At 61.1% G+C, this 113,374-nt stretch carries 111 protein-coding genes (2 of these 111 cut by a window edge); 61 read left to right on the top strand and 50 right to left on the bottom strand.

The window, feature by feature from the left end; translation table 11 throughout:
- Both AB1495_RS04530 and puuE read right to left on the bottom strand, forming a co-directional pair.
- On the bottom strand, positions 1-376 hold the 5' portion of the coding sequence (locus tag AB1495_RS04530) for a bifunctional allantoicase/(S)-ureidoglycine aminohydrolase (protein ID WP_074636340.1). Its footprint begins 440 nt before the window's first position; 376 of the gene's 816 nt are visible here — the first part of the coding sequence; the start codon lies at positions 374-376; its stop codon lies off the left edge, out of view.
- Positions 373-1,785 carry an allantoinase PuuE gene (puuE, locus tag AB1495_RS04535; protein ID WP_074636342.1) on the bottom strand — a complete coding sequence of 471 codons (1,413 nt, stop codon included), beginning with the start codon at positions 1,783-1,785 and terminating at the stop codon, positions 373-375. The genes AB1495_RS04530 and puuE overlap by 4 nt, the downstream gene beginning before the upstream one ends.
- 603 nt (positions 1,786-2,388) lie before the next feature.
- On the opposite strand from puuE, the gene uraH reads away from it, so the two are divergent.
- The 3 genes from uraH (at position 2,389) to AB1495_RS04550 (ending at position 6,232) form a co-directional block, all read left to right on the top strand.
- A complete protein-coding gene (uraH, locus tag AB1495_RS04540) occupies positions 2,389-2,748 on the top strand; it encodes a hydroxyisourate hydrolase (protein WP_005850231.1) in 360 nt (119 codons plus the stop codon).
- Positions 2,749-2,841: 93 nt separating this feature from the next.
- Entirely contained in the window at positions 2,842-3,843 is a 1,002-nt protein-coding gene (gene deoC, locus AB1495_RS04545; protein WP_005850232.1) for a deoxyribose-phosphate aldolase, read from the top strand.
- 49 nt (positions 3,844-3,892) lie between these two features.
- Entirely contained in the window at positions 3,893-6,232 is a 2,340-nt protein-coding gene (locus AB1495_RS04550) for an aldehyde dehydrogenase family protein (RefSeq protein WP_074636344.1), read from the top strand.
- Between the two features lie 79 nt (positions 6,233-6,311).
- Here the strand turns inward: AB1495_RS04550 and AB1495_RS04555 are convergent, their stop codons facing one another.
- The 7 genes from AB1495_RS04555 to AB1495_RS04585 form a co-directional block, all read right to left on the bottom strand.
- Positions 6,312-7,634 (bottom strand): pitrilysin family protein, encoded by a 1,323-nt coding sequence (locus tag AB1495_RS04555; RefSeq protein WP_074636345.1) that lies wholly within the window; start codon positions 7,632-7,634, stop codon positions 6,312-6,314.
- Positions 7,631-8,974: a pitrilysin family protein gene (locus AB1495_RS04560; protein WP_074636347.1), complete on the bottom strand. Its 1,344-nt coding sequence runs from the start codon at positions 8,972-8,974 to the stop codon at positions 7,631-7,633. Before AB1495_RS04560 ends, AB1495_RS04555 begins: the two co-directional genes overlap by 4 nt.
- A 92-nt stretch (positions 8,975-9,066) precedes the next feature.
- On the bottom strand, positions 9,067-9,570 hold the full coding sequence (locus AB1495_RS04565; protein ID WP_074636349.1) for a DUF3035 domain-containing protein: 504 nt from the start codon (positions 9,568-9,570) through the stop codon (positions 9,067-9,069).
- Between the two features lie 62 nt (positions 9,571-9,632).
- The gene (lspA, locus tag AB1495_RS04570; RefSeq protein WP_064217032.1) at positions 9,633-10,142 is read right to left on the bottom strand and encodes a signal peptidase II; all 510 of its coding nucleotides are present in this window, start codon (positions 10,140-10,142) and stop codon (positions 9,633-9,635) included.
- Between the two features lie 18 nt (positions 10,143-10,160).
- Positions 10,161-11,747 (bottom strand): bifunctional phosphoribosylaminoimidazolecarboxamide formyltransferase/IMP cyclohydrolase, encoded by a 1,587-nt coding sequence (gene purH / locus AB1495_RS04575; RefSeq protein WP_074636350.1) that lies wholly within the window; start codon positions 11,745-11,747, stop codon positions 10,161-10,163.
- Positions 11,748-11,764: 17 nt separating this feature from the next.
- Positions 11,765-13,513, bottom strand: a complete 1,749-nt coding sequence (locus AB1495_RS04580) for a heparinase II/III family protein (protein ID WP_064217030.1) — start codon at positions 13,511-13,513, stop codon at positions 11,765-11,767.
- A gap of 123 nt (positions 13,514-13,636) precedes the next feature.
- Complete coding sequence (locus tag AB1495_RS04585) at positions 13,637-14,908, bottom strand: RsmB/NOP family class I SAM-dependent RNA methyltransferase (protein ID WP_074636353.1); 1,272 nt, start codon at positions 14,906-14,908, stop codon at positions 13,637-13,639.
- A 192-nt stretch (positions 14,909-15,100) separates the two neighbouring features.
- Here AB1495_RS04585 and AB1495_RS04590 point away from each other — a divergent pair, with 192 nt between their 5' ends.
- The gene (locus tag AB1495_RS04590) at positions 15,101-15,274 is read left to right on the top strand and encodes a DUF1674 domain-containing protein (RefSeq protein ID WP_197145971.1); all 174 of its coding nucleotides are present in this window, start codon (positions 15,101-15,103) and stop codon (positions 15,272-15,274) included.
- A 101-nt stretch (positions 15,275-15,375) separates the two neighbouring features.
- On the opposite strand, the gene AB1495_RS04595 is transcribed toward AB1495_RS04590, so the two are convergent.
- The gene (locus tag AB1495_RS04595; protein ID WP_235183737.1) at positions 15,376-15,732 is read right to left on the bottom strand and encodes a dihydrodipicolinate reductase; all 357 of its coding nucleotides are present in this window, start codon (positions 15,730-15,732) and stop codon (positions 15,376-15,378) included.
- A 90-nt stretch (positions 15,733-15,822) separates the two neighbouring features.
- The gene (dapB, locus tag AB1495_RS04600; RefSeq protein WP_074636357.1) at positions 15,823-16,638 is read right to left on the bottom strand and encodes a 4-hydroxy-tetrahydrodipicolinate reductase; all 816 of its coding nucleotides are present in this window, start codon (positions 16,636-16,638) and stop codon (positions 15,823-15,825) included.
- Between the two features lie 79 nt (positions 16,639-16,717).
- Between dapB and rbfA the strand changes: the two genes are divergently transcribed.
- The 8 genes from rbfA (at position 16,718) to pnp (ending at position 23,865) form a co-directional block, all read left to right on the top strand.
- The gene (gene rbfA, locus AB1495_RS04605; RefSeq protein ID WP_074636359.1) at positions 16,718-17,137 is read left to right on the top strand and encodes a 30S ribosome-binding factor RbfA; all 420 of its coding nucleotides are present in this window, start codon (positions 16,718-16,720) and stop codon (positions 17,135-17,137) included.
- Positions 17,134-17,880 carry a phosphodiester glycosidase family protein gene (locus AB1495_RS04610; RefSeq protein ID WP_005850259.1) on the top strand — a complete coding sequence of 249 codons (747 nt, stop codon included), beginning with the start codon at positions 17,134-17,136 and terminating at the stop codon, positions 17,878-17,880. The genes rbfA and AB1495_RS04610 overlap by 4 nt, the downstream gene beginning before the upstream one ends.
- Positions 17,881-17,998: 118 nt before the next feature.
- Complete coding sequence (truB, locus tag AB1495_RS04615) at positions 17,999-18,916, top strand: tRNA pseudouridine(55) synthase TruB (RefSeq protein ID WP_074636361.1); 918 nt, start codon at positions 17,999-18,001, stop codon at positions 18,914-18,916.
- Positions 18,913-19,422, top strand: coding sequence for a DUF1643 domain-containing protein (locus AB1495_RS04620; RefSeq protein WP_037965287.1), 510 nt, complete (start codon positions 18,913-18,915; stop codon positions 19,420-19,422). The genes truB and AB1495_RS04620 overlap by 4 nt, the downstream gene beginning before the upstream one ends.
- 105 nt (positions 19,423-19,527) lie before the next feature.
- A complete protein-coding gene (locus AB1495_RS04625) occupies positions 19,528-20,472 on the top strand; it encodes a calcium-binding protein (protein ID WP_074636748.1) in 945 nt (314 codons plus the stop codon).
- Between the two features lie 194 nt (positions 20,473-20,666).
- Positions 20,667-20,936: a 30S ribosomal protein S15 gene (gene rpsO / locus AB1495_RS04630; protein WP_005850267.1), complete on the top strand. Its 270-nt coding sequence runs from the start codon at positions 20,667-20,669 to the stop codon at positions 20,934-20,936.
- A 104-nt stretch (positions 20,937-21,040) separates the two neighbouring features.
- Entirely contained in the window at positions 21,041-21,514 is a 474-nt protein-coding gene (locus AB1495_RS04635; protein ID WP_074636363.1) for a GNAT family N-acetyltransferase, read from the top strand.
- A 215-nt stretch (positions 21,515-21,729) separates the two neighbouring features.
- Positions 21,730-23,865, top strand: a complete 2,136-nt coding sequence (gene pnp / locus AB1495_RS04640; protein WP_009825473.1) for a polyribonucleotide nucleotidyltransferase — start codon at positions 21,730-21,732, stop codon at positions 23,863-23,865.
- Between the two features lie 87 nt (positions 23,866-23,952).
- Here the strand turns inward: pnp and AB1495_RS04645 are convergent, their stop codons facing one another.
- From AB1495_RS04645 to AB1495_RS04680, 8 genes are all read right to left on the bottom strand, one after another.
- A complete protein-coding gene (locus AB1495_RS04645; protein ID WP_074636365.1) occupies positions 23,953-29,691 on the bottom strand; it encodes a DUF11 domain-containing protein in 5,739 nt (1,912 codons plus the stop codon).
- A 97-nt stretch (positions 29,692-29,788) separates the two neighbouring features.
- The gene (locus AB1495_RS04650) at positions 29,789-32,434 is read right to left on the bottom strand and encodes an NEW3 domain-containing protein (RefSeq protein ID WP_074636367.1); all 2,646 of its coding nucleotides are present in this window, start codon (positions 32,432-32,434) and stop codon (positions 29,789-29,791) included.
- 47 nt (positions 32,435-32,481) lie between these two features.
- A complete protein-coding gene (locus AB1495_RS04655) occupies positions 32,482-32,994 on the bottom strand; it encodes a hypothetical protein (protein ID WP_037965297.1) in 513 nt (170 codons plus the stop codon).
- A 368-nt stretch (positions 32,995-33,362) separates the two neighbouring features.
- Complete coding sequence (locus AB1495_RS04660; protein ID WP_005850279.1) at positions 33,363-33,881, bottom strand: DUF6505 family protein; 519 nt, start codon at positions 33,879-33,881, stop codon at positions 33,363-33,365.
- A complete protein-coding gene (locus AB1495_RS04665) occupies positions 33,878-34,579 on the bottom strand; it encodes a biotin/lipoate--protein ligase family protein (protein ID WP_074636369.1) in 702 nt (233 codons plus the stop codon). Before AB1495_RS04665 ends, AB1495_RS04660 begins: the two co-directional genes overlap by 4 nt.
- Positions 34,576-35,643 carry an iron-sulfur cluster carrier protein ApbC gene (apbC, locus tag AB1495_RS04670; protein WP_074636371.1) on the bottom strand — a complete coding sequence of 356 codons (1,068 nt, stop codon included), beginning with the start codon at positions 35,641-35,643 and terminating at the stop codon, positions 34,576-34,578. Before apbC ends, AB1495_RS04665 begins: the two co-directional genes overlap by 4 nt.
- Positions 35,640-35,840, bottom strand: a complete 201-nt coding sequence (locus AB1495_RS04675; RefSeq protein ID WP_009825478.1) for a DUF6494 family protein — start codon at positions 35,838-35,840, stop codon at positions 35,640-35,642. The genes apbC and AB1495_RS04675 overlap by 4 nt, the downstream gene beginning before the upstream one ends.
- 37 nt (positions 35,841-35,877) lie before the next feature.
- Positions 35,878-37,830 (bottom strand): 4Fe-4S binding protein, encoded by a 1,953-nt coding sequence (locus AB1495_RS04680; RefSeq protein WP_074636373.1) that lies wholly within the window; start codon positions 37,828-37,830, stop codon positions 35,878-35,880.
- Between the two features lie 365 nt (positions 37,831-38,195).
- On the opposite strand from AB1495_RS04680, the gene AB1495_RS04685 reads away from it, so the two are divergent.
- The 12 genes from AB1495_RS04685 (at position 38,196) to AB1495_RS04740 (ending at position 48,372) form a co-directional block, all read left to right on the top strand.
- Entirely contained in the window at positions 38,196-38,732 is a 537-nt protein-coding gene (locus AB1495_RS04685; protein WP_074636375.1) for a DUF3305 domain-containing protein, read from the top strand.
- Positions 38,729-39,346, top strand: coding sequence for a DUF3306 domain-containing protein (locus AB1495_RS04690; RefSeq protein ID WP_074636377.1), 618 nt, complete (start codon positions 38,729-38,731; stop codon positions 39,344-39,346). The genes AB1495_RS04685 and AB1495_RS04690 overlap by 4 nt, the downstream gene beginning before the upstream one ends.
- Positions 39,343-39,951, top strand: coding sequence for a molecular chaperone (locus tag AB1495_RS04695; protein WP_074636378.1), 609 nt, complete (start codon positions 39,343-39,345; stop codon positions 39,949-39,951). The genes AB1495_RS04690 and AB1495_RS04695 overlap by 4 nt, the downstream gene beginning before the upstream one ends.
- Before the next feature lie 55 nt (positions 39,952-40,006).
- The gene (locus tag AB1495_RS04700; RefSeq protein WP_005850294.1) at positions 40,007-40,195 is read left to right on the top strand and encodes a twin-arginine translocation signal domain-containing protein; all 189 of its coding nucleotides are present in this window, start codon (positions 40,007-40,009) and stop codon (positions 40,193-40,195) included.
- A 101-nt stretch (positions 40,196-40,296) separates the two neighbouring features.
- Positions 40,297-43,275 (top strand): formate dehydrogenase subunit alpha, encoded by a 2,979-nt coding sequence (locus AB1495_RS04705; RefSeq protein ID WP_083350890.1) that lies wholly within the window; start codon positions 40,297-40,299, stop codon positions 43,273-43,275.
- 13 nt (positions 43,276-43,288) lie between these two features.
- Positions 43,289-43,882, top strand: a complete 594-nt coding sequence (fdh3B, locus tag AB1495_RS04710) for a formate dehydrogenase FDH3 subunit beta (protein ID WP_005850298.1) — start codon at positions 43,289-43,291, stop codon at positions 43,880-43,882.
- Positions 43,883-43,968: 86 nt separating this feature from the next.
- A complete protein-coding gene (locus tag AB1495_RS04715; RefSeq protein ID WP_074636382.1) occupies positions 43,969-45,171 on the top strand; it encodes a formate dehydrogenase subunit gamma in 1,203 nt (400 codons plus the stop codon).
- Between the two features lie 57 nt (positions 45,172-45,228).
- On the top strand, positions 45,229-45,360 hold the full coding sequence (locus tag AB1495_RS04720; protein WP_005850301.1) for a hypothetical protein: 132 nt from the start codon (positions 45,229-45,231) through the stop codon (positions 45,358-45,360).
- Between the two features lie 40 nt (positions 45,361-45,400).
- The gene (locus AB1495_RS04725) at positions 45,401-46,105 is read left to right on the top strand and encodes an ABC transporter permease (RefSeq protein ID WP_037942756.1); all 705 of its coding nucleotides are present in this window, start codon (positions 45,401-45,403) and stop codon (positions 46,103-46,105) included.
- Positions 46,099-46,815: an energy-coupling factor ABC transporter ATP-binding protein gene (locus tag AB1495_RS04730; RefSeq protein ID WP_074636384.1), complete on the top strand. Its 717-nt coding sequence runs from the start codon at positions 46,099-46,101 to the stop codon at positions 46,813-46,815. Before AB1495_RS04725 ends, AB1495_RS04730 begins: the two co-directional genes overlap by 7 nt.
- Entirely contained in the window at positions 46,812-47,612 is an 801-nt protein-coding gene (locus tag AB1495_RS04735; protein ID WP_074636386.1) for a substrate-binding domain-containing protein, read from the top strand. The genes AB1495_RS04730 and AB1495_RS04735 overlap by 4 nt, the downstream gene beginning before the upstream one ends.
- 43 nt (positions 47,613-47,655) lie before the next feature.
- Positions 47,656-48,372, top strand: a complete 717-nt coding sequence (locus AB1495_RS04740) for a glycosyltransferase family 25 protein (RefSeq protein WP_037965328.1) — start codon at positions 47,656-47,658, stop codon at positions 48,370-48,372.
- 10 nt (positions 48,373-48,382) lie between these two features.
- On the opposite strand, the gene AB1495_RS04745 is transcribed toward AB1495_RS04740, so the two are convergent.
- Positions 48,383-49,036, bottom strand: coding sequence for a peroxiredoxin (locus AB1495_RS04745; RefSeq protein ID WP_037965330.1), 654 nt, complete (start codon positions 49,034-49,036; stop codon positions 48,383-48,385).
- Between the two features lie 165 nt (positions 49,037-49,201).
- Between AB1495_RS04745 and AB1495_RS04750 the strand changes: the two genes are divergently transcribed.
- A complete protein-coding gene (locus tag AB1495_RS04750) occupies positions 49,202-50,641 on the top strand; it encodes an aldehyde dehydrogenase family protein (protein ID WP_005850313.1) in 1,440 nt (479 codons plus the stop codon).
- Between the two features lie 74 nt (positions 50,642-50,715).
- Here AB1495_RS04750 and AB1495_RS04755 read toward each other — a convergent pair whose 3' ends face one another.
- Entirely contained in the window at positions 50,716-51,363 is a 648-nt protein-coding gene (locus tag AB1495_RS04755) for an RluA family pseudouridine synthase (protein ID WP_005850315.1), read from the bottom strand.
- A 59-nt stretch (positions 51,364-51,422) separates the two neighbouring features.
- Here AB1495_RS04755 and AB1495_RS04760 point away from each other — a divergent pair, with 59 nt between their 5' ends.
- Positions 51,423-51,833: a nuclear transport factor 2 family protein gene (locus AB1495_RS04760; protein ID WP_037942746.1), complete on the top strand. Its 411-nt coding sequence runs from the start codon at positions 51,423-51,425 to the stop codon at positions 51,831-51,833.
- 56 nt (positions 51,834-51,889) lie between these two features.
- Here the strand turns inward: AB1495_RS04760 and rarD are convergent, their stop codons facing one another.
- The 4 genes from rarD to AB1495_RS04780 form a co-directional block, all read right to left on the bottom strand.
- The gene (gene rarD, locus AB1495_RS04765) at positions 51,890-52,816 is read right to left on the bottom strand and encodes an EamA family transporter RarD (protein WP_074636388.1); all 927 of its coding nucleotides are present in this window, start codon (positions 52,814-52,816) and stop codon (positions 51,890-51,892) included.
- Between the two features lie 105 nt (positions 52,817-52,921).
- Entirely contained in the window at positions 52,922-53,545 is a 624-nt protein-coding gene (locus tag AB1495_RS04770; RefSeq protein ID WP_009825491.1) for a LysE family translocator, read from the bottom strand.
- A gap of 35 nt (positions 53,546-53,580) precedes the next feature.
- On the bottom strand, positions 53,581-54,036 hold the full coding sequence (locus tag AB1495_RS04775; protein ID WP_074636390.1) for a GAF domain-containing protein: 456 nt from the start codon (positions 54,034-54,036) through the stop codon (positions 53,581-53,583).
- A gap of 76 nt (positions 54,037-54,112) precedes the next feature.
- On the bottom strand, positions 54,113-55,285 hold the full coding sequence (locus tag AB1495_RS04780) for an acetyl-CoA C-acyltransferase (protein ID WP_074636392.1): 1,173 nt from the start codon (positions 55,283-55,285) through the stop codon (positions 54,113-54,115).
- Positions 55,286-55,372: 87 nt separating this feature from the next.
- Here AB1495_RS04780 and AB1495_RS04785 point away from each other — a divergent pair, with 87 nt between their 5' ends.
- From AB1495_RS04785 to AB1495_RS04795, 3 genes are all read left to right on the top strand, one after another.
- Positions 55,373-55,714, top strand: coding sequence for an STAS domain-containing protein (locus tag AB1495_RS04785; RefSeq protein ID WP_074636394.1), 342 nt, complete (start codon positions 55,373-55,375; stop codon positions 55,712-55,714).
- Positions 55,711-56,190, top strand: a complete 480-nt coding sequence (locus AB1495_RS04790; protein WP_037942732.1) for an ATP-binding protein — start codon at positions 55,711-55,713, stop codon at positions 56,188-56,190. The genes AB1495_RS04785 and AB1495_RS04790 overlap by 4 nt, the downstream gene beginning before the upstream one ends.
- 343 nt (positions 56,191-56,533) lie before the next feature.
- Complete coding sequence (locus AB1495_RS04795; protein ID WP_074636396.1) at positions 56,534-58,111, top strand: gamma-glutamyltransferase family protein; 1,578 nt, start codon at positions 56,534-56,536, stop codon at positions 58,109-58,111.
- Positions 58,112-58,147: 36 nt separating this feature from the next.
- On the opposite strand, the gene hspQ is transcribed toward AB1495_RS04795, so the two are convergent.
- Positions 58,148-58,474, bottom strand: a complete 327-nt coding sequence (hspQ, locus tag AB1495_RS04800; RefSeq protein ID WP_005850331.1) for a heat shock protein HspQ — start codon at positions 58,472-58,474, stop codon at positions 58,148-58,150.
- A gap of 84 nt (positions 58,475-58,558) precedes the next feature.
- On the opposite strand from hspQ, the gene AB1495_RS04805 reads away from it, so the two are divergent.
- Both AB1495_RS04805 and AB1495_RS04810 read left to right on the top strand, forming a co-directional pair.
- A complete protein-coding gene (locus AB1495_RS04805) occupies positions 58,559-59,440 on the top strand; it encodes an AEC family transporter (protein WP_037942726.1) in 882 nt (293 codons plus the stop codon).
- A gap of 71 nt (positions 59,441-59,511) precedes the next feature.
- The gene (locus tag AB1495_RS04810) at positions 59,512-60,102 is read left to right on the top strand and encodes a lytic transglycosylase (RefSeq protein WP_174226590.1); all 591 of its coding nucleotides are present in this window, start codon (positions 59,512-59,514) and stop codon (positions 60,100-60,102) included.
- Between the two features lie 57 nt (positions 60,103-60,159).
- On the opposite strand, the gene AB1495_RS04815 is transcribed toward AB1495_RS04810, so the two are convergent.
- The 4 genes from AB1495_RS04815 to AB1495_RS04830 form a co-directional block, all read right to left on the bottom strand.
- Complete coding sequence (locus AB1495_RS04815) at positions 60,160-60,762, bottom strand: outer membrane lipoprotein carrier protein LolA (RefSeq protein WP_005850339.1); 603 nt, start codon at positions 60,760-60,762, stop codon at positions 60,160-60,162.
- A 172-nt stretch (positions 60,763-60,934) separates the two neighbouring features.
- A complete protein-coding gene (locus AB1495_RS04820; RefSeq protein WP_074636398.1) occupies positions 60,935-63,856 on the bottom strand; it encodes a DNA translocase FtsK 4TM domain-containing protein in 2,922 nt (973 codons plus the stop codon).
- A 17-nt stretch (positions 63,857-63,873) separates the two neighbouring features.
- Positions 63,874-65,055, bottom strand: coding sequence for an aminotransferase class I/II-fold pyridoxal phosphate-dependent enzyme (locus AB1495_RS04825; RefSeq protein ID WP_074636400.1), 1,182 nt, complete (start codon positions 65,053-65,055; stop codon positions 63,874-63,876).
- Positions 65,056-65,164: 109 nt separating this feature from the next.
- Positions 65,165-66,493, bottom strand: coding sequence for an amidase (locus AB1495_RS04830; protein WP_074636401.1), 1,329 nt, complete (start codon positions 66,491-66,493; stop codon positions 65,165-65,167).
- Between the two features lie 89 nt (positions 66,494-66,582).
- Here AB1495_RS04830 and AB1495_RS04835 point away from each other — a divergent pair, with 89 nt between their 5' ends.
- Positions 66,583-67,809, top strand: coding sequence for an FAD-dependent monooxygenase (locus AB1495_RS04835; RefSeq protein ID WP_083350891.1), 1,227 nt, complete (start codon positions 66,583-66,585; stop codon positions 67,807-67,809).
- Between the two features lie 22 nt (positions 67,810-67,831).
- Here the strand turns inward: AB1495_RS04835 and AB1495_RS04840 are convergent, their stop codons facing one another.
- The 5 genes from AB1495_RS04840 to AB1495_RS04860 form a co-directional block, all read right to left on the bottom strand.
- Positions 67,832-67,984, bottom strand: a complete 153-nt coding sequence (locus AB1495_RS04840) for a Trm112 family protein (RefSeq protein ID WP_180829218.1) — start codon at positions 67,982-67,984, stop codon at positions 67,832-67,834.
- Between the two features lie 29 nt (positions 67,985-68,013).
- Positions 68,014-68,658 (bottom strand): LON peptidase substrate-binding domain-containing protein, encoded by a 645-nt coding sequence (locus AB1495_RS04845; protein ID WP_005850355.1) that lies wholly within the window; start codon positions 68,656-68,658, stop codon positions 68,014-68,016.
- Positions 68,659-68,685: 27 nt separating this feature from the next.
- Positions 68,686-69,606, bottom strand: coding sequence for a thioredoxin (trxA, locus tag AB1495_RS04850; RefSeq protein ID WP_074636405.1), 921 nt, complete (start codon positions 69,604-69,606; stop codon positions 68,686-68,688).
- Positions 69,607-69,658: 52 nt separating this feature from the next.
- Positions 69,659-70,447 (bottom strand): exodeoxyribonuclease III, encoded by a 789-nt coding sequence (locus AB1495_RS04855; RefSeq protein WP_009825509.1) that lies wholly within the window; start codon positions 70,445-70,447, stop codon positions 69,659-69,661.
- Positions 70,448-70,690: 243 nt separating this feature from the next.
- On the bottom strand, positions 70,691-71,377 hold the full coding sequence (locus AB1495_RS04860; RefSeq protein ID WP_005850360.1) for a response regulator transcription factor: 687 nt from the start codon (positions 71,375-71,377) through the stop codon (positions 70,691-70,693).
- Between the two features lie 165 nt (positions 71,378-71,542).
- On the opposite strand from AB1495_RS04860, the gene ribA reads away from it, so the two are divergent.
- Complete coding sequence (gene ribA, locus AB1495_RS04865; protein WP_074636407.1) at positions 71,543-72,631, top strand: GTP cyclohydrolase II; 1,089 nt, start codon at positions 71,543-71,545, stop codon at positions 72,629-72,631.
- Complete coding sequence (locus AB1495_RS04870; protein WP_005850364.1) at positions 72,628-73,119, top strand: L,D-transpeptidase; 492 nt, start codon at positions 72,628-72,630, stop codon at positions 73,117-73,119. Before ribA ends, AB1495_RS04870 begins: the two co-directional genes overlap by 4 nt.
- Here the strand turns inward: AB1495_RS04870 and AB1495_RS04875 are convergent.
- The gene (locus AB1495_RS04875) at positions 73,116-73,769 is read right to left on the bottom strand and encodes a YggS family pyridoxal phosphate-dependent enzyme (protein ID WP_074636408.1); all 654 of its coding nucleotides are present in this window, start codon (positions 73,767-73,769) and stop codon (positions 73,116-73,118) included. The genes AB1495_RS04870 and AB1495_RS04875 overlap by 4 nt on opposite strands.
- Positions 73,770-73,872: 103 nt before the next feature.
- Positions 73,873-74,853: a porin gene (locus AB1495_RS04880; protein ID WP_074636410.1), complete on the bottom strand. Its 981-nt coding sequence runs from the start codon at positions 74,851-74,853 to the stop codon at positions 73,873-73,875.
- 289 nt (positions 74,854-75,142) lie between these two features.
- Here AB1495_RS04880 and AB1495_RS04885 point away from each other — a divergent pair, with 289 nt between their 5' ends.
- The 5 genes from AB1495_RS04885 (at position 75,143) to AB1495_RS04905 (ending at position 80,360) form a co-directional block, all read left to right on the top strand.
- The gene (locus tag AB1495_RS04885; RefSeq protein WP_005850370.1) at positions 75,143-75,640 is read left to right on the top strand and encodes a DUF3576 domain-containing protein; all 498 of its coding nucleotides are present in this window, start codon (positions 75,143-75,145) and stop codon (positions 75,638-75,640) included.
- A gap of 85 nt (positions 75,641-75,725) precedes the next feature.
- On the top strand, positions 75,726-78,272 hold the full coding sequence (leuS, locus tag AB1495_RS04890; RefSeq protein ID WP_074636412.1) for a leucine--tRNA ligase: 2,547 nt from the start codon (positions 75,726-75,728) through the stop codon (positions 78,270-78,272).
- Positions 78,259-78,744: an LPS assembly lipoprotein LptE gene (gene lptE, locus AB1495_RS04895; RefSeq protein ID WP_009825516.1), complete on the top strand. Its 486-nt coding sequence runs from the start codon at positions 78,259-78,261 to the stop codon at positions 78,742-78,744. The genes leuS and lptE overlap by 14 nt, the downstream gene beginning before the upstream one ends.
- Positions 78,741-79,739, top strand: coding sequence for a DNA polymerase III subunit delta (holA, locus tag AB1495_RS04900; protein WP_074636414.1), 999 nt, complete (start codon positions 78,741-78,743; stop codon positions 79,737-79,739). Before lptE ends, holA begins: the two co-directional genes overlap by 4 nt.
- A gap of 30 nt (positions 79,740-79,769) precedes the next feature.
- Positions 79,770-80,360: a glutathione S-transferase family protein gene (locus AB1495_RS04905; protein ID WP_074636415.1), complete on the top strand. Its 591-nt coding sequence runs from the start codon at positions 79,770-79,772 to the stop codon at positions 80,358-80,360.
- On the opposite strand, the gene AB1495_RS04910 is transcribed toward AB1495_RS04905, so the two are convergent.
- The 3 genes from AB1495_RS04910 to AB1495_RS04920 form a co-directional block, all read right to left on the bottom strand.
- Entirely contained in the window at positions 80,357-81,559 is a 1,203-nt protein-coding gene (locus AB1495_RS04910) for a TIGR03862 family flavoprotein (RefSeq protein ID WP_074636416.1), read from the bottom strand. The genes AB1495_RS04905 and AB1495_RS04910 overlap by 4 nt on opposite strands.
- A gap of 197 nt (positions 81,560-81,756) precedes the next feature.
- Positions 81,757-82,392, bottom strand: a complete 636-nt coding sequence (locus AB1495_RS04915) for an enoyl-CoA hydratase/isomerase family protein (protein WP_074636418.1) — start codon at positions 82,390-82,392, stop codon at positions 81,757-81,759.
- Positions 82,389-83,138, bottom strand: coding sequence for an SDR family oxidoreductase (locus AB1495_RS04920; RefSeq protein WP_005850387.1), 750 nt, complete (start codon positions 83,136-83,138; stop codon positions 82,389-82,391). The genes AB1495_RS04915 and AB1495_RS04920 overlap by 4 nt, the downstream gene beginning before the upstream one ends.
- Positions 83,139-83,371: 233 nt before the next feature.
- Between AB1495_RS04920 and AB1495_RS04925 the strand changes: the two genes are divergently transcribed.
- The 6 genes from AB1495_RS04925 to lpxK all read left to right on the top strand — a co-directional run bounded on the left by AB1495_RS04925 (position 83,372) and on the right by lpxK (position 89,634).
- Positions 83,372-84,901 carry a DUF2125 domain-containing protein gene (locus AB1495_RS04925; protein ID WP_074636420.1) on the top strand — a complete coding sequence of 510 codons (1,530 nt, stop codon included), beginning with the start codon at positions 83,372-83,374 and terminating at the stop codon, positions 84,899-84,901.
- 95 nt (positions 84,902-84,996) lie between these two features.
- Positions 84,997-86,343 carry a TldD/PmbA family protein gene (locus AB1495_RS04930; RefSeq protein WP_074636422.1) on the top strand — a complete coding sequence of 449 codons (1,347 nt, stop codon included), beginning with the start codon at positions 84,997-84,999 and terminating at the stop codon, positions 86,341-86,343.
- A complete protein-coding gene (locus AB1495_RS04935; protein ID WP_074636424.1) occupies positions 86,330-87,124 on the top strand; it encodes a 3'(2'),5'-bisphosphate nucleotidase CysQ in 795 nt (264 codons plus the stop codon). The genes AB1495_RS04930 and AB1495_RS04935 overlap by 14 nt, the downstream gene beginning before the upstream one ends.
- 42 nt (positions 87,125-87,166) lie before the next feature.
- On the top strand, positions 87,167-87,409 hold the full coding sequence (locus AB1495_RS04940; protein ID WP_005850395.1) for a DUF4170 domain-containing protein: 243 nt from the start codon (positions 87,167-87,169) through the stop codon (positions 87,407-87,409).
- A 6-nt stretch (positions 87,410-87,415) separates the two neighbouring features.
- Positions 87,416-88,645, top strand: a complete 1,230-nt coding sequence (locus AB1495_RS04945; protein ID WP_074636426.1) for a 3-deoxy-D-manno-octulosonic acid transferase — start codon at positions 87,416-87,418, stop codon at positions 88,643-88,645.
- Entirely contained in the window at positions 88,642-89,634 is a 993-nt protein-coding gene (gene lpxK, locus AB1495_RS04950) for a tetraacyldisaccharide 4'-kinase (RefSeq protein WP_074636428.1), read from the top strand. The genes AB1495_RS04945 and lpxK overlap by 4 nt, the downstream gene beginning before the upstream one ends.
- 45 nt (positions 89,635-89,679) lie before the next feature.
- On the opposite strand, the gene AB1495_RS04955 is transcribed toward lpxK, so the two are convergent.
- Genes AB1495_RS04955 through AB1495_RS04965 form a run of 3 tightly spaced genes read right to left on the bottom strand, consistent with a single transcriptional unit; the run spans position 89,680 to position 92,028 of the window.
- A complete protein-coding gene (locus AB1495_RS04955) occupies positions 89,680-90,792 on the bottom strand; it encodes a CaiB/BaiF CoA-transferase family protein (protein ID WP_074636430.1) in 1,113 nt (370 codons plus the stop codon).
- Positions 90,792-91,505 carry a DsbA family protein gene (locus AB1495_RS04960; RefSeq protein WP_074636431.1) on the bottom strand — a complete coding sequence of 238 codons (714 nt, stop codon included), beginning with the start codon at positions 91,503-91,505 and terminating at the stop codon, positions 90,792-90,794. Before AB1495_RS04960 ends, AB1495_RS04955 begins: the two co-directional genes overlap by 1 nt.
- Positions 91,506-91,518: 13 nt before the next feature.
- A complete protein-coding gene (locus AB1495_RS04965; RefSeq protein WP_005850403.1) occupies positions 91,519-92,028 on the bottom strand; it encodes a DUF721 domain-containing protein in 510 nt (169 codons plus the stop codon).
- Between the two features lie 84 nt (positions 92,029-92,112).
- Between AB1495_RS04965 and AB1495_RS04970 the strand changes: the two genes are divergently transcribed.
- Together AB1495_RS04970 and AB1495_RS04975 are read left to right on the top strand one after the other, a co-directional pair.
- Positions 92,113-93,177: an A/G-specific adenine glycosylase gene (locus AB1495_RS04970; RefSeq protein WP_074636433.1), complete on the top strand. Its 1,065-nt coding sequence runs from the start codon at positions 92,113-92,115 to the stop codon at positions 93,175-93,177.
- A gap of 78 nt (positions 93,178-93,255) precedes the next feature.
- Positions 93,256-94,407, top strand: a complete 1,152-nt coding sequence (locus tag AB1495_RS04975; protein WP_074636435.1) for an alkane 1-monooxygenase — start codon at positions 93,256-93,258, stop codon at positions 94,405-94,407.
- 151 nt (positions 94,408-94,558) lie between these two features.
- Here the strand turns inward: AB1495_RS04975 and AB1495_RS04980 are convergent, their stop codons facing one another.
- The 3 genes from AB1495_RS04980 to AB1495_RS04990 form a co-directional block, all read right to left on the bottom strand.
- The gene (locus tag AB1495_RS04980) at positions 94,559-95,659 is read right to left on the bottom strand and encodes a site-specific DNA-methyltransferase (RefSeq protein ID WP_005850409.1); all 1,101 of its coding nucleotides are present in this window, start codon (positions 95,657-95,659) and stop codon (positions 94,559-94,561) included.
- 101 nt (positions 95,660-95,760) lie between these two features.
- Positions 95,761-96,378, bottom strand: coding sequence for a ribonuclease HII (locus AB1495_RS04985; protein WP_074636437.1), 618 nt, complete (start codon positions 96,376-96,378; stop codon positions 95,761-95,763).
- Between the two features lie 186 nt (positions 96,379-96,564).
- Positions 96,565-97,143 (bottom strand): hypothetical protein, encoded by a 579-nt coding sequence (locus tag AB1495_RS04990; protein ID WP_074636439.1) that lies wholly within the window; start codon positions 97,141-97,143, stop codon positions 96,565-96,567.
- Between the two features lie 189 nt (positions 97,144-97,332).
- On the opposite strand from AB1495_RS04990, the gene AB1495_RS04995 reads away from it, so the two are divergent.
- Positions 97,333-97,626, top strand: coding sequence for a hypothetical protein (locus tag AB1495_RS04995; protein ID WP_009825534.1), 294 nt, complete (start codon positions 97,333-97,335; stop codon positions 97,624-97,626).
- Positions 97,598-98,302, top strand: coding sequence for a hypothetical protein (locus tag AB1495_RS05000; protein WP_244268940.1), 705 nt, complete (start codon positions 97,598-97,600; stop codon positions 98,300-98,302). The genes AB1495_RS04995 and AB1495_RS05000 overlap by 29 nt, the downstream gene beginning before the upstream one ends.
- Before the next feature lie 90 nt (positions 98,303-98,392).
- On the opposite strand, the gene AB1495_RS05005 is transcribed toward AB1495_RS05000, so the two are convergent.
- Positions 98,393-99,418 (bottom strand): LacI family DNA-binding transcriptional regulator, encoded by a 1,026-nt coding sequence (locus tag AB1495_RS05005; protein ID WP_074636443.1) that lies wholly within the window; start codon positions 99,416-99,418, stop codon positions 98,393-98,395.
- Between the two features lie 118 nt (positions 99,419-99,536).
- Here AB1495_RS05005 and AB1495_RS05010 point away from each other — a divergent pair, with 118 nt between their 5' ends.
- The 8 genes from AB1495_RS05010 (at position 99,537) to AB1495_RS05045 (ending at position 108,365) form a co-directional block, all read left to right on the top strand.
- Positions 99,537-100,559, top strand: coding sequence for a TRAP transporter substrate-binding protein (locus AB1495_RS05010; RefSeq protein WP_074636445.1), 1,023 nt, complete (start codon positions 99,537-99,539; stop codon positions 100,557-100,559).
- Between the two features lie 60 nt (positions 100,560-100,619).
- Positions 100,620-101,195, top strand: a complete 576-nt coding sequence (locus AB1495_RS05015) for a TRAP transporter small permease subunit (protein ID WP_037942663.1) — start codon at positions 100,620-100,622, stop codon at positions 101,193-101,195.
- The gene (locus tag AB1495_RS05020; RefSeq protein WP_074636446.1) at positions 101,195-102,520 is read left to right on the top strand and encodes a TRAP transporter large permease subunit; all 1,326 of its coding nucleotides are present in this window, start codon (positions 101,195-101,197) and stop codon (positions 102,518-102,520) included. The genes AB1495_RS05015 and AB1495_RS05020 overlap by 1 nt, the downstream gene beginning before the upstream one ends.
- 10 nt (positions 102,521-102,530) lie before the next feature.
- Positions 102,531-104,315, top strand: coding sequence for an IlvD/Edd family dehydratase (locus AB1495_RS05025; RefSeq protein WP_074636448.1), 1,785 nt, complete (start codon positions 102,531-102,533; stop codon positions 104,313-104,315).
- A gap of 3 nt (positions 104,316-104,318) precedes the next feature.
- On the top strand, positions 104,319-105,224 hold the full coding sequence (locus tag AB1495_RS05030; protein WP_074636449.1) for a sugar kinase: 906 nt from the start codon (positions 104,319-104,321) through the stop codon (positions 105,222-105,224).
- Between the two features lie 93 nt (positions 105,225-105,317).
- Positions 105,318-106,094, top strand: a complete 777-nt coding sequence (locus tag AB1495_RS05035) for an aldolase/citrate lyase family protein (protein WP_037942656.1) — start codon at positions 105,318-105,320, stop codon at positions 106,092-106,094.
- Entirely contained in the window at positions 106,091-107,266 is a 1,176-nt protein-coding gene (locus AB1495_RS05040) for an MFS transporter (RefSeq protein WP_074636451.1), read from the top strand. Before AB1495_RS05035 ends, AB1495_RS05040 begins: the two co-directional genes overlap by 4 nt.
- Before the next feature lie 76 nt (positions 107,267-107,342).
- On the top strand, positions 107,343-108,365 hold the full coding sequence (locus AB1495_RS05045; protein WP_005850430.1) for an aspartate-semialdehyde dehydrogenase: 1,023 nt from the start codon (positions 107,343-107,345) through the stop codon (positions 108,363-108,365).
- Between the two features lie 99 nt (positions 108,366-108,464).
- Here AB1495_RS05045 and AB1495_RS05050 read toward each other — a convergent pair whose 3' ends face one another.
- The gene (locus AB1495_RS05050) at positions 108,465-109,064 is read right to left on the bottom strand and encodes a hypothetical protein (RefSeq protein WP_005850432.1); all 600 of its coding nucleotides are present in this window, start codon (positions 109,062-109,064) and stop codon (positions 108,465-108,467) included.
- 40 nt (positions 109,065-109,104) lie between these two features.
- A complete protein-coding gene (locus AB1495_RS05055) occupies positions 109,105-109,755 on the bottom strand; it encodes a carbonic anhydrase (protein WP_037965419.1) in 651 nt (216 codons plus the stop codon).
- Between the two features lie 149 nt (positions 109,756-109,904).
- Between AB1495_RS05055 and AB1495_RS05060 the strand changes: the two genes are divergently transcribed.
- The 3 genes from AB1495_RS05060 (at position 109,905) to AB1495_RS05070 (ending at position 112,538) form a co-directional block, all read left to right on the top strand.
- Positions 109,905-110,282: a hypothetical protein gene (locus tag AB1495_RS05060; protein ID WP_005850435.1), complete on the top strand. Its 378-nt coding sequence runs from the start codon at positions 109,905-109,907 to the stop codon at positions 110,280-110,282.
- Between the two features lie 67 nt (positions 110,283-110,349).
- On the top strand, positions 110,350-111,732 hold the full coding sequence (locus AB1495_RS05065; protein WP_074636454.1) for a M17 family metallopeptidase: 1,383 nt from the start codon (positions 110,350-110,352) through the stop codon (positions 111,730-111,732).
- Complete coding sequence (locus AB1495_RS05070) at positions 111,729-112,538, top strand: C40 family peptidase (RefSeq protein ID WP_074636455.1); 810 nt, start codon at positions 111,729-111,731, stop codon at positions 112,536-112,538. Before AB1495_RS05065 ends, AB1495_RS05070 begins: the two co-directional genes overlap by 4 nt.
- 31 nt (positions 112,539-112,569) lie before the next feature.
- On the opposite strand, the gene AB1495_RS05075 is transcribed toward AB1495_RS05070, so the two are convergent.
- Positions 112,570-112,920 carry a DUF2794 domain-containing protein gene (locus AB1495_RS05075; RefSeq protein ID WP_037953992.1) on the bottom strand — a complete coding sequence of 117 codons (351 nt, stop codon included), beginning with the start codon at positions 112,918-112,920 and terminating at the stop codon, positions 112,570-112,572.
- Between the two features lie 113 nt (positions 112,921-113,033).
- Between AB1495_RS05075 and paaI the strand changes: the two genes are divergently transcribed.
- Positions 113,034-113,374: the 5' portion of a hydroxyphenylacetyl-CoA thioesterase PaaI gene (paaI, locus tag AB1495_RS05080; protein WP_074636457.1), read on the top strand. The gene runs 97 nt beyond the window's last position; the window shows 341 of its 438 coding nt (coding positions 1-341); its start codon is at positions 113,034-113,036; its stop codon lies beyond the right edge, outside the window.

Raw genomic sequence — 113,374 nt, forward strand, 5'->3', positions numbered from 1 at the left:
ACAGCGTCCATTTGGCGGCAGGGGGAATATAGGCGTAAGACCCTGCCACAAGATCATACCCCTGCCCATCCAGCGTCAACCGCGCGCGGCCTGTGGCCACGAACAAGACCGCTTGCGCCTGCGCGTCCGGCTCGGGCGTGTCGCTGCCACCTTTGGGGGCAAGCTCTACCGCGTATTGCGCGAAGGTTTCGGCAAATCCGCTCAGCGGCCGCGCCAGTACCCACGCGCGTGTGTTTACCCATCCGGGCAGCAAGCTGGTCACGATGTCCCGCTGCACCGAGGCAGGGATCACCGCGTAGGCGTCGGTGAACACAGCCGTGCTTTCAGGAGAGACAGTCTGGTCCGGCAGACCGCCGGGGGGGAAGGCATAGGTCATAGCATATCCTCCAGCCGCAGCCGTGCGATCCGTTCGACCTGTGCGCATGCGGTGGTAAATTCATCTTCGGTTGCGTTGGCGATGCGGGTCTCGAACTGGCGCAGGATGCCGTCCTTGTCGTGATCCTTTACCGCGATGATAAAGGGAAACCCGTGTTTCGCGACGTATTGGCTGTTCAACGTCTCGAAGCGGGCGCGCTCGGCATCGGTCAAGGCGTCCAGCCCGGCGCTGGCTTGTTCTTGCGTGCTTTCAGCGGTCAGCCGTTTGGCCGCCGCCAGCTTGCCCGCCAGATCGGGGTGCGCGGTCAGCACGCCCAAGCGTTCCGCCCGCGTCGCCGACCGGAACATCCGCGCCAAAGCATTATGTATCCCCGCGACAGAGTTATGCGCGGGCCCAAGTTCAAGATCATACGCGCGTTCGGCGATCCACGCTGAATGTTCGAACACCCCGCCGAATTTCGCGACAAAGCTGGCGCGGTCCATCTGGTCCAGACGCAGGCGCGGCTGAGGCGGATGGGTGACACGCCAATGGTCAGCGATGTCGATGCGGCGCGGCGTCCAGACGCCTTCGAACCCTTTAATGTAGTCGATAAAGCGTTTCAGCGCCTGTATCCGTCCGGGCCGCCCGATCAGACGGCAATGCAGCCCGACCGACATCATCTTGGCCTGCCCTGCGCTGCCTTCGGCATAAAGCGCATCGAAGGTATCGCGCAGATAGGCATAGAACTGATCGCCCGAATTAAAGCCCTGCGGCGTGGCAAAGCGCATATCGTTGCAATCAAGAGTATAGGGGATGATCAGTTGATCGCGCCCTGCTACCTGCATCCAATAGGGCAGATCATCGTCGTATGTATCCGAGATATAGTCGAAGCCCCCCGTCTCTGCCGCCAGCGCGACCGTGTTCACAGAGCTGCGCCCCGTGTACCAGCCACGCGGCGCTGTGCCGACGACCTCGCGGTGCAGGCGGATCGCCTCGTCCATATCGGCGCTTTCGACCTCGGCGGTGTGATCCTTGTAGTCGATCCATTTCAACCCGTGGCTTGCGATTTCCCAATCGGCCTGGGTCATCGCCTCTACCTGCTGCGGGGACCGCGCCAAGGCGGTGGCGACGCCATAGACGGTAACAGGGATATCGGCACCCGTGAACAGACGGTGCAACCGCCAAAAGCCCGCCCGCGCGCCGTAGTCATAGATGGATTCCATATTCCAGTGACGTTGCCCCGGCCAAGGGGCGGCCCCGACGATCTCGGACAAGAAGGCCTCTGATGCGGCATCCCCGTGAAGCAGACAGTTCTCGCCGCCTTCTTCATAGTTCAGCACGAATTGCACCGCGATCCGCGCGCCGCCCGGCCATTGTGCATCAGGCGGTGTGGGGCCGTAGCCGTGAAAATCACGAGGGTAGCGTGTCATGGGATCGTCCTTTGGTCAGCGCCTGCGCGCGCGGGGAAACCACGCGCTGCGGGCCGTTGTTTTAGTCAACCAACGGTTTTCTGGCACTGATTTTTCGCAATGTACAGCCAGCCAACCCTTCCCGAAAGGTCGGCCGGCTGCCAGATCGGCTCGAGTGGCCCTGCTCTCTTATAGCGAAAGTTCTAAGGCGCTGGCCGGCCTGAAACTTAAACACATGCGGGGGGCATATCGGGCGGGAAAGTGAGTGGAAGGGGCCGCTCTTGCTGCGCTATGCAACACGAGTCCTGTCGGCCCCTGCCCAATGATCGTCGCACCACGTGCGACTTGCCCGATCATAAGAATTCTGTCCCCCAGAATACATACTCGGATTGTATGGGTCGCTGGCAGGCAACACCTCCGATTGAATGTTGTGTACCATATAGGCGCAGGATGATTCGCGGCTCAAGCAAAAACGATTCGGTAGGCGAATTATTTTTCGCCATCGCCCGAATCACCGCCTCTTTCAGCGCTGGCGCGCCCAGAAAGCCGACTGCAGATCCGCCATTGACCTAGCCCGACACCCGCCTATCGTAAGGGTCCAATGGATCAAGAAAGACCCCACCCATGGCAAACGGCTATTTGACGACGCATGTTCTGGACACCGCACGCGGCCGCCCCGCAGGCGGACTGGAAATCACGCTTTACCGGATCGAGGGGGCGAACCGCATGAAGCTGGTGCAAATGACCACTAATGCTGACGGTCGCACCGACACGCCGATCTTGCCCAAGGGCCAGTTTGCGGCTGGCACCTACGAGCTGGTGTTCGAAGCCGGGGCCTATCTTGATGCCATCGGAGCGGAGCCCGAAGCACCGCGTTTCCTGGACCAGATCCCCCTTCGCTTTGGCATTTCGGATGCGGATGCGCATTATCACGTGCCGCTTTTGCTGTCGCCGTTCGGCTATTCAACCTATCGCGGCAGCTGAACGCCGCTGGCGGATGTGACGTGAGGGCGCGATGCTTGCATTGCGCCGTTGCCCCGTGGCACATTGCCTGTCTGATCAGACAGGAAAGCGCCCATGTCCACGCATGTATATGACCCGACCGAACTGGCCCAAAGCCACCTGCCACAGGTGACGGAACCCCGCAATCCGGGGATGCCGCTGGATATGGATTGGGTGCGCGCCGTGCAGGTGAACTCCTCTGCGGTGGAGCGCCGCGCCGCGGGTTTGCCCGCGCGCCGTTCCGTGAAGAAAGAGTATCAGGCCGCGTGGCTGCTGCGCGCCGTCAGCTGCATCGACCTGACCACGCTGTCGGGGGATGATACCGCCCGCCGTGTCGAGCGGCTTTGTGCGAAGGCACGTCAACCGATTGCGCCCGCGCTGCTGGACGCGCTTGGCATGTCGCAGATCACCGTGGGCGCGGTCTGTGTCTACCACGAGATGATCGCCCCCGCCAAAGCAGCACTGCAGGGCACAGGCATCCCGATTGCTGCCGTTTCTACAGGATTTCCCGCCGGTCTCTCCCCGTTCGAGCTGCGTCTGCGCGAGATCGAGATGAGCGTCGCCGCCGGAGCCGCCGAGATCGACATCGTTATTTCACGCCGCCATGTGCTGTCAGGCGACTGGCAGGCGCTGTATGATGAAATGCGTGCCTTCCGCGCCGCTTGTGGCGATGCGCATGTCAAGGCGATCCTCGCGACCGGAGAGTTGGGCAGCCTGCGCAACGTCGCGCGTGCCTCGCTGATCTGCATGATGGCGGGTGCTGACTTCATCAAGACCTCCACCGGTAAGGAAAGCGTCAATGCGACCCTGCCCGTGACCCTCGTGATGATCCGCGCGATCCGCGACTATTTCGACCGCACCGGCTTCCGCGTTGGCTACAAGCCCGCGGGCGGGATATCGAAGGCAAAGGACGCGCTGGTCTATCTGGCCATGATGAAAGAGGAATTGGGCGACCGCTGGTTGCAGCCCGACCTCTTCCGTTTCGGGGCCTCGTCGCTGTTGGGCGACATCGAACGTCAGCTCGACCATCATGTGTCGGGCAGCTATTCCGCAAGCCATCGTCACGCCATCAGCTGAGCCGCGTGAAACCAATGTCGGATTTGAGTATTTTGAAAAGGGTGAACCCATGAGCGTGTCCGAAATCTATGAAACCATGGACTATGGGACGGCACCGGAAAATGCCGCTGACGCACTGGCGTGGCTGGTCGATCAGGGCAGCCGTTTCGGGCATTTCATCGACGGCGCGTTCACCGAGGCGCGGGATGATTTCGAAAGCCGCAACCCTGCCAATGGCAATGTGCTGGCAACGTTGACGCAGGCCAGCCAGGCAGAGGTCGACACCGCAGTTGCCGCGGCGCGCAAGGCGCAGCCCAAATGGGCCAAGCTGGGCGGGCACGGACGGGCGCGGTTCCTTTATGCGCTGGCGCGGTTGCTGCAAAAACACAGCCGGTTGTTCGCCGTGCTGGAAACGCTGGACAACGGCAAACCTATCCGCGAGGCGCGCGATGTGGATGTGCCCTTGGCGCAGCGGCATTTCTATTACCACGCGGGCATGGCCCAGTTGATGGAGTCCGAGCTACCCGACGCAGACGCGCTTGGCGTATGCGGGCAGATCATCCCGTGGAACTTCCCGCTGCTGATGCTGGCGTGGAAGGTGGCCCCTGCTTTGGCGATGGGGAATACGGTGGTATTGAAACCGGCGGAGTATACGTCGCTGACCGCACTGCTGTTTGCCGATATCTGTGTGCAGGCAGGCCTGCCCAAGGGTGTCGTGAATATTGTCACCGGTGACGGTGCCGTGGGCGAGATGATCGTGCAGGCTGAAGTAGACAAGATCGCCTTTACCGGATCGACCCCCGTCGGGCGGCGCATCCGCGAGGCGACCGCCGGAAGCGGCAAGGCGCTGACGCTCGAACTGGGGGGCAAGTCGCCCTATATCGTGTTCGACGATGCGGATCTGGATTCGGCCGTCGAGGGGTTGGTCGACGCGATCTGGTTCAATCAGGGGCAGGTCTGCTGTGCAGGCTCGCGCCTGCTGGTGCATGAGCCCGTGGCGGATCGGTTTTATGCCAAGCTGCGGGCGCGGATGGCGAAGCTGCGGGTCGGTGATACGCTGGATAAATCCGTCGATGTGGGCGCGCTGGTGGACCCCGTTCAGGTGCAGCGCGTGAGCGAAATGGTCGCCGCCAACACCAGTGGCGAGGTGTTTACCGCAGGCGATATCCCCGCGACCGGATGCTATTATCCGCCCACATTGATCACCGGCATGAACCCTGCCGATCCCTTGATGCAGGACGAGATCTTTGGCCCCGTGCTGGTATCCACCACCTTCCGCACCCCTGCCGAGGCGGTCGAGCTGGCCAATAACACCCGCTACGGGCTGGCGGCGACGGTCTGGTCCGAGAACATCAACCTCGCGCTGGATATTGCGCCCAAGCTGGTATCGGGCATCGTCTGGGTGAATGGCACCAATATGATGGATGCGGCGGCGGGCTTTGGCGGTGTGCGCGAAAGCGGCTTTGGCCGCGAAGGTGGCTGGGAAGGGCTGGCGGCCTATACCCGTCCGAAAACCACGCAAAAACCGTTGAAAGAGATCACGGCCTTTGCCGGCAGCGGCACGCCAGCGGACCCGATCGACCGGACAGCCAAGCTTTATATCGGCGGCAAGCAAAGCCGCCCTGACAGCGGCTATTCCGCACCGGTCTGGGGCAAGTCCGGCGATCTGCTGGGCCATGTCTCGCTCGCGTCGCGCAAGGATGTGCGCAATGCCGTGGAAGCGGCTCATGCCGCAAAGGGGTGGAGCAAGACCACCGGTCATCTGCGCGCGCAGATCCTGTATTACGTCGCTGAAAATCTGGCGGCACGCGGGGATGAATTCGCACGGCGTCTGGATGCGATGCAGGGCACTAAAGCCGGCAAATCCGAGGTCGATCTCGCGGTCAAACGTCTGTTCACCTACGCGGCCTGGGCCGACAAGTATGATGGGCAGGTGCATGGCGTACCGATCCGCGGCGTGGCGCTTGCCATGAAGGAACCTGTGGGCGTGATCGGCGCGCTTTGCCCGGCGGAGGCACCCTTGTTGGGGCTGATCTCTTGTATGGCACCGGCGATTGCGATGGGGAACCGGATCATTTTGTCCGCCAGCGGCCCCTTCCCGCTTGCTGCGACGGATTTCGTGCAGGTGCTTGAAACCTCTGACGTGCCGGCGGGTGTGGTGAATATCCTGACCGGGCCGCAGAAGGACATCGCCGAAACACTGGCGCGGCATATGGACGTGGATGCGGTCTGGAGCTTTGGCGACAAGGCGCAAAGCGAAACCGTGGAGCGGGCCAGCGCGCAAAACCTGAAGCGCACATGGGTCAACAACGGTATGGCCCGCGACTGGGACGGCGCAGAGGGTGAAGGCAAAGCGTTCTTGCACGCCGCGACCGAGGTCAAGAATATCTGGATCCCTTACGGCGAATAACCTGCCGATGTCCTGAAACGAAAAACGGGCGCTGACAAGCGCCCGTTTTTTTGTGTCCGGTCTTAGTTGGAGGCAGCGGTCAGTCGCTTTCCTGCGCTGTGGCCTCGACCGCTTCGGGTTGGCCGACAACAACAAAGGCCAGCCCATCAGGGTCCAGCAGGTCGCCGGCAACACGTTTCACATCGTCCAGCGTCACCGCCTCGACCTTGTCGTTGCGCGTGGCGATATAATCGATAGGCAGGTCGATCATCTGCATCCCCACAAGGATGCTCGCGATAGTCTGGTTGCCGTCAAAACGCAGCGGGTAGGAGCCTGTGATATAGGTCTTGGCATCGTCCAACTCTTGCTGGGTCACGCCCTCGGCCGCGGCTTTGGCCCATTCGTCCTTGATCACATCCATCGCCTGCCCGATCCGGTCGTTCGCCGAACTGACCGATCCTTGCCATGTTTCAGCCAGATCCATCGGCACCAGATAGGAATAGACGCCATAGGTCAGCCCGCGTTTCTCGCGCACTTCGGTCATCAGACGGCTTTCAAACGAGCCACCGCCAAGCACTTGGTTCAACACGGTCGCGGCAAAGAAATCATCATCCTTCTGGGAAATGCCCTTTTGCGCAAAAATCGCGACAGATTGGGGCGTCGGGAAATCGACGACCGTGGTGCCTGACGGGATAGAGACCTCGGCCTGTGGGGGCAGCGGTGCACCGGTTTCGGGCAGATCGCCCAACAGTTCGTCAAGCATCAGGCCCAGCTCTTCTGGCGTGATGTCCCCCACCGCACCGATGAAGATACGGTCGCGCGCCAGCACAGCCTTATGTGCCGCGACAAGGTCATCGCGTGTCAGGGCGGTCACCGTTTCTTCGGTCCCGCTGAGCGGCGAGCCGTAGGGGTGATCGCCATACAGCAGCTCGTCCATCTTTTTGCGCGCGATATCGTTCGGGTCTTTCGCGCTGGAGCGGATCCCCGAAAGCACCTGCCCGCGCACCCGTTCAATCGCATCCGGGTCAAACCGGGGCGTCTGCAACGCCTGTTTCAACAGCGCGATCGACGCGTCCTGATTTTCGGTGAGAAAACGCGACGATACGGAAAGCGCGTCGTCATCCACGCTGAACCGGAAGCTGCTGGCCAGCCCTTCGGCGGCACGGGCGAAATCGCGTGTGCCCATGTCACCGGCCCCCTCTTCCAGCAGGCCCGTCATCAGGTTGATTGCGCCGCGTTTTTCGGGGGCATCCAGCGATGCACCGCCGCGAAAGCGCACATCAAGTGCGACGAAGGGGATCGAATGTTCCTCTACCAGCCACGCGGTGATGCCACCGGGGGAAGTCACCTCTTGGATGTCTACCTCGGCACGGGCGGGAAGCGCGGCCAGAACCGTCAGGACGATTGCGTAAAACAGTCTCATTCCGTCACCTCTTCGCGCATCAGCCACCCTGTGACAGAGGCTTCGCGGTTAAACACATCTTCGGCGGCCTGCATGATGTCTTCGGCTGTTACGGCCTCAAGCACATCCGGCCAATCCTGCACGTCCTGCACCGTCAACCCGATGGCAAGGGCGCTGCCATAGCGGTTGGCGACGCTGTCGGCGTTATCGCGGGCATAAATTTGTTCGGCACGGCCCTGTTGCTTGATCCGTTCAAGTTGCTCGGCATCCACCCCGTCTTTCATGAAACCCGCGATGGCGGTGTCCATGGCATCTTCGGCGTCCTGCAAGGACACGCCCGGTTGCGGCACGACGACAAGGTTAAAAGTCGTATCGTCCAGCGATTGACCGCTATAGAACGCCGCTGAATAGGTCGCGACAGGCGCGTCAAACTGCAGTTTTTCGGCGAAATAGGATGTGGTGCCACCGCCCAGCAGTTCGGCCAACATGGTCAGGGCCGCTGCGGTTTTCTGGTCGCCGGGATCACGTTCCTGCGCCAGATAGGACCGGCTGACGTATTTCTGTGCAACGCGGTCATCGCGAAAGATCAGGCGACGTTCGGCGGTCTGTGGTGGCTCTTGCGTCCGCGATCGGTCGGGCAGATCCGGATTGGCGGGGATCTTGCCGTAATATTGTTCTGCCAGGGTGCGAACGTTTTCAGGCTCTACATCCCCAGACACGACAAGGATCGCGTTGTTGGGGGAGTAATACAGCTTGTAGAAATCCAGCGCATCCTGCAGGTCCAGCGCGCGCATCTCGTGCATCCAACCGATGATCGGCGTGCCATAGCGGTGGTTGAGGTATTGCGCGGCATTAAGCTGTTCACGGAACAGTGCGCTCGGATCATTTTCGGTGCGCTGGTTGCGTTCTTCGATAATCACATCCCGTTCGGTCGCGATGTTTTCCGGTGTCAGACGGATGTTTTTCATCCGGTCGGATTCCATCTGCATCATCAGTTCAAGCCGGTCTGCGGCAACCCGTTGGAAATAGGCGGTATAATCATAACTGGTGAAGGCGTTATCGCGCCCGCCATTCTTGGCAACCGTGGCTGAAAACTCGCCCGACTCCATCTTGTCGGTGGCTTTGAAAAGCAGGTGTTCCAGAAAATGCGCCACGCCCGACGACCCTTTGGGTTCGTCCGCCGAGCCAGCGCGGTACCACACCATCTGCTGCACAGCGGGGGCGCGGTGGTCTTCGACGACCACGACCTCCATCCCGTTGTCCAAGGTGAAATGCGTGACGTCTTCGTTGTCACGCGCAAGCGCGGCTGTGGTGGGCAGCGCAAGCGCCAATAGGGCCCCGAGGGCCGGTAATCTGATCATGGTCGGTCCTTTGAGCAGGGTCCTGAGACCTCTTACTTACGCCACCCCACGGGGTGATCAAGGGACCTAACAGAATTGTAATTCGGCCAGCGTCACTCTGCCGGAGGGGCGGAGGGCGTGCGTGCACCGGCCCGACGCCAGCGCGCGGCTTCGCGGGGGGCATCCAGGATCTGGCGTTTGTAGGCTTGGTCGTAGCGATCTGTCGGCACGATCTTGATCTGCGTGAACCGCGCCTTGCGCTTGCGGAACGCAGCATCGGTTTCGGCAAGTTCCTGACGAATGTTCGCCGACACGCCCATGCGGCTGGCCTGTTGTACCAGCGCGGCGTCCGAGGCGGGGATGCCTGTCGTGTTGCTTTGCGGCGTGCCGCCAAAGGCCAGAACCCCTTCGGCAACCGCGTTGCGGTCCGTCAGGTTCGCCTGCCCCGGCGTTGGCACGGGCAGCGCGTTATAGCTGTCAGGCTGCTGCAAGGGTTTGGAGGGCTGGACCATGAATTCGTCAGGCCCTTTCGCAGTGCTGCGAATGTCCCGCAGGCCAGTGTTGCCGCAGGCCCCAAGGGCAAGCGGTAGCAAGACAAGAGCGGCGACAAAGCGCATGACGGATCTCCTTAAGGACTTGTTAAGGTCTTTGTACCAATATCGCAGTCACGCGGTAATTGTCACTGGCCTTTTTTCTGGGCCTTTTTCGGTGTGGCTTTCGCCGGTTTTTTGGTGTCGCCGGTAAAGTAAATCAGCCCCAAAGCGCCCGCAAAAATGAAGACATCGGCAATGTTGAACACGAAAGGATTATTGATCCCGCAACAAGACATGTTCAAGAAATCAAGCACATAGCCGTAGATTAGGCGATCAACCACATTGGCCAACGCCCCCCCGATCAGCAGACCTGCGCTGATATTGGCCCAAAGGCTCATGGTTTGGCGGCTTGCCCAGATCAGCACGCCCACACAGATTGCACAGGCCAGCCCGATGAGGATCCAACGACTTGCGTCGGACCCATCACCGAAAAGGCCAAAATTGATCCCGCGGTTCTCGCCGTAGCGAAAGTTGATCAGCGGCGGCAATACGTCGATGGACCGGATACGGCTAAGCTCCATCGTATGCACGACAAGATACTTGCTGAGCTGATCCGCAAGAAACGCCGCAAAACCGGCCCAAAAAATACTACGCATAACGACCGCTTTCCGTGGTTAGTGGCGGAAGTGGCGCATGCCGGTAAAGACCATGGCAAGCCCGGCCTCATCCGCTGCTGCGATCACTTCGTCATCCCGCATCGACCCGCCGGGCTGGATAAGCGCCGTCGCCCCTGCTTCTGCGGCAGTGATCAACCCGTCAGCAAAGGGGAAGAACGCATCGGAAGCGACGACAGAGCCCTGCGTCAGCGGCGCGGGCAAGCCCATGGCTTCGGCCATATCCTGCGCTTTGCGTGCGGCGATACGCGTGCTGTCGACGCGGCTCATCTGGCCGGCACCGACGCCCACGGTCGCGCCATCCTTGACGTAGATGATTGCGTTGGATTTCACGTGTTTCGCGACGGTCCAGGCGAACATCAGGTCCGACAGCTCTTGATCGGACGGCTGGCGCTTTGTCACGACCTTCAGGTCATCCATGGTGATGCGGCCAACGTCTTTGTCCTGCACCAGATAGCCCCCCGACACCTGACGGAACGACAACGCCGCCTGTGCCGGATCGGCCAGACCGTTGGTGGTCAGCAAGCGCAGGTTCTTCTTCTTGCCAAAAATCTCCATCGCTTCGGGTGTAGCGTTCGGCGCGATCACGACCTCGGTAAAGATCGCGCTGATCGCCTCGGCGGTTTCGGCGTCAAGCGTCTGGTTCAGCGCGATAATCCCGCCAAAGGCGCTGGTGCGGTCGCAGTCGAACGCGCGGGTATAGGCATCCACCATCGACGTGCCTTGCGCCACGCCGCAGGGGTTGGCGTGCTTGATGATCGCACAGGCAGGCCCATTGGCCGGATCGAATTCGCTGACTAGTTCAAAGGCGGCATCGGTGTCGTTGATATTGTTATACGACAGTTCTTTACCCTGATGCTGGGTCGCCGTAGCAACACCGGGACGTGCCGAGCCATCGGTGTAGAAGGCCGCTTGCTGGTGGGGGTTCTCACCGTAGCGCAAGGTCTGCGCCAGCGTGCCGCCCACGGTACGACGACGCGGGGTGTCCCCGACCTGCGCGGCCATCCATGTGCTGACAGCCGTGTCATAAGCCGCCGTGCGGGCATAGGCCGTCTGCGCCAAACGCTGGCGCAGCGCATAGGTGGTCTGCCCGTTATTCTCGGACAGTTCGTTGATCACTGTCGTGTAGTCTTCGACATCGACGATCACATTCACAAAACCGTGGTTCTTCGCGGCAGAGCGGATCATCGCAGGGCCACCGATATCGATATTCTCGATCACCTCGGCATATTCCGCCCCTTTGGCAACGGTTTCTTCAAAGGGATACAGGTTCACCACAACCAGATCGATCGCGCCAATGTCATGTTTGTCCATCGCCGCGACGTGTTCGTCATTGTCACGCAGCGCCAGCAACCCACCGTGCACGGCGGGGTGCAGCGTCTTGACCCGCCCGTCCATCATCTCGGGGAAGCCGGTGACCTCGGACACATCCTTGACCTCCAGACCTGCGTCGCGCAGCGCCTTGGCGGTGCCGCCGGTGCTCAACAATTCGACCCCATGCGCCGCGAGCGCCTGCCCCAGCTCGACCAGACCGGTTTTGTCAGATACGGAAAGAAGCGCGCGGGAGACGGGGTGAAGATCAGGCATCGGGGAGGTTCCTTTGGTCAGTCTTGGTCATCATATGGATCGTCGAGCGATAAATCTCGCACGCCAATCGCAGTTTCCTGCGCTTTGGACAAGGACCACCTGACCCTGCTGGCATAGTCGACGACCCGCCCGCTAAGCAGAATTTGCACCGACGCGCGGGGTTTCAGCCGGTTGCGCTCAAGGTAAACGCTTGGTTCCAAAGACAGTTTATGTGTCCCATCATGACGGAACACCCAGATTTCGCCGCTTTTCTGGGCCATGGAAATTGCCGCCCCGCCCAGATCGACGGTGGCATCCACATCCGGGTGCAGGTGGAAACGAATCTCGAACGGGATACCGGCAAGCTTCACCGCATCCATTTCCCGATCAAAGACCCGCTTTTCAGCGGGCTCTATCGCGAGCAGCATGTCCTCCCCCGCGAGGCCGCGACCGTCGTGGGTCAGTTCCAGGCTGCGGGCATGGGTCAGGCCAAAGCCCGCGACATAGCCATTATGCGCGCCCTGAAACTGGGTGCCATCCCCGACGGAGCCGATTTCGACGGGCACATAGGTGGGACATTCGATCAAAGCCTCGGCACCCGTGTGCCGGTCGGGCTCCGCCAGACGCGCGCTGGAATAGCCGCCAAGCGACAGGCCGGAATGCGACGGTGTCGCACGCCCCGCCCGCCGCCAATCAGCACCGAATGAATCGCCCGGCCCGCAGTTCACGACCAAAGGCCGCCGCCCGCTGGTCAGTTCGAACGCAAGCGTAGAGGCATGGGCATTGAACGATGCGGCCCCGCCAGGGGGCGGGCTGGCGTCGACGATCACACTGGTGCGCCCTGCGGACAGGCGCGCATACCCCATCGACAGCCCGTCCGGCTGGCGCGTCTTGATCTTCGCCGTGGCCAGCGCGTGATCCAGCCAGCCTTCGGCACCGCGCCCGCCGCCATGGAACCGCGCCAGCCCGCCGTCGGAATGCCGCAGGGTGCGTAGGGTGGGCGCGATGCGTTCGATCGCCTCCATATGCGCAGTTGGCGTGCCGCGTCCCGCATCGCTGAGCGCGGCGGCGGCCCATGTCAGAAGGGTAAATGCGTGCAACAGCTCTTCGGGGTTGCGGGTGGGCAGGCCGCCCTGCGCATCGATCTGCGCCTCGCATTCGCGGGCCAGTGCCTTGATCGCCGGATCGGCGCGCGCCTCTTGCCCCTCAAGTGAAAGACCGGCGTAGATCAACCCGGTCAGCGCCTCGAACCGCGGCAATCCCGGGGCTGCGGCATGCCAGCGACGCGACAGGAAATCCGTTTGTTCGACCAGCGAGCGATAGAAGACATCGCTTTCGTCTTGCGAGGTGCCACGCAGTACAAACAGCGCGTGGTTGATCCAGCGGATCAGCCGCCGGCCGGTCAGATCAGGGGTCCAGCCGATGCCTCGGCCCTTGCCGTAATGGTCGATCCAGCCCCAAAGCCAACGCTGCGCCGTACCGCGGGCGCGCACGTCGCCAACCGCAGCCAGATCATCCATCCAGGCGAAACCGTGCAGATCACGCGCGAAATCCTGATCCGGCGTGGCGACCTCCCACAGACTTGACGCGTCCGGCGCTTCGATCAGACTGCCGGAAAACAGGAGGTTGCCCGCGATCAGCTGCCGGCCCCGCGCAAAAGACCCGATGGTGCGCGGTTCGGGAGAGGAAACGAATCCCCTCGCTTGGGTACGCGTCTTGGTCGCGGCACGGGCGTGCCACCGGTTTAGAAAACGCGTTTTTCGCGCATTGAAGCTGGTACTTGTCATGCGGCTGCCCTTGTACGCTCTGCTGGCGTTTTGCGGATGTTAGCCGCTGTTGCCACCTGAGTCACCGCATTTTGACACGGGTTTTTGCGGGCGACGCAAATCCGCCCGTGTCAGGTTCGGCCTTTAGGCGTCCTTGCGCAGGCAGGCGATGTAAAACCCGTCCATGCCACCCAGTTCAGGCCAGTAATCGGGGCGCAAACGCAGGCCGCCCTCTTGGGTTGTCCACGCGGGATCAACACCGGGCACAGCCAAAGCGTCGCGGTCCACGCGCATATCCGCATGACGTTCCAACGCCTCGTCGACCTGCACTTCGCCTTCGTCGGGCAGCAGGGAGCAAGTGCAGAAAATCAAGCGTCCCCCGGGGTTGAGCAGGGACCACGCATGGTCGATCATTTCCGACTGCAGCTCGATCAGATCACCGAATTCGGACCCATCCTTGGCGTGGGGCAGATCGGGGTGACGACGGATCGTGCCCGTAGCAGAGCAAGGCGCATCCAGCAGAATCGCGTCAAACGTCCCCTCGAACCGGCGCGCATCGACGACAACGACTTTGGCTGGCAGATGCACCCGTGCAAGGTTTTCCCGAACCCGCTGCATCCGCTGCTTGGAGTTATCGACCGCCGTCACCTGCGCACCTGCGGCGGCAAGCTGCATGGTTTTGCCCCCGGGCGCGGCGCAAAGGTCGAGCACGGCCTCGCCTTTTTGTGGCGCAAGGATTTTAAAGGGCAGCGCCGCGGCAGCGTCCTGCACCCACCAATCGCCTTCGGCAAAACCGGGCATGGTGGTGACCTGCCCCGCATCGGCGACGCGCACCGAACCGGTGGGCAAGACGGTGCCCGCCACGGCCGCGGCCAAACCTTCAGGATCTCGTTTCGCGGTCAGATCCAGTGGCGCACCTGCGAAATGCGCGGCCTCGATTCCCGTCATCGCGTCGGGCCCCCAGGCTTCTGTCAGCGGACCCCGCAGCCATTTTGGCAAGCGCGGCGCGCGCAAGGCCGCCCATGCCTCTGGGCCGTCGGCGGCGATTTTGCGCAAAACGGCATTGGTCAACCCCTTGAGGTGTCCCAGCTTTTTATGCGTTGCGACAAGTTCGACCATCGCATTCACCACGCCGTGGGCCGCGCCGCCCTGACACAGTTCGACGGTGCCGACGCGCAGCGCGTTGCGCACGGTCAGCGGCGGGTATTTCGACAGGTGTTTCTGCAACAGACGGTCGGCGCGTTCCATCCCGCGCAGGGTATCCATCGCCAGACGCTGCGCCCGTGCGCGGTCATCGGGGGGCAGCTTGTCCAACGCCCCCGCCGACAAGAGCTCTGACATCAGACGTTCTTCCCCCAGGATCATATCCAATAGGTACACCGCACTTCTGCGGGCCTGAACGCCGGTGTCTGACATGCGATACGCTTTCTTCTTTGGGGTGCCCGGGTTGTCTGGGCTTGGTTCCGGCGTATATCAAGGGGACAGTGGCCTCAAGAGGATGAGAGTATGACCGAAGCCGGCAAACGCCCCATGCCAAGCCCACCCCATGATCCGACACCCATGCCGGAGCCCGGGCCGGATATTCCGCCAGAACCCACGCCCGATCCGATGCCGATGGTACAAGAGCTTCCCGCCGCCGCGCAGCGCGCGCTGGCGGAGGCCGCCGAACGCCGCAAGGCCGCGCAGGCGCTGGACCTGCCGACAGAGCTTGGTGGTCGCGACGGACCAGAGCCTGTCCGCTATGGCGATTGGGAGAAAAAGGGCATCGCTGTCGATTTTTAAAACACGTGCCCCCTATGCGCTGAATCCCCCATGCGCTGACCCTCCGTCGCGCAGATCAAGATTATGGCCAAGCGCCCTGTGGCGCTTGCAGATAGGCGAGGCTACTTCAACGAAAAGACCGCTGACTGCCCTGCCCCCTTATCCGAGGTAAAGCGGATTTTCCCACCGTTTACAGCGACTTCCTGACAATTGTAGCCAAGGTCGTCATCGCCCCAGATCAGGCTGCGGCAGAAATACCCGCCCTTCCAGACCCATTGGCCCGACACATCCCACACGGCACCTGTACCCGATATGCCGCCGCTTTCAGTGACGCGCAATTCAACCAGCGGGCGGGTCAGTGTTTTACCCTCCACCACCGAAACGAAATCGCGCTGGCTGTCCAGTTTCTGGAATTCTGCCCAAGCGGCCCCGGTCAGCGCAAAGAACGCCGCGCAGGTCAGTAACGTCAGTTTTTTCATCACACCCTCCAACCAGATTGCTCCCATGAACATACGGGCCAGAGGTTAAGATAGTTTCACCACGGTTAAGTGACAGGGCGGCGGGTGGCGTCAGTCGTTCAGGCCCAGAACGTCCAGCATATCATAGGCTCCGGCAGGTTTGCCCTGCCCCCAAACGGCAGCTTTGATGGCACCGCGCGCAAAAACCGCGCGATCCGACGCGATGTGGCGCAAGATGATTCGCTCGCCCGCGGCAGCGAACATCACATCATGTTCGCCCACAATGTCGCCCCCGCGGATCGCTGTGAACCCGATGTCACCCCGCTTGCGCGCGCCGGTGATCCCGTCACGCCCGCGGTCAGAGACATCCGCCAGCACGACCCCGCGCCCTTCCGCGGCGGCTTCGCCCAGCATCAGCGCAGTGCCCGACGGCGCGTCGACCTTCTGGTTGTGATGCGCCTCTATCACCTCGATATCAAAGTCTTCATCAAGCGCGGCAGCGACACGTTTGGTCAACTGGGTCAAAAGGTTAACGCCCAGGCTCATGTTGCCCGCCCGCACGATCACCGTCTGCGTTGAAGGTCCGTCCAGCGCGCCGATCTGCGCGTCGGTCATACCGGTGGTGCCGATAACATGAACCACACCCGCATCAGCCGCGATCTTGGCGAAGGCGAGTGTCGCTTCCGGAGCGGTGAAATCAATGACCGCCTGCGCGCCTTGCATCGCCTCTGCCGCGTTATCGGTCACGATCACGCCAACAGCAGTGCCGCCCATAGCAACACCGATATCCTGACCGACCCACGCATGTCCGGCACGTTCAACCGCACCCGCCAGATGCACCCTGTCGCTGGCAGAAACCTGCCCAATCAACATCTGGCCCATGCGGCCCGAAGCCCCTGTAATCACTATGCCGGGTGTATCGCTCATGTTATGCTCCTTATTCGGTTCCGGTTTAGCGCGTGGTGATCTGCTTGGCAAAACCTCAGCGAACCCTTAGATGAAGCGCATGGCAAAGAACAAGTTTCATGAGGGCTCAGGCCCGTCGCAACGGCAGCTTCGCGTAGGCGAAACCATTCGTCGCGCCCTATCGGATGTTCTGGCGCGTGGCGATGTCCACGACCCTGAGCTGAACCGGATGTCGATCACCGTGGGCGAAGTACGCGCCTCCCCCGACCTGAAGATCGCGACGGCCTATGTGCTGCCTTTGGGCGGAGACGGCCAGGAAGACGTGCTTAAGCTGCTTGCGCGCAACAAGGGCGAGCTCCGCCGGTTGATGGCGAAGAAGCTGGTCCTGAAATACGCACCGGACCTGCGGTTCCAACTGGACGAAACATTCGACCGTATGGACGAAACGCGCCGGATGCTGGCGCAGGACGTGGTGCGCCGCGATGCTGACGCCCCCGACCGCGGATCGGAAGACGTGTGAAACGGTTCTGGGCCGCGCTTGGCTTCATGGGCTGGGCCGCCGCGCCCGTCCAGGCCGAAACCTGCGAAACCCTAACCTATAACGGCACCGGCTATACCCTGTGCCACGTCGACCTGACGCAGGACCGACTTGAGCTGTTCCTCTACGATGCGGACGGCAAGCCGCATGGGTATTTCAACACATTGAATACGGCGTTGAAAAAGCGCGGCGCACAGCTGGGCTTTGCGATGAACGCGGGCATGTATCACGATACCCGTGCGCCGGTGGGTTACTACCTTGAGAACGGCAAAGAATATCAGCAGGTGATCAGCAGCGACGGCCCCGGTAACTTTGGCCTGCTGCCCAATGGCGTGCTCTGCCTGCGCGACGGGCGTGCCGATGTGATCGAAACCAAAGCCTTTCTGCGCGACGCCCCCGACTGCCGCAGCGCCACACAATCGGGACCGATGTTGGTGATCGATGGCAAGATGCACCCGCGCTTTCTGAAGGATGGCACCTCGCGCTATATCCGCAACGGCGTCGGCACCAGCGCCGATGGCAAACGCGCGGTTTTTGCCATCTCGAACGAGACGGTGAACTTCTATGATTTCGCGCTGCTGTTCCGGGATCACCTAAAGCTGCCAAATGCGCTTTATTTTGATGGCAATATCTCGAGAATGCGCGCACCCGATCTGGGCCGCAATGACTTGGGCTTTAGCGCGCTTGGCCCTATCATTGGCGTCGTGAAGCCCGACGCGCCGTAGCGCAACAAGAGTTTTCTTGCCTTCGGCGAGGATTTTTCACCATTTGGAAGCCAGAGTCTCTGGGCAATCTTGCCGGACCTTTGATAGGAGGCGGGCAAATCAATTAAGGGCATTTGATATGGGACGCAGGCGCAAGGGACGGGATATTTCGGGATGGTTGGTGGTGGACAAGCCCGCTGGCCCGACCTCTACGACCGTGGTGAACAAGGTCCGTTGGGCGCTGAACGCGAATAAGGCGGGCCATGCGGGCACCCTTGACCCCGAGGCCACCGGCGTTCTGGCGATCGCGCTTGGCGAGGCGACAAAGACGGTTCCCTTTATCACGGACGCGATGAAAGCCTATGAGTTCACGGTCCGCCTTGGGATCGCGACAAATACCGATGATGCCGAGGGCGAGGTCATCGCAACCTCGGAGCTGCGGCCCGATGACGACGCGATCAAGGATGCTTTGGGCAAGTTTATCGGTGACATCCAACAGGTGCCGCCGCAGTTTTCCGCCGTGAAGATCGACGGCCAGCGCGCCTATAAACTGGCGCGCGACGGTGAAACGATGGAGCTGGCAGCCCGCCCGCTTTTTGTCGAACAGCTGCTGCTGGTGGACCGCCCCGACGCCGACCACGTGACGTTGGAGATGGTGTGCGGCAAGGGCGGCTATGTCCGGTCGATTGCGCGCGATCTGGGGCAAGCCTTGGGATGTCTGGGCCATGTGCGCGAATTGCGCCGCATCTGGTCGGGCCCGTTCGAGGCCTCTGAAGGGCTGACGCTGGCGCAGATCGAAGAGATGGCGCGCACAGACGCTTTGGACGCGCATTTGCTGCCGTTAGAGCAAGGGTTGCGGGACCTGCCAGAGGTGAAAGCCACGCCGGAAGGGGCCACCCGTCTGCGCAACGGCAACCCCGGCATGGTGATCGCCCATGACGTTGAATATGGCGACGAGGTCTGGGCGTCGTTTGAGGGCCGCGCCGTTGCTGTTGGGCGTTTCAAGGCGGGCGAATTGCATCCGTCGCGTGTGTTCAACCAGCCCGGTTCTGCGTGATCACGCGCAGCCATACCAAGGGCGATGCGCCGTCGACGGCTGTCTATTCGGACTGCGAAAACTACCGCTACAGTCTGACCCGCGTCTGGACCCCCGAGGCGGAGCGGGTGCTGTTCGTCATGCTAAATCCGTCAAAAGCGACGGAAATCGAAAACGACCCAACGGTCGAGCGGTGCGAGCGCCGTGCCCGCGCCTTGGGCTTCGGGGGGTTTCAGGTCACCAATATCTTTGCCTGGCGCGAAACCAGCCCCAAGCTGATGCGTCAGGCCAAAGACCCCGTCGGCCCTGATAACGATATGATTTTGAACGAAGGTATCTTGTGGGCCGATCAGGTGATCGCGGCTTGGGGCACCCATGGCGCACATCTTGGACGGGGTGCGCAGGTGCAAGAACTGCTGTCGCGTAGCCAAACGCCCGTGTACCATTTGGGCCTGTCCAAGGACGGGCATCCCAAGCATCCTTTGTATATCCGCTATGCTCAGGAACCGATTTTCTGGGGCCTTTAGGGCAAGCTTAACTTTCTTGATTCTATGGTGCTGATGCGGCCTTGGGTTTTGGGGCTGTTTCATCTGTATCCCCGCGTGATGCGGGCAATAGGGTCGGGTTTGCACATGCTGTTTCTTGCCGGATTAATGGGGTTGATCACCGTCGGGGCCGCCGCCTTTATCGACATCGGGGTCGAGGACGAGGAGTCTGCCACCGACGAAGATGCACCGGTCGGCGATGTGATATCCGGCACACCCCGGGATGACCTGATTATCGGCTCGGGCGGCAGCGATCAGATCGCGGGCTATGGCGGTGATGACCTTGTGGAGGCGCGCAATGGCGATGACTCCGTTTTTGGGGACAGCGGCGATGATACCTTGAGGGGCGGCCAGGGGAACGATGACCTGCATGGCAATGACGGCGATGATCTATTGGCGGGTGCCGAGGATGCGGATGGGCTTACCGGCCATAATGACGATGACATCCTGCAGGGCGGCGCGGGCCACGATACGCTAAACGGCTCTGCCGGGGGTGATACGCTTTTCGGGGATAGCGGGGATGACGCCGTGATGGGCGGTTTGGGCGATGACCTGCTGATTGGGGGGCGCGGACAAGACGCGCTCTTTGGTGGATGGGGGAACGATACGATTGACGGCACCGTCGATCCGGACCGGCAGGATGCGCGCGTCACCGATACCGACGAGGGGGATTACCTGAATGGCGGTGGCGGCGATGATCTAATCCTTGCGGGATCAAACGATACGGTGACCCCGGGCGCAGGGCGTGATGATGTGATCCTTGGCGATTGGGTCAGCCCCGATGGCATCGTCGATATCCGCAGTTTCGACATAGAAGATGACAGCCTGCTGCTGGTCTGGGACGATAGCGATGCAGCCGCGACAGCGCCCAAGGTGGCCGTTGAACCGGATCCGGAGGATCTGCACTCCCATCTGATATCAATGGACGGGGCGATTGTGGCAATGGTGCAGTCGGACCAGTTGCTGATGCCGGGCGACCTATCGCTTATCCCCCTCAGCTCGGCCCTCGCTGCGGGGCTAACGCGCGGCTGAACGGCCGATGCCCTCTCACCGGACAAAGAAGCCAACGTGCCCCGCGACGCATTAATCCTTTGCCAAGGGGACGAAACTTTCCTATACGCCACCATCGCCCGATGATTCCTGTCAGCGGGTGATACTCCATGGGCCTGTGCTGGACGACATCCCGGCCTGTGCCATCACTTTAACCTTTCGAAAAGGAGACCCCGATGTCGATTACGCAAGAAGAAAAAGCACGCGTCATGAAAGAATTCGGCACCAAAGAAGGCGACACAGGTTCGCCCGAAGTACAGGTTGCCATTCTGTCCTCGCGCATCGCAACGCTGACCGAGCACTTCAAAACCCACAAGAAAGACAACCACGGTCGCCGTGGCCTTTTGAAAATGGTTGCGACACGCCGGAAGCTTCTGGACTATGTCAAAGGTAAAGATGACGCGCGTTATCAGGACCTGATCAAACGTTTGGGCCTGCGCCGCTAACCAGCGCTGCACCGCCACAACGATGAAAACCGCGCCCTGGCAACAGGGGGCGGTTTTTTTCGTTTCCCCCTGTGCTTGAGTGATGTTCGCCACAAGGAGAGCCTATGCCAATCAACCTGCGTGACCTCACCCCGCAAGATACCGATGCAGCCGCGCTGCTTTTCTTTGCTGCGGTGCATCAGGGCACGGCGGATGTGTATTCGGCCGAGCAACGCTTCGCTTGGGCCGGAAAAGCCCCCGCACCCGCCACATGGCGAGGGCGGTTTGATACCGTGTCGGGTATCGTGGCCGAGATAGACAACCGTATGGCGGGGTTCATGACCCTTGAGCGCGAGGGGCTGATCGATCTGGCCTTTGTGCACCCCGATCATATGGGCACGGGCGTGGGGCGCACTGTCTATTTTGCCATCGAAGACCGTGCCCGCACATTCGGCGTGCGACGTCTTCGGACCTTTGCCAGCGAAAAGGCAAAGCCATTTTTCACGCGTATGGGCTGGACCGTCGAGGCCCCCAATATCGTCACCAAAGGCGGGATCACCTTGCAAAACTACAAGATGTTCAAGACTTTGCCAGACTAACCCCCTTGCTGCTCTGCTGCGGCTTGCAATCTGTGGCGTGCAGGGCCGCGTGTAGAGGGCAACGCTTCCCTTCCCATCGCAAGCAAACTGCTGTATGGCCGCACAATCTGAAAGCCGGCGCCCGGACTCCAGCGCCCGACAAAGAAGATACCGGAGTCAGGGGGAATATGCCCTCTACGCAAATGGCCCGATACGGGCCGAAACAGGAAACGTAGATGTTTAATGTAACGAAAAAATCCATGCAGTGGGGCGAAGAGACGCTGACACTGGAAACTGGCAAAGTGGCCCGTCAGGCAGACGGTTCGGTGATTGCGACACTGGGCGAAACCAGCGTCATGGCGAACGTCACCTTTGCACGCCAGCAAAAACCCGGTCAGGACTTCTTTCCGCTGACCGTCCACTACCAAGAGAAATACTACGCCGCCGGTAAAGTACCGGGTGGCTTCTTCAAGCGTGAGGCCCGCCCCACCGAGAAGGAAACCCTGACAGCCCGTCTGATCGACCGTCCGATCCGCCCGCTGTTCGTTCCCGGCTTCAAAAACGAAGTTCTGGTGATGTGTACCGTTCTCAGCCACGATCTGGTCAATGACCCCGACATGGTCGCCATGATCGCTGCCTCCGCAGCGCTGACCATTTCCGGTGCGCCGTTCCGTGGTCCGATCGGTGCCTGCCGCGTTGGTTTCGAGGATGGCGATTACGTTCTGAACCCGACCGTCGACGACATGCAGGACCTGCGCCTGAACCCTGATCAACGTCTTGATCTGGTTGTTGCCGGCACCAAAGAAGCCGTGATGATGGTTGAATCCGAAGCCTATGAGCTGTCGGAAGAAGAAATGCTGGGTGCGGTGAAATTCGCACACGAGCAGATCCAGCCTGTTATCGACCTGATCATCGATCTGGCCGAAGACGCCGCGAAAGAGCCGTTTGACTTCCAGCCGGTTGACTATTCGGACCTGTCCGCTGCTGTCAAAGCCGCTGGCGAAGACGCCATGCGCGCCGCCTTTGCAATCGCCGACAAGCAAGAGCGCACCGCCGCTGTTGCCGCTGCCCGCGAAACAATCAAAGCCGCGCTGACCGAAGAGCAACTGGAAGACGCGAACCTCGGGTCCGCTCTGAAAGGCCTCGAAGCGTCCATCCTGCGTGGTGACGTGGTTAAAACCGGTAAGCGTATCGACGGCCGTAAGACCGACGAAATCCGCGACATCGTGGCCGAAACCGGCATCCTGCCCCGTACACACGGGTCGTCGCTGTTCACACGTGGCGAAACACAGGGTCTGGTTGTAACCACTTTGGGCACCGGCGATGACGAACAGTTCATCGATGCGCTGCACGGCAACTTCAAATCCAACTTCATGCTGCACTATAACTTCCCGCCCTATTCGGTTGGTGAAGTTGGCCGTGTCGGTGGCCCCGGCCGTCGCGAAATCGGTCACGGCAAGTTGGCTTGGCGTGCGTTGCAGGCGGTTCTGCCTGCCTCCACCGACTTCCCCTACACCATCCGCGTTGTGTCCGAGATCACTGAATCGAACGGCTCCAGCTCGATGGCGTCGGTTTGCGGTGGCTCCTTGTCCATGATGGACGCAGGTGTGCCATTGAAAGCGCCCGTCGCGGGTGTTGCCATGGGTCTGATCCTGGAAGAAGACGGCTCCTACGCGATCCTGTCCGACATCTTGGGTGACGAAGACCACCTGGGCGACATGGACTTTAAAGTGGCCGGTACCGAAGCAGGTATCACGTCGCTGCAGATGGACATCAAGATCGCCGGCATCACCCCCGAGATCATGGAGAAAGCTCTGGCACAAGCCAAAGCGGGCCGTGTGCACATTCTGGGCGAGATGAACAAAGCCATCTCTGGCGCGGGTGAATTCTCTGTCCACGCCCCACGCATCGAAACGATGCAGATCCCAACCGACAAGATCCGTGAAGTGATCGGGTCCGGCGGTAAGGTGATCCGCGAGATCGTTGAAGTGTCCGGCGCGAAAGTCGACATCAACGACGAAGGCATCATCAAGATCGCATCGCCAAACGGCGACTCGATCAAGAAAGCCTATGACATGATCTGGTCCATCGTGGCCGAGCCTGAAGAAGGTGCGGTTTACACCGGTACCGTCGTCAAGATCGTTGATTTCGGTGCCTTCGTGAACTTCTTTGGCAAGCGCGACGGTCTGGTACACGTATCCCAGATCGAAAACCGCCGCCTGAACCACCCTTCGGATGTTCTGAAGGAAGGTCAGGAAGTGAAAGTGAAGCTGCTTGGCTTTGACGATCGCGGCAAGGTGCGCCTGTCGATGAAAGTTGTTGATCAGGAAACCGGCGAAGAAATCAAGAAAGAAGAAGGCGGCGAAGCGTAAGCTTCTCCACCCCTTCTGAAATGACGAAAGCCCCGGCCTATGTGCCGGGGCTTTTTTTGTGCCGTGACGGGTTTGTCCCGTTTGGCTTTAGCTTTCCATAAAGCTGTCCAGACGGTCCCAGAGCGAGTTATCCAGCAGCAGCTTGAAGCGCAGGTAGAAACCTTCCTGATACAGGTCGCTGCGCAGGGCCGACTTGTTTATCGCGCGGTTATAGCCCAATGCAACCAGCGCACCTTTGGTGGGGGCAAACCCGATCTCTGCGCCGATACCGTTGGTAGCATTGCCTTGGTCGTCCCACAGGTGCGCGGCGTTCAAGCCGATCTGGAACCGGTTGTCGCCGAACTCGTAGTTAAAGCCAGCCTGCACCAGTTGGGTGGTGGCGCGGGCAGAGAACCCGCCAAGGGTGGTCAGCTTTTGCGACTGGCCCGCGTATTTCGCGTTCAGGCGCAGGTCGGCGTCTACTTCATAGGCCGCGTCTACGGACCACATATGGGTCACCGACTTGGTCTCGCGCTGTTCGATGCGGTGCTCGTACCATGCCAGCACTTCGAGGCGTGGATCGTGAACCGGACGGTAGGCGATACCAGCACGCGACCGGATCCGGCGGTGGTCACGACCGTCGCGCTTGTCCAGTGCAACACGGGTACGGCCCAGCACGGTGAAGTCAGGTGTGACCTCACCCGCGATGCCAAAGCTGGCGTAATGGGTGTTGCCGTTGTCTTCAAAGGTGGTGTCCGCATCGGCATCGCCCACCCAGCTTTCCGCGCTGGACCCCCACTTCGCGCCAAGGGCAACGCTGGTCAGACGGTGATCGTCGCTTTCCATGCTGCGGGAATGTTCAATCCCGAAGCTGAAGCTGGTGTTCCCGTTCATGGCCCATTTGCCCATCATCGCCTGGGTAAACATGGTGTCCGAAGATCCCAGACCTTTGACGAAATCGGTGCTCCCGCGCAGCCAGTCATTCAGGTCGTAAGAGAAACCCAGCTTGGAGTGTGTGGCCATGCTGTCGTCGCCAAAGGTCATTTCGACCTCGCTATAGGCACGCCAGCCGGGCACGGGCTCTCGGTACATGCCCAGGGTCAGCTCTGTCGGACGGTCCGAGCCGCCAAAGGGGTGACGCAGCTCTGCGGTGATGACGGTGCCGGGGCGGTTCGCAGGGGTCCAGTGGCCGCCAAGGATCAGACCGGGATGGGCCTTCTTCGAGGTTGCGGTGTGATCCAGACGATACTCCAGCCCGATGTAGCCTTTGAAGTTCGTGCTGAACTCTTTGGCATAGACAGCATCCACGGTCAGACGCTCGATGTCAGAGGTGCGGTCACGTACATAGTCCACACCAAGAACAAAGTCGCTGGTCCCGTCGATCTCAAACCCGTAGTTCAGACGCGCGCGGGTGGTGCCGGGCAGAGCCAGACCGCCGCGCGAGGCAAACTTCTCGCCGGTGTGAACCATCTCGAAGTTGAAGTGACCGGTTACCTTGCGGATGTCATAGGACAGACGGTAGGCGGTATCCGATACGCCATTCGCATCTTCGGAGCGCGCAGCCTCGGCTTCCCACACGCCACCCTGCGTCCCCTCGTGACGGATATAGGCAGAGTGCAGACGCTCGCGGGCGGTGTTGCCACGGTCGGCATCGGCATGCACGATACGTGCGCCAACGGTGGTGCGGTCGGTCAGCGCGAGGTTCACCTCACCGCCATAGAGCCAGTAGCGGTCGGCCCCTTCCACATCGACTTCGTAGGTGACGCGCACCGACACAGGGTTGCCCTGACCGTCGAACTGGCGCACCGCATCGTCAAAAGTGATCGAGTTGCCAAAGAAGTCCAGCAAGTAGTCGCTGCCGCGGCGCAGCGGCGTGGTCGAGATGACATCCCCGCCCTCTTCATCGCGCACCAGCAGTTCAACCCGCTCGGAGCCTTGTACATAGCCGTCCAGATCCAGGTCATAGGGGCCGGACACACCACGCCCGAGGAATTCCTGCACGCGCTGTTCTTGGGCAGTACGGGCACCGAACAGGGTCACGCCGACCTTGTCGTTTTCCCAATGGGCCTTGGCACCGGTCACCACACGACGCATGCCGTCAAGCTTCAGCGCGCTGGCTTCGGGTTCGATCGCGATGTCACCGTAAAGGATGTACGAACGACCCTTTTCAACCTTAACGTACAGGTTTTCGGAAGATTGCGCGTCGAAGCCACGTTCGGAGTTGTCGCCATACACAGGGTAGAACTCGTCGCCACGGATGTCGCGGAACAGGCGGTCTTCGGTGTCACGGTCCGAGCTATAGCGCAGTGTCAGCAGCGCATCACCCGAGATCACGCCCTTGAGGTACACTTCACCCCGCAGACCGGTGGTTGTGTCTTCGAAAGAGCTGAAACGATCCGCGTCGAGCAGCTCACCCTTCGCACCGCCCAAGGCCACGGCCCCTTCGATCACGCCAACCATGATGCGCTGGTCCAGATCGGGGGTGAACGTGATGGTTTCTTCGGCGCGGCCAAAGGCACCGCTGATGGTGATACGGTCTGTGCCTGCAACCTGTGGCGGGATCAGCCCAAAGGTGGCCTCGCCGTTGTCCAGATAGACCTGCACGCCGGGGGTGCCTTCGCGGATGTCGGCCACGTCCCACAGGGCCAGCTTGGCGCTGAGGGTCACGGTACCGGAGGCAGGTACAGGCATGCCACGGGCATCCAGCACACGCACCACAACCGGGATCACGTCGGTCGGCGAAGCGGGCGCGGTGTCGGGCATGATCACCTCGAATTTGGCGGGCTTGCCGGGGGCAACCACGGTGATTTCCTCGCGGACACGTTCGATGCCGAAACCGTCACGGCCGACCAGCGTCAGGGTGTTCTGCCCCGCGTCCAGTTTCACCGCGACAAAATCCAGTGCCTGCGTGTTGTTCTTCTCGAAGCTTGTACGCTCGCCTACGCGGTCGCTGCTCAGCTCGCGGCCGTTCACCAGCAGGCCCAGCGACAGATCGCCCTTGCCCTTGACGCGCACGCTTTGGGTGCGGCGATCCAGTGTCTGACCGTCGGTCAGGTCCACGAAACCGGGTGCATCATCCAGCGTTTTGATCAGCATCTCGAGCGACTGGCGCTGTGCCTTGCCAGACGCTTTTTCAGAGACGGAGTTCGCCGCGCGGTTTTCATCCAGACGCTGCATCAGACGCGAGGTCAGCTGCGTGGTGGTCGCCACACCGGCTTCGCTGCGCACGGAACGTACCGGCGCACGCTGGCCTTCGATCGGCAGGTCGGCAGCGGTCAGGGCGTTGGATTGCGGCTGCTCGGCAAAGTACTTCTGACGCTGGTCAACCTCGGCCATCGCTTCGGGGGTGCAGTCCAGCACGGCGAAGTGCTCGGCGCGCAGTTCCCCTTTGCGAAGCGGGATCAGGCGCGACCCACCACGCAGCAGATCGTTGGTGCGGGTTACGGTCACTTCGGTACCAACGGGCAGGGTTTCGTCCTGCACAAGGAACGCATGGGTCACGGGGCGCAGACCGAAAAGGGAGTATTTACCATCCATATCGGTCACAACCGACAGACCCTCTTGGGTCACGATACGGACGCCGGGGATGCCTGGTTCAGTGTGGTCGCCACGGATACCGTCTTTGTCACAGTCCATAAAGACCGACCCGATGACAGTGGCTTCGCGGGCGAAGACGCCACCGCTGTTGTTCAGCTTGACCATCGCGCGGGCAGTCTGGGACTGCATCACGGTACCGGTGCCCGCCTGACGACCCGTCAGAACCGCGGTATTTTCGTTGCGGCCTTCACGGGCGGCTGCGGTGAACTGCATGACATAGGTCAGCTCGTGGCTCGACAGGGGGGCCAGCATGCCCAGGTCATAGGTCATGTCACCCGACGCATCGACGGCAGGGTCTTCCATTGTCTCGCCGTTGAAGGTCACCGACCCTGCAACCAGCTGGCTGCCAAAGGCGGGGCGATCCATGATCTCGGCACCGATCAGCGCCTGGTTCATGTTATTGGTGAAGTTCAGGGTGTAGACCACGAACTCGCCCGCGCCGACCATGTCCTTGTCGGCCTGCTTGTCCAGCGCCAGCGGCACGCCATAGTGTGGGTCCGCAGGAATGTCCGAGATGTCGAGCATCCCACCGGCGTGGCGGAAGCTTGCCATATAACCGGCCCCCGCAACACGACGGTTAAACCCAGGGAAGTCGGCGCGCACGGAAGGAACGTCCCATGCGGGGGCGTTCATCACGGCGTACTGGTATTCACCGGCAGGCATGTCACCGAAGCTGAAGAAGCCGCGGGCATCGGTCATACGGCGCGCCATTTCGGCACCGCTGTTCATATCCATCAGCGCGATGGCCACATTACCGATCGGCTCGTTGGTCAGCGCATTGAACAGGAAGTTACCGGGGGTGATCAGCAGTTCGTCTTGCAGCGTGGCACCGGCACAATCGGCAGTGGCGATCAGACGGTCACCGTCGGTGGTCGCGATCACATTGTCGCCGGATACGGGCACATCCATCCGCGCCATAGGAACGGCAGCGGTAAGGAAAACACCGTTGTTAGGGTCTGTTTCTGTGGCCGTCACACGCTCTACATCGCCGGTCAGGAAGCTGCGCAGCGTGATGATCGCACGATCTGCGGACATCGTTTCGTTGCACGCACCGGCGGTCAGACGCAGGCGGGTATCGCTGTTTGGCACGGCGTGCGGCTGGTCTGCTGCGGTTTCGGGATGTTCAAAGTGCAGGGCACCGGTCCCAGCAGCATCGCGGCTGTAAACCGTTGTGTTAGAGTCTACATCGACTGTGCGATCTTCCATTTTCACGAAGCTGCGGGCGGTGTTAGCGACCTCTACGTCGCCCAGGTTCATGGGCACCGTCACGGTGAACGCGGGATCGCGGGCAAAACCGATTTCATAGTCGCCCTCGTGAAAGAAGGCCACGGCGTCGACCTCGCCAGCAGGGCGCGCAGTCTGGTAATCATGACGCGCATCGCCTGCCGCGTGATACAGCGCAACCATGCCGCTTGGGTCGGTGATGCTGTGGAAACGGGCGTTCAGTGGCACCTCGTCGCGCAGCAGAACACCTGTGGCGGCGGCCCCGTCGATGCGGATCTGGGCACCGTGTACGTCACCATAGGCCAGCACATCACCATCCGAGTCGTTGCGCAGGCGCAGCGTATAGGTCAGCTGTGTTTCGTCTTCCATCTCGCGGACGGATTGTTCCTTTTGCAGCTCAAGCGAACTGCCCATGATGGTGGTCTTGCCAGCTGCGGCACCCGTCAGGATGCGACGGGCCGCGAAGCCTGTTGTGCTTGTGGCAGATACCGACAGCACCGACTGCATCAGCGTGGCGGGCGTGGCGTAGAAGGAGGTGCGGAATTCGTAGATGAGCTGAGCGCTGTCGCCCACATCCATGAACATCGGCGCGCCCGAGCTGATCGTGGCTTCGCCATTGTCGATGCGGCCGTTGGCATTCGCGTCATAGACAAGGCGGGCGTCGTTCATCATGGCGGCACCCTCTTGGTGCTGCATGGTCATGGCGGCGTTCAGCGGGACGTTCCCGATGTTGGCGACCTCGAAGTAGTATTGCGCCATCGCGCCACGGGTCAGCATCAGTTCGGAGTATCCGTTGACATCCAGCGCAGGCACTGCGGCTACTTTGGCGTCTACGGCGTTCGAGTATACAGTCTCGATGATGCCCAGCGCTTCGTTAAAGTAGGTGGTCTGCGCGACGTTCCGGATGAAGGTTCCTGCGGGTACCTGCTTGGCAGCGGCGCCGTGCGGCAGGAGGGAGATCACCAGCGCGACGATCCAGAAACACGACATCATGCGGAGGGCGGTTTTGTGAAAGGTGCGGTCCATTTGATCAATCCCTGTTCTATCTTTTCTAAGAGGAGAGGAAGTGTGGTTCCCCCGGAGCGAGGGGGGGAAGGGTGCTCCGGGGAAACCTGGGGTTCGTTTACTCGTCCACCTGAACGGTGAATTCTAGCGTGGCGAACCCACCCGGAAGGACCGTGCCGTGGTCGCTCGAGATGTTGCTCGAGGTGACGGTGGCGGTGCTACCTGCCGGGAAGAGCGTCTCGCTGCATGTGCCACCACAGTCGGTTACCGATGTGTAGGCAGGGGCGGCATCAGAGATGATGACGTTTGCAGCGGGAGAGGAGCCGGTGTTTTCAGCTTCCACTTTGTAGCGGATGCACTGACCGGGAGAGACGTCCTGACGGGTCTTGGTAAAGGTCCCGACGGTGCCGTCGCAATTGGCGTCGATGTACTGGTACTTGCTCAGCGTGACGTCGCCAGAGATGATCACGATCCGGTCTTCTACTGCGTTGTCAGCAGTATCCGCGTCGGTCGCTGTGCCACCGTTCAGCGAGGGGTCAAGGCTGATGGTACCGATTTCGGTCACACCGCTTGTCGCTGTCGATGGTGTTTGCACACGGTAGATGACCGAGATGCTTTCACCGGGGGCAAGCCCGTTCACGCCAGCCGATACACCGTCCGTCAGATCATCAAAGTTGTCGATCACCAGCTCGGAGGGGTCGATGACACCGTTGCCGTTGGCATCCCAGAACAAAGCGCCCGAGAAGTTGTCCAGCCCTGTGTCGTTGATCGCACCTTCGGTGATCGCAACGTTACCGGTGTTGGTGATGGTGTGCACCATGTCGACGATACCACCGGGCGAGGCCTGGGCGTTCTGGTCATCGATGATCTCTACGTTGTAGATCTCGTTCACGGTCACTTCGTTGACGATCCGGTCGCCTTGGCCCGAGACAGAGGACACCAGCGCGATGTCGACCAATGTGTCACCCGGTGCCTGATCTGCCGGCGGGGTTACCACAACGGTGAAGGTATCGCTTGCACCGGCAGGGATGGTCCCGGTGTTGCTGATCGCGGCCCCGTCAGCGGAGCGGAATTCGACGGTCCAACCGGCGGGCAGCGCTTGTGCCAGCGAGAGGTTGTAGCTGTCGGATACCGGACCGTTGTTTTCAACGACCATGTCGTAGGTGACCGGTGCACCGGGATCGGTGGCATAGTTCACCCAAGGCGCGCCGCCGTTGGTGGGGTCAAGGCCGTCACCTTCGGAGCCTGCGACTGCGTTCTCAAGATCAACGGCAGAGGCAAGGATCGCGCCGGTGAAGGTCGCTGTCGATGTATCGGAGACACCCGAAGCATCGGACGTGGTGGATACGGTCGCGTTGAAGTTGGCGGCAGCCGTTGGGGCCACATCTGTTGGCAGTGTTGCGATCAAGGTGACCTTGGCGCTGTCACCCGCAGCAAGCGGACCGACGGAACCGATGATCGGTGTCACACCATCTGCACCCACAAACCGGAAGGTTGTGCCCGCGGGGTAGTCGATATTGCTGACATCAAGCGTCAGGCTGTCGGTCTGGTTCGACCGGTTGGTCAGCACGAACTCATGCTTCACTGTGCCACCCTGGGCCGCGTCGCCAGTTTCGGTCACGACATCGTTGTTTGCCGCGTCATCATCTGTTGCCGAAGCCGTCGTTGGATCCGCCGCACCAGCACCGTCGATGGCTGTATCAGCGATGGAGACCGCGAATTGGTCATCCACAATGATCGAAGCTGTGTTCGAGGGTGGGAAGGCAACGTTGTCGATTTCCTGTGTGGCGACGTTTTCAATGATACCCGCATCAGCAGTGTCCAGGATCACAGCTTGGAACGTCACGCTACCGGAGCGGCCGGAACCGACGCTCGAGATGTTGAAGTTGACGCTCTGGCCGTTGGTATCAAAGGCGATTGTCTCGCCCGAGCCATTGGTCGCATCGACCGAAGAAGACCCGTTGGCGTCATCCAGAATACCCGCGGCGTCAGACCACCGTGCGGAACCAGGCACATAGGCCAGGCGACCGTCCAGAATGTCATCGACGGTATAGTTGTTCGCAGCAGCCAGACCGGTGCTGGAATATGTCAGCTCGATGCTCACGGTATCGCCGGCATCGACGATGTTGGGGTTACCACCGGACGCTGCATCAGCGACCATGGACTTGACCAGTTCGACAATCGCGTCGTTCGAGATGGTTAGCGTATCGGTGTTGACGGCTGTCTCTGTGCCATCAAGATCAGACCTTGCGGTCACTGTGATGCTGTCCGACCCTGTTGCGTTCGAGGGGACAGAGACTTCGATGACGACGCCGAACTGCTCGCCCGGTGCCAATGTTGGCGTTTCGGTCAGCGGTGTGGCGCTATCGGCGACACCATCCATGTTCGCATCCGGATAGAAGACGATGGCAGAGGTATCGAGCGTGCCTGTGTCTGTCTCTACTGCGGTCAGTGCGAAGAAGTCTGCGCCGTTCCCTTCGTTGGTAACAATGTGCGGCAGGAAGGCTTTACCACCGGGTGCGATGGTTTCGTTGTTGTCCGAAGTCAATGTCACGCCAGCAACCTGCTGAACGATCGTTTCAACCGTGTTCGACGTGACCGTGATGGTATCGCCAGCTTGGTTTGTATAGGTCGCAACCGCTTGGTTGCCGATCACGGACCCGGCTTCTGGTGCGGCGGCCAAAGCGGCTGCGCCAAATGCGGCGGTAACCGCCATCGCGCTTGCAGAGCGCATGAAGAAAGATTGATGTTTCACGTTAGTCATTCCTTTGATTTAACTAGATTAGGTAAATTGGATCAGGTTCCCCCCGATCAGTTGACGCGCACCCGATAGCTGTTGAGTGCGATTTCGCCTGACTCCAAAGGTTCGCTGAGCGTCCAACGGACGGCAGCAATCTGATCCTCAGGAAGTGGTTCTGGTTGGAGTGTGCCATCTGCACCGGCGACCATGCGGGTGGCGGGAAGTGTGGACCATTCAAGGCCATCGTTTTCAGGGTCGAGATCAGCCTGGACTTCGAACACGGCCTTGATCGATGTGCTCTGTGCGCCAAGCGTCAGGGTGACCCCTTCGGGTACGGGGGCCGCAATAACGATCCCCGCAAGTGCGTCTGCAGTCGTGTTCTCGTGCTGCAGTTGGTATTGGATGACCTCGCCAGGGCGGACGGTGCCCCGCTCGATCAACGCCTCTTCGCCACCGTCATTGGTTTCGACGATGCGGAAAGAAAATGTGCTGGAAAGTGCGTCAGCAAAAGCCGGCACGCCGGCGACAGAAATCGCGACACCAGCAAGCAGTGCACGGGCGATTTGTTGAGTTTTGAAAGTCATAATTTTTTCCCCTAGTTGCCGACCACCGCCGGCGGTTTTGATGAACCGGCCCAGTGTTTGGGCTGTCCTGAACTCATCATCAGGGGAAATGTCTCGGGGTGCATTCTCGCTTAGGGCTAGGTTTTTGATCTGCTGGGCAGCCCCCTACCCGTCCGTATATGCGGCGCTATCAATTCGATGGCAAAACACGCAATTCGCGCGGTGATTGCAGACGCAAACCCGCATCTCGCCGCGCAAAGCAGACGAGTCACCCTCATGCAAAAGGGCGTTGATTCTATTTATTTGGGGGAATGTTTGGCCCGATCCGGGCCCAGATCAGGGAAAACCCCGACCGGATAGCCGGACAGGGCGTTTCGTATAGTTAACTGTCAGTGAGAATGGCCGTGCCCGCCATGATCGTCATCGTCTAACGATCCGTGTACCGCAAACTGGTCAATTCCCGCATCCTGCGGTTCAATGAAACGATAGCTTTCGCGCACACCGCTGTCGGAAAGCTCGCGTGCGACGGTCAGCAAGGTGTTTGGCGCGTGGTCGGCGCAAAGCTCCATCATCTGGGCGACTTCCTCTTCCGCGACGGGGCGAGCCGCTTCGGGCGATGGCGCGCCATAGATCTCGACGAAATGCTTCATCAGTTGCAAGGTGATCGCTTCAACCTCGAAGGGTTCGGCTTTGGTCACGGCAACAAAGGTGACGCGGCCAAACGTCTCTACGCCCATCCAGCCATTCGCGAAGGCCTGCCGCGCCTTGCCGGTCAGATCACCTTCGGACCAGTTCGAAAATTCGAACCCGCCAGAGACGCACCATTCGCCCGTGCGCGCGGGCGCGTGGAACACATTGCGGTCGCTTTCATCAAAGTGGATGGCGCGGGCGAGGAAGAGATCGCTCATGGGGTTGGCTCCAGCAGGTCGGTCAGGGGGATAAGTTGCGTGGTCGTATCGGTTTTCAGCAGCAGGCCAAAGTTTTCGTCGATACCGGTAAAGTCGCCCGTCACATCGCCATAGGTGATCTGATCGCCCATGGCCCAGGCCAATCCGGTCCATTCCTTATGCAAGGGGCCCGCGCCCTCGTCATCCCAGCGGTTCAGCGCCACCAGCATATGCCGCGCCCAGGCCTCTAGCAGCTCGACCGGGCTCACCTCGGCACACCCCTCGCCATAAAGTGTGGTGACATCCGGCGTTTCGCCCGGCGTGTCGGATTGCGGCAATAGCTTCACGTGAAACGCAACGACCAGCCAGTCGGGCACGTGTTGCGGGTCTGTATCAGACGACGCCGCCCGCATCTGGCCGCAGATCGCACCGTTCAAACGCAGATCGCCGTTCCAGGCAAGATGCACCCCCACCTCTGGCGGGGCGAGCGCGCCAAGCGCGTTCTGGAAGCCCACGGCACAAAGCGGGAGCATCACCATCGCCCGGGCCAGCGGCACCTCGGGCGCAAAGACGATGGCGGCCTGCAATACGCTTGGCCCCAGATTATACAGCACCAGCCCCGCATCACACCCCTGCCGCGCCTCTGCGCAGGCCTGAGCGAACGGGTCCTCCGCCTGTGCGCCGGTCAACAAAGGGGGGAAGACGGGGCTGTCGCTCATGCGTGCCCGCCCGCGATCAGGGCCTTGGCCACCTTGCGGAAGCCTTCGGCCTGCGCGCTGTCGGGTTTCGACACCACAATCGGCGCGCCCCCGTCAGCCGCGACACGGATATCCAGATGCAACGGAATCTCGGCCAACAAAGGCACGCCCAGCTTTTCAGCCTCGGCGGCGACGCCACCATGCCCAAAGACATGTTCCTCGTGCCCGCAGTTAGAGCAGATATGCGTGCTCATGTTCTCGATCATCCCGAGGATCGGGGTCTTCAGCTGGTTGAACATGTCGATCCCCTTACGGGCATCCAGCAGCGCCACATCCTGCGGTGTGCTGACGATGATCGCGCCGTCCACATGGGCCTTTTGCGCCAGCGTCATCTGCACGTCGCCGGTGCCGGGGGGCAGGTCGACGATCAACACATCCAGCGCGCCCCATTGGACCTGCATCATCATCTGCTGCAACGCGCCCATCAGCATCGGGCCGCGCCAGACCACCGCCTGATCGTCATTGGTCATCAACCCGATCGACATCATCGTCACGCCAAAGTTGCGCATCGGCAGGATCGTCTTGCCATCGGGGGACGCAGGCCGCCCGGACACGCCCAGCATCCGCGGCTGCGAGGGGCCGTAGACATCGGCATCCAGCATGCCCACGCGACGCCCTTCGGCGGCCAGCGCACAGGCAAGGTTCGCGGCAACGGTAGATTTACCCACCCCGCCCTTGCCCGACGCAATGGCGATGATCCGGTCCACGCCGGGGATCTTCTCGGGCCCCGCGGGTTCGGACTTGCGCCCCAGCTTCAGGTCGGGCGGCGGTGCCTGCTTGGAATGGGCCGTCAGCACGGCCGAGACAGAGGCAACGCCCTCAAGCGCCTTTACAGCGGCGTCGGCCTCGTCGCGCAGCTTGGCGTAGGCGTCGGCGTGGCTCGGGTTGACCTCAAGCACAAAGCGCACCGCGCCGTCGTCGACGGTCAGCGCCTTCACAAGCCCAAGCTCTACAATATCCTTACCGGAGACGGGATCGTTCAGGGTTTTCAGGCAGGCCAGTACGGCATCACGGGTGACGCTCACGCTTCGGACTGCCCTTGGATCTTGCCAGTCACGACATGTTCAAGGTCCAGGCCGTCGATGGTCAGCACCACCTTGGCCTCGAAGGTCTTGCCGCCGGTGTCGCCGTTTTCGCGCATCGCTTCTTCGATCGCCTGCTGCGAGGTCACACCGACCTGCTTGAGGAACTTGCGCATCGACATGTTGAAATCATCGCTCATGATTTTCTCCTGTTCTTTGGGTGGGTCGGCACAGCGCTTAGTGGTCCTTGCGCTTGCTGAAATAGTCTTCGGATGTGCGCACACGCGGGCGTTCTTTGCCAGCCAACGGATTGTTCTGCGCGTGATACTGCGCGTTGATCCGGCAGTTGTCGCACATCTGGATCATCTTTGCCGCCTCGGACGAGGCGAACATAGCGTGCTTGCCCGCCAGCTTTTCGGTGATCTTTTCCACGGTGGATTTCACGCCGAACAGCGACCCGCATTCGATACAGGCAAAGGGCTCTTCCTCGTGCAGCACCACTTGGGTGAAGGCCTGCGCGGTCAGGTTCAACTGCGGCTTCAGTGTAATCGCATCCTCGGGGCAGACGTTCGCACATAGCCCGCATTGCAGGCAGGCATCTTCCTGAAAGCGCAGCTGGGGCAGATCGGGGTTATCGCCAAGCGCCCCGGACGGGCAAAGCGACACACAGGACAGGCAGAGCGTGCAGGCATCGGTATCCACCAGCACCGCGCCATAGGGGGCGGCGTCGGGCAGGTCGATCACCTTGGCCTCGGGCTGAAGGGTCTTGCCCGCAAGCCGTGCGACCTGACGGCGGGTGCCAAGGGGCAGCAGCGTGTCATGCGCGGGCTGCGCGGTTTCGGTGACTAGTGCGGTTTCCAGCGCATCGGGGTCGGCCACATCAATGAGGCGGATCGTATCGGTGCCGCTGATCGCGCGGGCAATCTCGGCCTGCACCTCGATCACGTCACGCTCTGTACGCGGCGACAGCAATACATCCACATGCGCAAAGCCGCAGCCAAGTGCGGCGAGCATTTCTGCATGGCCAAACCCCGCCAGCGCATCCACAGCCAGCGGGATGACATCAACCGGTAAGCCCGCGCCAAAACGCGCGTAAAGGCGGATCATCTCGGCCCCGTGGTCGTCGTCATGCACCAGCAAGCGCGGCGCGGTGCCGCCTGCCTTGCGATAGGTGGATGCCAGCGTCGACAGCCGGCGGAACAGGGTATCCACGGGCGGCGCATCATAGGTGATCGCCCCCGAGGGGCAAACCGCAGAACAGCTACCGCAACCCGCGCAGATCATCGGGTCAATCGCCACATGTTCCCCGGCCGAGGTGATCGCCCCCGTCGGGCAGAGGTCCAGACAGTTGGAACAGGCGGCCTGCCCGGCCCGCGAATGGGCGCAAAGACTTTCAGTCAGCCGCACGTAAAGCGGCTTTTCAAAGGTGCCGACCATCTGCATGGCCTCGCGCACGGCCTCTGCTACGGCGGGCTTGCTGCCCGGATCGGCCCGCAGATAGCCGTCACGTTTGTGCGGCGCGGGAAACAGCGATGTATTCCCCGTCAAATCCAGAATGATATCGCATTGCGACTTGGCCCCGTCCCGCGGCGCGGTGAACGAAGGCACGCCGCGCCCACCGGGGATCAACATCTGCAACTGGTCAAAGGTCAGGCTGAAATCGCCCAATGCGCCCGACGCCTTGCGCAGGTCGCCTTTGACCACGTCAAAACGCGGATCAACCGCCCCGTCATAATCGCCCTGCCACAGCATCGTCGCCGCCAGCGTATCGGCCACCGTCTCTGCCACCTCAAGCGCGAGCGCGGGCGGGGCCATGATCAGACACGTGCCCTCAGACACGACATCCATCACCCGTGGTGCCGGTGCGGCAAGCTGCTGCTCCGCCATCAGGGCGGCCATCTTGGGCGTCGCGTCGCCCTGATCGTCGTGCCAGCCGGCGCGGTCGCGAATATCGACGAACTGGGGAACCTCTGCGTTGATCTCGGCGGCCAGCTCCTCGAAACGGGGACGTTCCTGCTGGCACGCGATCACGGTGTTGCCCGCGGCCATCGCCTCTGCCGCGGTGCCGATCTGGTCGGTGCACAGACAGCTATAGACCTTGGAGCACGGCAGACCCGTCGCCCTTGACAAGGCGGGCGCGTCAATATCCTGACTGCCCAGACAGTCGCACAGCAGAAAAGTCTTTTCCATAATCTCCTCGGGGACAGCACCGGATGGGATGGGTCAAGCGGCAAGGCGCTGTCAGCGTTCGCACGCCAAGCTAGTGGTGTTCGCGACCCGCCGCAAACCCCTAATTGCCCCTGCGTCCCGCAAAAAGGCCGTTCGCACCCACGGCATGAATTACCTAACAAAAACAGTCAGAAAGACCGAAACCCCAGTCAAATATGACAAATGCTGACGCACGGTAAATGCCGCACCGCAGCAATCACAAAACTGTGTGATTCAACCCTAGAATCCTCTTTGATACGCGTTATGATTACGTCAATATGAGGCCGGAAACGCCTGAAACATCATCGGAAACCAAATTGAACGCACCGCTTAAATCAGCGCAATCGATGCCCGTCGGGGTCGTCCTTCGCAAGTCACCCGGCGTGACGAAATGGGCGAAGGTCGTTTGGCGTGCGGTTTGTGTCCTGCCCGGTGCCGACCCCGCCGACTGGAAGCTGCTGCGTACCGAAGGCGAGGTGTCCGACTATCACGTGACCACTGTGCCGCTAACGCTGTACCGCTCCGATACCGAAGCCTATGTGCACGGGCTCGCCGCAAATGTGCCCTGTCTCTATATCATCTGCCGCGAAACCCGCGACCCTGCTCGCCCGCTTGATGTCGTGATGGTCACAGCCTCCCCCTATGAGGCGCAGGATTATAGCGACAATGGCGAAGATATCGTCGAAAAGGTCATGATGACGCCGCAGGTCCATGCCTGGATCAGCGCCTATGTCGACACGCACCACGAAGAAGAGGCCTTTGTGAAGCGTCGGCGCGACAAATACCAAGAGCCGAAGCAAGACGGGATCGGCGACGCGCGCATCTCGCAGACGACCGATGTCTACCGCGCACCGCGCACGTCGCGTTCGGGGTCCTCGCAATGACCCGTCACACATCCTTCTGGGATCGCCGCCGCGCTGCCGTCAGGGCAGAGGAAGCCGCCGCGCAGCAAGCCGCCGCAGAGCAGGCAGAAGCGCAGCATCAGGCCACGCTGGCGGAAAAATCCGACGCCGAACTGCTGGCAGAGTTCGATCTGCCCGACCCTGACACGCTGAAAGCGGGTGATGATTTCTCGGCCTTTATGGCGCGTGCCATCCCCGAACACCTGCGCCGCCGTGCACTGCGCAAACTGTGGGTTTCCGATCCGGCACTGGCCTGTCTGGATGATCTGGTCGACTACGCTGACGACTATACCCAAGCCTCTGCCGTGACGAATTTCACCACCAGCTATGAGGTTGGCAAAGGGCTGCGCCGTCATATCGAAGATGTCGCGCGCAAGGCTGCGGCCGCGCTCGACACCGCCACCGATGCCGCAGAAACACCTGCTGAAACAGAGCCGACCACGCCCGTCGTTCCGGCAGAGGTCGACGCACCCGCCGTCGCCGTGGCCCAAGCGGATACCCCCGCAGAGCCCCCCGTCGCCGAAACAGCGATGGAAGAACCCGCAGCCCTGCCCCCGCGCCGCATGGCCTTTCGTTTTGAGGAGCAAAGCGCATGACCGCTGCCGCCCAAGCCACCCAAGTCTCTGCCGAAGATCGCCTGCGCGCCGATCTGTACAATTACCTTGGCGTGATACTGGCCCGCCCTGCGGATCAGATGTTGCTGGACCAGACCGCCGGCCTGTCCGGCGATGACAGCCCGTTGGGCGAAGCGATCAACGGGCTTGCGCGCGTGGCCAAGGCCATGCCCCCCAAGAAAGTGCAAACCGAATTCAACGCGCTGTTCATTGGTCTCGGTCGGGGCGAACTGCTGCCCTATGCCAGCTACTACCTGACCGGCTTTCTGAACGAAAAGCCCCTCGCCGCCCTGCGCAGCGACATGGCCGCACAGCGCATCAGCCGCGCCGAGAATGTCTTTGAACCCGAAGACAACATCGCATCCCTGATGGAGATGATGGGCGGCATGATCGTCGGGCGCTTTGGGGCTCCGGCCAGCGACGCCACGCAGCGGGCGTTTTTCAACAAACACATCGCCCCTTGGGCGGGTCACTTCTTTACCGACCTGCAAGGGGCCAAGAACTCCGTCCTATATGCCGGGGTTGCCGCAGTCGGCAGCGCCTTCATGGACATTGAACGCGAAGCATTTCGTATGACGGCGGGATAACCGCACCACATCAGGCGGGCTTCCCCCCGCATAACCAAGGAAAGGGGTACAACCCATGACCCAGGATACCAAAGGCACCAACCGCCGCAATTTCCTGAAACTGGCAGGGACAGCCGCACCGGCAGCCGCCGTTGCCGTGGCCAGCAGCGGCACCGCCGCCGAGGCGCAGCCAGTCGATCTGCAGTCGGACAAGATGCAAGATACCGCGCACACCCGCGCCTATCTGGAAAGCACACGCTTCTAATTCAGTGATCAACAACCCGCGCGCCTAACCACCGCGGGAGGGAAACTCAGCCCCGGTCCGACCCACACGGTCAGAGCACGCGGGCATCAAGGGAGACTATTATGCTTCGGAAAAAGACCAACGGGATGGCACGGCGGCCCCAGCGGGCGGGCATGCTATCCGACATCGCGGAAAAATCCGTTGACCGTCGCGCATTCCTGCGTGGATCCGGTCTGGCCATCGGCGGCCTTGCGGCGATCGCATCGACCGCGGGCTCTGTCACACAAGCGTCAGCTGCCACCGCCGTCAGCGGCGCGGTAGAGACGATCAAATCCGTCTGCACCCACTGTTCGGTTGGCTGTACCGTCATCGCCGAAGTGTCGAACGGCGTCTGGACGGGTCAGGAACCCGGCTGGGACAGCCCGTTCAACCTTGGCTCGCATTGCGCCAAAGGGGCGTCGGTACGCGAACACGCCCACGGTGAACGCCGCCTGAAATACCCGATGAAAAAAGAGGGTGGCCAGTGGGTTCGGATCAGCTGGGAACAGGCGATCAACGAGATCGGCGACAAGATGAACGTGATCCGCGAAGAAAGCGGTCCCGATTCCGTCTACTGGCTCGGCTCGGCCAAGCATAACAACGAACAGGCGTATCTGTTCCGCAAGTTCGCGGCCTATTGGGGCACCAATAACGTCGACCACCAGGCGCGTATCTGTCACTCCACCACCGTTGCGGGCGTTGCGAACACATGGGGCTACGGCGCCATGACCAACAGCTACAACGACATCCACAACAGCCAGGCGATCTTTGTCATCGGCGGCAACCCTGCCGAGGCGCACCCCGTATCGCTGCTGCACCTGCTGAAAGCGAAAGAGCAGAACAACGCGCCGATGATCGTGTGCGATCCACGCTTTACCCGTACGGCGGCCCACGCGGATGAATATGTCCGCTTCCGTCCCGGTTCGGACGTGGCGCTGGTCTGGGGTATCCTCTGGCACATCTTCGAGAACGGATGGGAAGACAAGGAATTCATCCGCACCCGCGTTTGGGGCATGGACCAGATCCGTGACGAAGTCGCGAAGTGGACACCCGAAGAAGTCGAACGCGTGACCGGCGCGCCTGCGTCGCAGCTTGAACGCGTTGCGCGCACCCTGGCCAACAACCGTCCCGGCACCGTGATCTGGTGCATGGGCGGCACGCAGCACAGCAACGGCAACAACAACACCCGCGCGTACTGCATCCTGCAGCTGGCTCTTGGCAACATGGGCACCGCAGGCGGCGGCACCAACATCTTCCGCGGCCACGACAACGTTCAGGGTGCCACCGATCTGGGCGTTCTGGCCGATACGCTGCCGGGCTACTATGGTCTGTCCGCAGGGGCATGGGCCCACTGGGCGCGGGTTTGGGAAGAAGACCTTGAATGGTTGCAATCCCGCTTCTCCAAGGCGTCGTTCAACGACACCTCGATGATGAACCTCACCGGTATCCCCGTGAGCCGCTGGATTGACGGCGTGCTGGAAGACAAGGAAAACATCGACCAGCCGGACAACACCCGCGCGATGGTTCTGTGGGGCCACGCGCCCAACTCGCAGACCCGTCAAAAGGAAATGGTCACCGCGATGGAGAAACTCGACCTGATGGTCGTGGTCGATCCATATCCAACGGTGTCCGCCGTGATGCAGGACCGCCAAGATGGGCTGTATCTGTTGCCCGCAACGACCCAGTTCGAAACCCGCGGCTCTGTCACCGCGTCCAACCGGTCGCTGCAATGGCGTGATCAGGTCGTCGAGCCCCTGTTCGAATCCAAGCCCGACCACACGATCATCAAGCTGTTCGCGGACAAGTTCGGTTTCAGCGACCGTCTGTTCAAGAACATCGCGCTGGACGGGGACGAACCCAACATCGAGGACCTGACCCGCGAGTTCAACCGCGGCATGTGGACCATCGGTTACACCGCACAAAGCCCCGAGCGCATGAAGATGCACATGGCCAACCAGCACACCTTTGACCGCACCACGCTGCGCGCCAAAGGCGGACCGGCCGACGGGGACTTCTACGGTATGCCTTGGCCCGCATGGGGCACCCCCGAGATGAACCACCCCGGCACGGCGAACCTGTACGATATGTCGCTGCCCGTTGCCGAAGGCGGTCTGACCTTCCGCGCCCGTTTCGGTGTGGAACGTGACGGGGACAACCTACTGGCCGAAGGCGTCTACAGCGCTGGTTCCGAGATCAAGGACGGCTACCCCGAGTTCACCATGTCCATGCTGCGTGAACTGGGCTGGGACAAGGATCTGACCGACGAAGAGATGGCCGTGATCAACTATGTTGCGGGCTATCCCGAAGGCCAACCGGCGAACGCAAAGCCGAACGAGGAAGTCGGTGAAACATCCCAGACCGGCGAGACCCCGTCGGACTATATCGCCGACACCGGTGGCGTGAACTGGAAGACCGACCTGTCGGGCGGCATCCAGCGCGTCGCGATCAAGCATGGCTGCGCCCCCTTCGGCAACGCCAAGGCCCGTGCCGTGGTCTGGACCTTCCCCGATCCGGTGCCAATCCACCGCGAACCGCTGTACACCAACCGTCGTGATCTGGTCGCCGACTACCCGACCTATGACGACAAGAAGTTCTGGCGCCTGCCCACCATGTATAAGTCCATCCAGGAGAATGACTTCTCCAAGGACTATCCGATCGTGCTGACCTCTGGTCGTCTCGTCGAATACGAAGGGGGCGGCGACGAAACCCGATCCAACCCCTGGTTGGCCGAGCTTCAGCAGGACATGTTCATCGAGATCAACACCCGCGACGCCAACAATCTGGGTGTACGTGACGGTGCCGATGTCTGGGTCGAAGGCCCCGAAGGCGGCAAGGTCAAGGTGATGGCGATGGTCACGGAACGTGTCGAAAGCGGCGTGGCGTTCATGCCATTCCACTTTGGCGGCCACATGGAAGGCGTTGATTTGCGGGACAGATACCCAGAGGGGGCCGACCCTTACGTCCTGGGTGAATCCACCAACACCGCGCAAACATATGGCTATGACTCAGTAACTCAGATGCAAGAGACCAAAGCTACTCTCTGCAAAATCTGGACAGCGTAAGGAGACTATCAAGATGGCAAGAGCAAAGTTTCTCTGCGACGCCGAACGCTGCATCGAATGCAACGCCTGCGTCACGGCCTGTAAGAACGAACACGAAGTACCGTGGGGCATCAACCGCCGTAAGGTCGTCACCATTCAGGACGGCCAACCCGGCGAACGGTCGATCTCGGTTGCGTGTATGCATTGTTCCGATGCGCCCTGTATGGCGGTCTGCCCTGTAGACTGCTTCTACCAGACCGACGACGGCATCGTTCTGCACTCAAAAGACCTGTGCATCGGTTGCGGGTACTGCTTCTACGCCTGCCCCTTCGGCGCGCCGCAGTATCCACAGGCGGGCAACTTCGGGTCGCGCGGCAAGATGGACAAATGTACTTTCTGCGCCGGTGGCCCCGAGGAAAACCACTCCGAAGCGGAATTCCAGAAGTACGGCCGCAACCGGATCGCCGAAGGCAAGCTGCCGATCTGCGCCGAGATGTGTTCGACCAAAGCGCTGCTGGCCGGTGACGGCGATGTCGTCTCGGGCATCTACCGCGAACGCGTTGTCGCACGCGGCTTTGGCTCGGGCGCCTGGGGCTGGGGCACGGCATACGAGCAAAAGGGCGGCTAAGCCCCCTTTCGCATATTCATGCTTTCCTTGGCCCGCTGGCACCTGCTGCTGGCGGGCCAACTATCTTTATCCTGTCGGAGGTCCCGATGACATTGCTGCGCGTTCTGCTGCCTCTCATATTTCTTGTGTCCTTTGCCGGTCTTTCCGCCGCGCAGGACACCTCGGGCGATGCCTCGGTCCTGCAACCGGGCCAACAGTCGCTTGAAGACATCATGGCCCGCCAACGCGGCGAGGACGTGCCCTTTGGGGCCGAGCTTCCCTTACCGCTTGAGGGCAACCCACCCCCGGCCGAATCTCACCTTGGACCGCTTGGTAGCGCATCCGATGCGGACCTGTGGCGCGAGATCCGGGCGGACGCCCTGCCCGACGCGCGCGCCAGCAACCGCGGACCTGCGGCCAAGGTTCTGATGCAGGACGGTGGCATGTGGTGGCTGAACTTCCGTCACGGCCCGCTGCTGACCTATGGCAGCCTGCTGTTGGGTGTCACCGTCGTGCTGATGGCGATTTTCTATCTGATCCGCGGACGTATCCGTATCGAACACGGGCGCGCGGGTATCACCATCGAACGGTTCAAATTCATCGAACGCTTCGGCCACTGGCTGATCGCAAGCTCTTTCATCCTGCTGGCGATCACCGGTCTGGTATCGCTTGCGGGGCGCAAACTGCTGATCCCGTTGTTCGGGCACGAGGCGTTTTCGACCTTTGCCATCGCGGGCAAGTGGATCCACAACAACGTGTCATGGGCTTTCATGCTGGGGCTGGTGATGGTGTTCGTCATGTGGATCGTCCACAATCTGCCGGATCGCACAGACATCAACTGGATCCTCAAGGGCGGCGGCATCTTCGGCAAGGGTCACCCCCCCGCCAAGAAGTTCAACGCCGGTCAAAAGCTGATCTTCTGGGCCGTCATCATTCTGGGCACCTCGATCTCTGTCTCGGGTATTTCGCTGCTCTTCCCGTTCGAACTGACGATGTTCGAACCCACGCTGGCGCTGTTGAATGACATGGGCGTGCCGCAACTGTTGGGGCTTGGCACAATAGACGCCACGCTGACCCCGCAAGAGGAAATGCAATACGCCCAGCTGTGGCACGCCGTTATCAGCTTTGTCCTGATGGCTGTGATCATCGCGCATATCTATATCGGGACACTCGGCATGGAAGGCGCGTTCGAGGCGATGGGGTCGGGCGATGTCGATCTTGAATGGGCGCGCGAGCACCACAGCATCTGGGCCGACGAAGTTGTCACGAAGCAGGGTAAACCTGCCTCTGGCACGCAGCCGGCAGAGTGATATGATGCACCCAACGCCCCCCACCCAGCGTGCCAATGCGCATCAACGAGGTACGGAATGAAAGCTTTTATCACTGCCATCGTCGCCTTGGTCATCCTTGCTGCGGGCATGAACTTTGCGTTGGACAACGCAGGGTTCTCCGCGGCCGAGCAGACCTCGTCTGATCGCAATGTCCGGCTGGGCGACTAAGACCGCATCCTATGCATAGCAAACTCCGACGGCCCGCCCGATGAATGATATCTGGGCGGGCCTTTCTTCTGCGTTCTGGCTGGTTGTCACCGGCGATCCCGACCTGATCGAGATTACGCTCAGGTCGTTGCAGGTCAGCCTGACGGCGCTGGTCATTGCCTCGACCATCGCGCTGCCCTTCGGCACATGGCTCGCCATCCGCCGTTTCCGCTTCCGCCGTACCGCGATTGCGGTGCTGAACTCTCTCATGGGATTGCCGCCCGTCGTGGTGGGGTTGATCGTCTATCTGCTGCTGTCGCGCGCCGGTCCCTTCGGAGTGCTGGGGCTGCTGTTCACGCCCACGGCAATGATCATTGCGCAGGTGATCATTATCACGCCGCTCATCGCCTCTATCACCCATCAGGCGATGCGTGATCTTTGGGCCGAATACCACGATCTGCTGATCTCGCTGAACACCACCCCGACGCGGCGCATCCTGACGCTGATCTCGGACGGGCGGCGGGCCTTGTTGACGGCAGCGCTGGCAGGCTTTGGCCGCGCCATAGGCGAGGTCGGCGCGATCATGATCGTGGGCGGCAACATCGACCATGCCACCCGCGTGCTGACCACCGCCATCGCGCTGGAAACCGGCAAGGGTGATTTCGCACTGGCGCTTGGTCTGGGCTTTGTGCTGATCGCGCTGGCGCTGAGTGTGAACCTGATTATCCACGCCCTGTCGCGCACAGAAAGAGAGGGCAGATGGTGACCCCCCTGCTGCCCGCCCATATGCGCGACGTCAGCGTTACCCGCCGCGGCAAGCGATTGCTGGGCCCCGTGGACCTGACCCTTGGCAAAACCGGCTTCACGATCCTGCTGGGGCCCAATGGTGCGGGCAAGACGACATTCCTCAAGGCGCTGCACGGGCTTGAACGGCTGTCCACAGGCGCGGTCACATGGGCCGTTCCGGATGGCCTTGCGCGGATGCGGCAGGCCTATGTTTTCCAAAGCCCCGTGATGCTGCGCCGGTCGGTGCGCGCCAATCTGGGCTATCCGCTGGCGATACTAGGCCAGCCCAAGGCGCAGGTGAACAAAGCGGTAGAGGCATGGGCGGCTCGTATCGGCCTGACGCCCGCGCTGGATCGCCCCGCGACGGGGTTGTCCGGTGGCGAGAAACAAAAGCTCGCCCTCGCCCGCGCCTTGATCCGCACCCCCGAGATGCTGCTGCTGGATGAGCCCTGCGCCAATCTGGATGGCCGCTCCGTCAAGGATATAGAGGCGCTGCTGCAATCTGCCCATCACTCAGGGACGCGCATCGTGATGGCGACGCATGATCTGGGTCAGGCGCGGCGCCTTGCAACTGAAATATTGTTTCTGTTTAAAGGTCGCATTCACGAGGCTGGCCCGGCGCCCGATGCGTTTGACGCCCCGCAGACCCCGGAATTCAAATCGTTCCTGAATGGAGATATTTTGATATGAAATCCTTGATTCCCGCTCTTGTTCTAGCACTTGGCACCACGGCTGCGCAGGCGGACACCATGAAAATGGCTGTCACCACGTCCTTCAACAACTCTGGTCTGTCCGACGTTCTGCTGCCCGCCATCAAAGAAGATCTGGACCTTGACGTGCAACTGCTGATCGTCGGCACCGGTCAAGCCTTGCGCTTGGGCGAAGCGGGCGACGTCGATGCCATTCTGGTGCACTCCAAGAAAGCCGAAGAGGCCTTTGTCGCCGACGGCTATGGCACCCACCGCCGCGAGATCATGTATAATGATTTCGTCCTGATCGGCCCAAATGACGACCCCGCCGCGATCAAAGACGCAGAGGCTGCGAAGGACGCGCTGGTCAAGATCGAAGCGGCCGAGACCCCTTTCGTGAGCCGTGGCGACGACAGCGGCACCCACAAGAAAGAACTCTCGCTTTGGGCCGGTGCTGATCTGGACCCCGCGACATTCGGTGAATGGTACAAAGCTGTTGGCGCGGGCATGGGCGCGAGCCTCAACACCGCTGCAGGGATGGGGGCCTATATCATGTCCGACCGTGCAAGCTGGCTGAACTTTGACAACAAGGCCGATCTGGCAATTCTCTTTGCGGGCGATCCGGTGCTGTTCAACCAATATGCCTATATTCCGGTGAACCCCGAGAAACACGCGCATGTGAACAAAGACGCCGCGGCCCAGTTGGAAGACTGGCTGGTCGGCGACCGCGCCAAAGACCTGATCGACAGCTATACGATCAACGGCGAAAAGCTGTTCACCTTTAACGCCGAGCAGTGATTTAAACGGTTTGAGAACCTCGCCATGCGCGGTATCAAGCCGCATGAAATCATTGATCATCCATATGTCCACCAGCACCGCGCGGCACGCCAATGTCGCGCGGTTGCTGCAGGATCTGCCCGATGCGCAGGTCGTCGAAGCGGTGAATGGCCGCGACCCTACGCAGGTCGCAGATGTGCGCACCCACTCTGGCAACCTGCACAGCCCGTCCTATCCCTTCGCCCTGACACCGGCCGAGATCGGCGTCTTTCAAAGCCATCGCAAATGCTGGCAGATGATCGTCGATCAGGGCTGGGATTACGCGATGATTGTCGAGGATGACCTCGCCGTGTCGCGGCCAGAGCTGGACCGCGCGTTGCAGCTTATCCACCAGAATATGACGCCCGATATGTACCTGCGCCTGCCGCCCAAGATGCGAGAGCTGCCCGCAGATGTCGTGGCGCGTGACGGCGATATGGCGTTGATCCTGCCCAAGCGGATCGGCTTGCAGTGTTGCTGTCAGGTGGTGGGGCGCGACGCCGCGCAGCGCTTGCTTGACGGATCGACCCAGATTGACCGCCCTGTCGATACATGGCTGCAGATGCATTGGGTGACGGGGCAAAAGCTCCACGCCCTGCTTCCTAACGGGCTAAGCGAAATCGCCAATCAGATCGGCGGGTCAACCATCCAGCAAAAAACCCGCACCAGCGGCAAGCTGATGCGGGAATTAAAGCGGGCGTGGTATCGCACGCAGGTTAAGTTGCGACCTCAGAAAGCCTGAGATCCCGCGCTTAGCTGGGCGCTTTGGTGGTGCGCAGGTAGGGCAGGATCTTGTTGAAGTCGCCGAACTTCGCCTTGGCGTCATCGTCCGACAGGGTCGCGGGGATGATCACGTCGTCGCCCACATTCCAGTTCGCCGGTGTCGCCACGCCCTTTCCGGTCGAGGTTTGCAAGCCGTCCAGCGCGCGCAGAACCTCGGCAAAGTTGCGGCCCACGGTCATCGGGTAGGTCATCGACAGCTTCAGCTGCTTGTCCGGCCCAATGATGAACACCGCGCGGACTGTGGCGCTGTCGTTGGGGGTGCGGCCATCGGGCAGATAAGCGTCGGCGGGCAGCATGTCGAAGGCTTTGGCAACGGTCAGGTCGTTATCCGCGATGATCGGAAAGCCCGCTTTGGCACCGGCGAAGGTCTCGATATCGCCTTTCCATTTCTTGTGCTCTTCAACACCGTCCACGGAAATACCCATCACCTTGGTGCCGCGCTTTTCCCATTCGTCGGCAAGCTGTGCGACTGCCCCGAATTCGGTGGTGCAGACCGGCGTGAAATCCTTTGGGTGCGAAAAAAGGATCGCCCAGCTGTCGCCCACCCAATCGTGCAGGCTGATCGTGCCCTGATCGGTTTCGACAGTCAGATCGGGGATGGTATCGTTGATGCGCAAGGACATAATATTCTCCGGCTTCATGGTTTCGGTTTGTCGTTCTCCACTTATGTAAGACGTTGCGCTGCCGGTTTCACCCCCTCACTTGCGGGTCCCCAGATGTGGTGACATGGTACGCGCAACAGGCTGGGGGAAACGTCCCCGGCACCGCATGACAAAAGGAGTTTTCCCATGCTGGAGAAGCGCGAGTTTTACATCAACGGTGAATGGGTATCCCCCGCCAAGCCGAATGACTATCACGTGATCGACCCCACCACAGAGGAGCCCTGCGCGGTCATCTCGCTTGGGGATCAGGCGGATACCGATGCCGCGGTTGCCGCTGCCAAGGCCGCCCTGCCCGGCTGGATGGCGACGCCTCCGGCGGAACGCATCGCCTTGCTGGAAAAGCTGCTAGAGGTTTATCAGGCCCGCGCCGAGGATCTGGCCAAAGCGATGAGCACGGCCATGGGTGCGCCGATGGATCTGGCCCGCACATCGCAGGTTGGTGCCGGTTCTTATCACCTGAGCAACTTCATCAAGGCCGCGAAAGAGTTCAAATTCGAACAGCCGCTTGGCGATCACGCCCCGAATGACCGGATCATCCGCGAAGCCGTGGGCGTTGCCGGTCTGATCACGCCGTGGAACTGGCCGATGAACCAGATCACGCTCAAGGTCGGCGCGGCGATTGTATCGGGCTGCACGATGGTGCTGAAACCGTCCGAGGAAAGCCCGCTGGACGCGATGATCTTTGCAGAGTTGATCGACGAGGCAGGCTTCCCCAAAGGGGTATTCAACCTTGTGAACGGCGATGGCGTCGGTGTCGGCAGCCAGATGTCGTCGCATAAAGACATCGACATGATCAGCTTCACCGGATCGACCCGCGCGGGCACGCTGATCTCGAAAGCGGCGGCGGATACGCTGAAAAAGGTCCACCTTGAACTGGGCGGCAAAGGCGCGAACATCATTTTCAACGATGCCGATGACAAGGCTGTCAAACGCGGCGTGCTGCACATGATGAACAACACCGGTCAGTCGTGTAACGCCCCCAGCCGTATGCTGGTGCAGTCGGATGTCTATGACAAAGCCGTTGAAGAAGCAGGCGCTGTGGCGTCGCAGGTTACCGTTGGTCCTGCCTCCGAAGATGGGCGTCACATTGGCCCCGTGGTCAATGAATCGCAGTTCAACAAGATTCAGGACCTGATCCAGAAGGGCATCGACGAAGGCGCGCGTTTGGTTGCGGGCGGCACCGGACGTCCCGACGGGTTGAACCGCGGGTTCTTTGTCAAACCCACTGTCTTTGCAGACGTGACCCCCGACATGACCATCGCGCGCGAGGAAATCTTTGGGCCGGTTCTGTCGATCATGAAGTTCGACAGCGAAGAGCAAGCGGTCCAGATCGCCAATGACACGGTTTACGGCCTGACCAACTATGTCCAGTCGCAAGATGGCGAGCGTCGCAACCGTCTGGCGCGTCAGCTGCGGTCGGGCATGGTCGAGATGAACGGCCAAAGCCGCGCCGCAGGGTCGCCCTTTGGCGGCATGAAGCAGTCGGGCAACGGGCGCGAAGGCGGCATGTACGGGATCGAGGACTTTACCGAGATCAAGGCCGTCTCGGGTTGGGCCGCTGAATAAGCTGTCCTTCGGACACGCTGTAAAAACCAAGGCCACCCTGCGGGGTGGCCTTTTTCGTCTGCGCCCTATGGCCTTTAGAACGGTGCCTTGGCGCGGATCTTGGTCGAATGTCCGCCCTGAGGATGGTTGAACCGCAGCTCCTCTGAATGGAGCATCAGGCGCGGATACGCCAACGCGGGCCCCGTGGCGTAAAACGGATCGCCCAGAATCGGATGGCCGAGGCTCAGCATATGCACCCGCAGCTGATGGCTGCGCCCTGTCTTGGGGCTAAGGCGCACCCGCGCGGTGTCGCCTTCGTCTTTCAGCACACGCCAGTCGGTTTGTGCGGGTTTACCCGTTTCATGGCAGACCATCTGGCGCGGGCGGTTCGGCCAATCCACGATCAGCGGCAGATCGATGGTGCCGGTCTTTTCCTGCGGTACCCCCCAGACCCGCGCGACATAGGTCTTGCGCGTCATCCGCTTTTCAAACTGCAATCCCAGATGGCGCTGCGCATGAGGCGTCAGCGCAAAGATCATCACGCCCGAGGTGTCCCGATCCAGACGATGCACCAGCAGCGCGTCCGGAAATGCATCCTGCACCCGCGCGATGAGACAATCGGCCAGATGCGGCCCCTTGCCCGGCACCGACAGCAAGCCCGCGGGCTTGTCGACAAGCAGCACTTCGGCGTCTTCATGCAGGACAACCAGCGGATCTTGGGGCGGATTATATTCTGTTTCCATAAGTGTCCGTCTCAGAGTTAGGGTAGGTTTTCAACCCAATCTGTACCAAAGGACCCGGAATGCATCCTACTATTACCAAGATGATTGATGTTGTCGCCAAGGGGGATTCGGAAAAGATCGCCCCGCTGCTGGCGGAAGACGTCACCTTCATGCCGCCGACATATTACAAGACCTGGACCGGCCGCGCGCCTGTGGCAGCGGTCCTGGGACACGTCGGCAATGTCTTTAGCGATTTCAAATACCGCCGGATCATGGGGGAAGGGACAGATTGGGCGCTGGAGTTCCAGTGCAAGATCGGGGATCTGGATGCCGTTGGCGTCGATCTGATCACCTTGGGTGACGACGGTCTGATCGCCAAATTCGAGGTGGTGATGCGCCCCTATAAATCCATCGGTGCCCTCCGCGAGGCGATGAACGCACGGGTGATGAAAGACCCCAGCTTCCTCGCCTTCAAGGACGCGCTGTCCTGAGCTTGTGATATAGGGACCGAGGGGCGCGACATGTCTGCGCCCCTCCTATCCCCTTGTCACGCCGGTTTGTGCCGCATCTGCCGAAACAGCGAGATCGAATAGATCACCAGCGCCCCCCAGATCAGCGGAAAGGCAATCATGCGCGCGCGCCCAAAGGGTTCGTCAAAGACCAGCACAGCGCAAAGGAAGATCATCGTCGGCGCGATATACTGCAAGATACCGATGGTCGATAGCCGCAGCCGCTTGGCTCCGTTGGCGTAAAAGATCAACGGCACCGCCGTGACCACGCCGCAGCCCACCAGCATCCACGTATTAAACGGCACGCCCTGACCAAAGTGGTTTTGCCCCGTCATAATCAGGTAAACCAGATAAGCCAGCGCAGGGGCGAGCAGGATCAGGACCTCAAGCAGGAAACCCTGGTTCGGCCCGATCGGCAGCCGCTTTTTCGCCAGCGCATACAGCCCGAAGGTGAATGTCAGGCTCAGTGCGACCCAAGGGAAGCGACCGGAATCGAGCGTCAGGATCGCGACGGCGACGGCTGCCAGCCCGAGTGCCGCAAGCTGAAGTCTCGACAGACGCTCCCCCAGCAGCAGCGCCCCCAGCAGAATGCTGAACAACGGGTTGATGTAATAGCCCAAGGCCGCGTCCAGCGCATGACCCGAGTTCACCGCCCAGATATAGATGCCCCAGTTGACCGAGATCAGCGTCGCCGTGACACAGCCCATTGCCAGCGTGCGCGGCGACCGGAACGCCTCGCGCAGGGTGGCGGTGCGCCCCAGAAGGATCAGCACCAATGCGCCCACGGGCACTGACCAGATGACCCGATGCACGACAATCTCTGCCGCGGGAATATGGGCGATGGCCTTCATATACAGCGGCAGAAACCCCCAAAGACCGTAGGCCCCGATCGCAAAGGCAAGCCCTTGGGGCGTGTCCTCGGGCGGGGCGGGCTGGGTGTTGGAAAGGGTATCTGGGTTGCGCATATCGTGTCTCCTTGGGGTCTGCTTACGCCCGCAGGACCGCAGGGGCCAGAGGGAAAGACTGACCCAAGGGCACTTGCCCCAGAGGTGCGCGGGATCAGCCCTTGATCACCCCTTAGGCATCGGCGTATGCGCGCTGCCCAACAGCACCCCGTAGATGATAAAGCTGACCGCCATCACGCGGCGGAACCAGACGTTGAACACCGCCCCCAAGGCCGCCCGCCCCAGCCCCGCCCCAAGCGCGGTAAACCCGGTATAGCTGGCCGCGGTCAGGGTCAGCGCCGTCGGCACGATCACGATCATCTGGTCCCAGATCGGGACATCCGGCTGCACGAACTGGCTGAAGGCCGCGAGATATCCGGCGACCGATTTGGGGTTGATCGTCGCAATCGCAAAGGCACGCCAATAGACCGACGCGGCGGGGCGATCCTCCATCACCACAGGCTTGCCCGCCATGACCAGCCCGCGCACGCCCAGATAGATCAGAAACCCTGCCCCGATCATCTTGGCCACAAAGAACCCCGTGGCCGAGGCCGTCAGCAGCGCCGTCACGCCAATCGCTGACAGCGCCAGAAACAGCGAGGCCTGCGTCAGGATCGCCAGCACCCCGACCATCGCCCGCGCAAAGCCCAGGTTCATCCCGTTGCTGATACAGTTCACCGCGTTCGGCCCCGGCGTGGTGACAAACACCACCCAGAACAGGGCAAACACGAGCCAAGCGTCAAAGCTCATGACATTTCCTTTGATTGACGGGCAGGATCACCGGCCTAGGCGTTTGCGAAAACAGATTTCAGAATCGCGGCGAGTTCATCGGCGTCGGTCTGGTCAAACGCGGCGGGCTGGTTGCTGTCGATATCAAAGACACCCAGCAGCTCTCCGGCGCCGTTCCAGACGGGCAGGACCAGTTCAGACCGCGTGGAGGACGCGCAGGCGATGTGGCCCGGAAAGGCATCCACATCCGCAACCAGCTGCGTTTCGCCCGTGCGCGCGGCAGCACCGCAAACGCCACGCGCGAAGGGGATCACCAGACAGCCATGCCCGCCCTGATAGGGCCCGATCTTAAGCAGCTCTGGCGCGGTCACACGGTAGAACCCCGTCCAGTCAAAGCGGTCGTCGGCGTGGTGCACCTCGCAAGTGACGGTGGCCATCAGCGCCACGCTGTCGGTTTCGCCGTCGGTCAAAGCGTGGAGGGTTTTGGAGAGGGTAGGATAGTCAACGCGCATAAAATTGCCTTTTGTTACTGTCGGACCGGGGGGCTGTCTGCCCCCCGACCCCCGAGGATTTAGTCCATTTGGAAAATCAGGGGCGTTCGATCGCAATCGCGGTGCCTTCACCGCCGCCAATGCAGATCGCCGCGATACCCCGTTTCAGCCCGCGCTTTTCCAGTGCGTTCAGCAGGGTCACGATAATACGTGCGCCAGAGGCCCCGATGGGGTGGCCAAGCGCACAGGCACCGCCGTTCACGTTCACGATGTCATGGGACAGCGCCATTTCATGCATGAAGGCCAGCGGCACGACGGCAAAGGCCTCGTTCACTTCCCACAGATCAACGTCGTCTTTCTGCCAGCCCAACCGGTCCAGCAGTTTCTGCGCCGCCGGTACGGGCGCGGTAGTGAAAAGCCCCGGTGCCTGCGCGTGACTGGCGTGGCCGAGGATATGCGCGCGGACATTCAACCCTTGGGATTTGGCGGCTGTTTCAGATGCCAGCACCAATGCCGCCGCCCCGTCCGAGATGGAAGACGCATTCGCCGCCGTGACTGTGCCGCCCTCGCGGAAGGCGGGTTTGAGTTCGGGGATCTTCTCGGGCCGTGCGTTGCCGGGCTGTTCATCCGCCGAGATGGTGACCGACCCTTTACGCGATTTCAGATCAACCGCTGCGATCTCGCCATCGAACGCGCCGCTGCTTTGCGCGTCAAGCGCGCGGGACAGGGAGGCCAGCGCATAGTCATCCTGCACGGCGCGGGTGAATTGAAAGGTCTCGGCGCAGTCTTCGGCAAAGGTGCCCATCAGCCGGCCCTTGTCATAGGCGTCTTCCAACCCGTCGAGGAACATGTGATCGATCACCTGACCGTGCCCCAACCGCGCGCCGCCGCGCATTTTCGGCAGCACATAGGGCGCATTTGTCATGCTCTCCATCCCGCCGGCGATCATGGTATCGGTCTGACCCAAGGCGATCTGGTCGAAGGCGATCATCGCCGCCTTCATCCCCGAGCCGCACATCTTGTTCAGCGTTGTCGCCGGCACCTCTTCGCCGAGACCTGCCTTGAAGCCGGCCTGACGCGCGGGGGCTTGGCCCTGCCCTGCGGGCAACACACAGCCCATCAGCACCTCATCCACGGTATTGGTGCCGGCACCATCCAGCGCCGCCTTGATCGCATGCCCCCCCAGATCGGCCGCGGTCAGATCGGCAAAAGCCCCCTGAAACCCGCCCATCGGCGTCCGCGCAGCCCCTGCTATCACGACTTTTTCCATTTCGTCCCCTCCCCGGGAAATGATCATCTTTTGGTAAGGTATCGGCGCTATGTCTTCTGGCGTCCGGCACACCTTGGAGATGACCATATGAAACTCTCGACCAGAACAGAAGGGCAGCTGCAAATCATATCCGTGATGGAAGACCGTATTGATGCCGCCGTTGCCCGCGCCTTTAAGGAAGCCATGCGGGATATGATCGAAGATGGGCCACCTGTGGTTATTCTGGATCTGGGACAGGTGACCTTTATTGATTCCAGCGGGCTTGGCGCCGTGGTGGCGACGCTGAAACTTCTGTTGCCGGACCGCAGCCTGACGCTGGCGGGGCTGACGCCCTCGGTTGATCGGGTGTTCCGATTGACGCGGATGGACAGCGTGTTTCCCCTTTTCCCCACATTGGACGCCGCACTGGCCGCGCAGGTGCCCGCATGAGCGCCCCGAACCGGAACGAAGGCACAGTGGGTCAGGCGGATACCCCCTATGGGTTCGAGGTGACGTTGGAAGCCTCTGCCGATGCGGTACGCGCGGCCCTTGGACATATCCGCACAGAACTGGCCGATCGGGGACTATCGCAAGAAAACCTCGAGATTGTGGAACTGGTGCTGGCCGAGACGTTGAATAACGTGGTTGAACACGCCTATGCCGGATTGCCCCAAGCGGGGTTAATCGGGGTGCGCGGGGCCTATGCGCCTGATGACTTGCGGTTTCGCATCACCGATCTGGGCAAACCGATGCCGGGGTTCACCCTCCCCCCGGGTGAAGCATTCGATGTGCTGAAACTTGCTGACGAACTGCCGGAAGGGGGATTCGGCTGGAGCCTGATCCGGTTGCTGAGCTGCGAGCTGGAATATTCGCGCACCGGTGATATGAACCTGCTGGCGCTGCGCATTCCGCTTGCCGCCGGATAAGCTGGGTTTGGGGGCCGCCACTAGGGGGGCCTTTGCCGCCAGGGGTTAAGTATTGGTCACCTTTGGGGCAGCTTGAAGCAACGCTTCGCAATAGCGCCTCAAAGGTTTCATAATTCCGCCCAGCTTTGCGGGCAACGTCGGTTCTGTAGCTGCATATGGCTTCCCTCGGCGTTGCGTTTTAATAGCCCCCACCCAGTACGCAACGCCGAGGCACATTTACTGTGCCCAATCCCCCTTCATGTACCCAGCTCCCCTTTAAGTGCCCAACTGCCCTTTAGTGATTGCCCGCCCGTCCTGCACCGCGCTACGTTCAGGCCGATGACAGCAACCTGAGGCCAATGACATGCGCGACTTTCACCTTCCCGGACGATCCCCCGTTCTGGCGAGCAATGGCATGTGTGCCACGTCCCATCCTTTGGCCGCAAAGACCGCTGTCGATATTCTTGAGCGGGGCGGCAACGCGATGGATGCCGCGATTGCCGGTGCCGTGCTGCTGGGGATTTGCGAGCCGCAGATGACCGGAATCGGCGGGGATTGCTTTGTGCTGTACTCGCCAGCGGGCAGCGACGAAGTGCACGCGCTGAACGGATCGGGCCGCGCCCCTGCTGCGTTGGATGCCGCCCATTTGCGCGACGCTGGTGAAAAGACGGTACCGCTGCGCAGCGCCCACGCCGTGACCATTCCCGGCGCGATCGACGCGTTTTGCCACCTGTCCGACACCATCGGCACTATGGGTCTGGACACGCTTCTTGCCCCTGCGATCCGCTATGCCGAAGAAGGCGTACCCGTCGCGGCACGTGTCGCCTTTGATTGGGGTAATGATGCGGGCACCTTGCAGGGGGCCGCACGCGATTTCTATCTAACCGGCGGCGAGGCCCCAAAGACCGGCGACATCTTCCGCGCCCCCGGACAGGCCGAAGTCCTGCGTCGCATCGCCAAGGACGGGCGCGATGCCTTCTATTCCGGTGAGGTGGCCGAAGATATCGTCGCCTCTCTCAATGCGATGGGGGGCAAGCACACGGCAGAGGATTTCGCCGCCACCGCTTGCACCCCCGGTGAGCCCCTTGCCTCCACTTATCAGGGCGTTGAGGTGCTGGAACATGCGCCGAACGGACAGGGGGCCACGGCACTGTTGATGATGAACATGCTGTCGCATTTCGACATTGCATCCATGGATCCTTGGGGCGCGGAGCGTGTGCATATCGAGGCGGAAACCGCCAAGCTGGCGTATGATGCGCGCAATCGTTTTCTGGCGGACCCGGACCATACCGCACGTCTGGCCCATATGCTTGCGCCCGAAACGGCGCAGGAGCTGGCGGCGTTGATCGACCCGAAGAAAGCCATGCCCGACCCCGTCGCCCTGTCAGAGTCGGTGCATAAGGATACGATCTATATCACCGTGGTGGACAAGGATGGGATGTCCGTGTCGTTGATCTATTCGATCTTCCACGGTTTCGGGTCGGGCATCGCGTCGGATAAATTCGGTATCCTGCTGCAAAACCGCGGTGCTGGTTTCACCCTTGACCAAGGGCACGCGAACGAGCTGAAGGGCGGCAAGCGGCCGATGCATACGATCATTCCGGGGATGATCAAACGCGACGGTAAGGTCATCATGCCGTTTGGCGTGATGGGCGGGGCCTACCAGCCCAATGGCCACGCGCGGTTTGTCTCTAACCTGACGGATTTCGGGCTAGACCCTCAGGCCGCCATCGACGCCCCCCGCGCGTTTTCCGACAATGGCGTCCTCAAGGTCGAACGCGGGTATAGCGATGCGGTCCGCGCCGAGCTGGCCGAGATGGGGCATAAGGTCGAAATTCCGGCCACAGCCATCGGCGGCGCGCAGGCGATCCAGCTGCATGACAACGGTTTGCTGGAGGGGGCGAGCGACGCACGCAAGGATGGGTGTGCCCTGGGCTATTGAAACAGGGTGGCAGGCGCGGGTCACCCACGCTTTGCCTCAATTCAGCTGGAAGTGCAGCGGATAGGCCCCATCGGTGAACGGGCCGAAGAGATCGGGGATATCAGGATGGTCCACAGGTTCGCCCGAGTAATCGGCCACGAGGTTCTGCTCGGACACATAGGCCACGTAATAGCTTTGTTCGTTTTCGGCCAGCAGGTGATAATAGGGCTGGTCTTTCTCGGGGCGGCTGTCTTCCGGAATAGCCTCGTACCATTCTTCGGTATTGGCAAATTCGGGGTCCACGTCAAAAATCACCCCTCGGAAGGGATGTTTTTTGTGCCGGACGATCTGGCCCAAGTGGTATTTCGCGCGCGTTCTTATCATAACATCGGTGCACCTACCGTTCGTTCGTAGTCCCTTCAAGGGGCTTTTGTCCAATCCTGCGACGCGCAACCAAGGAAACAGTTTGTGAACCTCGTCCTGACAGTGCTTGAAATTGTGGCCCCAGTGTTTCTGCTCGCCGGGATCGGCTTTGCCTGGGTGAAGCTGGGGTTCGAGTATCGCATCCAGTTTGTGACCCAGCTGGCGATGACCCTATCGGTGCCCTGTCTGATTTTTGTGTCGCTGATGACAACGCAGATCGACCCCGCCGCGCTGAGCGCTTTGTCACTGGCGACAGTGGCGGCCTATGGCGGGGTAACGCTGCTGGCCGCCGTGATCGTGCGCGTATTCGGGTTGAACCGGCGGACCTATCTGGCCCCGATGATCTTCGGGAATACCGGCAATCTGGGTCTGCCGCTCGCGCTTTTTGCCTTTGGCGACACGGGGTTGGGTTACGCCGTTGTGGTCTTTGCCATTATGGCCATATGGTCGTTCACCTTTGGCATCTGGCTGGTGGCGGGCTCTGGCTCCTTCGGCAAGGTCATCCGTGAACCGCTGGTCTGGGGCACGGCATTGGGCGCATTGTTTCTGGTGCAAGGCTGGGAAACGCCGGTGTTTCTGACCAATACGCTGTCCCTGCTCGGTCAGATGGCGATCCCGATTATGCTGATCACATTGGGCGTTGCCGTGGCACGGCTGTCTCCCGGCGGGATCGGGCGCGCAGTGGTGTTGTCACTGATCAAGCTTGCGATCTGCATTGGCATCGCCGCCTTGGCGGGCTGGTTCTTTGACCTTGATAAAATCGCTTTTGGCGTGCTGGTCTTGCAGGTTGCGACACCGGTGGCGGTGACATCCTACCTACTGGCAGAGAAATACGGTGCGGATGCGCAGTCTGTCGCGGGGCTGGTTGTCGTCTCTACCGTGCTATCGGTTGCCGCTTTACCGCTTATGCTGGGGTTTCTGCTGTAATTTCTGGTGGGCGTCGGCAGGGCAATCTGATAAACTAAATGTAATAAAAACACGATAAAAGCGAGAGGCCGATGAGCAGAACCTTTTGCGCCCTGATAATTGCTGTGCTTTTGGCATCATGTAGTGGCGGTCCGACCAGTGCCCCACGAGACCTTGATAACGCATGTGCGATTCTCAAAGAGCGCCCAGAATATTACCGCGCATTCCGTGCAGCTGAACGCCGTTGGGGCGTGCCCGTCCATGTGCAGATGGCGACGATCCATCAGGAAAGCAAATTCATCGCGGACGCCCGTACGCCGTTCCGCTATGTCATCGGCGTGATCCCCATGGGCCGACAGTCCAGCGCCTTTGGCTACAGCCAGGCGCTTGATGCGACATGGGATGAATATCTGGCCGAAGCTGGCGGTTTCCGCGCCAAGCGCGACCGGATCAACGACGCGTCGGATTTCATGGGGTGGTACATGAACAAGAGCCGCGACAAGAACGGCATCCCCCTGCATGACGCGGAAAACCAGTATCTGGCCTATCACGAAGGCAACACAGGCTATGCGCGCCAAAGCTATAATTCGAAACCCTGGCTGGTCGCCGTGGCCCGCAAGGTGCGTGCGCGCTCCGATATGTACCAGCAGCAGATTGCAGGGTGTCGCCTGTCACGTTGGTAAGCTGACCAACACCGGATAAAGAAAGGGCCCCGAACGTATGTTCGGGGCCCTTTTTCCTTAGCGGTTCACCTGACCGGGACTGCCGACGTCAAACAGTTTGTTGGGCAGGCTGCCGCCTTTCTGCAGGTCGCCCAGAACCACGGTGGTCTTGGTGCCGTTGCCGTCGTTGATGATCCACTGGCGCAGCTCGACCGGGTTGCCGGTGAACTTCAGCTCGATATTGCCATATTCAGGATGCGCGGGGTCTTGGGCGCGCACGGTGGTCGCGGTGCCGTCATAGTTATGACCCGTCACCATCTTGGCCTGCCCCAGGTTCACATTCGCGGCCAGAATGATCGACAGCGGCGTTTTGGACAGCGGGTATGTCTCTGCCGGTTGGTTGGATTTCTTGTCGTAGATCACAACCGTATTGCTGCCCGCCACGACAATCCCCGAATCCGGTGCGTTGTATTCAAAGCGCACTTTGCCCGGACGTTTGATGTAGATCGTGCCGGTGCTGATCGAGCCGTCGTCGTTGATCTGGGTAAATTCGCCCTTGGCGGTTTTCAGATCGTTAAGATAGCCGGAAATCGCGTTCAGCGGCAGTTTGTCGGCGGCGGCGGGCATCACAGCTGCCAACCCCAGACCAATGGCCAGAACGGTGGTGGTAACAAAACGCATCATAGTCTTCCTATTCTTATTCCAGTGCCTTGCCTTCGACATAGGGCTTCGCGTCATGATATACGATATCACGCAGCAGGATATCGCCTAACACGCCCGAAATGCAAAAGGGGCTGGCCTGTTCCCAAGCCAACCCCCGGCGTCGCAATGACGTTCCGATTATTTTTGCGCGCTACCCCTGCTCTGGTATCAGAATCTCGCGCTTGCCCACGTGGTTGGCTGGCGAAACAAGGCCCGCGTCCTCCATCTGTTCAACCAGACGCGCGGCTTTGTTATAGCCGATGCCCAGTTTCCGCTGGATGTAGGATGTCGAACATTTGCGGTCTTTTGCCACGATCGCCACGGCCGTGTCATATTGCGCGTCTTCGCTGTCGGTATTGCCGCCCAGACCCAGAACCGCGTCGATGTTCCCTTCTTGGTCATCGGAGGGCCCTTCGACCACACCCGACACATAATCAGGTTCACCATAGGCCTTGAGGTGGTTCACGATCTCTTCGACCTCTTCGTCGCTGACAAAGGGACCGTGGCAGCGCACGATCTTGGACCCGCCCGCCATATAGAGCATGTCACCCATGCCAAGGAGCTGTTCGGCGCCCATCTCGCCCAGGATCGTACGGCTGTCGATCTTGGAGGTCACCTGGAAGGAAATCCGCGTCGGGAAGTTCGCCTTGATCGTGCCGGTGATGACATCGACCGAAGGACGCTGTGTTGCCATGATCAGGTGAATACCCGATGCCCGCGCCATCTGTGCCAGACGCTGGATGCAGGCTTCGATCTCTTTGCCCGCGACCATCATCAGATCGGCCATCTCGTCCACGATCACGACGATATAGGGCAGCGCTTCGGGCTTGAATTCATCCGTCTCGAAGATCGGCTCGCCCGTATCCTCGTCAAAGCCGGTCTGAACGGTGCGGCTGAACATCTCTCCCTTGGCCAGGGCCTCGCGGACGCGACCGTTATAGCCTTCGATGTTGCGCACGCCCATCTTGGACATCTTGCGATAGCGCTCTTCCATCTCGCCCACGGTCCACTTCAGCGCGACAACGGCCTTTTTCGGATCGGTCACAACGGGGGACAGCAGATGCGGGATGCCGTCATAGACCGACAGTTCCAGCATCTTGGGGTCGATCATGATCATTCGGCATTCTTCCGGCGTCAGCTTGTACAGCAGCGACAGGATCATTGTGTTAATGGCAACGGATTTACCCGAACCGGTGGTCCCCGCGATCAGCAGGTGAGGCATCTTGGCAAGGTTCGCGACCACAGGGTCACCGCCAATGTCTTTACCCAAGGCCAGCGGCAGACGCATGGTGCTGTCGCCGAAATCACGCGCGGCGAGGATTTCGCGCAGCACGACTTTCTCGCGGTTCTCGTTGGGTAGTTCGATCCCGATCACGCTGCGCCCCGGCACAGTGGACACACGCGCCGACAGTGCCGCCATAGAGCGCGCGATATCGTCCGCCAGACCGATCACACGGCTCGCCTTGAGGCCCGGTGCCGGTTCCAGCTCGTACATGGTGACAACGGGGCCCGGACGGACAGCGACGATTTCACCCTTCACGCCATAGTCATCCAGCACGTTTTCCAGCATGCGCGCGTTCTCTTCCAGCGCGTCGTCGCTCAAGTGCAGGCGTTCGACATTATCCGGGCTTTCCAGCAGGTTCAGCGGCGGCAGTTCAAATCCGGGATGCGTGTCTTCAAAGGTCAACGCAGGCTGTGCCTCGGCCTGAGCCTGTTTGCTAGGCTGCACCGGCTTGCGCATCTGCGGCTGCACCACCTTGCGCGGCTGAGCCACGGGGATCTGCATGGCCGGTTCCCGCTCTGCCTCTTGCAGTGGCAGGTGGCTGTCGGTCATCGGTTCATCATCCAGAACCGCCATATCCGCGTCGTGATCTGGTTCAGAGGGGGTTAGCTCAAGCACGGGGCGTTCCGCGACCAAAGGCGCACGGCTTGCGGTTAAAGGCGGCTCCGCCCGAGTAGGGGAGGGGGCCGGCGCACCGGTCAATGGCGGCTCTTCGCGGCGGGCACCACGCGCGGTGGTATCCAGCAGCAGCGGATCAGGGCCACGCCCGCGACCACGGGTCAAGGGGGCGGTGGTGGCCGTATGCACAGCCCCGCCGGTCCGCACGCGGCTTTTGATCACATCGGCGATCTTGGATTTGATACGGTCGCTGCTGGGGGCTTCGCCCAGTTCGGGTTCAGCCCATGTCTCGACCAGTTCAGGTTCGGGCAGCGGGTCGGCGCGTTTGACCAGCGTCGGCATTTTCGACAGGAGGCCGGTTTTTGGCGCAGCTGCAGGCGCGTCGCTATAGGCCAATTCGTCGTCATAGTATCCTTGGCTGGCCGCGAATTGCGCGTTCTCCTCGGCCTCGATCCGGTTGCGTTCGCGGCGCTCAAGCTGGCGGGCCTGAATGCCCTGCGCGGCGGCAACCGCCCCCGACGCACCCCGCCCCAGAAGGGTCATCAATCCGGCATAAGCCATGATCAGCCCGACCAGCATGAAGCGGAACAGACGTTGCAGTTCAAGTCGGGTGAAGCCGACAACAAAGGCACCAAAGGCAAGGATCGCCACGCCCATCAACAGCGACATCAGCTTGATCGTAAAGGTCGACCCGATCGGCAGGACGGTCAGGATCACGCCCATGACCGTGTCGCCAAAAAGTCCGCCCAGACCAAAGCTATGGGTTTGCAGCCAAGCCGCATCCGGCGTCAGCGTTGCCCCGTAGATCGAACACAAGGCGACGGCAATCGGGGCAAAGATCAAACGGCCAACGGCGCGTTCCTCGCCGCGGTGCAGGGCAAAGCGTGCGCCCCAGGCCAGCAGGATTGCCGCGACAGACCACGCGCCCCAGCCCACGATCATGAACAAAGGCGCGGCCAGCGACGCGCCCATGCGCCCCAGCCAGTTCTGCACCGGCGCATCGGTGGACACCATAAAGTTGGGATCGTCAGGGGTGTAGCTGCCGATCATCATGGCGGCCATAAGGCCCAGGGCGATCAGCCCGAGGCCCAACAGCTCCTTGCCGCGTTTTTCGATCGCTTCGGCCATGTTGGTGTCTAGCAAAGGGTCGCGCCCACGTGTCTGATATGCCATTGCTCTGATCCCTCGTCTTATTCTGGATAGAGACAGCGGCGGATCGCTTCGATCCCGCGCGTTGTCTCTTCTTTTGGGGCGACCATCGCCACCCGAATATATTGTTTCCCGGGGTTTTCGCCGTTCACGCTTTGCGCCAGATAGCCGCCCGGCAGCACCCGCACGCCGGTTTCACGCCAGAGTTTCAGCGCCGCAGCTTCGTCATCTTCCACCGGCAGCCACAAAAAGAACCCGGCCTCGGGGCTTTGGTACCCGGGGACGTTGCCGAGAATACGGTCGGCGACCTCGTACTTCTCGATGTAAAGCGCGCGGTTCTCGGCCACATGGGCTTCGTCGTCCCAGACCGCAGCCGACGCCGCTTGCAACGGTAACGGCAGCGGTGCACCGGCATAGTTCCGCAGCTGCTTGATCTCGCGCATGGTATTGGCACCCGACGCGACAAAGCCGGACCGCAGCCCGGGCAGGTTCGACCGTTTCGACAGCGAATGGAAAATCACCACACGATCTGGATCGGCCCCGACCTCTTGCGCCACTTGTAGCGCCCCGACGGGCGGCGTGTCGCGGTAGATCTCTGAATAGCATTCATCCGCGAAAATCTTGAAATCGTATTTTTCTGCCAGCGCGATCAGATCGGTCCAATACGCACGGGTGGCCACGGCCCCCTGCGGGTTGGCGGGCGAGCAGATATAGGCCGCAGTGGTCCGGTTCAGCACATCTTCGGGCAGGCTGGCAAAATCGGGCAGATGCCCTGTTTCGCGCGTCGCAGGCACCATCACCGGATCAGCGGCACCGGAAATCGCGGCGATCATATAGACCTGATAGAACGGGTTCGGCATCAGAATGGCGGGCTTGCGGCCATTCTTCGTCTCGGGACAGGTGGCCATGACGGCGTTATACAGCCCTTCGCGGGTGCCGTTCAGCGGCATCACTTGCGTGTCTGCATCCACATCCACGCCGTAGCGCCGTTTGATCCATCCGGCAATCGCGCCACGCAACTGGGGTGTGCCGTCGTTTGCGGGATAGCTGTTAAACCCAGCCGCATTTTGCGCGATCACATCGGTGACCCATGCCGGAAAAGCATGTTTCGGCTCGCCAATCGTCATGTGGATCGGCGTGCCACCGCCTTCATGCGCATCAAGCAATGCGCGCAGGCGCGGCCACGCGTGGGCCGGAAGGTTCGAAAACCGCTCGGGGTACATCATTTCACTGCCTCGGGTTCGGGATCATTCACGCCCCGTTTGTTCCAGAGTACCCAAGGGCTTGCCCCGCGTCCAGACATTGCAGGACGCAGGGCAAGGTTTGTGTCATTTAGGCCAATGCCTCTTCGGCGGCTGCGGCAATGCGCAGCAGGTGCTCTTCGCCAAAGGGCTGACCCATCAGCATGATCCCGCAGGATGGGGTGCCCGTGGGCAGAGTCACCGCCGCCAGCCCCATAAGATTCCCGATACGCGTGTTGCGCAGGGTCATGAGGTTGGCCGAGACGTAATAGTCATGCTCGGTTTCCAGCCGGTCCAGCTTGGGGGGTAGCAGCGGTGCGGTGGGGATCAGCACCGCGTCATAGCCCGCCACAGCTTTCACATAGGCCGCGCGGATCTGGTCGATCTTGGCCCAGGCTGCCACGTAATCGAGACCGGAGTGGGATTTGCCCAGACGGAACCTTTCAAGGATTTCGCCATACATCGCATCCGGGTTCGCCTCGATCACGTCGCGCCACAGGCCGTAGGCTTCGGCGGTGTAAAGGCACCCGCTCAGCGGCATCGCCTCTTTGATAGGGTCGAAATCGATGTCCTCGATCACCGCCCCCGCTTCCTTTAGCCGCGCGACGGCATCGTCGAAAGCCGCCGCGGGGGCGTCTTCAATATCATCGAACGCCACCGTGCGCAGGATCGCAAAGCGACGCCCTTCGATGTCGGTGCTGCCCATGTCCATCGGCTTGGACCCTTCGGTGAGCGCCAGCAGCAGGCTCGCATCCTCGACCGAGCGGCAAAGCGGGCCGACCGTGTCGAACTTGGCAGCCAGCGGCACGGTCCCCTCAAGCGACACACGGCCCGAGGTGGTTTTCAGCCCCACAAGATCGTTCCACGCGGCAGGCACCCGCACCGATCCGCCGGTATCCGACCCGATCGCCGCCGCCGCCAGACCGAAAGCGACAGAAGCCGCAGCCCCGGACGACGACCCGCCCGACACGGCAGCTTCATCGTTCACGCAAGGGGGGGTGGCGGTGCTGGGGTTATACCCGAGCCCCGAAAACGCCAGCTCGCTCATATGGGTCTTGCCCAGACAGACCAACCCCATCGCGGTGGCATTCGCCAACACGCGCGCGTCGCGGTCCGGCACACGGTCTTTCAGCAGGGCGCTGCCCGCCTCTGTCGCGATGCCGGCGGTGTCGAACAGGTCTTTCCAGCTGATCGGCACCCCGTCCAATGGCGACAAACGCTGGCCCGCGCGCGCGCGATCCCGCGCGGCTCCGGCCTCGGCCAGGGCCCGTTCAGCGGTCACACGGGCATAGATGCGATCCCGCAGGGGGTGGGCGTCGATCGCGTCAAGATAGGTCTGGCACAGCACAACAGGGTCGATCTGGCCGTCCCCGATGCCCCGTCCCAGATCTGCGGCTGTCATGGTTAACCACTCTTGCATGTTGCTTCCTCGAATAATGCTTTGGAAAAGGGACGGTAGCGACGCCAGCGCGCATGGACAATCCCTGCTGCACGCCCATATCTAAAGCTATGGATTTTGATACAGATATCGCAATCGTCGGTGGTGGGCTGAATGGCCCGACACTTGCCTTGGCTTTGGCGCAGATCGGGCTGCGGGTCACGTTGATCGACAGGCTGCCCGCTGCCACGCGGGAAGATGCGGCGTTTGACGGGCGATCCTATGCGCTGGCGTTGACCTCGACACGGATGCTCGGGGCGCTCGGGATTTGGGATAATGTGAAATCCCACGCGCAACCGATGCTCGAGATCAAAGTGACGGACGGGCGCGCGGGCGAAGGCCCCTCCCCTTTCTTCATGCATTTCGATCACGCAGAGATCGAAGAAGGGCCGATGGGCCATATGGTCGAGGACCGCCACCTGCGGCGCGTCTTGGCAGAAGCGGTGAGCGCTGAGGCCCGCATCACGCGGTTGGACGGCGAAACGGTCATCGCGCAAGACGCCGCCCCGGCGGGCGTCACCCTGACGTTTGCAGACGGCAAGACCCTGCGCACGCGTCTGGTTGTCGGCGCGGATGGTCGCGCCTCGGGCACCGCAACGCGGGCGGGGATCAAACGCATCGGCTGGGATTATGCGCAAACCGCGCTGGTCTGCGCCATCGCCCATGAAAAGCCGCATCACGGGGTCGCGCATCAGTTCTTTATGCCCCCCGGGCCGCTGGCGATCCTGCCGCTGACCGAAAACCGGTCCTCCATCGTCTGGAGCGAGACCGCCGCCAACGCAGCGCATATCCACGCGCTGCCGGATGAGGGATACCTCGACGTGCTTCGCCCGCGCTTTGGTGATTTTCTGGGCGAGATTTCCCTTGCCGGTGCGCGGTACACTTACCCGCTGAGCCTGTCGCTGGCGCATTCGATGGTGGCACCGCGTGTCGCCCTGCTGGGGGATGCCGCACATGGGGTGCACCCGATTGCCGGTCAGGGGCTGAACGCCGGCATGCGCGATGTCGCCGCGCTGGCAGAGGTGATCGCTGATGCGCAGCGGCGCGGGCAGGATATCGGCAGCACCACGGTGCTTGAGCAATATCAGCTGTGGCGTCGCTTTGATAACACCGCGCTGGCATTGGCGACGGACAGCTTCAACCGGTTGTTTTCCAACGACAACCCGCTGCTGCGTATTGCACGTGATGTGGGGATGGCGGCGATTAACGCCCTGCCCGATGCCCGTCGCGGTTTCATGCGCGAGGCGGCGGGGCTGACGGGCACCCTGCCCCGTCTAATGCAGGGTAAGGCACTTTAGGGGGCAGCCTACCCCCGCCGTGTCAGTCGATAACCCGCGCTTCGTCCACCAGCATCACGGGGATACCGTTGCGGATCGGATAGGCAAGACCGGCCGCGTCCGAGATCAGCTCTTGCTTGTCGGCGTCATAAGTCAGGCGCATCTGCGTGCGGGGGCAAATCAGCGCCTCTAGCATGCGGCGGTCGAATGGTATCTCTTCGGCGTTCAATTCATCATCTCCCCTTCTTGGCCACCCCGCAGGGTGTATTCGATCAACGTCAGCAACGTCTCGCGTCGGGTAGAGAGGGATGGTGCCTCAAGCAAGGCCTGTTTGTCTTCGCAGTCAAGATCCAGCATCATCGACAGTGAATTGATCAACAGTTCATCGTCGGCCTCTTGCAACGTATCCCAATCTGCCGACAGGTTTCGCGCATCGAAGTAACGGCCAAGCGTGTTCAGGAAATTATCGCGGTCGAAACTGCTGTCCTGTTCATCCTTGCCAAGATCGCGTTCAAACCCGTCCCAGTTGACATCGCAACGGCGGTAGGGCGCGAAGCCTTCGACCTCTTTCACCACCCGAAAACGCGAGATCCCCGCGAGGGTGATCATATAGCGCCCGTCCTCTGTCTCGGAGAACTGGGTGATCCGCCCTGCGCAGCCGATGGTTTGCAGCCCCGGACCGTCGCGCCCCGGCACCACATTGGGCTGCACCATGCCGATCAATCGCCCCGGCGTTTTCAGACTGTCTTCGATCATCTGCAGATAGCGCGGTTCAAAGATATGCAGCGGCAACCGCGAGCGCGGCAGCAGCAATGCGCCCGACAACGGGAAGATCGCGATTGTGTCTGGCAGGTCCGATTGCTGTATCATGTAAGCTTACCTAGGGCGCGCACAGCCTTATGCAAATATCATAGAGCTAAGTTTACGACGACCATTCAGCGCAATCGGATCATTGGGTTTCAACGCCTCGAAAATGGTGAACAATTGCGTCTTGGCGGCGCCGTCATTCCATTCACGATCCTTGCCGAAAAGCGTCAGCAGTTGATCCACAGCGGCCTGCGTGTCGCCATGCGCATAAAGCGCCTGCGCCAGATCGAAACGCGCCTGCATGTCATTAGGGTTGGCATCCACCGCCGCCTGAAGCTCTGCCACAGGGCCCGCATCGGCTGCCTGTCGTGCAAGTTGAAGCTGCGCATGCGCGGCCTCAAGCTCGGGCGCTTTCGAGATTTCGATGGGTGCGCCGTTCAGATGCGCTTCGGCCTGATCAAGCTGATCCAACGCGATATAGGCGCGCACCATCCCGCCATAAGCACCGGCATGGTTCGGGTCTTCGCCCAGGATCGCGGCAAAAGTGTTCAGCGCGTCCTGCGCCGCCCCTTCGGCAAGCATGTCATCCGCGGCGGCCACGGCCTCTGACAGCTCTTCACCGGGGGCTTCGCCGCCGCCCGCTTTGATCACGCGGTCGATGAACGCCTTGATCTCGGACTGTGGCAGGGCCCCCTGAAAACCGTCAACCGGCTGGCCCTTGAAGAAAGCATAAACGGTCGGGATCGACTGGATCTGCAACTGGCCTGCGATCTGTTGGGCCTCGTCAACGTTGATCTTGACCATCTTGACCGCGCCTTTGGCCGCGCGCACCGCGTCTTCAAGCATCGGGCCAAGGGTCTTACACGGGCCGCACCACGGGGCCCAGAAATCGACAATCACCGGCACCGTTTGCGATGCCTCGACAACATCGGCCATGAAGGTCGCTTCGCTCGTGTCTTTGATCAGATCGGCATCACCGGCACCGGCGGGGGAAAGGTTCAAATCCATCATATCAAAATCCTCGCTTGGGGTTGCCCTTTATATGAGGGCGCGTCTGTCTATTTCAAAGGTCGAATGTCGCAAAGACCGGGGCGTGGTCGCTGGGCTTCTCCCAACCACGGGCGTCGCGCAACACGCGGCTGGAATGTGCCGCGCCCGAGATATCGGGCGTTGCCCAGACGTGATCCAACCGGCGGCCCTTGTCTGCCGCATCCCAATCCTTGGCGCGGTAGGACCACCAGCTGTACAGGTTGCCTTGCGGGATATCCTGCCGCGTTACGTCAACAAAACCACCGGCGTCCTGCGTCTCGGCCAGCTTTTCAACCTCTATCGGTGTGTGGCTTACCACCTTGAGCAGCTTCTTGTGATCCCAGACGTCATCCTCGCGCGGTGCGATGTTCAGGTCGCCCACCAGAATGGATTTCTCGGGTTTGTCGCCGTGGAACCAGTCGCGCATGTCCGCCAGATAATCGAGCTTCTGGCCAAACTTCTCGTTCACCTCGCGGTCGGGCACGTCGCCGCCAGCGGGCACATAGAAGTTATGCACCGTCACCCCGTTTTCGAGCTTTGCCGCAACATGGCGCGCGTGGCCCAGCGTCGCAAAGTCCTGATCACCGGCATCCACCAAGGGCAAGCGCGACAGGATTGCCACACCATTGTATCCTTTTTGCCCTCGCGCCACCATATGGGTGTAGCCCGCTTCGATGAAGGCCGCGGTGGGGATTTTGTCGACCGGGCTTTTGCATTCCTGCAAACACAGCACATCCGGCCCATGTTCAGCCAGCAGCTTGAGCACAATCGGTTCGCGCAACCGGACAGAGTTGATATTCCATGTGGCCAGCGTGAAAGGCATGAGGCAGCTCCCTTGGGTCAGATCGCGCGCACCCTACCGCGAAATACGCAGCGTCCACCATGCCGAATTACCGGCACTTCCGGGCTGCGGACAAAAAAAGACCGGGCACAAAGGCCCGGCCTAGTCCAACAGGGAGGTATGTATCATTTCCCGGATACAAACTTCGGGTTCAAACCGATCGACGGGTCATGAAAACCCCGTCTCTCGCAGGAATAACCAGCGGCACCCGCTTGGGTTCCACAATTATGAAATAATTCTGTATCCACCTGATTCAGTTAACAAAATTCTTGCGTTCGAAGGATCAGGCTCGATCTTCTGGCGCAGCCGGTAGATGTGCGTTTCCAGCGTGTGAGTCGTGACACCAGCGTTGTAGCCCCAGACCTCGTGCAAAAGCGTATCGCGCGGCACAACACCCGCGGCAGCACGGTATAGGAACTTGAGGATATTGGTCTCTTTCTCGGTCAGCCTGATTTTCTTGTCGTCTTCGGTGATCAGCAACTTGGCCGACGGCTTGAACGTATATGGCCCAAGCTGGAAAATCGCTTCTTCGGATTGTTCGTGCTGGCGCAGCTGTGCTCGGATGCGCGCCAAGAGAACGGGGAATTTGAACGGTTTGGTGACGTAATCATTCGCGCCCGCATCAAGACCCATGATCGTATCCGCGTCACTGTCATGCCCCGTCAGCATCAAAATCGGGCTTTTCACGCCCTGGGTACGCAGGTCGCGACACAGGTCACGCCCGTCGATGTCCGGCAGTCCAACATCCAGAATGACCAGATCATACAAGGCTTCGGCGGCGCGGGTTTTGGCGTCTGCGCCATTGCCTGCTTCGAATACATCAAAGTCTTCGGTCAGCAATAATTGCTCGCTCAGCGCGTCGCGCAGGTCGTCGTCATCATCTACGAGCAAGATTTTCTTTAGCTGGGCCATATCAACTCATCCTCTACAACTTTACTTTAGATGTGTTCACAAAGCCGTGCGTGCAAGAGTAGCAGGTGTTTGATCACACGACCGTGCGAAATTGTCGCGCAATGTTTCAATCCGCCGGTTTCTGCAGTAGTAAATGTGACAACATAACATGAAAGATTTCAAATCATGGTTTTTGGGCCCGATATAACCGAGCAACTGGCACGCGCCCGTGCGGACCTGCGTTTGGGCGTTCCCATTGTACTGGCGGGATCGCGGCCGGTTCTGGTTATGGCTGCCGAAACACTGACACCCGCGCGGTTGACCGGCCTGCTGGCCATGGGCGGCGAACCGGTGTTGGCGATCAGCGCCCGGCGCGCCGAAACCCTGAAAGCGCGCGCCTACGATGGCAGCTTTGCGCGTGTCCTCCTGCCCCGGGACGCCACGTTGCGATGGGTGAAATCCATCGCGGATCCGGCGGACGATCTACGTAGCCCCCTGAAAGGTCCGCTGGCCTGCGCACGTGGGGGCGATGCGACGCCGCACGGCTTGGCGATTGATCTGATCAAGTCAGCGCGCCTGCTGCCCGCTGCTGTGATACTCGACCTTGCGGATGCAGGTCAGTTCGCCCAGCAAAACGGCCTGACGATGATCAACCTGAGCGCGGCACAACCGATCCTTGCCGCGCGCAGCCCCTTGCATCCGGTGGTCAATGCGCGCCTCCCGATGGAGGTGTCAGAGGCCGGACGTCTGCATATCTTCCGCCCCGACGACGGCGGGGAGGAACATTACGCCATCGAAATCGGCCGACCCGACCGCAGCAAACCCGTGCTCGCGCGGCTGCATTCGGCCTGCTTTACCGGCGATATCATGGGTAGTCTGAAATGCGACTGCGGGCCGCAGCTGCATGCCGCGCTGACCCAGATGGGCAAGGAAGGGCACGGCGTGTTGCTGTATCTCAACCAAGAGGGGCGCGGCATCGGGCTGACCAACAAAATGCGCGCCTATTCCCTTCAGGATCAAGGCTTTGACACGGTCGAGGCGAACCACCGTCTGGGCTTTGAAGACGATGAACGGGATTTTCGATTGGGATCGGACATCCTGACATCAATGGGGTTTTCGTCGGTGCGCCTGCTGACCAACAACCCCCGCAAGGTCGAGATGATGGAGGCAAGCGGCGTCAAAGTCGCAGAGCGCGTCCCTCTCAAGGTCGGCGAGAACAGCCACAACCACGCCTACCTTGCCACAAAAGCCGCCAAATCCGGGCACCTTCTGTGACACCCGACGATCTGGTCCTCACGCCGCGGGGCGTCCGGTTTCAGGGGCAGCTTTACCCCTGCACCATCGGCAAAACCGGTATCACCCGCAATAAACGCGAGGGCGACAAGGCGACGCCCGCGGGCATTCACCGCATTGTCGGTATGCTCTACCGTCCCGACCGTATTCCCGCTCCTGTGCCATGGGCGATGCCGATCGGCCCCCGTGATCTTTGGTCTGATGATGGGACGCAGGGGGACTACAACAGCCTTGTGCAGGCCCCCTACCCGCACAGCCACGAGGTTCTGCGCCGTGCCGACCCCCTATACGATCTGGTGATCCTGACAGATTGGAACTGGCCCGATGCCGTTGCAGGGCGCGGGTCGGCGATCTTTATCCACCAGCAGCGCCGTCCGGGCTATCCCACTGAAGGCTGCGTCGCCTTTTCACGCGCGCATCTGCACCAGATCGCCGTGCGGCTGACCCGCCACAGCAGGTTGATCGTCTAGCCTGCGGTACGTTCCCCGAAGATAGCGGAGCCGACGCGCACATGGGTCGCCCCAAGCGCGATGGCCTTTTCAAAATCGCGGCTCATCCCCATCGACAAATCCCGCAACCCGTTGCGCGCAGCAATCTTGGCCAGCAGCGCGAAATGCAGTGCCGCTTCTTCATCGACCGGCGGGATGCACATCAGCCCGCGCACGGGCAGATCAAGCGACAGACATTCCTCGATAAAATCATCGGCATCCGCTGGAAGAACACCGGCCTTCTGATCCTCTTCGCCGGTATTGACCTGCACGAACATATCAGGACAGCGCCCCAATTCCTGCGCCAGCCGCGCAAAGGTTTGCGCCAGTTTGGGGCGATCTAGCGTATGGATGACGTCGAATAATTCGAACGCGCTACGTGCCTTATTGCTTTGCAGCGGGCCGATCAGATGCAGCTTTACGCCGTCAAACTCCTGCCGGAAAGCGGGCCATTTGCCTTCGGCCTCCTGCACGCGGTTCTCGCCGAAACAGCGGTGACCTTCCGACAGCACCGCCGCAACGCGCGCGTCCGGCTGCACCTTGCTCACGGCGATCAGCTCAACGCTGCCCGGCGCGCGGCCTGCGTCGGTTTCGGCTTTGGCGATGCGGGATGTGATGTCGTGCAAGCTCATGTCAGTCGGCCCTTGTTGTTGAGGGCGCACAGAACAACAGCTTGGCGCAAAAGAAAAGGGGCAGACCAACGGCCTGCCCCTCTTTTAGACTGTATCGTTCAACTTAGAAAGTAAAACGAACACCCATGTCGGCACGGATTGTGTCGTTGCCGCGGCTGATGATACCGCCACGCAGGGAGACGCCGCCGCCCAGATCGTGGTGAGCGCCGATACCGTAGGAAGTTTCAGCGAAGTAGTCAGCGTCTGCAACGTAAACGTCGAGGTTGGTCGCTGCGCCGATGTCGAAGGACGCGGTCAGGGCATAGTGGTCGCCGTTACCGCCGGTACCGGTGATGCCGTTGTCGTCACCGTTGTCAGCATAAGCCAAGGAAACTTTGGCTGGGCCAACGTTACCAACCACGGACAGAGCGTAGTCGGTATCGCCTGCAGCGTTGGAGTCCTGAGCAGCAGCTGCAAATGTGAAGCCGTTGAATGTGTACGCAACGTAGCCTGCAACACGGTCATTTGTGTCGGAAGCAGAGATGTGTACTTTCAGGTCGCCCATGGAGTACAGAGCTTCAACACCGTTGGAACCGGCCGCGCCGTTACCACCGGAGGAGTACGCGTCGCCGCGGAAGTTGTATGCTGTGTACTCATACGACAGACCGGTCAGACCCAGGTCGATTTCGTACATGCCAGGCATGGATTCCAGCGCGCCGTAGATGTTACCAACACCAACTTCGAAACCACCGGTGCGCGCGAAGAAGCGTACGCCGTTGATACCTGTGCCGGCAGGACCGGACAGCTGCGCAAAGTCGTCAGCTGTGCCGGCAACACCGTCAGGGCCGTCGTTGTTGGACAACGAGGAATCATCGGAGTTGTTCTGCTGGATACGTGCACGTGCACCGAATGTAACGCCCATGTCGGACTCAGCAGTCGCGTCGATCTGCAGACGGAAACGGCTTGTTACGTTGGTTTCATCGTTACCCGATGCGTTTTCTTGGTAAAGAACACCAAAACGGCCGTAGCCGCCGAATGTAACGTCTGCAGCTGCAACGCCAGCGGTCGCAACCAGAGCTGTTGTAGCGAAGAGAACTTTTTTCATGAGTTATCCCTCGGTTTGAATTCATATGCCCATACCGGGGAATCCGGTAAAGGTATGAGAGGTGTTTTCAGCGTTTGCCCTAGTTTTGGCAAGGATCGCGGAAGCCTTGGCATCATTGGAAAAAACTGTGATGCAGCTATGTCACAGTTGCGCACACCCGCAGAATGCACGGACGGGCCAAGAACGCAGAGGCACAGGTGCCCTGTACTCTAGTATACACTGACATTGCGCTTGCCCACCGAACCCCGCTTGGATAGACCTGTGCCCAAACAGGCAAAGGACGGTCGAGATGGTGCGCAGTTCGGTATTCAAATCTACACTAGCCCTCGTGGTGGTCTCAGCGCTTGGCGCATGCGGTGGCCTGAACTTCGGCCCGCCCAACGACAACGACCCGAACCTCGGGCTGTCTCCGACGAACCCCAACTATGTCGAGACGAACCCAGACAACACCATTTGGGCGATCTTCAACCGCAAAGACAATGACACCAGCGTGTCGGTCAACAAATACCTGTGGTCCGCGTCGCTCGAAGTTCTCAACTTTCTGCCCGTGCAATCCATCGACCCCTATACCGGCGTGATCGTGACCGGCTATGGCACCCCCCCGGGGGGCAGCCAGTCCTATCGCGCGACGGTCCTGATTGATGATCCCGCGCTTGATGCACGGTCGCTGAACATCGCGCTGCAAACCCGTGGCGGCCGCACGGTCAGCAAAGCAACCTCTCGCGCGGTCGAAGACGCGATCCTGAGCCGTGCGCGTGAAATGCGCATTGCCGACGCCAAATTCTAAGCCCGCACCCGTCTATTCCCCATTATCACGCCGGGCCACGCGCTAGTCGCTCGCCCGGCGTTTTTCGTTGATAAGGTCCGCCAAGATGCCCTCCTACTCCCCCGCCGAAATCGAAGCCCGCTGGCAAGCCGCCTGGGAAAAAAACGATGTGTTCCAAGCGGTACGCAACGCCGACAAGCCGAAGTATTACGTGCTCGAGATGTTTCCCTATCCGTCGGGGCGCATCCACATGGGGCACGTGCGGAACTATACGATGGGCGACGTGATCGCGCGCTACAAGATCGCGACGGGGCATAACGTGCTGCACCCGATGGGCTGGGATGCCTTCGGGATGCCCGCGGAAAATGCCGCGATGGCTATTGGCGGTCACCCCAAAGACTGGACCTATGGCAACATCGCCGACATGCGCGACCAGATGAAACCGCTGGGGTTGTCGATCGACTGGTCCCGCGAATTCGCCACCTGCGACCCCGAATATTACGGCCAGCAGCAGGCGCTGTTCCTCGATTTCCTGTCGGAAGGGCTGGTCTATCGCAAGAACGCCATCGTGAACTGGGATCCGGTCGATATGACCGTTCTGGCCAACGAACAGGTCGAGGCAGGGCGCGGCTGGCGCTCTGGCGCGCTGGTGGAACGGCGCGAGCTGACGCAATGGTTCTTCAAAATCTCCGACCACTCGGAAGAGCTGCTTGATGCGTTGGACACGCTTGATAACTGGCCCGCGAAGGTCAAACTGATGCAGGCCAACTGGATCGGCAAGTCGCGCGGGCTGCAATTCGCGTTCTCGACCATCGACGCGCCGGAAGGGTTCGACCGGATTGAAGTCTACACCACGCGCCCCGACACCCTGCTTGGCGCAAGCTTTGTCGGCATTTCGCCCGATCACCCGCTGGCCAAACTGCTTGAGAAAGACTCGCCCGAGATTGCGGAGTTCTGTGCCGAATGTCGCAAGGGCGGCACGACCGAAGAAGCGATCGAGACTGCCGAAAAGCTGGGGATGGATACCGGCCTGCGTGTGCGCCACCCCTTCGATACCGCTTGGGAACTGCCCATCTATATCGCGAACTTCATCCTGATGGATTATGGCACAGGGGCGATCTTTGGCTGCCCCGCCCACGATGCGCGGGACTTTGAATTCGCCACCAAATACGGGCTGCCGATTACGTCGACCTTCTTGCCGTCCGAGGACGCAGACCCGAAGCTCGCCGCGCCCTTCGTGCCGGCGAAATCCGAAAAAGTGTATTACAACGGCGGCTTTGCCGGCGAGAAATGGCAAACTGGCGAAGAGGCGATCATTGCGGCCATCGACGCCTGCGAAGCGCAGGGCGTGGGCCAAGGCGTGACCAAATACCGCCTGCGCGATTGGGGCCTGTCCCGGCAACGCTACTGGGGCTGCCCGATCCCGGTCGTGCATTGCGACACCTGCGGCGTGGTGCCCGAAAAGAAAGAGAACCTGCCGATCGAGCTGCCCTATGACGTCAGCTTTGACACGCCTGGCAATCCGTTGGACCGACACCCCACATGGCGCGACTGCGCCTGCCCGTCTTGCGGTGCGCCCGCGAAACGCGAAACCGATACGATGGACACATTCGTCGATTCCTCTTGGTATTTCGCCCGCTTTACCGCGCCACGCGCTGACACGCCGACCAATATGGCGGATGCGGAATACTGGATGAATGTGGACCAATATATCGGTGGCATCGAACACGCGATTCTGCACCTGCTGTATTCGCGCTTCTTCGCCCGCGCGATGCAGATCACCGGCCACCTGCCCGAAAAGGCGATTGAGCCGTTTAACGCGCTGTTCACGCAAGGCATGGTAACGCATGAGATCTACCAGACCCGCGACGCAAATGACCGCCCCGTCTATCACCTGCCCGAAGATGTGACCGACGGTAAACTCGCCGATGGGACAGAGGTTGAAATCATCCCTTCGGCCAAGATGTCGAAGTCGAAGAAAAACGTGGTCGACCCGCTGGGGATCATCGCGAACTACGGGGCGGATACCGCCCGCTGGTTCGTTCTGTCCGATTCGCCCCCCGAACGCGATGTCGAATGGACCGCATCCGGGGCAGAGGCGGCGTATAAGCACCTAAACCGCGTGTGGAACATCAGCAGCCGCATCGCCGAGATGGACGACAGCGCCGCAGGCACCGGCGACGACGATCTGCTGCGCGCGATGCACAAGACGATCCACGATGTCACGATGGGTGTGGAATCCTTTGGCTTCAACGCCGCGATTGCCAAGCTTTATGCCTTTACCGCGACGTTGCAGAAATCCAAGGCGGGCAAAGCCGCACAGCGCGAAGCGATCATGACGCTGGCCCAGTTGATGGCCCCGATGACCCCCCACCTGGCAGAGGAAATCTGGACCGCGCAAGGCGGCGACGGGTTGATCACCACCTCGACCTGGCCGCAAGCAGACGAAGCGATGCTGGTCGACGATACGGTGACCTTGCCGATCCAGATCAATGGCAAACGCCGCGCGGAAATTCAGGTACCTGCCGATATGCCGAAGGAAGAGGTTGAAAAGATCGCGCTGAGCCACGAAGCTGTCATTCGTACCCTTGATGGGGCCACGCCTAAAAAGGTCATCGTTGTGCCCGGACGGATCGTCAATGTCGTTGCTTAACCGCCGTTTTCTTATCGCATTGCCACTGCTGGTCCTGGCGGCCTGCGGGTTTCAACCCGTTTACGGCCCCGGCGGCACTGGCACGGCGCTGCAAAACGCGGTGCAGGTCGACGCGCCGAATGATGCCTATTCCTACACGCTCGTTCGCGAGATCGAGACGCGGTTGGGCCGCGCCGCCAGCCCGCGTTATGCTTTGGCCCTGACCGTCGATACCTCGGAAGAGGGGTTGGCGATCGACAGCGAAGACAACACCACACGGTATAATCTGGTCGGCAAGGTCGATTTCGCCCTGCGCAACCTCAGCAGTGGTCAGATCGAGGTGTCAGGAAATGTCGAAAACTTTACCGGCTATTCCGCGACCGGGTCGACTGTTGCAACGCTCGCGGCAGAACGTGATGCCCAAAAACGCTTGATGGTCATGTTGGCCGACCAGCTGGTCACCCGCCTTTACGCGGCCGATCTGACCCCATGAAGCTGCCCCCGCGCGACGCGAATGCCTATTTCGCCAAGCCCGATCCGACGAAGACCGGGCTGCTGATCTATGGCGGCGATGCGATGCGTGTCGCGTTGAAACGACAGACTTTCCTGAAAAACCTGCTGGGCCCTAATGCCGAAGAAGAAATGCGCCTGACCCGTATTCAGGCCGCTGACCTGCGGCGGGATGCGCCTATGTTGCTGGACGCGATCAAGGCCGTGGGTTTCTTTCCGGGGCCGCGCGCGGCTTTTGTGGAAGACGCCAACGACAATATCGCCAAAATCCTAACCGATGCACTGGCCGACTGGCAGCCGGGCGACGCCCAGATCGTCGTGTCGGCGGGGGATCTGAAAAAAACCTCCAAGGTGCTCAAGGCGTTCGAGGCACATAAGAACGCTTTCGCCACCCCAATCTACGACAATCCGCCCGACCGGGCAGAGATTGAACGCGTGCTTGCCGAAGCAAAGCTCAGCCCCGAGGCGGATGCGATGGGGGCGCTTAGTGAATTGGCGCGGGTGCTTGATCCGGGCGATTTTCGTCAAATGGTCGATAAAATCACGCTTTATAAGATCGGCGACGCAGGCCCCCTCACGGCAGAGGATGTGGTCAACTGCGCCCCCACCTCGACAGAGGCAGAGGTCGACGACATCCTGCATGTCGTAGCAGAGGCGCGCGCGGGCGACATCGGCCCCGTGATGGCCAAGCTGCAGGCCCAAGGGGTGAACGCCGTGACGCTGATCATCATGGCGACACGTCATTTTCGCACGCTTTACCGCATCGCGAGCAATCCGGGCGGCCAGATCTGGGGCGTGCGCGACCGCGATCGCGCCATGCGTCAGGCCAAAAACTGGGGCGCGGCCAAACTGGAAACCGCATTGACCGTGCTGACAGACACCGACCTGACGCTTCGGTCAGCAGGCCAACACGCGCCGACGATGGCGCTGGTCGAACGCGCCTTTATCCGCCTCGCCATGCTGGGGGCACAACGCTAATTTCAGGTTAATTCTTGGGAGGGAATATCGATGTATAAGGTAATCGGGGCAACCAAAACGCGGGCGATGCGGGTGATGTGGATGCTCGAGGAGTTGGGCCAGCCCTACAATCACCTGCCCTGTGCGCCGCGTTCGGACGAGGCCAAGCAATACAACCCGTCCGGCAAAATTCCCGCACTTGTGGACGGCGACGACGTGCTGACCGATTCTGTCGCGATCATGCAGTATCTGGCGGACAAGCATGGCGCGCTGACCGCCCCCGCTGGCACCGCGGCCCGTGCGCATCAGGATGCGTTGACCTTCTGGCTGATCGACGAAATGGATGCGATCCTTTGGGCTGCGGCGAAACACAGCTTTGTTTTCCCGCAGGAACAGCGCGTCCCCGAGATCAAGGATAGCCTGAAAGCCGAATTCGCCCGCTCCGCTGCGATCCTTTCAGACAGGTTGGACGGGCCGTTCCTGATGGGGGAGGAGGTCACCATACCGGATTTGCTGGCGACCCATTGCATCAACTGGTCCATCGGCGCGGGATTTGCGCGGGTGGATGACAAGCTGGGAAATTGGGCCAAGTCCATGCGTGACCGCCCCGCGTTCAAGGCCGCCGCCACCCGCGAAGGTTAATCCCGCTGCGCCCAAGCGGCAGCGTGTTGGCCGGCCCATCGGCCTGTCGCAAGGCAGGCCGAGATCAGATACCCGCCCGTCGGGCCCTCCCAATCCAGCATTTCGCCTGCAACGAAAACGCCGGGGCGGGCGTGTAGCATCAACCCGTCATCCAGCGCATCAAGCTTTACCCCGCCTGCGGTGGAAATCGCCTCGTCCAGCGGGCGCAGCCCTGCGTGTTTCACCGGCAGCGCTTTCAGCAACCTCGCCAAGTCAGTCGCGTTCGCCGGCAAGGGGCGCGCCATTTCCTGAAGCAGCGCAATCTTGGCCACGTCCAGTTTGAGCGTTTTGCGCAGATAGTTTGCCACGCTCATCTTGCCACGTGGCTTAGCCAGCTTTTCGACCAGCGCCTCGCGAGAGTGATCCGGCAGCAGGTCCAGCATCAGCGGATGCCCCTCACGCAGCCCGCGCGACACGGTATAGATCCCGCCGCCTTCCAATCCGCGGGCGGAAATCACCGCCTCCCCCCGCGATCGGTAGGTGCCTGATTTCAAGCCGATCCCTTTCAGCGCCGCGCCGAAATGCGCCTCCATATGCGCCGACCAGTTCATCGCGATTCCTGCATTGGCAGGCGCAAAAGGCGCGATATCGACGCCCGCGTCGCGCAGCGGCAAAGCCCAGGCACCGGTGGACCCCAAGCGCGACCAGCTTGCCCCGCCCATGGCCAGCACAGTGACATCGGCCGGCAAGCCTTTCATGCCGTCTGGCGTATCGAACACCGGCGCGCCGTCTTCCCATCCGGTCCAACGCCAGCGGGTATTCACCGCAACACCTGCATCGGCCAGCCGCGCCAGCCACGCACGCAGCAGCGGCGACGCCTTCATCACGGTCGGGAAAACCCGCCCGGTAGAGCCGGTGAATAGGGTTTGCCCCAATCCCTTGGCCCATTCCTGCACCGCCGTAGCATCGAAACTGTTAAGAATGGGTTCAAGCGTTCCTTTCGCCGTCGAAAAAGCGTTCAGGAATTTGGCGTGTTCTTCGGCCTTGGTGATATTCAGCCCCGATTTACCCGCCATCAACAGCTTGCGCCCGACGGATGGCTTGTGATCGCAGACCGTCACCGCCATGCCTGCCGCGGCCATCATTTCGGCCGCCATCAGCCCTGCAGGCCCCGCGCCGATGACAACCCCGCGGCGGGCGGGCAAATTTTCTGATGTCATGACGTGCTCTTCCATTCGGGTTAAGGATATAGCTGTGAGTTACAGCGGCACCATTAACTTGACCTTAAACCAAATGCACGAGGGTCGTGCTTATTCCAATAAAAGGGCAGAACATGCGCATCATTTTAATCATCTCGGGCCTTACACTGCTGGCAAGCTGCGGCGTGCCCTTTGTCCCGTTCATCTAACGGCCTGACCTAGGGCATCTCGGCAGGGGTTTCGGGCGGGGCGCACATCGCTTTGATTCCAGTGGCAATTTCGGGCGTGGCGGCAACGGTATCGGCGACGATATCGCGTGCGCTTTGCATAAGCTCCTCGGCTGGCACGATACGATCGACCAAGCCGAACGTTAGTGCCTCTTCGGCGGTGATCTTCTGCCCGCCCATCAGAATAAGCTTGCTGCGCGCAGGGCCGATCAAGGCTGCCATACGTGCGGGGTCGCTGGGTTGCGGCAAGAACCCCAGTTTCATCACCGGATAGAAAAATCTGGCCCCGGGCACGCAGATCCGCAGATCGCAGGCCAGCGCCATCCCCATAGCGCCCCCCGCCAGCGTCCCGTTCAGCGCGCAGATGCTCAGCCCCGGGAGCGCGGCAATCGCGCCCGACAGCCTCTCCCATATGTCAGAGACAGCGAGCCCGGCGCGCGCCTCGTCCAGATCGGCACCGGCGCTGAACACTTTGCCAGTACCCGTCAGGATCACCGCGCGGGCGGCTTGGGCGTCTTCCATGAACTCGGCCAGGGCGACCAGCATCTCGTGGGTGAGAGAATTCGCCTTGTCCGGCCGGTTGATCGTCGCGACCCAGACAGGGCCTTCGCGGTCGAAATCGATCATACCAGACCAATCGCTTTGCGGATGCCCTCGTCGCGCAGCGAGATTTCCTCGCCACAGTATGTGTCGGCCTCGGCGCTGCACATCCACAACAGGGCCCGCGCGGGCCAATCGGCGGGAATGTGATCTTCCCATGCCAGTTCGCTGACGGGGTTGATGCCGCTTGCCTTGATCTCGCGCTGCATCTGGGTTGCGACCGTGCCCGGCGACAGGCCGATGGCGCGGATCCCGTTCGCGGCTTCCTCTAGGTGGATCGACCGGCCCATCATGTTCACCGCCGCTTTGGACGCGCAATAGTGGCTCCAGGCTTCGATGGCGTGATGCGCGGCACCCGAGCTGATGGTCAGGATCGACCCGCCGCCTGCGTCTTTCATCACGGGCAAGACAGCGCGCATGCCGTTGTAGACGCCCTTGAGGTTGATATCGATGACCTGCGACCATTCGTCAGGGTCCGACGCGGAAAGATGCGAGATCGGTTCGATCACACCGGCGTTGTTGATCAGCACATCGACGCCGCCAAAGGCCCCCAGCACCGTTTCCACCGCCGAGGACATCTCACCGAAACGGGCCACGTTGCAGGGGATCGCGATGGCTTGCTTGCCAATTTCGCCCGCCAGATCGGCAATCGCGTCCTGAGACCGCGCCATCAGCACGACATTCGCCCCTGCGTCTGCAAAAACCCGTGCCGCTTCGGCCCCGATCCCGCGGCTGGCACCGGTGATCATCACGGTTTTACCTGTCATATCCATCGTATAATTCCCTTTGTCATCAATAAGCCCCGCACGGGGCCTGCCGTACACGGCGTTTGGTGACATCGTTAGCAACAACATCCGCCAGCGCCAATCAAAAGCGCCCCCGCGGGCGGAACATCGCAGATTGGCGCGGGTCGCTTTGCCTTGTAAGGTGGCGTCGGGCGCTTACCTTTAGCGCAACCGCGCTGTCACCGGATAGCCGCCCGCGATTTGCGACAAAGGAATTTTTCATGATCCGCCCTCTCTTCGGCAGTGCCGCCCTCTCAGTTCTTTTTACCTCGTCCAGCGCCTTGGCGGATGTGACGCCGCAGGATGTGTGGCGTGACTGGCAGGACCATATGCAAAGCATGGGCTATGCGCTGACGGCCACCGAAAAGGTATCCGGGGATACGCTCGCGGTGAGCAATGTCCGCTTTGATCTGACGAGCGAGCCTGATCTGGGCCAGATCTCGATGTCGCTTGAACAATTGAGCCTTGTGCAAAACGACGATGGCACCGTGTCGGTGGTCATGCCCGACGCAATGCCCTTGGTGTTCGAAATCACCCCGACCGACCCGGACGAAGACCGCGTGCGCGCAGCGCTGACCGTGAACCAGACTGGCCAGGACATGCGCGTGAGCGGGACGCCGACCGACCTGAGCAGCGCCTATGCTGCCGGCCTTCTAGGCTTGACGCTGGATCAGATGACGGTGGGCGACGAGACCTTCGGCCCCGACAACGCGTCGTTGAATGTGGTGCTGAACAACGTCGAATACGCCTCTAAATCTGTCCTGGAAGATATGCGCGCCTATGCGCAGGACGGGTCTATTGCGTCGATGACTTTTGACATGCGGTTCAAAGACCCCAAAGAGCCCGCCATCGCGACGATCAACGGCACCTCGACGGATATGACGTTCGACGGCGACGGGCGTTTGCCGCTTGGTATTGCGCAGGCCAGTGATATGGCCGCCATGCTGCGGGCAGGCATGACCGGCGCGGGCACGTTCACCAGCGGCAACAGCACCATGACGGTCGACATCGAAGATCCCGAGAATGGCAATATGTCTGCCGCTGTCGCCTCTGAAGGGGGGCGTTTGACGGTCGAAACCAGCGCCGACGGCATGAGCTATGCCGGTTCGCGTCAGGGCATGGCGCTGTCAGTGCAGCCGCAGCAGTTTCCATTCCTTCTGTCCTTCGGCCTTGATAATGCGGCGTTCAACCTGAGCGCGCCGGTGCTCAAAACCGACGATGCGCAGGACGTGGCCCTTGGGCTGAACCTCGAAGGGTTCACCATGTCGGATATGGTCTGGGGCATGATCAACCCGCAAGGCACCCTGCCCCGCGATCCGGCCAACCTGTCGCTGGATGTGTCCGGCAAGGCGCGGCTGCTGATGGATTACTTTGACCCCGAGGCCGCGACCAGAATGGCCGAGACCGGACAGGTTCCTGCGCAGCTGGATAGCGTAAATCTGAATGCGCTGATCGTGGATGCACTGGGGGCCAAGCTGACCGGTAATGGCGCGGTCACGTTCGAGCATGACGAGAATGACCCCTCGGCACTCAAGCCGACGGGCGCTGTTGACCTCAAGCTGGTGGGCGGGAACACCTTGATCGATACGCTGGTGTCCTCGGGCTTACTGCCTGCGCAGATGGCGATGGGGGCGCGTATGATGATGGGCATGTTCGCCGTCCCGGCCGAGGGTGAGGAGGATACGCTGAAATCCAAGCTCGAATTTACCCGCGACGGGCAAATCCTCGCCAATGGGCAGCGGATCAAGTAACCCTTCGCGGCCACGGCCCTCCAGCGACTGGCGTCCCTTGCACAGCTGCGGCAGGGGCGCTAGCAGTCTTTCACCCATTCAAGGAGTATCCCCCCATGTCGCAATCCATTGAGGCGCTGACCAAGTCGTTGCTGCATGCCGCCCGTCAGGCGGGTGCGGATAGTGCTGATGCGATGGCCGTGCGCGGCACGTCGGTGAACGTCGATGTGCGTGGCGGGGTGCTGGAACAGGCCGAACGCGCCGAAGGCGTCGATATCGGGCTGCGGGTTTTTGTCGGGCAACGCTCGGCCAATGTCTCTGCTTCTGACACATCGGACCGCACGATCGAGGAAATGGCGATCCGCGCGGTGGCAATGGCGAAAGAGGCCCCCGAAGACCCCTACATCGGCCTTGCCGATCCCGACCAGCTGGCGACGGATTGGGATGTCGAGGTGCTTGAGCTTTACGACCCCGCGCCCGAGCCTTCGCCCGAAGCGCTGCAAGATGACGCCGCCCGCGCCGAGGCCGCAGGGCTGGCCGTCAAAGGTGTCAGTCAGGTGCAGTCCGCGGGTGCGGGCTATGGCGCGCAACAGGTATTTATGGCGGCCAGCAACGGCTTCGAAGGCGGATACCGCCGTACCGACCGCGGGCTGTCCTGCGTTGCAATCGCTGGCAGCGGCACAGGGATGGAGCGGGACTATGACGGCGACAGCCGCATCTTCCAGAGCGACCTGCGCAGCCCCGAAGACATCGGGACCAAAGCCGGTGAGCGCGTTCTTGAACGCATGGGTGCTCGCAAACCGCCCACGGGGGCCTATCCGGTATTGTTTGATGAACGCATTTCCTCGGCGTTGATCGGGCATCTTCTGTCTGCGATCAGCGGCACGGCGATTGCACGCGGTGCCTCGTGGCTGCGCGACGCTATGGGCGAACAGGTGTTGCCAAAGGGCATGTCCCTGATCGAAGACCCGTTTCGCCCCCGCGTCGCAGGTTCGCGCCCGTTCGATGGCGAAGGGCTGCCCACGTCGCGCCGCACCATTGTGGACGACGGGATGTTGCAGGGGTGGACCCTTGATCTGGCAACCGCGCGCAAGCTGGGGCTGACCCCGACCGGCAACGCGGCACGCGGCACCGGATCGAACCCCGGTCCGGCCACATGGAATATCGCGCTGTCCCAGGGCAATGCCACCCGCGCGGACCTGATCCGCGATATGGGCACAGGTCTTTTGGTCACGTCGATGATCGGGTCGACCATCAACCCCAACACCGGCGACTACTCTCGCGGGGCCTCCGGTCTATGGATCGAAAACGGCGAGATCACCCACGCAATCAACGAATGTACCATCGCGGGCAATCTGCGTGATATGCTGCAATCGATTGTACCGGCCAATGACGCGCGCGCGCATCTGAGCCGCGTTGTCCCGTCGCTTCTTGTCTCGGGAATGACCCTTGCCGGCGCTTGATGACCTCTCCCTTTTGATCGAGGCCGCACGCCGCTCGGGCGAGATTGCGACCTCTTTCACTGGCAAGACCGCGCAGCGTTGGGACAAGCCCGATGATGCCGGTCCGGTGACCGAGGCTGACCTTGCGGTGAACGCGATGCTGCACCAGACGCTGACGGCGGCACGCCCGGATTATGGCTGGCTGTCCGAGGAGAGCGACGACGGTACACGGCGGCTGGGGCAGCGTGATCTGTTCATCGTCGACCCGATTGACGGCACACGCAGCTTTATCGAAGGATCCGACACCTGGTCCCATTCCCTTGCCATTGCGCGCGACGGGAGGATCACGGCGGCGGTGGTGTTCCTGCCCATGCTCGACCGGCTCTATGCCGCGGCGGCGGGGGCCGGTGCCACCCTGAACGGGCAAAGCATCTCTGTCTCCGACATCGCCACATTGCCCGAGGCGACCGTGCTGGCCACGAAACCGGTGATGGAAATGCAGCATTGGACCAAGGGCGACCCCGGCTTCAAACGCGCGCACCGTCCGTCGCTGGCCTATCGGCTGGGGCTGGTGGGGCAGGGTCGTTTTGACGGCATGGTCACGTTGCGCAAAAGCTGGGAATGGGACATCGCGGCAGGGGCGCTGATTGTCACCGAAGCAGGCGGGCAATGCACCGACCGCACAGGGCAACCCCTGCGGTTCAACAACCCCGATCCACGCCTGAACGGTGTCGTCGCGGGGGGCGATGCCGTCCATGGGGCGCTGCTAAGCGGCCTTGCCCAGACCCAAGCCACCCCTTAGATTGCCCCCAAGGCCATCTGTTTGAAAACAAAGGACCGCGATATGACCCAACGCTTGCACCTCGTCTTTGGGGGCGAACTGATTTCGCCCACCGGTACCGCGTTCAAAAACGTCGATGACATCCATGTCGTCGGGATTTTTCCGAACTACGCCAGCGCCTATGACGCCTGGAAAAACGAGGCACAGCGCACGGTCGATAATGCGCATATGCGGTATTTTATCGCGCATCTGCACCGTCTGCGCGACGAAGAGGCTGCGGCCTCCTCTACCGAAGAGCTGGGGTAAACTCTTATGGCGCGGTCGCTTGGGCTGTCGGCCTATCGCGCCTTTACCGGTCGCGGGGGCGTGCCGCCATTCACCCCCGTGGCCAAGCGCCCCGAAGGCGAACTTGTCTGGTGCCACGCCCCCGAACCCGGCAGCTTGTTCGCGATACAGGATCTGGCCATTCGCCTGTGCCGGAGCCGTCCGGGGCTGAGTGTTCTGATCACCGTCCCCCAAGCCTTGGTTCCGGTCGACCTGCCGCCGTGTAGCGAAGCCGACGTGCTGATCGATACCCTGCCCGAGGACCACCCCACGCTTGCCAAGACGTTTATCGATTACTGGCAGCCCGACGCCTGTGTCTGGGCATGGGGGCGTCTGCACCCGAATATGATTGCAGAGATGACCACACAGGCCTGCCCGATGTTCCTGATCGATGCCGACAGCGACGGCTTTGACGGGCGGCGCGACCGGTGGCTGCGCGATCTGACCCGCGATCTGCTGATGCATTTCTCGGCGATCATGACGCGGTCGGAGGCGGGGATGCAGCGGCTTGTCCGGCTTGGGCTCGCCCGCAAGGACATAGAGCTGACCCCCGCCCTTCAGGCCGGTGGCCGCGTGTTGCCTTGTATGGATTCCGATCTGGCCGATCTGTCGGCTGCGGTTGTGGGGCGCCCGATCTGGTTCGCCAATCAGGTGCTCGAGGGTGAGCTGAACACCGTGCTCACCGCGCACCGCCAAGGGCTCCGCCTGTCACACCGGTTGTTGCTGATCCTCGCGCCCGCCGACCCCAAGCAGGCCGATGTTTTCGCGCAGCGGATGGAGGATCAGAACTTTCGGGTGCTGCGATGGGGCGACGCGGGCTATCCCGACGCCTCGACCCAGGTGATGATCGCCGATGATCCGGCAGAGATCGGCTTGTTCTACCGGCTGGCCCCTGTGTCCTTTCTGGGCAACTCCCTGATCAACGGCAGCGGTGGCTGTGATCCGTTCGAGGCCGCGGCCCTGGGATCGGCTGTGCTGTACGGGCCGAAAGTCCGGCGGTATCTGCCGCTTTATACCCGGCTGGCTGCCGAAGGAGCCGCGCGTATCGTGAATGATGCCACAGCGCTTGGCACCGCCGTGAACCGGCTGATCGCGCCAGATCAGGCAGCGACGATGGCGCAGGCGGGGTGGGATGTGATCAGCCGCGGTGCAGCCGTCACCGACAAAGTGATCGACCTTGTGCAGGAAACGCTTGACCAGCAAGAGGCCACATCATGAAACGCGCCCCCGCCTTTTGGCACCGTCCCACGCCCGATTGGCGCGCGCGCCTGTTGCAACCTCTGGGCGCGCTTTATGCGCGTGCCACTGCCCGCAGGCTGGCGGCGGGCACGCCGCTGCGTCTGGATATTCCGGTGGTCTGCGTCGGCAACATCAACGCCGGGGGCACGGGCAAGACGCCAACGGTCATGGCTGTCGTCGAACACCTGCGCGACAGGTATCACACGCCCCATGTGGTGTCGCGCGGTTACGGCGGCACGCTGAAGGGGCCGGTGCAGGTTGATCCGTCAAGCCACAGTGCCGCGCAGGTGGGGGATGAACCGCTGCTGCTGGCCGCCTTTGCCGATGTCTGGGTTGCGCAGGATCGCGCAGCGGGGGCGCAGGCCGCGGCGGAAGCGGGGGCATCGGTGATTGTGATGGACGACGGCTTCCAGAACCCCGCACTGCATCAGGACCTATCGATTGTGGTGGTGGATGCGGCCAAGGGGTTCGGCAACGGGCTGTGCCTGCCTGCGGGCCCCTTGCGCGAACCCGTTGCTACGGGTCTGGCGCGGGCGGATATCGTGCTGTCCATCGGTGGCGCTGCAGATCAGGCGCAGTTTGACGCGACCGCCCTGCCCGCCGGGCTGCCGCATGTGCGTGCCGAACTCGCCCCCCTGCAAACGGGGATGGATTGGTCCGACACACGGGCGCTGGCCTTCGCAGGCATCGGCCACCCCGAGAAGTTTTTTGCCACCCTGCGCGATCTGGGGGCAGAGATTGTCCACGCCGAAGCGCTGGAGGATCACCAGCCGCTGAACCCTGCGCTGATGGGACGGCTAGAGGCGGATGCCGCCCTGCGCGGCGCACAGCTGGTCACAACGGAAAAAGACGCGGTGCGTCTGCCCGCGTCTTTCAGAATGAAGGTGATAACCCTGCCTGTGCGACTGAAGTTCGATCCTGAAAACGCGCTTTTTGCCGCGCTGGATCGACTGCCGAAACCGGCATAACCGCCAGAGCTTCTAGCGAAGCTCCGGCAATATGTCGGGGCGAACCTAGTCGTCCTGCCCCAGCTTTGGCGCGGCGCGATGCAAAGCCAGTTCAGCGCCCGAGAATTTGAACGGCGACCGGATGCCCGGCACCCCGTCCAGTTCGACCTTCATGCCGCGCGCGATGACTTGGGGGTCTTCGAACATATCGGCCATGTCGTTGATCGGCCCTGCTGGCACGCCCTCTGCCTCGCAGGCGGCGAGCAGATCGTCGCGGGTGCGTTGGCTGGTAGCCCCGTTCAGACGGCGGATCATCTCGGGCCGGTTGGCGACGCGGTCGGCGTTCTTGGCATAGTCCGCCGAGGTTGCCATATCATCCAACCCCAGCATCCGGCACAGCCGCTGGAACTGCCCGTCATTGCCCGTCGCGATGATCAGATGCCCGTCAAAGGATGTGAACACCTCGTAGGGGGTCAGGTTCGGGTGTGCGTTGCCCATCCGCGTCGGCGCATTGCCCGTGGTCAGATAGTTCATCGCCTGATTGCCCGTCACCGCAACAGCGCAATCCAGCAATGCCATGTCAATATGCTGGCCAACACCGGTCTGGCTGCGCTGGTGTACCGCTGCCAGAATGGCCGTGGTGGCATAGACGCCGGTAAAGATATCGGTGATCGCCATGCCGTGTTTCTGCGGCTGACGGTCGGGTTCACCGGTGATCGACATCAGGCCGGACATGCCTTGGATGATGAAATCATAGCCCGCGCGATGCGCATAGGGGCCGTCTTGCCCGAAACCGGTGATCGAACAATAGATCAGCTTGGGGAACTGCTTGGACAGGCTGGCGTAATCCATCCCGTATTTGGCAAGCCCGCCGGTTTTGAAATTCTCGATCAGGATGTCAGCATCGGCCAAAAGCTCTTTCATCTTGGCCTGACCTTCATCGGTGGTCAGATCGACAACAACCGAGGCTTTGCCCCGGTTGGCCGAATGGAAATACGACGCGGATTTATCTTCCCCGCGCTCGATGAACGGAGGCCCCCACTGGCGGGTGTCGTCGCCCGCCGGGCTTTCGACCTTGATCACCTCGCAGCCGAGATCCGAAAGCGTTTGACCGGCCCAAGGGCCTGCCAGAATCCGTGCCAGCTCAATAACCTTGAGCCCTGCCAGCGGGGCCGCCATTATTCTTCCAGCGCTGCGTCGATGATCTCTTTCATCTCGGCATAGGGCATGTTGGAGTATTTCTTGCCGTTGATGATGAAGCTTGGCGTGCTGTTGATGTCATCCGCCTTCTGGTTTTCTTCCCACCATGCGACGAGCGACTGTGCTTTTTCACCGTCTTGCAGGCAGGCGTCCAGTTCAGCGTTGTCGAGCCCGGCCAAGCGGCCAATTTTGCGCAGCTCTTCGACGATCGCGGCAGGCTCTCCGGCGCGGACCCATTCGGACTGGCCGGCATAGATCATGTCGGTGATGCCAAAGAACTTGTCCTCGCCACCGCAGCGCGACACCATCGACGCCCAAAGGCCGTAGCGGTCAAAATAGACCTCGCGGTAGGTGAAGCCGATCTTGTCGTTGTCGATGTAATCCGCCTTGAGCTGCTGGAACGGGCCTTGGTCAAAGGCGGCGCAGTGCGGGCAGGTGTAGGATGCGTATTCGATGATCTGGACTGCTGAATCGGGGTTGCCCAATGTCATGTCCTGAATTGCAGTTTCGGCTGTCGCCTCTGCGGTTTCTTGCGCTGCGTCCATGCTGTCGGCGCTTGTTGTCTGCGCGTTGGCCGCGCTGACCAGCGGGTTGATCGGCGTGCTGTTCACGGCATTTGTACCGCTGAAAGCGTACCAGCCACCTGCGGCAGCTACGGCAACGGCCGCTAGGATGGGGAATGTCGGTTTCATGTGATTTCCTTTTTCAGCGTTTGGTCTTGTTCAATATGTTCTCGCCCAGACGTGCAAGTGCATCGCGCAGGGCCTCGTTCGCGACAGGGCTGACGGTTTCGGCAGCACGCTGTTGCAAGACGGGGTCGTTCGGCGGTTCGGGATGGGTCTTGGGTTGCGGCGCAAAAGCGACTTGGCCTTCGGCAAAGCCGGTGGCCGCCGTCTGGGTCACCCGCACCCGTGCAATCGCGTTGAACCCGTAGATGGCGTTCACTTTGGCGCGCAGTTGTTCTTTTTGCATTTCCAGCATCGGCGCATTCGCCCCTGTCGTCAGCAAGGTCAGCGTCGCCCCCATACCGCCCCGGCCATAGCTGACCTCGACAGGGCGCGAGATGGCCGCGACGTCCTGACCGACGATTTCCGCCCATTGGGTCAACAGACGGGATTGGGCAAAGCCGCGAGTCTCGCTCGCCTGACGAATCTTGGCCGAAAGCAGGCTATCCGTCCTTTTGAACCCTTTTGTACTGGTACGCCGTGGCGCCATGACTATCTTTCCCGAATGACTAGCCACAACATAGCAATCCTGCCTCGTATCACCAGCCATACCCAACCGAAAAGGTTATAAACATTGCGTGACACCGACCCCTCCGGCGACCTCCCGCTGATCCTTCTGGAATGGTACGATGTCCATGCGCGCGCGATGCCTTGGCGCGTGCCGCCAGCGGCGCGGGCGGCGGGCGTGCGCCCCGATCCCTACCGCATCTGGCTGAGCGAGGTGATGCTGCAACAAACCACCGTCGCAACCGTCCGCGACTACTTCCAGCGGTTCACCGCGCGCTGGCCGACGGTCGCTGATCTGGCAGCGGCTGCGGATGCGGATGTGATGGGAGAATGGGCCGGATTGGGCTATTACGCCCGTGCCCGCAATCTGCTGAAATGCGCCCGCGCTGTGGTGGCCGATCATGACGGCCAGTTCCCCGCCGACCACGCGGCCTTGCTAAAGCTGCCGGGGATTGGTCCTTATACCGCTGCGGCCGTATCCTCTATCGCGTTTGATCTGCCCTTCACCGTGCTGGATGGCAATGTCGAACGGGTGATGGCGCGGCTTTATGACATCCACACCCCCCTGCCCGCCGCCAAGCCCGAGCTCATGGCACGTGCCGAGGCGCTGACCCCAACCACCCGCCCCGGAGATTACGCCCAAGCGGTGATGGATCTGGGGGCCACGATCTGCACCCCCAAATCCCCGGCCTGCGGCATTTGTCCTTGGCGCGATCCCTGCCTTGCCCGCCGCAACGGCACCGCAGCCGAGCTGCCAAAGAAGACCCCGAAAAAGCCGAAACCGATCCGGCATGGTACCGTTTATCTGGGGCAGCGGGCGGATGGCGCATGGCTGCTTGAGACGCGCCCCGACAAAGGGTTGCTGGGCGGTATGCTCGGCTGGCCCGGCACCGACTGGATCAACGCCGACACCCCGCGCCCGACCGGCACGCCGCCTGCTTCCGCCGATTGGCAGCCGCTCGCGGGCGAGGTGCGCCATACCTTTACTCATTTCCACCTGATGCTGACCGTCATGCACGCGCCCCTACCGGCCGAGGCGGATCCGGAGCGCGGGCATTTTGTGGCACCGGACGACTTCCGCCCCTCGGATCTGCCCACGGTGATGCGCAAAGCCTACGACTTGCTACGGTAGCGGCTGCACGTCATAGTTTATCGCAGCCAAACCTGTGCCCGTCCATCGGGCCCAGACACCCTCAAAAGGCCGTGCAGCATGACCTCGCCCACCACAAACCTAAGCACTGATCAGCTGTCGCAGTTCCGCCGTGCATTGCCCTTTGCCCTATCATTCGGGTTGATCCCGCTGGTCTGGATCTCGGCCACTGTTGGTGGGTGGACTGTGATCCTGATGCCGGTGGTCACATGGTACCTGTTTTCGATCATCGACGCGATTGCGGGGCTGAACCTTGATAACGCCGATCCGGACGCATCCGATGACGACCTGTTCTGGTATCGCATGATCACGACCGCGTGGATGCCGGTGCAGTTTCTCACGCTCTTCGGGTTGCTATGGTACGTGCCGCAAGCCGCGCATCTGTCCGGCTGGGAGAAAGCCGCCGTCTTCTTCGGCGTCGGCGTCATGACGGGCACCATCGGGATCAACTACGCCCACGAGCTGATGCACCAACGCAATAGACGCGAACGCTTCTGGGCCGATGCGCTGCTGGCGATGGTGTTGTATTCGCACTTCCGGTCTGAACATCTGCTGGTGCACCACCGCTATGTCGCCACCCCGCGCGATCCGGTGACCGCACGCTATAACGAAGGGTTCCACCGCTTTTACCCGCGCGTGCTGCGGCAATCGCTGGTGTCCAGCTTTCAGGCCGAAAAATCGATGCTGGCACGCAAGGGCAAACCCTGGACCGACCTGAGCAACCCGTTTTTCAAATACTGGGCGCTGCAAGCAGGCTGCCTGATCCTCGCCGTGGTCCTTGGCGGCTGGGTCGGGCTGGGCCTGTTCCTGCTGCAAGCGGGCGTGGCGATCTGGCAGCTTGAGCTGGTGAATTACATCGAACACTACGGTCTGACGCGCAAACATCTGGGTGAAGGCAAATACGAACACGTCCAGCCGCGCCATTCGTGGAACGCGGCGCATATGGCGTCAAATTGGCTGCTGATCAATCTGCAACGCCATTCCGACCACCACTATAAACCCGACCGGCGGTTTCCCGTGCTGCAAACCTATGGCGACGCAGAGGCGCCGCAATTACCCTATGGCTACCCCGTCATGACAATGGCCGCGATGCTGCCCTGGGTCTGGCGGCGTGTGATGAACCCGCGGGTGCGGGAATGGCGCCGGACCTACTACCCCGAGATCACAGACTGGGCCGAGTATAACGCGGGCAAGACCTCCTACCCCCGCTGAACATCGCTGAACCTTCCGGACCGCCCGAAACGAAAAAGACCCCGCCAATGAAAGGCGGGGCCAAGGTGAGTGTCCTTATAGGCACGCCTTCTCATGAGGCGGCAAGGACACCGGCGGTGTTCGTAAATAGGGTGTGAAACTGGGGAGAGGCCTAGTTGGCCATCTCCGCCCGGATCTGCTGGCGCAAGATATCGATCGGCACGCGTTTGCCGTCTTTCTTGTAGCACCAATATGTCCAACCATTGCAGCTTGGCGCTTTCTCATAAGCCGCACCGACTTGGTGGATCGATCCTTTGACCTCGTTCCCGACAAGCGTGCCATCGGCACGAACCTTGGCGGAATACCGGCCGTTCAGGGAATAAAGCTCTTCGCCCGGGCGCAGCATGCCACGTTCAACCAGCTGGCCAAACGGCACGCGCGGCTCGGCGCGTTTCGAGGTGGTGGTCTGCAACGCTTCTTTGTCGAACTTGCGCACGGATTTTATCCGCTTTTCGGCAACCTTGCGATACGCCTCTTCCCGTTCGATCCCGATAAAGTCGCGGCCCAGCATCTTGGCAACGGCACCTGTGGTGCCTGTGCCAAAGAACGGATCAAGCACGACATCACCGGGGTTGGTGGACCCCACAAGGATACGGTGCAACAGGCTTTCGGGCTTTTGCGTCGGATGCGCTTTATCGCCCATCTCGTCTTTCAGACGTTCGTGACCGGTGCAGATCGGCAGCACCCAATCACTACGCATCTGGATACCTTCGTTCAGCGCTTTCAACGCTTCGTAGTTGAAGGTGTATTTGGAATTCTCGTCCTTGCCGGCCCAGATCATGGTTTCATGCGCATTGGTAAAGCGCTTGCCGCGAAAGTTCGGCATCGGGTTCGACTTGCGCCACACCACGTCGTTCAAGATCCAGAAACCCGCATCCTGCAATGCGGCACCAACGCGGAAAATATTGTGATAGCTGCCAATAACCCAGATCGCGCCATTGGGTTTCAAAAGACGCCGCGCGGCTTTCAGCCATTCGCGGGTAAACTTGTCATAGACGGCAAAGCTGGAAAACTGGTCCCACGCATCATCGACCGCATCCACCTTTGAATTGTCGGGACGATGCAAGTCGCCACGCAACTGCAGGTTATAGGGGGGATCTGCAAAGATAAGGTCCACCGACTCTGCCGGAAGCGCATTCATCGCTTCGATACAGTCGCCAGAAATGATCGTGTTTAAAGGGAGTGCTGCCGCACCCTTGGTCATCGTCTTCATAATAGCTGCCTCTTGCCCGGCACATTGTGTGCTCTTGGTTATCCACAAGATGCCCCGACAGACGATTCCTGGTCAATTTCTTTTTTGAATCAAGTGGTTAGTTATTTATCTTGATACAACATGTTGTGTACGGGTTTGAACAAACGTCTATGGTGTGGGGTCACACCAATTTTCTGCAACGCCTCCATGTGCTTTTTCGACCCGTATCCCATGTTGGTTTCCCAGCCATATCCGGGGTGCTGTTGCGCCAAGGACAACATGACACAATCTCGACATATTTTGGCCGCAATTGAGGCCGCGGAAATCGACTGCGACCGAGCGTCTCCCTTGATCACGGTTTCGGCAGGCAAGGTCAGATCGCGCGGGATCATATTGCCGTCGATCAACGCATAATCGGCGGGGATCTTCAGCCCCTCCAGCGCGCGCAGCATGGCAAGGTGGCTCGCCCTCAGGATGTTGAGCTCTTCAATCTCTTCGACCGAGGCATGGGCAACGCTGACATCTGCAACCTGCAAAAGCTCTTCATACAGGCGTTCTCGCGCAGGTTTGCTCAGCTTTTTTGAATCGTTCAGCCCCTCGGGAATGCGATCCGGGTCCAGCACCACGGCAGCGGCAGTGACCGGCCCCGCCAAGGGCCCGCGCCCCACCTCGTCCACGCCGGCGACCCGCTCAAAGCCGCGCGCATGGGCGGCCCGTTCAAATTCAAAATCTGGTTTCATGACCCGTGAAAACCCCAACCCGCACCAAAGCTCAAGCCCCGCCCAAGCGAATTGTGACCTTGCGAAGACTGCGATGTCACAATCGCAAAAGATATCCACAGCACATAAGAAAGGGAGGGATGCCCGAACATCCCTCCCTTCCCCGCCCGAGAGCATCGAAATGCCCCCGGTATTGGCACGCTGAGATTAACCGCGCGCCAAACTGTATCCCGCGCCACGCAGGCAGCGGGCGTCATACCCATAGCGGGTGCCCCGATGGGTCCGGATCTGCTGCGCGCATTGCTGCGGCAGACGGTTGGCATGACGGAAATTATTCTCAAGACAGCGGCGGCCGAACATCAGCACCTGACCGCGACGCGTGTCGAAGCTCTGGAAACACTGTTTGGGCAGCAGCTTGGCGTTTGCATGGGTGCGATGCTGCTTGCGCTTGTAGCCCTTGGGCAGCGGACGCGGCTCTACCCGGTGGCGCGATTGCGGCGCGCGGTAGACGGGCACGCGCTCGGCCCGTGGAGGGCGTGGGGCGCGGTACACAGTGTTTGGCGCATGGCGGTGCTTTGACACTTCCTGCCGTGCACGTTCCTCGTCGCGCTTGTTCTTGTCGTGAATGATCTTGCCGACAATGGCCACACCCAAAACACCGACCGCGATTTTTGCCAGATCCCTGTTGCGGTCGCCCGCGGCGGCGGGTGCAGCAGTAAAGGCGGTGATAGCGACGGCTGCGGCTGCAATCGAGGCGATGAATTTATGGTGCAATGTAAAGCGCATTGTCTGATCCTTTCGGTTGGGGGCAACATAGGAAGCACCCCATGCAAAGCCATCAAGAGCGAGGCCGTGGGATCAAACTGGCCGCACCCCCCTCAGACAGGCAATAACACCCCCCTGTTATCGAATAACAAAGCGGTACAGACCCAATGGATATTGAATATCCGCCCAGATCGGCGCAGTCTGATCGTCATGAAACACATCCTCCTTTCCCTGGCTGCTGCGGGGCTTCTGGCCCTCTCCGCCCCCTCTGCCCAAGCGGCGGAATGTTTTGCCGATTACAAGGCAAAGCAGGAAAACCCCTTGCGCCTGCATTATGGTGTGGCGCAGGTATCCGGTGACTGCAGCCGTGCCTCGGCGCAGGCCCAATTGACGGACCGGCTGGCTGCAAATGGCTGGACGTTGCTGACGATCGTCTCTGTCTTTGGCAAGGATGGCCTAAACCAAAGGAAAGCGAGTGCCGGACCAAATTTCCTCCGCTTCTGAGATGCGCCGCACGGGCGGGCGTTTTGTCGGCGGTGGTATCGCGGCCGTTGTGGCGATCATTCTGATCGGCGCAGGGCTGTTGCTATGGGCCTTGCCCGACGCCAATGCCTTTAACGCGCAGGTCGAACGCATCTTTGTCGAGAACGACGATCTGACTACTCAGGCCGAAATCAAACTGCTTGAAATTCTTGCACAATCGGGCACCGCGTTTTCAGAAACCCTGTCGAGCTACCGGATCGTGATCATCGTGCTGCTGGTCTTTGCGACGGCCATGCTGGTCGCGGCGCTGGTGTTCCTGATCATGCTCGTGGGCTTCAACCGCCGCATGGCGCAGATCGAACGGGTGGGGATACAAGTAAACTCGCTCCTGATCAGCCGCGAGGAAAACACCGTCTACCTCAACAACCTCGGCTTCAAACTGACCGCCGCCGCGATGGAAACGATGTCGGTCCTTGCCGAAGCGCGCATGGATGACGACGTGCTCTCAGGCTCCGAGATCGAGGGCATGATCTCGGGCCGGACCGCCGCTGATTGCGACGAAGCAGCAGGGGCCACGCGCATCAAACGTCTGCGCGATACATTGGGCAACCAGATCGTGTCGGAACTGCTGGTCAAGAATATCGCGCGGCGCGGCTATATGCTGGCCATCGACAAAGAGGTGATCAAGGTCATCTGACCTCTTCATTTTGCCCTGAAAACTCCGGGGGAGTCGCGCCTGCGCGACGGGGGCAGCGCCCCCTGCCCGGTCTCGTGTCATCCGCGACATTCACCCCCGCCTTGTCGACCCGCGCTTTATCAGCTCCACGCCGAGCCGGATATGCGGCGTTTGGATGGCCGCGCGGTCGGCGATTGCGTCCCGAAGCAGGGTCATTGCCCCTGCGCCGACCTCATAGCGCGGCGTCGCGACAGAGGTAATACCCGGGTTCAGGTGCCGCGACATTTCAAGGTCGTTGAAGCCGCAGATACCCAGATCGTTGGGGACGTTGATGCGACGGCGTTCGGCCTCGAACAGCGCGCCGGCGGCGAGGTCGTCGTTATTGCAGAACACAGCATCGGTGTCTGGCGCTTGCGCAAGAAGATCGCTCAGCAGTTGCCCGCCCATACCCACCGAGGACGGGTAGGTCGTCGTAATCACGCGGGTCGGGTCATACACGCCGCGCGCCTGCGCTTCGGCTGTGAACCCCGCAAGCCGCGCCTGCGAGCGCGGGTCCATTCGTGCGCCCAGAAATCCGGGCTTTTTGTACCCCGCATCAATCAAGTGCCGCGTGCCTTCGACCGCACCATCGTAGTGTGAGAACCCGATCAACAGATCAATCGGAGAGTCCGACACGTCCATAATCTGCACAACGGGACAGGGGGCGGACTTGAGCAGGGTCCGTGCGGCGTCGGTTTGGTCGATCCCTGCCACAATCAGCCCCGCCGGACGCTGACGCAGGAAGGTGCGCAAAAGGTTTTCTTCTTTGCTGGGGCTATAGCGGAAATTACCGATTTGCACCGATAGGCCCGACCCGTCGATCACATCGTAAACGCCGCGCAAGACGTCAGAAAACACCGCGTTGGTCAGCGATGGGACCAGCAGACCCACCACATTTGTCCGCTCGGACGCAAGCGCCGAAGCGGCTTGATCCGGTACATACCCAAGCAGTTCGATCGCAGCCTGAACCTTCTTTCGCACACCAGCCGAGACCATGTCGGGGGCACGAATCGTCCGCGATACCGTGATAGCGCTGACACCGGCCTCTGCCGCGACTTCATTCAACGTAACCCGCTTGTATTTAGTGTTCTTTTCCATGTGATGAAACCTATCACGTGCGCAGGTCCTTGTGAATAGTTGACAGATGACAGCGCTGTCATTAGCGTCCGCCCATCGTCACCGTTTACGGTCACGACTTTTTAGGGAGGATAAACACATGCGCTTTACCGCTAGGCTTCTGGCCGCAACCGCACTTGTCAGCGCCGGGCTGGCCGGTGCCGCTGCTGCACAAGATTTTTCGCTCAAGTTCCAGTCATCTGATCCGGCAGGCAACGCCAACTTCTTGCTTCAGCAAGAATGGGCCAAAGACGTCGCCGCCAAAACCGACGGCCGCGTCGAGGTCGATCTGCTGCCCGTTGAAACAATCGTCGCCCATACTGAATCTCAGGATGCCGTGGCGGCTGGCATTATTGATGGCCACGTCACTGATACCTCTTATTTCGCAGGGAAAGAGCCGGCGTTTGGTCTGATTGCCAATCCGGTCGGGGCATGGTCAGACCCGCAGCAGATGTTCGACTTTATGGAGAACGGCGGCGGCAATGAGCTGATGAACGAAATGCTTGAACCCTACGGTTTGCATTTCATCGGCGCGACCACCCCCGGCCTCGAGGCGTTTCTGTCGAAGGTGCCACTGGACGGTGTGGACGATCTGAAGGGGCTGAAAATGCGCGCCCCCGAAGGCATGGTGCAGAAAGTCTTTGCCGCGGCGGGCGCGTCTCCGGTCAACCTGCCTGGCTCCGAGGTGTTCACCTCGCTTGACAAGGGCGTGATTGACGCGGCGGATTATACCGTCTTCTCGACCAACCACGCGCAGGGCATGCATGACGTGGCGAACCATCCGGTATATCCCGGCTTCCACTCCATGCCGCTGGTCGAGGTGTCGATCAACAAAGGTGTATGGGATTCGATGCCCGAGGATATCCAAAGCGCATTGGTGGAGTCCGTAAAAGACTTCCGGCAGCTCCAGGTGTCGACCTTGGCCGAACGTGACATGGCCGCGGCGAAAGAAGCCGAAGCCAACGCCGATATCACCGTGCACAATTGGTCCGATGAAGAGCGTGCGAAATTCCGAGCCTTCGCCAAGACCGAATGGGAGAAGGCGGCCGAAGCATCCGACGCATCGCGCAAGGTCTATGACACGCTGACCGCCTATCTCGAAGAAAACGGGCTGCTGAAATAAGCGCCGAAGCACCAGCACCCTTCCGGACAGACCGGAGGGGTGAACGCTCGGGAGGGGCATATGCAAGACAGGACAGATCCCAACGTTGCGGCCAGCGCACCAGTGGATATTGACGCCCCCAAGGGGGCGATCCCGGAGGCCGGGCTGCTAGGGCGCGGCATCGACCGGATCGGCATCCTTTTTGCCTTTGCGATCCTCGCCTCTGCCGCGATCCTCGGGATCGAGGTGGTCTTGCGCTATGTCTTTGACGCCCCGACGATCTGGGCGCATGAGACGGTGATCTTTCTGAACGCCACCGCTTTTGTCTATGGGGGGCTCTATGTTGTATCGCGGGATGCGCATATCCGTGTGGTCCTGATCTATGACTACCTGTCAGCCCCGTGGCGGCGCATTTTCAATGTGGTGATTTCGCTGGTCTGCCTCGTGGCGACGGCCTTCTTCGGCTGGGCCGCATGGCAAAGCCTTGTGCGTGCGGTCTGGACGCCAACCGGTGCGATCCGGCTGGAAAGCAGCGGCAGCGCATGGGATCCACCCACGCCGGGGATGCTTAAAATCTTTCTCTTTACAATTCTCGTGGTCATGGCCGTGCAGTTCGCTGTGCTTGCTTGGAACTACATGACAAAACAGGACCGGTGATGGACCTTCTCGCAGCGCTGTTCGACTTTAAGGCCATGGGGATCGAAGTGGCGACAGGGGCGATGTTCGTCACCTTGTTCCTGCTGCTGATCACCGGCATGCCACTGGCTTTCGTGACCCTGCTCGTGGCGCTGATTTTTGCGCTTGGCTGGTTCGGGCCGATGGCCGTGCCGTTGATCACCAGCCGCATCTTCAGCTTCGTCAATTCCTTCGTCTTCGTGTCCGTACCGATGTTCGTGTTGATGGCCGCGATCCTGGATCGGTCGGGCATTGCACGTGATCTGTTCGACGCCATGCGCGTCGTCGGTGGCCGCCTGAGGGGCGGCATTGCGATCCAAACCTTGCTGGTCGCCGTGGTACTGGCCGCGATGTCCGGCATCATCGGCGGAGAGGTAGTACTGCTGGGTCTGCTGGCACTGCCCCAGATGTTGCGGCTTGGCTATGACCGGCGTCTGGCCATCGGCGTATGCTGCGCGGGCGGGGCCTTGGGGACAATGGTGCCCCCGTCCATCGTCTTGATCATCTATGGTCTGACGGCGTCCGTCTCTATCGGGGATCTGTTCACCGCGTCCTTCCTGCCCGGTCTGATGCTGGCAAGCTTCTATATCATCTACGTGCTGGTGCGGGCCTACATGAACCCCGACATCGCCCCGATCCCGGAACCGGACGAGACCTCGACAGCCGAGAAGATGCGTCTGCTCAAAGGGTTGATCTTGCCAATCATGGTGGTGATCTTTGTGCTGGGGTCGATCTATGGCGGCATTGCCTCGGTCACCGAAGCCTCTGCCATCGGGGTGATCGGCGTGACCCTGTCCACGATGATCCGCGGCGAATTCACCACAGAGCTGATGGTGGGCGCGGCCAAGCGGACCCTCGCGACCGTCGGGATGATCGTCTGGATCGGGATCGGCGCCTCGGCACTGGTCGGGGTCTTTAACCTGATGGGCGGCATCACCTTTGTCTCTAACCTGATCACCGGCGTGTCCGACAATCCAACCGTGATTGTCTTGTTCATGATGGCGATCCTCTTTGTCCTTGGGATGTTTCTGGACTGGGTAGGGATTGCGCTGCTGACCATGCCGATCTTTGTCCCGATCATTCGCGATCTTGGTCTTGATCCTGTGTGGTTCGGTGTGGTCTTCGCCATGAACATGCAGGTCAGCTTCCTGTCGCCGCCCTTTGGTCCCGCCGCCTTCTATCTCAAGTCGGTGACACCACCCGATATCTCTTTGGGAGAGATCTTCCGTTCTCTCCTGCCCTTCATTGCCCTTCAAATCCTCGCGCTTGCTATTCTCATTGCCTTCCCTGGCGTGACCGGCCGCTGAAAGACGAATTATGACCGACACCAAATCTCTGCGCTCCCGTAAGTGGTTCGACAATCTCGACGATCCGGAGATGACCGCGCTCTATATTGAACGCTACCTGAACTACGGGCTCACGCTTGAAGAACTGCGGTCAGGCAAGCCGGTGATCGGGATCGCGCAGACGGGCAGCGACCTGAGCCCTTGCAACCGCCACCATATCGAGCTGGCCAAACGGACCCGCGACGGGGTCATCGCCGCCGGAGGCATCCCGATGGAGATTCCGGTGCATCCTATCCAGGAAACCGGCAAGCGTCCGACCGCGATGCTGGACCGTAACCTCGCCTATCTTAGCCTCGTCGAAAGCCTGTATGGCTATCCGATCGACGGCGTCGTGCTGACCATTGGCTGTGACAAAACCACGCCGGCGCTGCTGATGGCAGCGGCGACGGTGGGCATGCCCGCCCTGGCCTTCTCTGTCGGGCCGATGCTGAACGGCTGGCACCGGGGCGAACGCGCAGGATCGGGGTCGGTGATCTGGCAGGCGCGGCAAGAGCTGGCGGCCGGCACAATTGACGCCGAAGAATTCCTCGAGATCGCGGCCTCTTCCGCCCCCTCGGTCGGGTTCTGCAACACGATGGGCACCGCGTCGACGATGAACTCCCTGTCAGAGGCTTTGGGCATGCAGCTGCCCGGCGTTGCCTCTATCCCCGCACCTTACCGCGAACGCGGGCAAGCGGCCTATCATACGGGAAAACGGATCGTTGATATGGTCCATGCAGACCTGCGCCCGGCCCAGATCATGACCCGCGAAGCCTTCGAGAATGCCATCGTCGTCAACTCCGCACTAGGCGGTTCAACAAATGCGCCGATCCACCTCAATGCCATCGCCGCGCATCTTGGCATCGCGCTGAGCAACGGAGACTGGGAGGAATTCGGCCACGCCGTGCCCCTCCTCGTCAATATGCAGCCGGTCGGCACCTATCTGGGCGAGGACTTCCACCGCGCGGGGGGCACAGCCGCTGTGATCGGTGAATTGTTGCGGGCCGGGCTTTTACCACATCCCGATGCGCTGACTGTGACCGGTCAAACGATCGCCGAACTCTACACCGACACGCCGATCCTTGATGAGGATGTGATCCGCCGCGCGGCGTCACCGTTAAAACCCAATGCGGGTTTCCTGAACATGCGCGGCAACCTGTTCGACAGCGCCTTGATGAAAACCTCTGCCATCGACGCGGGCTTTCGGGCGCGCTATTTCTCGAACGCACAAGAGGCTTTTGAAGGCCGTGTCGCGGTATTCGACGGACCAGAAGACTTTCACGCCCGCATCGATGACCCCGCGTTGGGGCTGACCGATGACAGTGTTCTGGTGATGCGTGGCGCAGGGCCCAAGGGCTATCCCGGCGGGGCCGAGGTGGTGAACATGCGCCCGCCAAGCTATCTGATCAAACAGGGCGTCCGCGCCCTGCCATGTATCGGCGACGGGCGGCAGTCGGGCACCTCTGGCTCGGCGTCGATCCTGAATGCGTCGCCCGAAGCTGCGGATGGGGGCGGGCTTGCGCTGTTGCAAGACGGCGATCCGATCCGGATCGACCTGAAACAGCGCCGCGTTGATGTGCTGCTGGATGAAACCGAGCTTGCCGCGCGCCGCGCGGCCCTTGACGCTGCGGGGGGCTATGCGCAGCCAGAAAGCCAATCCCCCTGGCAAGAGATCTTCCGCGAGAAGGTACGCCCCTTCTCCGAAGGTATGGTCTTTGAAGGTGCTACCGAATACCGCGACATCACCAGCCGCGGCCTGCCGCGCAACAACCACTAACCCATGCGCGACTTCGATATTATCTGCATCGGCGAACCGCTGGTCGAGTTCAACCAGATCAACGGGACGCAGTGGCACCAGGGATTCGGTGGTGACGTGTCAAACGTCGCCATTGGCGCTGCCCGCCTCGGCGCGCGCAGCGCCATCGCAACGCGCTTGGGCGACGATGGTTTCGGGCAAGAGCTTCGCAAACTCTGGAGCCGCGAGGGCGTCGATGCCTCCTGCGTTGCGACGGATGCATCGGCCCCGACGGGGCTCTACTTCGTGCGCCACGGGTCAGATGGGCACCGGTTCGAATATCGTCGCGCGGGATCTGCTGCCAGCAGAATGACCGCAGACAGCTTGCCTGTTGAGGCCATAGCGCGCGCCCGGTTCACCCATCTGTCGGGCATCACTCTGGCGATCAGTGCCAGCGCGCGCGATGCCGGTCTGGACGCGATGCGTATCGCACGGGCGGCCGGACGGCAGGTATCTTTCGATCCGAACTTGCGGCTGGCGCTCTGGCCCCTTGAGAAAGCCCGTTCCGTGATTACCCAAGCGCTCGGGCTGGCGGATATCGCGCTGCCTGGTCTGGATGACGCGCGCCAGATTACGGGTCTGGACACCCCCGAAGACATCGTGCGGGCATTTCATAAAATGGGGCCGGACATAGTCGCCCTGACCCTCGGAGAGGACGGCGCACTTCTGGGGCACGCCGGGACGATAACGCATATCCCCGGCGTTCGGGTCACAGCCGTCGACGCCACAGGTGCCGGAGACTGTTTCGACGGGGCTTTCCTGACCCGCCTGTCAAAAGGTGACACCCCCGAAGCCGCATGCCACTACGCCGTCGCGGCCTCTGCGCTGTCTGTCCAGGGCTACGGCGCCGTCGCCCCGCTGCCCGCAGTTGCCGACATGGCGGCGGGTTAAGCAAACGCCTGCGCGACGGGGGCCGCGCCCCCTCTGGACACTCCGTAATGCTTGACCCTAGGGTACGCCGAAACAGCACCAAGGATCATGCCCATGCCAGCCCCCTTCAACGCGTTCAAACAGGCTTTGAAACAAGGCGATACCGTCTTTGGCTGCTGGTTGGGTCTTGCGGACACCTATAGCGCCGAACTGATGGGGACAGCGGGTTTTGACTGGCTGGTCATTGACGGGGAACACGCGCCGAACGACCTGCGCTCTATCATGGCGCAGCTTCAGGTCCTTGAAGCCTCTGACAGCCACCCCGTTGTGCGCGTCCCCGTGGGTGAGACTTATCTGATCAAACAGATGCTGGATGCGGGGGCGCAGACCCTGCTGGTGCCTATGGTGGATAACGCCGATCAGGCCCGCCAGCTGGTGCGCGATGTCACCTATCCGCCTCACGGCGACCGCGGCGTCGGCTATGCGCTGACCCGTGCCGCGCGTTTCTCGCAGATCGCGGATTACGGCACCACGGCGGATGATGAGATCTGCCTGCTGGTGCAGGTCGAAAGCGTGAAGGGCCTTGAGAACCTGAATGCGATCCTCGCGGTCGACGGGATCGACGGCGTGTTCATCGGCCCTGCGGATCTGGCGGCTGATATGGGGTACATGGGCAATGCGCTCCACCCCGATGTACAAGACGCGATCATGACCGCGCTGCACAAGATACACGCGGCGGGCAAGGCACCGGGCATCTTGTCGACCCACGACGACATGACCCGCGACGCGCTTGAGGCCGGGGCGCAGTTTGTTGCGGTCGGGGCGGATGTTCTGCTGCTCAGCCACGCGGCGCAAGCGCTTGCGGGCAAATGGCGTGACACACTGACATGACACGCGGGGTAGCTTTGTTGGGGCTGGGCTATGTGCTCAGCCAGTTTTTCCGTGCCTTTCTGGCCGTGCTCAGCCCATCACTGCGCGTTGATCTGGGGGCCACGCCCGAAGACCTCGCCTTTGCGTCGGGGCTTTGGTTCTTCTCCTTTGCGGCGATGCAACTGCCTGTGGGATGGGCGCTGGATACAGTCGGGCCGCGGCGCACGGCGGCCAGCTTGCTGCTGGTGGGCGGAGGCGGCGGGGCGGCTTTGTTCGCGGTGGCGACGCAGCCGCTGCACATCAATCTGGCGATGGTTCTGATCGGGATCGGCTGTGCGCCTGTGCTGATGGGAGCCTACTATATCTTTGCGCGTGAATTCGCACCAAGCCGCTTTGTCGTGCTCGCCTCCGTCATGGTGGGCATCGGCACGCTTGGCAATCTCGTCGCATCCTATCCGATGGCGATTGCGGCGGAAACGATCGGCTGGCGCGCGTCGCTTTGGGGGCTTTGCGCCATCACCACGCTCACGGCGGTTGGCATCTGGAGCGTCGTGCGCGACCCCGCCACCCCCGAAGGGGAGCAACGCGGCAGCCTTCTTGGCGTGTTCAAGATCAAGGCGCTGTGGTTCATCTTTCCCATCATGAGCGTCAGCTACGCCCAGGTCGGCGCGTTGCGCGGGCTCTGGATCGGGCCCTATTTCGAGGATGTCTTTGCCGCGAACGCTCACCAGATCGGCTGGGCGACCCTATTGATGGGGATCGCGATGGTGGCAGGCAGCCTTGCCTATGGCCCGCTGGACCGCGTGATCGGCAGCACGAAATGGGTGATTGTCGGGGGCACGGCGCTGAACCTCGCGGCCTTGGTGGCGCTTATGCTTTTCCCCGACAGCGGCATCATTCTTGCCACGGCGCTGATGGCCGCTGTCGGTTTCTTTGGCGCGACCTATGCGGTGATCATCGCCCACGGCCGCAGCTTTATGCCGCCGCAGCTGGTCGGGCGGGGCATGACCCTGTTGAACCTGTGCAGCATTGGGGGCGTTGGCGTGGCGCAGTTCCTGTCGGGCCGCGTCTATGCGGCCAGCCAGCCTGCCGTCACCGCGCAGGCCCCCTATGTGATGATTTTCACCCTGTTTGCCGCGCTCATGGCAGCGGGTCTGTTCGTCTACCTGTTTTCCCGCGATGCAGGCGAATAGGCCGCGCCCCCTTCCCCCGCGGGCCCAAGCGGTATAAGAGGCCCGCACCATCACATTTTAGTATTGGAGTTTTAAGATGGGTTATCGCGTCGTCATCGCGGGTGCCACAGGCAATGTGGGCCGTGAAATGCTGAACATTCTGGCCGAGCGCCACTTCCCTGTAGACGAAATCGTGGCACTTGCCTCGCGCAAGTCTATGGGATCCGAAGTCAGCTTTGGCGACAAGACGCTCAAGACGAAAGACTTGGATACGTTCGACTTCACAGGCTGGGATATGGCGCTGTTCGCCGTCGGTTCGGAAGCGACCAAAAAATACGCGCCCAAGGCCGCCAAGGCCGGTTGCGTGGTCATCGATAACTCGTCGCTGTACCGCTACGATCCGGATATCCCGCTGATCGTGCCAGAGGTGAACGCCGACGCGATCCACGATTATTCCAAGAAAAACATCATCGCGAACCCGAATTGCTCGACCGCGCAGATGGTTGTCGCGCTCAAGCCGCTGCACGACCGCGCCACGATCAAACGTGTTGTCGTGTCGACCTACCAGTCGGTGTCCGGTTCGGGCAAAGACGGCATGGACGAACTGTGGGACCAGACCAAATCGATCTACAACCCCACCGACGACAAGCCCGCGAAGAAGTTCACCAAACAGATCGCCTTTAACGTGATCCCGCATATCGACGTCTTCATGGACAGCGGCGACACGAAAGAAGAGTGGAAGATGATGGTAGAGACGAAGAAAATCGTCGATCCCAAAATCAAGGTCACAGCGACCTGTGTCCGCGTTCCGGTCTTCGTGGGCCACGCCGAATCGATCAACATCGAGTTCGAAGAGCATCTGGACGAGAACGAGGCCCGCGACATCCTGCGCGAAGCCCCCGGTATCATGGTGATCGATAAGCGCGAAGACGGTGGCTATGTCACCCCCGTTGAATGTGCGGGCGATTTCGCAACCTTCATCAGCCGCATCCGTCAGGACAGCACGATCGACAACGGTCTGAACCTGTGGTGTGTCAGCGACAACCTGCGCAAGGGTGCCGCATTGAACGCCGTGCAGATCGCGGAACTGCTGGGCCGCGAAGTGTTGAAAAAAGGCTAAGCGCCCCCTGATCTTTATGTCGGGAAAGGCCAGTGCGATGCGCTGGCCTTTTTCATCTCCGGCATGTCCAGATCAACGCTGCCGCGGGCGCTTTGGCCATCAGGCGGCGCTCTGTTTGTCTGACAGCGTGGCAAAGTCGAACCACAGCTCTTGTTGCCGGTATCCGCCCTTGATCAGATGCCCGCGTCGCAGCACCTCGGGAAAGTCATCGGCCCAGTCACGGTAGCGGTCATTGCTCACGACAACCGCCCCCATCTCGCGCGCGGCGGTCAGGATGAAGGGATCGGCCGGCGATCCGCTTGGCACGACCATCACCTGATCCACCGGCAGCTTCAGCATCGCCGCCAGCGCCGCATCATCTTTGTAAGCGTTCGTCAGCAGATGCCCTGCGTTGGCATCAAAGACCACGCCTGTCTTGAAGCCAAGGTCTTTCAGAGTCCGCACCACGTCCTGCACGGGCGTGATCAGCGGCGTGCCGCCCCACCAGTACATGACGTTTGACCCGTCAATCACCACCGCCCCACGGGCACTGCGCCGGGATTGCCCCGCCAACCAGACCCGCGCCTCGCGCAGGAGCAAGATGGCGCTGGCGATGGCACAAGGCCCCGCCAGCAAAACCAGATCCCCCCAAACCGGTTGGGAGGTCGCGATGACCGTACCAATGATCGACACGGTCAGCAAAAGCGCAGGAACGATCACGCGCAGGTGCCGCCGGAACCGTCCCTGTCAGACCAGCCCATTATACGGGCCGGAACATCTCTTTATCGGCGCTATAGCACTCAAGCCCGCCCTCGCCGATGTTGTGCCACAGGCCATGCAACGTCAGCTCTCCCGCTTTGACCTGCTGCGCCACAAAGGGGAACGTCATCAGGTTCTCAAGAGAGGTCATAACAGCGTGTTTCTCAAGCTGGCGCGCCTGCTCTTTCGGGTCTTCGATGTCCGAAACCGCATCGTATTTCGGGCGCAGGATATCCATCCACCGACCGACAAAGCTGTCTTTGGCATCCAGCGCTGGCGCGTTGCCTTTGCACATGTCCAGACAGCCCTGCACACCGCCACAGCTGGAGTGACCGAGCACGATAACATGCGCGACTTTCAACGACTGAACCGCATATTCAACCGCGGCCGACGTCCCGTGCTGCTGCCCGTCAGGCTGGTAAGGTGGCACCAAGTTGGCGATATTACGGTGAATAAAGAATTCACCCTGATCCGCCCCAAAGATCGATGTTACATGCACCCGGCTATCGCAGCACGAAATGATCATCGCACGAGGATGCTGCCCGTCGCTGGCCAAACGGCGGTACCATGCCTCGTTTTCAGCGTAACTGGTTGCTTTCCATCCGTGATACCGTTGAACCAGATAATTCGGGAGCGGTTTCGCGTTATCCATCTCTGTCTCGCCTTTACTAAATTTTAGCCAAAATACTCTGAATTCGCATCGTATTCGAGCGAAAACGCACACGGCCGTAAACGAATTGGACATCAATTGGCCGACATAGTGCAGATGCGCTGTGGGGGCGTAATGATGAGGTGACTCTAATGTATGTATTGCAAATGCGGCCAGTCGAACAAGTCCGCGTAGATCAGGAACGTCTGGGTATCCTGTATGACCAACTGGGTGAATCAGGGGCCGAGGATGTCGTCTGTCGCGCGATGGAGGAATTGGCCCTGCGCATGTCCCACTGCGACCGTCTGTATCAGGCATCCAACTGGCTTGAGCTGCGTAAAAACTGCCGGTCGCTGATTGCGATTGCCGAACAGGTCGGGCTGCAAAAGCTGGCAAACGTCGCGGGGGATGTGATCTGCGCGATTGACCAGAACAGTCACGTCGCGATCGGGGCGACGCTCACGCGGCTGATCCGCATCGGCGAACGGTCGCTGACCGCGATCTGGGACACACAGGATGTGACCCTTTGACGGGCTTGCAGCGCCACAGGATACGTCTAGGCTGCGCGCGACTATCACGCACGAAAGGCCCAGCCCTATGTCCGCTCTCTTCGCCGATCCCTCCGCCGCTGCGATCCCGCTGCATCTGATTACCTCCGATGCCCTGCCTGACTGGCTTGAGGGGCAATCCGATGCCACACGCACTTGGGTCGCGGCACAGGGGTTTACGGGCGCGTTGGGGCAGGCGTTGACGCTGCCGGGCGAAGATGGCGCGCTGCGCATGGCTCTGGCGGGATACGGCACGGCCAGCGCCCGCAAACGGGGGCGCTTCCATCTGGCAGGTGCCGCGGCAAAGCTGCCCAAGGGCGACTATGACCTGTACGCCGACCTGCCCGCGGCAGAGCGCGCGGTGGAGGCTCTGGGGTGGCTGCTCGCGTCCTATCGGTTTGACCGCTATGCCTCGCAATCTCCGATGGCCGCCCGCCTTGTTGCCCCCGCTGGGATCGACGCCGATCACATCCGCGCCCTCGCCGAAGGGGAAATGCTGACCCGCGACCTGATCAACACGCCCGCCTCGGATATGGGCCCGCCCGATCTGGAAGCCGCAGCACGTAAACTGGCAGATCAACACGGGGCGCGGATCTCTGTCATCACGGGCGACGATCTGTTGGCACAGAACCTGCCGCTGATCCATACCGTCGGCCGCGCCGCCGACCGCGCGCCCCGGCTGATCGACCTGACCTGGGGCAAAACCGGGAAAAAGCTGACCCTGGTGGGCAAAGGCGTGTGTTTTGACACCGGTGGGCTGAACCTGAAACCCGGCGCGTCGATGGGCTTGATGAAAAAGGACATGGGTGGCGCGGCGGCGGTGCTGGGTCTGGCGCATATGATCATGGCCACGGGGATGGACCTGCAACTGCGCGTGCTGATCCCCGCGGTTGAAAACGCGGTCTCCGGCAATGCTTTCCGCCCCCAAGACATCCTGACCTCGCGCAAGGGCCTCACGGTCGAGATCAACAATACCGATGCCGAAGGCCGGTTGGTGCTGGCCGATGCGCTGGCTCTGGCGGACGAGGACAAACCCGATCAGATTATCTCTATGGCGACGCTGACCGGTGCCGCACGGGTCGCCGTGGGCCCCGATCTTGCCCCCTATTTCAGCGACGATCCCGATTTCGTCGCCGCGTTGGAATCCGCTGCCACCACCCACGCCGACCCCGTCTGGCGCATGCCCTTCCACACGCCCTACGAGCCGCTGATCGAACCCGGTATCGCCGATCTGGATAATGCCCCCTCGGGCGGGTTCGCGGGCTGTATCACCGCCGCGCTGTTTCTGCGCCGTTTCGTCACCGACAGCCCCTATGCGCATTTCGACATCTACGGCTGGCAACCAAGCGCCGCCCCTGCCCGCGCCAAAGGCGGCGTGGGTCAGGCCACACGCGCGCTGCATGCCAGCCTCGGGGCGATCTTGTCAAAATGACCGACCGACGCCTGCATCCCGACCCCAAGCGGATCACCGAAAAGACAGCGGCGCAGATCACCCTACCGGTCGTTGATCTGAACCGCAGCCCCGACGGCCCCCGCGACCGGCAAGCGCTCTTGGGTGAGGCGCTGACCGTGCTGGATCGCACCGATGGCACCGCCTATGTGCAACTGACCAAGGACAACTACTGCGGTTACATATCCGAAACCGCCATCGGCCCTGCGGTCCCCCCGACTCACGTCGTCACCGCACCCGCCACCCACGCCTATACGCGTGCCGATCTGAAATCACCGGATGTCAGCAGCCTCAGCTTTGGCAGCCGCGTTATGGTGACGGGAACGGAAGGCCGATTTGCCCAGACCTCGCTTGGCCATATCCCGACCCAACACCTCGCCCCGCTGCCGCACGCTTTCCCGGACCCCGCCGCCGTGGCAGAGCTGTTTCTCGGCACGCCCTACCTCTGGGGCGGGAACAGCCGCTGGGGGATCGATTGCTCGGGCCTCGTTCAGGCCGCCTTCCTCGCCTGCGGCATTCCCTGCCCCGGTGACAGCGACCAGCAGCAGACCAGCTTTGCCGACCCCGTGGCAGGTGCAGGCCCCGTCCCGCGCGACATCCGACGCAATGACCTTCTGTTCTGGAAAGGCCATGTGGCGCTGGTCCTCGACCCCGCCACCATGATCCACGCCAATGCGCATCATATGGCCGTCACCCGCGAACCCATCCAGGACGCGCTGACCCGTATCGCCACAACCGACGGCCCGCTGACGGGGCACAAACGGCTAAGCCCTTCCAAATGGCCTTAAATCCATCCGCCCCCTCGTCCGGCGCGACGGTCTAGGTGTCGACGGCGCGGATCATCTTGCGTTCCAGCACGCGCAGCACGGCAGCCAGATCCTGACCGCGGCGCAGCACCTGCCCATTGGCCCCGATCACCGCGTACATCCCCTGCTTTAGCCGCAGCTTGGGGCGTTTCTCGATCCGGTAAAGCGGCATCTCTGCAGTGCGTCTGAAGATTGAAAACACCGCGACCTCGCGCAGCGAAGAGATTCCATAGTCGCGCCATTCCCCCGCCGCGACCATGCGCCCATAGAGCGACAGGATCGGGCCAAGCTCCGTCCGGTGAAAGGAAACCTGTTCGGGCGCGCGTTCATTCTGCGGGTGTGAGGGATGAATATGCACTGTCATGTTTTGACAGTTGCGCCCTTCGCCGCTCAAATCAAGAGAGCCACCGATCAATTCTCTTGAAAGCGTTACATTATCTGTGCAAGCATCCAAATTGTGAAACATAAAGGCCCGCTATGACCCCGCAACTCCGCGCCGAAAAATCCGCCGCTGCCATGTGGTCCACCGATACGGCCAGCCAGTCTTTGGGGATGCGCATCGACCATATCGCCCCCGGCGCGGCGGAGCTGTCGATGGTGGTCACCGCGGCCATGTTGAACGGCCACGGCATCGCCCACGGCGGGTATATCTTCACCCTCGCCGACAGCGCCTTTGCCTTCGCCTGCAACAGCTACAACCAGCTTGCCGTCGCCCAGCAGAACCAGATTTCCTACCTCGCACCGGGGAAGGCTGGCGAACGGCTGCACGCGGCGGCGCGCGAACAATCCAGAACCGGACGCTCCGGCGTCTATGACGT

It is taken from the genome of Sulfitobacter pontiacus (assembly GCF_040790665.1).
Taxonomy (GTDB): Bacteria; Pseudomonadota; Alphaproteobacteria; order Rhodobacterales; family Rhodobacteraceae; genus Sulfitobacter; species Sulfitobacter pontiacus.

Bases quoted from the DNA above. Each gene is read 5' to 3' on its own strand.
- puuE (WP_074636342.1), bottom strand. From the start codon at position 1,785: ATGACACGCTACCCTCGTGATTTTCACGGCTACGGCCCCACACCGCCT.
- uraH (WP_005850231.1), top strand. From the start codon at position 2,389: ATGGCAAACGGCTATTTGACGACGCATGTTCTGGACACCGCACGCGGC.
- deoC (WP_005850232.1), top strand. From the start codon at position 2,842: ATGTCCACGCATGTATATGACCCGACCGAACTGGCCCAAAGCCACCTG.
- AB1495_RS04550 (WP_074636344.1), top strand. From the start codon at position 3,893: ATGAGCGTGTCCGAAATCTATGAAACCATGGACTATGGGACGGCACCG.
- AB1495_RS04555 (WP_074636345.1), bottom strand. From the start codon at position 7,634: ATGAGACTGTTTTACGCAATCGTCCTGACGGTTCTGGCCGCGCTTCCC.
- AB1495_RS04560 (WP_074636347.1), bottom strand. From the start codon at position 8,974: ATGATCAGATTACCGGCCCTCGGGGCCCTATTGGCGCTTGCGCTGCCC.
- AB1495_RS04565 (WP_074636349.1), bottom strand. From the start codon at position 9,570: ATGCGCTTTGTCGCCGCTCTTGTCTTGCTACCGCTTGCCCTTGGGGCC.
- lspA (WP_064217032.1), bottom strand. From the start codon at position 10,142: ATGCGTAGTATTTTTTGGGCCGGTTTTGCGGCGTTTCTTGCGGATCAG.
- purH (WP_074636350.1), bottom strand. From the start codon at position 11,747: ATGCCTGATCTTCACCCCGTCTCCCGCGCGCTTCTTTCCGTATCTGAC.
- AB1495_RS04580 (WP_064217030.1), bottom strand. From the start codon at position 13,513: ATGACAAGTACCAGCTTCAATGCGCGAAAAACGCGTTTTCTAAACCGG.
- AB1495_RS04585 (WP_074636353.1), bottom strand. From the start codon at position 14,908: ATGTCAGACACCGGCGTTCAGGCCCGCAGAAGTGCGGTGTACCTATTG.
- AB1495_RS04590 (WP_197145971.1), top strand. From the start codon at position 15,101: ATGCCGATGGTACAAGAGCTTCCCGCCGCCGCGCAGCGCGCGCTGGCG.
- AB1495_RS04595 (WP_235183737.1), bottom strand. From the start codon at position 15,732: ATGAAAAAACTGACGTTACTGACCTGCGCGGCGTTCTTTGCGCTGACC.
- dapB (WP_074636357.1), bottom strand. From the start codon at position 16,638: ATGAGCGATACACCCGGCATAGTGATTACAGGGGCTTCGGGCCGCATG.
- rbfA (WP_074636359.1), top strand. From the start codon at position 16,718: ATGGCAAAGAACAAGTTTCATGAGGGCTCAGGCCCGTCGCAACGGCAG.
- truB (WP_074636361.1), top strand. From the start codon at position 17,999: ATGGGACGCAGGCGCAAGGGACGGGATATTTCGGGATGGTTGGTGGTG.
- AB1495_RS04625 (WP_074636748.1), top strand. From the start codon at position 19,528: ATGCTGTTTCTTGCCGGATTAATGGGGTTGATCACCGTCGGGGCCGCC.
- rpsO (WP_005850267.1), top strand. From the start codon at position 20,667: ATGTCGATTACGCAAGAAGAAAAAGCACGCGTCATGAAAGAATTCGGC.
- AB1495_RS04635 (WP_074636363.1), top strand. From the start codon at position 21,041: ATGCCAATCAACCTGCGTGACCTCACCCCGCAAGATACCGATGCAGCC.
- pnp (WP_009825473.1), top strand. From the start codon at position 21,730: ATGTTTAATGTAACGAAAAAATCCATGCAGTGGGGCGAAGAGACGCTG.
- AB1495_RS04645 (WP_074636365.1), bottom strand. From the start codon at position 29,691: ATGGACCGCACCTTTCACAAAACCGCCCTCCGCATGATGTCGTGTTTC.
- AB1495_RS04650 (WP_074636367.1), bottom strand. From the start codon at position 32,434: ATGACTAACGTGAAACATCAATCTTTCTTCATGCGCTCTGCAAGCGCG.
- AB1495_RS04655 (WP_037965297.1), bottom strand. From the start codon at position 32,994: ATGACTTTCAAAACTCAACAAATCGCCCGTGCACTGCTTGCTGGTGTC.
- AB1495_RS04660 (WP_005850279.1), bottom strand. From the start codon at position 33,881: ATGAGCGATCTCTTCCTCGCCCGCGCCATCCACTTTGATGAAAGCGAC.
- AB1495_RS04665 (WP_074636369.1), bottom strand. From the start codon at position 34,579: ATGAGCGACAGCCCCGTCTTCCCCCCTTTGTTGACCGGCGCACAGGCG.
- AB1495_RS04675 (WP_009825478.1), bottom strand. From the start codon at position 35,840: ATGAGCGATGATTTCAACATGTCGATGCGCAAGTTCCTCAAGCAGGTC.
- AB1495_RS04680 (WP_074636373.1), bottom strand. From the start codon at position 37,830: ATGGAAAAGACTTTTCTGCTGTGCGACTGTCTGGGCAGTCAGGATATT.
- AB1495_RS04685 (WP_074636375.1), top strand. From the start codon at position 38,196: ATGCCCGTCGGGGTCGTCCTTCGCAAGTCACCCGGCGTGACGAAATGG.
- AB1495_RS04690 (WP_074636377.1), top strand. From the start codon at position 38,729: ATGACCCGTCACACATCCTTCTGGGATCGCCGCCGCGCTGCCGTCAGG.
- AB1495_RS04695 (WP_074636378.1), top strand. From the start codon at position 39,343: ATGACCGCTGCCGCCCAAGCCACCCAAGTCTCTGCCGAAGATCGCCTG.
- AB1495_RS04700 (WP_005850294.1), top strand. From the start codon at position 40,007: ATGACCCAGGATACCAAAGGCACCAACCGCCGCAATTTCCTGAAACTG.
- AB1495_RS04705 (WP_083350890.1), top strand. From the start codon at position 40,297: ATGCTTCGGAAAAAGACCAACGGGATGGCACGGCGGCCCCAGCGGGCG.
- fdh3B (WP_005850298.1), top strand. From the start codon at position 43,289: ATGGCAAGAGCAAAGTTTCTCTGCGACGCCGAACGCTGCATCGAATGC.
- AB1495_RS04715 (WP_074636382.1), top strand. From the start codon at position 43,969: ATGACATTGCTGCGCGTTCTGCTGCCTCTCATATTTCTTGTGTCCTTT.
- AB1495_RS04720 (WP_005850301.1), top strand. From the start codon at position 45,229: ATGAAAGCTTTTATCACTGCCATCGTCGCCTTGGTCATCCTTGCTGCG.
- AB1495_RS04725 (WP_037942756.1), top strand. From the start codon at position 45,401: ATGAATGATATCTGGGCGGGCCTTTCTTCTGCGTTCTGGCTGGTTGTC.
- AB1495_RS04730 (WP_074636384.1), top strand. From the start codon at position 46,099: ATGGTGACCCCCCTGCTGCCCGCCCATATGCGCGACGTCAGCGTTACC.
- AB1495_RS04735 (WP_074636386.1), top strand. From the start codon at position 46,812: ATGAAATCCTTGATTCCCGCTCTTGTTCTAGCACTTGGCACCACGGCT.
- AB1495_RS04740 (WP_037965328.1), top strand. From the start codon at position 47,656: ATGAAATCATTGATCATCCATATGTCCACCAGCACCGCGCGGCACGCC.
- AB1495_RS04745 (WP_037965330.1), bottom strand. From the start codon at position 49,036: ATGTCCTTGCGCATCAACGATACCATCCCCGATCTGACTGTCGAAACC.
- AB1495_RS04750 (WP_005850313.1), top strand. From the start codon at position 49,202: ATGCTGGAGAAGCGCGAGTTTTACATCAACGGTGAATGGGTATCCCCC.
- AB1495_RS04755 (WP_005850315.1), bottom strand. From the start codon at position 51,363: ATGGAAACAGAATATAATCCGCCCCAAGATCCGCTGGTTGTCCTGCAT.
- AB1495_RS04760 (WP_037942746.1), top strand. From the start codon at position 51,423: ATGCATCCTACTATTACCAAGATGATTGATGTTGTCGCCAAGGGGGAT.
- rarD (WP_074636388.1), bottom strand. From the start codon at position 52,816: ATGCGCAACCCAGATACCCTTTCCAACACCCAGCCCGCCCCGCCCGAG.
- AB1495_RS04770 (WP_009825491.1), bottom strand. From the start codon at position 53,545: ATGAGCTTTGACGCTTGGCTCGTGTTTGCCCTGTTCTGGGTGGTGTTT.
- AB1495_RS04775 (WP_074636390.1), bottom strand. From the start codon at position 54,036: ATGCGCGTTGACTATCCTACCCTCTCCAAAACCCTCCACGCTTTGACC.
- AB1495_RS04780 (WP_074636392.1), bottom strand. From the start codon at position 55,285: ATGGAAAAAGTCGTGATAGCAGGGGCTGCGCGGACGCCGATGGGCGGG.
- AB1495_RS04785 (WP_074636394.1), top strand. From the start codon at position 55,373: ATGAAACTCTCGACCAGAACAGAAGGGCAGCTGCAAATCATATCCGTG.
- AB1495_RS04790 (WP_037942732.1), top strand. From the start codon at position 55,711: ATGAGCGCCCCGAACCGGAACGAAGGCACAGTGGGTCAGGCGGATACC.
- AB1495_RS04795 (WP_074636396.1), top strand. From the start codon at position 56,534: ATGCGCGACTTTCACCTTCCCGGACGATCCCCCGTTCTGGCGAGCAAT.
- hspQ (WP_005850331.1), bottom strand. From the start codon at position 58,474: ATGATAAGAACGCGCGCGAAATACCACTTGGGCCAGATCGTCCGGCAC.
- AB1495_RS04810 (WP_174226590.1), top strand. From the start codon at position 59,512: ATGAGCAGAACCTTTTGCGCCCTGATAATTGCTGTGCTTTTGGCATCA.
- AB1495_RS04815 (WP_005850339.1), bottom strand. From the start codon at position 60,762: ATGCGTTTTGTTACCACCACCGTTCTGGCCATTGGTCTGGGGTTGGCA.
- AB1495_RS04820 (WP_074636398.1), bottom strand. From the start codon at position 63,856: ATGGCATATCAGACACGTGGGCGCGACCCTTTGCTAGACACCAACATG.
- AB1495_RS04825 (WP_074636400.1), bottom strand. From the start codon at position 65,055: ATGTACCCCGAGCGGTTTTCGAACCTTCCGGCCCACGCGTGGCCGCGC.
- AB1495_RS04830 (WP_074636401.1), bottom strand. From the start codon at position 66,493: ATGCAAGAGTGGTTAACCATGACAGCCGCAGATCTGGGACGGGGCATC.
- AB1495_RS04835 (WP_083350891.1), top strand. From the start codon at position 66,583: ATGGATTTTGATACAGATATCGCAATCGTCGGTGGTGGGCTGAATGGC.
- AB1495_RS04840 (WP_180829218.1), bottom strand. From the start codon at position 67,984: ATGCTAGAGGCGCTGATTTGCCCCCGCACGCAGATGCGCCTGACTTAT.
- AB1495_RS04845 (WP_005850355.1), bottom strand. From the start codon at position 68,658: ATGATACAGCAATCGGACCTGCCAGACACAATCGCGATCTTCCCGTTG.
- trxA (WP_074636405.1), bottom strand. From the start codon at position 69,606: ATGATGGATTTGAACCTTTCCCCCGCCGGTGCCGGTGATGCCGATCTG.
- AB1495_RS04855 (WP_009825509.1), bottom strand. From the start codon at position 70,447: ATGCCTTTCACGCTGGCCACATGGAATATCAACTCTGTCCGGTTGCGC.
- AB1495_RS04860 (WP_005850360.1), bottom strand. From the start codon at position 71,377: ATGGCCCAGCTAAAGAAAATCTTGCTCGTAGATGATGACGACGACCTG.
- ribA (WP_074636407.1), top strand. From the start codon at position 71,543: ATGGTTTTTGGGCCCGATATAACCGAGCAACTGGCACGCGCCCGTGCG.
- AB1495_RS04875 (WP_074636408.1), bottom strand. From the start codon at position 73,769: ATGAGCTTGCACGACATCACATCCCGCATCGCCAAAGCCGAAACCGAC.
- AB1495_RS04880 (WP_074636410.1), bottom strand. From the start codon at position 74,853: ATGAAAAAAGTTCTCTTCGCTACAACAGCTCTGGTTGCGACCGCTGGC.
- AB1495_RS04885 (WP_005850370.1), top strand. From the start codon at position 75,143: ATGGTGCGCAGTTCGGTATTCAAATCTACACTAGCCCTCGTGGTGGTC.
- leuS (WP_074636412.1), top strand. From the start codon at position 75,726: ATGCCCTCCTACTCCCCCGCCGAAATCGAAGCCCGCTGGCAAGCCGCC.
- lptE (WP_009825516.1), top strand. From the start codon at position 78,259: ATGTCGTTGCTTAACCGCCGTTTTCTTATCGCATTGCCACTGCTGGTC.
- holA (WP_074636414.1), top strand. From the start codon at position 78,741: ATGAAGCTGCCCCCGCGCGACGCGAATGCCTATTTCGCCAAGCCCGAT.
- AB1495_RS04905 (WP_074636415.1), top strand. From the start codon at position 79,770: ATGTATAAGGTAATCGGGGCAACCAAAACGCGGGCGATGCGGGTGATG.
- AB1495_RS04910 (WP_074636416.1), bottom strand. From the start codon at position 81,559: ATGACATCAGAAAATTTGCCCGCCCGCCGCGGGGTTGTCATCGGCGCG.
- AB1495_RS04915 (WP_074636418.1), bottom strand. From the start codon at position 82,392: ATGATCGATTTCGACCGCGAAGGCCCTGTCTGGGTCGCGACGATCAAC.
- AB1495_RS04920 (WP_005850387.1), bottom strand. From the start codon at position 83,138: ATGGATATGACAGGTAAAACCGTGATGATCACCGGTGCCAGCCGCGGG.
- AB1495_RS04925 (WP_074636420.1), top strand. From the start codon at position 83,372: ATGATCCGCCCTCTCTTCGGCAGTGCCGCCCTCTCAGTTCTTTTTACC.
- AB1495_RS04930 (WP_074636422.1), top strand. From the start codon at position 84,997: ATGTCGCAATCCATTGAGGCGCTGACCAAGTCGTTGCTGCATGCCGCC.
- AB1495_RS04940 (WP_005850395.1), top strand. From the start codon at position 87,167: ATGACCCAACGCTTGCACCTCGTCTTTGGGGGCGAACTGATTTCGCCC.
- AB1495_RS04945 (WP_074636426.1), top strand. From the start codon at position 87,416: ATGGCGCGGTCGCTTGGGCTGTCGGCCTATCGCGCCTTTACCGGTCGC.
- lpxK (WP_074636428.1), top strand. From the start codon at position 88,642: ATGAAACGCGCCCCCGCCTTTTGGCACCGTCCCACGCCCGATTGGCGC.
- AB1495_RS04955 (WP_074636430.1), bottom strand. From the start codon at position 90,792: ATGGCGGCCCCGCTGGCAGGGCTCAAGGTTATTGAGCTGGCACGGATT.
- AB1495_RS04960 (WP_074636431.1), bottom strand. From the start codon at position 91,505: ATGAAACCGACATTCCCCATCCTAGCGGCCGTTGCCGTAGCTGCCGCA.
- AB1495_RS04965 (WP_005850403.1), bottom strand. From the start codon at position 92,028: ATGGCGCCACGGCGTACCAGTACAAAAGGGTTCAAAAGGACGGATAGC.
- AB1495_RS04975 (WP_074636435.1), top strand. From the start codon at position 93,256: ATGACCTCGCCCACCACAAACCTAAGCACTGATCAGCTGTCGCAGTTC.
- AB1495_RS04980 (WP_005850409.1), bottom strand. From the start codon at position 95,659: ATGAAGACGATGACCAAGGGTGCGGCAGCACTCCCTTTAAACACGATC.
- AB1495_RS04985 (WP_074636437.1), bottom strand. From the start codon at position 96,378: ATGAAACCAGATTTTGAATTTGAACGGGCCGCCCATGCGCGCGGCTTT.
- AB1495_RS04990 (WP_074636439.1), bottom strand. From the start codon at position 97,143: ATGCGCTTTACATTGCACCATAAATTCATCGCCTCGATTGCAGCCGCA.
- AB1495_RS04995 (WP_009825534.1), top strand. From the start codon at position 97,333: ATGAAACACATCCTCCTTTCCCTGGCTGCTGCGGGGCTTCTGGCCCTC.
- AB1495_RS05005 (WP_074636443.1), bottom strand. From the start codon at position 99,418: ATGGAAAAGAACACTAAATACAAGCGGGTTACGTTGAATGAAGTCGCG.
- AB1495_RS05010 (WP_074636445.1), top strand. From the start codon at position 99,537: ATGCGCTTTACCGCTAGGCTTCTGGCCGCAACCGCACTTGTCAGCGCC.
- AB1495_RS05015 (WP_037942663.1), top strand. From the start codon at position 100,620: ATGCAAGACAGGACAGATCCCAACGTTGCGGCCAGCGCACCAGTGGAT.
- AB1495_RS05020 (WP_074636446.1), top strand. From the start codon at position 101,195: ATGGACCTTCTCGCAGCGCTGTTCGACTTTAAGGCCATGGGGATCGAA.
- AB1495_RS05025 (WP_074636448.1), top strand. From the start codon at position 102,531: ATGACCGACACCAAATCTCTGCGCTCCCGTAAGTGGTTCGACAATCTC.
- AB1495_RS05030 (WP_074636449.1), top strand. From the start codon at position 104,319: ATGCGCGACTTCGATATTATCTGCATCGGCGAACCGCTGGTCGAGTTC.
- AB1495_RS05035 (WP_037942656.1), top strand. From the start codon at position 105,318: ATGCCAGCCCCCTTCAACGCGTTCAAACAGGCTTTGAAACAAGGCGAT.
- AB1495_RS05040 (WP_074636451.1), top strand. From the start codon at position 106,091: ATGACACGCGGGGTAGCTTTGTTGGGGCTGGGCTATGTGCTCAGCCAG.
- AB1495_RS05045 (WP_005850430.1), top strand. From the start codon at position 107,343: ATGGGTTATCGCGTCGTCATCGCGGGTGCCACAGGCAATGTGGGCCGT.
- AB1495_RS05055 (WP_037965419.1), bottom strand. From the start codon at position 109,755: ATGGATAACGCGAAACCGCTCCCGAATTATCTGGTTCAACGGTATCAC.
- AB1495_RS05060 (WP_005850435.1), top strand. From the start codon at position 109,905: ATGTATGTATTGCAAATGCGGCCAGTCGAACAAGTCCGCGTAGATCAG.
- AB1495_RS05065 (WP_074636454.1), top strand. From the start codon at position 110,350: ATGTCCGCTCTCTTCGCCGATCCCTCCGCCGCTGCGATCCCGCTGCAT.
- AB1495_RS05070 (WP_074636455.1), top strand. From the start codon at position 111,729: ATGACCGACCGACGCCTGCATCCCGACCCCAAGCGGATCACCGAAAAG.
- AB1495_RS05075 (WP_037953992.1), bottom strand. From the start codon at position 112,920: ATGACAGTGCATATTCATCCCTCACACCCGCAGAATGAACGCGCGCCC.